This window comes from Priestia sp. FSL W8-0001 (assembly GCF_038050335.1).
GTDB lineage: Bacteria > Bacillota > Bacilli > Bacillales > Bacillaceae_H > Priestia > Priestia flexa.
The window spans coordinates 820,343-935,685 of the sequence record NZ_JBBPAL010000001.1 but is presented as its reverse complement, the minus strand read 5'-3'; the positions used below and the strand labels follow the sequence as shown (position 1 = coordinate 935,685).

The 115,343-nt window shown below is 38.6% G+C and carries 106 protein-coding genes, 1 tRNA gene, 7 pseudogenes and 2 riboswitches (2 of these 116 running past the window's edge); of the genes and pseudogenes, 35 read left to right on the top strand and 79 right to left on the bottom strand.

Annotated features, from left to right (window positions below; translation table 11 throughout):
- Positions 1-142: the final stretch of a solute symporter family protein gene (locus tag MKZ18_RS04910; RefSeq protein ID WP_025910374.1), read on the top strand. The gene continues 1,409 nt to the left of window position 1, outside the view; the window shows 142 of its 1,551 coding nt (coding positions 1,410-1,551); the start codon falls outside the window, past its left edge; its stop codon occupies positions 140-142.
- A 334-nt stretch (positions 143-476) separates the two neighbouring features.
- Here the strand turns inward: MKZ18_RS04910 and MKZ18_RS04905 are convergent, their stop codons facing one another.
- From MKZ18_RS04905 to MKZ18_RS04895, 3 genes are read right to left on the bottom strand one after another with little or no spacing between them, the layout of a single operon-like run.
- The gene (locus tag MKZ18_RS04905; RefSeq protein ID WP_235932344.1) at positions 477-959 is read right to left on the bottom strand and encodes a zinc-binding dehydrogenase; all 483 of its coding nucleotides are present in this window, start codon (positions 957-959) and stop codon (positions 477-479) included.
- 5 nt (positions 960-964) lie between these two features.
- Positions 965-1,423, bottom strand: a complete 459-nt coding sequence (locus tag MKZ18_RS04900; protein WP_340842891.1) for an alcohol dehydrogenase catalytic domain-containing protein — start codon at positions 1,421-1,423, stop codon at positions 965-967.
- A gap of 43 nt (positions 1,424-1,466) precedes the next feature.
- Entirely contained in the window at positions 1,467-1,964 is a 498-nt protein-coding gene (locus tag MKZ18_RS04895) for a lactoylglutathione lyase family protein (RefSeq protein ID WP_138117313.1), read from the bottom strand.
- A gap of 173 nt (positions 1,965-2,137) precedes the next feature.
- On the opposite strand from MKZ18_RS04895, the gene MKZ18_RS04890 reads away from it, so the two are divergent.
- Positions 2,138-2,503 carry a winged helix-turn-helix transcriptional regulator gene (locus MKZ18_RS04890; RefSeq protein ID WP_025910372.1) on the top strand — a complete coding sequence of 122 codons (366 nt, stop codon included), beginning with the start codon at positions 2,138-2,140 and terminating at the stop codon, positions 2,501-2,503.
- 15 nt (positions 2,504-2,518) lie between these two features.
- Here the strand turns inward: MKZ18_RS04890 and MKZ18_RS04885 are convergent, their stop codons facing one another.
- The 7 genes from MKZ18_RS04885 to MKZ18_RS04855 form a co-directional block, all read right to left on the bottom strand.
- The gene (locus MKZ18_RS04885; RefSeq protein ID WP_025910371.1) at positions 2,519-4,855 is read right to left on the bottom strand and encodes a YhgE/Pip domain-containing protein; all 2,337 of its coding nucleotides are present in this window, start codon (positions 4,853-4,855) and stop codon (positions 2,519-2,521) included.
- 542 nt (positions 4,856-5,397) lie between these two features.
- Positions 5,398-6,402, bottom strand: coding sequence for an ABC transporter substrate-binding protein (locus MKZ18_RS04880; RefSeq protein ID WP_100347222.1), 1,005 nt, complete (start codon positions 6,400-6,402; stop codon positions 5,398-5,400).
- Positions 6,399-7,151: an ABC transporter permease gene (locus MKZ18_RS04875; RefSeq protein WP_061786167.1), complete on the bottom strand. Its 753-nt coding sequence runs from the start codon at positions 7,149-7,151 to the stop codon at positions 6,399-6,401. The genes MKZ18_RS04880 and MKZ18_RS04875 overlap by 4 nt, the downstream gene beginning before the upstream one ends.
- Positions 7,148-7,912 carry an ABC transporter ATP-binding protein gene (locus tag MKZ18_RS04870; protein WP_283880633.1) on the bottom strand — a complete coding sequence of 255 codons (765 nt, stop codon included), beginning with the start codon at positions 7,910-7,912 and terminating at the stop codon, positions 7,148-7,150. Before MKZ18_RS04870 ends, MKZ18_RS04875 begins: the two co-directional genes overlap by 4 nt.
- Complete coding sequence (gene tenA, locus MKZ18_RS04865) at positions 7,905-8,576, bottom strand: thiaminase II (RefSeq protein ID WP_025910367.1); 672 nt, start codon at positions 8,574-8,576, stop codon at positions 7,905-7,907. Before tenA ends, MKZ18_RS04870 begins: the two co-directional genes overlap by 8 nt.
- Positions 8,576-9,853, bottom strand: a complete 1,278-nt coding sequence (locus tag MKZ18_RS04860) for an acetylornithine deacetylase (RefSeq protein ID WP_163070623.1) — start codon at positions 9,851-9,853, stop codon at positions 8,576-8,578. The genes tenA and MKZ18_RS04860 overlap by 1 nt, the downstream gene beginning before the upstream one ends.
- Before the next feature lie 108 nt (positions 9,854-9,961).
- A riboswitch (TPP riboswitch) is annotated at positions 9,962-10,064 on the bottom strand.
- Between the two features lie 306 nt (positions 10,065-10,370).
- Positions 10,371-11,024: an HAD family hydrolase gene (locus MKZ18_RS04855; RefSeq protein WP_035320926.1), complete on the bottom strand. Its 654-nt coding sequence runs from the start codon at positions 11,022-11,024 to the stop codon at positions 10,371-10,373.
- A 314-nt stretch (positions 11,025-11,338) separates the two neighbouring features.
- Between MKZ18_RS04855 and MKZ18_RS04850 the strand changes: the two are divergent.
- A pseudogene (locus tag MKZ18_RS04850) lies at positions 11,339-11,839 on the top strand (cytochrome P450); the annotation flags it as partial.
- 18 nt (positions 11,840-11,857) lie between these two features.
- Here the strand turns inward: MKZ18_RS04850 and MKZ18_RS04845 are convergent.
- A complete protein-coding gene (locus MKZ18_RS04845; RefSeq protein ID WP_025910363.1) occupies positions 11,858-12,628 on the bottom strand; it encodes a class I SAM-dependent methyltransferase in 771 nt (256 codons plus the stop codon).
- Positions 12,629-12,661: 33 nt separating this feature from the next.
- A complete protein-coding gene (locus MKZ18_RS04840; protein ID WP_025910362.1) occupies positions 12,662-13,792 on the bottom strand; it encodes an AbrB family transcriptional regulator in 1,131 nt (376 codons plus the stop codon).
- 201 nt (positions 13,793-13,993) lie between these two features.
- On the opposite strand from MKZ18_RS04840, the gene MKZ18_RS04835 reads away from it, so the two are divergent.
- Positions 13,994-14,866 carry a LysR family transcriptional regulator gene (locus MKZ18_RS04835; protein ID WP_025910360.1) on the top strand — a complete coding sequence of 291 codons (873 nt, stop codon included), beginning with the start codon at positions 13,994-13,996 and terminating at the stop codon, positions 14,864-14,866.
- Positions 14,867-14,901: 35 nt separating this feature from the next.
- On the opposite strand, the gene MKZ18_RS04830 is transcribed toward MKZ18_RS04835, so the two are convergent.
- The 5 genes from MKZ18_RS04830 to MKZ18_RS04810 all read right to left on the bottom strand — a co-directional run bounded on the left by MKZ18_RS04830 (position 14,902) and on the right by MKZ18_RS04810 (position 20,883).
- Positions 14,902-15,852, bottom strand: coding sequence for a tripartite tricarboxylate transporter substrate binding protein (locus tag MKZ18_RS04830; RefSeq protein WP_119544018.1), 951 nt, complete (start codon positions 15,850-15,852; stop codon positions 14,902-14,904).
- A 15-nt stretch (positions 15,853-15,867) separates the two neighbouring features.
- On the bottom strand, positions 15,868-16,542 hold the full coding sequence (locus MKZ18_RS04825) for a response regulator (RefSeq protein WP_340842893.1): 675 nt from the start codon (positions 16,540-16,542) through the stop codon (positions 15,868-15,870).
- Positions 16,543-16,586: 44 nt separating this feature from the next.
- Entirely contained in the window at positions 16,587-18,176 is a 1,590-nt protein-coding gene (locus MKZ18_RS04820; protein WP_061786163.1) for an ATP-binding protein, read from the bottom strand.
- 559 nt (positions 18,177-18,735) lie between these two features.
- Positions 18,736-20,043: a CitMHS family transporter gene (locus MKZ18_RS04815; RefSeq protein WP_025910357.1), complete on the bottom strand. Its 1,308-nt coding sequence runs from the start codon at positions 20,041-20,043 to the stop codon at positions 18,736-18,738.
- A 273-nt stretch (positions 20,044-20,316) separates the two neighbouring features.
- A complete protein-coding gene (locus MKZ18_RS04810; protein WP_061786162.1) occupies positions 20,317-20,883 on the bottom strand; it encodes an ImmA/IrrE family metallo-endopeptidase in 567 nt (188 codons plus the stop codon).
- Between the two features lie 569 nt (positions 20,884-21,452).
- On the opposite strand from MKZ18_RS04810, the gene MKZ18_RS04805 reads away from it, so the two are divergent.
- Positions 21,453-21,641: a YolD-like family protein gene (locus MKZ18_RS04805; protein WP_025910354.1), complete on the top strand. Its 189-nt coding sequence runs from the start codon at positions 21,453-21,455 to the stop codon at positions 21,639-21,641.
- 41 nt (positions 21,642-21,682) lie between these two features.
- Here MKZ18_RS04805 and MKZ18_RS04800 read toward each other — a convergent pair whose 3' ends face one another.
- Together MKZ18_RS04800 and MKZ18_RS04795 are read right to left on the bottom strand one after the other, a co-directional pair.
- The gene (locus MKZ18_RS04800) at positions 21,683-22,369 is read right to left on the bottom strand and encodes a response regulator (RefSeq protein ID WP_025910352.1); all 687 of its coding nucleotides are present in this window, start codon (positions 22,367-22,369) and stop codon (positions 21,683-21,685) included.
- Positions 22,370-22,395: 26 nt separating this feature from the next.
- Positions 22,396-23,973 (bottom strand): ATP-binding protein, encoded by a 1,578-nt coding sequence (locus MKZ18_RS04795; protein ID WP_025910349.1) that lies wholly within the window; start codon positions 23,971-23,973, stop codon positions 22,396-22,398.
- A gap of 135 nt (positions 23,974-24,108) precedes the next feature.
- Between MKZ18_RS04795 and MKZ18_RS04790 the strand changes: the two genes are divergently transcribed.
- The 3 genes and pseudogenes from MKZ18_RS04790 to MKZ18_RS04780 all read left to right on the top strand — a co-directional run bounded on the left by MKZ18_RS04790 (position 24,109) and on the right by MKZ18_RS04780 (position 27,235).
- Complete coding sequence (locus MKZ18_RS04790) at positions 24,109-25,146, top strand: DctP family TRAP transporter solute-binding subunit (RefSeq protein WP_076512583.1); 1,038 nt, start codon at positions 24,109-24,111, stop codon at positions 25,144-25,146.
- 458 nt (positions 25,147-25,604) lie between these two features.
- Positions 25,605-26,871: pseudogene (locus MKZ18_RS04785) on the top strand (dicarboxylate/amino acid:cation symporter).
- Positions 26,872-27,001: 130 nt separating this feature from the next.
- Positions 27,002-27,235 carry a hypothetical protein gene (locus MKZ18_RS04780; RefSeq protein ID WP_061786374.1) on the top strand — a complete coding sequence of 78 codons (234 nt, stop codon included), beginning with the start codon at positions 27,002-27,004 and terminating at the stop codon, positions 27,233-27,235.
- A 40-nt stretch (positions 27,236-27,275) separates the two neighbouring features.
- Here the strand turns inward: MKZ18_RS04780 and MKZ18_RS04775 are convergent, their stop codons facing one another.
- Positions 27,276-27,440, bottom strand: a complete 165-nt coding sequence (locus MKZ18_RS04775; protein WP_153301191.1) for a hypothetical protein — start codon at positions 27,438-27,440, stop codon at positions 27,276-27,278.
- A 392-nt stretch (positions 27,441-27,832) separates the two neighbouring features.
- Between MKZ18_RS04775 and MKZ18_RS04770 the strand changes: the two genes are divergently transcribed.
- Positions 27,833-28,030 carry an IDEAL domain-containing protein gene (locus tag MKZ18_RS04770; protein WP_025910344.1) on the top strand — a complete coding sequence of 66 codons (198 nt, stop codon included), beginning with the start codon at positions 27,833-27,835 and terminating at the stop codon, positions 28,028-28,030.
- Positions 28,031-28,067: 37 nt separating this feature from the next.
- On the opposite strand, the gene MKZ18_RS04765 is transcribed toward MKZ18_RS04770, so the two are convergent.
- Complete coding sequence (locus tag MKZ18_RS04765) at positions 28,068-28,856, bottom strand: cell wall hydrolase (protein WP_340842894.1); 789 nt, start codon at positions 28,854-28,856, stop codon at positions 28,068-28,070.
- A gap of 389 nt (positions 28,857-29,245) precedes the next feature.
- Here MKZ18_RS04765 and MKZ18_RS04760 point away from each other — a divergent pair, with 389 nt between their 5' ends.
- Positions 29,246-30,091, top strand: a complete 846-nt coding sequence (locus tag MKZ18_RS04760; RefSeq protein WP_340842895.1) for a DUF4097 family beta strand repeat-containing protein — start codon at positions 29,246-29,248, stop codon at positions 30,089-30,091.
- A 303-nt stretch (positions 30,092-30,394) separates the two neighbouring features.
- Here MKZ18_RS04760 and MKZ18_RS04755 read toward each other — a convergent pair whose 3' ends face one another.
- The 8 genes from MKZ18_RS04755 to MKZ18_RS04720 form a co-directional block, all read right to left on the bottom strand.
- Positions 30,395-30,586, bottom strand: a complete 192-nt coding sequence (locus tag MKZ18_RS04755; RefSeq protein ID WP_076512585.1) for a hypothetical protein — start codon at positions 30,584-30,586, stop codon at positions 30,395-30,397.
- A gap of 95 nt (positions 30,587-30,681) precedes the next feature.
- A complete protein-coding gene (locus MKZ18_RS04750; protein ID WP_025910340.1) occupies positions 30,682-31,878 on the bottom strand; it encodes an ABC transporter permease in 1,197 nt (398 codons plus the stop codon).
- A complete protein-coding gene (locus MKZ18_RS04745; protein ID WP_025910339.1) occupies positions 31,875-32,564 on the bottom strand; it encodes an ABC transporter ATP-binding protein in 690 nt (229 codons plus the stop codon). Before MKZ18_RS04745 ends, MKZ18_RS04750 begins: the two co-directional genes overlap by 4 nt.
- Positions 32,561-33,682, bottom strand: a complete 1,122-nt coding sequence (locus MKZ18_RS04740) for an efflux RND transporter periplasmic adaptor subunit (protein ID WP_061786379.1) — start codon at positions 33,680-33,682, stop codon at positions 32,561-32,563. Before MKZ18_RS04740 ends, MKZ18_RS04745 begins: the two co-directional genes overlap by 4 nt.
- A complete protein-coding gene (locus tag MKZ18_RS04735; protein ID WP_076512586.1) occupies positions 33,682-34,341 on the bottom strand; it encodes a Yip1 family protein in 660 nt (219 codons plus the stop codon). The genes MKZ18_RS04740 and MKZ18_RS04735 overlap by 1 nt, the downstream gene beginning before the upstream one ends.
- A 195-nt stretch (positions 34,342-34,536) precedes the next feature.
- On the bottom strand, positions 34,537-35,544 hold the full coding sequence (locus MKZ18_RS04730) for an aromatic ring-hydroxylating dioxygenase subunit alpha (protein ID WP_340842896.1): 1,008 nt from the start codon (positions 35,542-35,544) through the stop codon (positions 34,537-34,539).
- Positions 35,545-35,648: 104 nt separating this feature from the next.
- Positions 35,649-36,161 (bottom strand): acyl-CoA thioesterase, encoded by a 513-nt coding sequence (locus MKZ18_RS04725; protein WP_061786382.1) that lies wholly within the window; start codon positions 36,159-36,161, stop codon positions 35,649-35,651.
- 175 nt (positions 36,162-36,336) lie between these two features.
- A complete protein-coding gene (locus MKZ18_RS04720) occupies positions 36,337-37,380 on the bottom strand; it encodes a DUF5105 domain-containing protein (RefSeq protein ID WP_061785939.1) in 1,044 nt (347 codons plus the stop codon).
- Between the two features lie 484 nt (positions 37,381-37,864).
- Between MKZ18_RS04720 and MKZ18_RS04715 the strand changes: the two genes are divergently transcribed.
- Complete coding sequence (locus tag MKZ18_RS04715) at positions 37,865-38,383, top strand: cupin domain-containing protein (RefSeq protein WP_061785940.1); 519 nt, start codon at positions 37,865-37,867, stop codon at positions 38,381-38,383.
- A 49-nt stretch (positions 38,384-38,432) separates the two neighbouring features.
- On the opposite strand, the pseudogene MKZ18_RS04710 reads toward MKZ18_RS04715, so the two are convergent.
- Positions 38,433-39,152 (bottom strand): annotated as a pseudogene (locus tag MKZ18_RS04710) (MFS transporter); the annotation flags it as partial.
- A gap of 139 nt (positions 39,153-39,291) precedes the next feature.
- On the opposite strand from MKZ18_RS04710, the gene MKZ18_RS04705 reads away from it, so the two are divergent.
- From MKZ18_RS04705 to MKZ18_RS04695, 3 genes are all read left to right on the top strand, one after another.
- Positions 39,292-39,639, top strand: coding sequence for a winged helix-turn-helix transcriptional regulator (locus MKZ18_RS04705; protein WP_340842897.1), 348 nt, complete (start codon positions 39,292-39,294; stop codon positions 39,637-39,639).
- Between the two features lie 35 nt (positions 39,640-39,674).
- Positions 39,675-39,872 carry a YwbE family protein gene (locus tag MKZ18_RS04700; protein ID WP_025909675.1) on the top strand — a complete coding sequence of 66 codons (198 nt, stop codon included), beginning with the start codon at positions 39,675-39,677 and terminating at the stop codon, positions 39,870-39,872.
- A 159-nt stretch (positions 39,873-40,031) separates the two neighbouring features.
- Positions 40,032-40,838: a glycerophosphodiester phosphodiesterase gene (locus MKZ18_RS04695; RefSeq protein WP_253346793.1), complete on the top strand. Its 807-nt coding sequence runs from the start codon at positions 40,032-40,034 to the stop codon at positions 40,836-40,838.
- Between the two features lie 41 nt (positions 40,839-40,879).
- Here the strand turns inward: MKZ18_RS04695 and MKZ18_RS04690 are convergent, their stop codons facing one another.
- The 7 genes from MKZ18_RS04690 to MKZ18_RS04660 all read right to left on the bottom strand — a co-directional run bounded on the left by MKZ18_RS04690 (position 40,880) and on the right by MKZ18_RS04660 (position 50,785).
- Positions 40,880-42,664 (bottom strand): L-lactate permease, encoded by a 1,785-nt coding sequence (locus tag MKZ18_RS04690; protein ID WP_340842899.1) that lies wholly within the window; start codon positions 42,662-42,664, stop codon positions 40,880-40,882.
- A 244-nt stretch (positions 42,665-42,908) separates the two neighbouring features.
- A complete protein-coding gene (locus tag MKZ18_RS04685) occupies positions 42,909-43,682 on the bottom strand; it encodes a fumarylacetoacetate hydrolase family protein (protein ID WP_061785944.1) in 774 nt (257 codons plus the stop codon).
- 24 nt (positions 43,683-43,706) lie between these two features.
- Positions 43,707-45,887, bottom strand: coding sequence for a malate synthase G (locus MKZ18_RS04680; RefSeq protein ID WP_100347200.1), 2,181 nt, complete (start codon positions 45,885-45,887; stop codon positions 43,707-43,709).
- A 21-nt stretch (positions 45,888-45,908) separates the two neighbouring features.
- Entirely contained in the window at positions 45,909-47,375 is a 1,467-nt protein-coding gene (locus tag MKZ18_RS04675) for an FAD-binding oxidoreductase (RefSeq protein WP_062686598.1), read from the bottom strand.
- A complete protein-coding gene (locus MKZ18_RS04670) occupies positions 47,372-48,727 on the bottom strand; it encodes a (Fe-S)-binding protein (protein WP_340842900.1) in 1,356 nt (451 codons plus the stop codon). Before MKZ18_RS04670 ends, MKZ18_RS04675 begins: the two co-directional genes overlap by 4 nt.
- A gap of 3 nt (positions 48,728-48,730) precedes the next feature.
- Complete coding sequence (locus MKZ18_RS04665; protein ID WP_340842901.1) at positions 48,731-50,053, bottom strand: FAD-binding oxidoreductase; 1,323 nt, start codon at positions 50,051-50,053, stop codon at positions 48,731-48,733.
- A 36-nt stretch (positions 50,054-50,089) separates the two neighbouring features.
- Complete coding sequence (locus tag MKZ18_RS04660; RefSeq protein ID WP_251385553.1) at positions 50,090-50,785, bottom strand: FadR/GntR family transcriptional regulator; 696 nt, start codon at positions 50,783-50,785, stop codon at positions 50,090-50,092.
- Positions 50,786-51,023: 238 nt separating this feature from the next.
- Between MKZ18_RS04660 and MKZ18_RS21040 the strand changes: the two genes are divergently transcribed.
- The gene (locus MKZ18_RS21040) at positions 51,024-51,323 is read left to right on the top strand and encodes a transcriptional repressor (protein ID WP_404825859.1); all 300 of its coding nucleotides are present in this window, start codon (positions 51,024-51,026) and stop codon (positions 51,321-51,323) included.
- 125 nt (positions 51,324-51,448) lie between these two features.
- On the opposite strand, the pseudogene MKZ18_RS04655 reads toward MKZ18_RS21040, so the two are convergent.
- Positions 51,449-51,697, bottom strand: a pseudogene (locus tag MKZ18_RS04655) (PLP-dependent transferase); the annotation flags it as partial.
- A gap of 259 nt (positions 51,698-51,956) precedes the next feature.
- Here MKZ18_RS04655 and MKZ18_RS04650 point away from each other — a divergent pair.
- Together MKZ18_RS04650 and MKZ18_RS04645 are read left to right on the top strand one after the other, a co-directional pair.
- Positions 51,957-52,277: a sigma factor gene (locus tag MKZ18_RS04650; protein ID WP_341344605.1), complete on the top strand. Its 321-nt coding sequence runs from the start codon at positions 51,957-51,959 to the stop codon at positions 52,275-52,277.
- Positions 52,249-53,133 (top strand): DUF4030 domain-containing protein, encoded by an 885-nt coding sequence (locus MKZ18_RS04645; protein WP_025909857.1) that lies wholly within the window; start codon positions 52,249-52,251, stop codon positions 53,131-53,133. Before MKZ18_RS04650 ends, MKZ18_RS04645 begins: the two co-directional genes overlap by 29 nt.
- Before the next feature lie 260 nt (positions 53,134-53,393).
- Here the strand turns inward: MKZ18_RS04645 and MKZ18_RS04640 are convergent, their stop codons facing one another.
- From MKZ18_RS04640 to MKZ18_RS04550, 19 genes are all read right to left on the bottom strand, one after another.
- Entirely contained in the window at positions 53,394-53,624 is a 231-nt protein-coding gene (locus MKZ18_RS04640; protein WP_025909858.1) for a hypothetical protein, read from the bottom strand.
- Positions 53,625-53,662: 38 nt separating this feature from the next.
- The gene (locus MKZ18_RS04635) at positions 53,663-54,208 is read right to left on the bottom strand and encodes a hypothetical protein (RefSeq protein ID WP_025909859.1); all 546 of its coding nucleotides are present in this window, start codon (positions 54,206-54,208) and stop codon (positions 53,663-53,665) included.
- Positions 54,209-54,526: 318 nt separating this feature from the next.
- On the bottom strand, positions 54,527-54,691 hold the full coding sequence (locus MKZ18_RS04630; protein ID WP_153301192.1) for a hypothetical protein: 165 nt from the start codon (positions 54,689-54,691) through the stop codon (positions 54,527-54,529).
- Positions 54,692-54,781: 90 nt separating this feature from the next.
- On the bottom strand, positions 54,782-55,765 hold the full coding sequence (locus MKZ18_RS04625; RefSeq protein WP_340842902.1) for a DMT family transporter: 984 nt from the start codon (positions 55,763-55,765) through the stop codon (positions 54,782-54,784).
- A gap of 128 nt (positions 55,766-55,893) precedes the next feature.
- Positions 55,894-56,541 carry a GntR family transcriptional regulator gene (locus MKZ18_RS04620; protein WP_025909861.1) on the bottom strand — a complete coding sequence of 216 codons (648 nt, stop codon included), beginning with the start codon at positions 56,539-56,541 and terminating at the stop codon, positions 55,894-55,896.
- Between the two features lie 135 nt (positions 56,542-56,676).
- Positions 56,677-57,459 (bottom strand): PAS domain-containing protein, encoded by a 783-nt coding sequence (locus tag MKZ18_RS04615; protein WP_340842903.1) that lies wholly within the window; start codon positions 57,457-57,459, stop codon positions 56,677-56,679.
- Positions 57,460-57,723: 264 nt separating this feature from the next.
- Positions 57,724-59,082: an IS1182 family transposase gene (locus MKZ18_RS04610; RefSeq protein ID WP_144594447.1), complete on the bottom strand. Its 1,359-nt coding sequence runs from the start codon at positions 59,080-59,082 to the stop codon at positions 57,724-57,726.
- 119 nt (positions 59,083-59,201) lie between these two features.
- The gene (locus MKZ18_RS04605) at positions 59,202-59,690 is read right to left on the bottom strand and encodes a QueT transporter family protein (RefSeq protein WP_076512596.1); all 489 of its coding nucleotides are present in this window, start codon (positions 59,688-59,690) and stop codon (positions 59,202-59,204) included.
- Positions 59,691-59,698: 8 nt separating this feature from the next.
- A riboswitch (PreQ1 riboswitch) is annotated at positions 59,699-59,743 on the bottom strand.
- Between the two features lie 412 nt (positions 59,744-60,155).
- Positions 60,156-60,992, bottom strand: a complete 837-nt coding sequence (locus MKZ18_RS04600) for a formate/nitrite transporter family protein (protein ID WP_251385875.1) — start codon at positions 60,990-60,992, stop codon at positions 60,156-60,158.
- Between the two features lie 55 nt (positions 60,993-61,047).
- Entirely contained in the window at positions 61,048-61,818 is a 771-nt protein-coding gene (gene cobA, locus MKZ18_RS04595; protein WP_061786468.1) for a uroporphyrinogen-III C-methyltransferase, read from the bottom strand.
- Positions 61,819-61,882: 64 nt separating this feature from the next.
- On the bottom strand, positions 61,883-62,209 hold the full coding sequence (nirD, locus tag MKZ18_RS04590; RefSeq protein ID WP_061786467.1) for a nitrite reductase small subunit NirD: 327 nt from the start codon (positions 62,207-62,209) through the stop codon (positions 61,883-61,885).
- A gap of 23 nt (positions 62,210-62,232) precedes the next feature.
- Positions 62,233-64,647 (bottom strand): nitrite reductase large subunit NirB, encoded by a 2,415-nt coding sequence (gene nirB, locus MKZ18_RS04585; protein WP_340842904.1) that lies wholly within the window; start codon positions 64,645-64,647, stop codon positions 62,233-62,235.
- Positions 64,648-64,945: 298 nt separating this feature from the next.
- Positions 64,946-65,881, bottom strand: a complete 936-nt coding sequence (locus MKZ18_RS04580; protein WP_138117330.1) for a metal ABC transporter substrate-binding protein — start codon at positions 65,879-65,881, stop codon at positions 64,946-64,948.
- A gap of 2 nt (positions 65,882-65,883) precedes the next feature.
- Positions 65,884-66,765, bottom strand: coding sequence for a metal ABC transporter permease (locus MKZ18_RS04575; RefSeq protein WP_025909689.1), 882 nt, complete (start codon positions 66,763-66,765; stop codon positions 65,884-65,886).
- Positions 66,762-67,511, bottom strand: a complete 750-nt coding sequence (locus tag MKZ18_RS04570; RefSeq protein ID WP_340842905.1) for a metal ABC transporter ATP-binding protein — start codon at positions 67,509-67,511, stop codon at positions 66,762-66,764. Before MKZ18_RS04570 ends, MKZ18_RS04575 begins: the two co-directional genes overlap by 4 nt.
- A gap of 1,487 nt (positions 67,512-68,998) precedes the next feature.
- Positions 68,999-70,144, bottom strand: a complete 1,146-nt coding sequence (locus MKZ18_RS04565) for a Ger(x)C family spore germination protein (RefSeq protein WP_340842906.1) — start codon at positions 70,142-70,144, stop codon at positions 68,999-69,001.
- A gap of 14 nt (positions 70,145-70,158) precedes the next feature.
- Positions 70,159-71,685, bottom strand: a complete 1,527-nt coding sequence (locus MKZ18_RS04560; protein ID WP_341344604.1) for a spore germination protein — start codon at positions 71,683-71,685, stop codon at positions 70,159-70,161.
- A 30-nt stretch (positions 71,686-71,715) separates the two neighbouring features.
- Positions 71,716-72,789 carry a GerAB/ArcD/ProY family transporter gene (locus tag MKZ18_RS04555; RefSeq protein WP_340842908.1) on the bottom strand — a complete coding sequence of 358 codons (1,074 nt, stop codon included), beginning with the start codon at positions 72,787-72,789 and terminating at the stop codon, positions 71,716-71,718.
- A gap of 812 nt (positions 72,790-73,601) precedes the next feature.
- Positions 73,602-74,177 carry a recombinase family protein gene (locus tag MKZ18_RS04550; protein WP_063477457.1) on the bottom strand — a complete coding sequence of 192 codons (576 nt, stop codon included), beginning with the start codon at positions 74,175-74,177 and terminating at the stop codon, positions 73,602-73,604.
- 147 nt (positions 74,178-74,324) lie between these two features.
- Between MKZ18_RS04550 and MKZ18_RS04545 the strand changes: the two genes are divergently transcribed.
- Positions 74,325-77,291: a Tn3 family transposase gene (locus tag MKZ18_RS04545; RefSeq protein ID WP_340842909.1), complete on the top strand. Its 2,967-nt coding sequence runs from the start codon at positions 74,325-74,327 to the stop codon at positions 77,289-77,291.
- A 190-nt stretch (positions 77,292-77,481) separates the two neighbouring features.
- Here MKZ18_RS04545 and MKZ18_RS04540 read toward each other — a convergent pair whose 3' ends face one another.
- On the bottom strand, positions 77,482-78,912 hold the full coding sequence (locus MKZ18_RS04540) for an IS4 family transposase (protein WP_047933940.1): 1,431 nt from the start codon (positions 78,910-78,912) through the stop codon (positions 77,482-77,484).
- 464 nt (positions 78,913-79,376) lie between these two features.
- Here MKZ18_RS04540 and MKZ18_RS04535 point away from each other — a divergent pair, with 464 nt between their 5' ends.
- Positions 79,377-80,807, top strand: a complete 1,431-nt coding sequence (locus MKZ18_RS04535; protein WP_047933940.1) for an IS4 family transposase — start codon at positions 79,377-79,379, stop codon at positions 80,805-80,807.
- A 152-nt stretch (positions 80,808-80,959) separates the two neighbouring features.
- Here MKZ18_RS04535 and fosB read toward each other — a convergent pair whose 3' ends face one another.
- Positions 80,960-81,376, bottom strand: coding sequence for a FosB/FosD family fosfomycin resistance bacillithiol transferase (gene fosB, locus MKZ18_RS04530; RefSeq protein WP_061786473.1), 417 nt, complete (start codon positions 81,374-81,376; stop codon positions 80,960-80,962).
- 209 nt (positions 81,377-81,585) lie between these two features.
- On the opposite strand from fosB, the gene MKZ18_RS04525 reads away from it, so the two are divergent.
- A complete protein-coding gene (locus MKZ18_RS04525) occupies positions 81,586-82,155 on the top strand; it encodes a GNAT family N-acetyltransferase (RefSeq protein WP_138116968.1) in 570 nt (189 codons plus the stop codon).
- A 161-nt stretch (positions 82,156-82,316) separates the two neighbouring features.
- On the top strand, positions 82,317-83,894 hold the full coding sequence (locus MKZ18_RS04520) for an IS1182 family transposase (RefSeq protein ID WP_138116520.1): 1,578 nt from the start codon (positions 82,317-82,319) through the stop codon (positions 83,892-83,894).
- A 433-nt stretch (positions 83,895-84,327) separates the two neighbouring features.
- Here MKZ18_RS04520 and MKZ18_RS04515 read toward each other — a convergent pair.
- Together MKZ18_RS04515 and MKZ18_RS04510 are read right to left on the bottom strand one after the other, a co-directional pair.
- Positions 84,328-85,478 (bottom strand): IS3 family transposase gene (locus tag MKZ18_RS04515; protein ID WP_206833833.1). Its coding sequence is split into 2 segments (ribosomal slippage): positions 84,328-85,205 and positions 85,205-85,478, totalling 1,152 coding nucleotides; the frame shifts between segments, so codons are not numbered across the junction.
- A gap of 519 nt (positions 85,479-85,997) precedes the next feature.
- On the bottom strand, positions 85,998-86,543 hold the full coding sequence (locus MKZ18_RS04510; protein ID WP_277716897.1) for a GNAT family N-acetyltransferase: 546 nt from the start codon (positions 86,541-86,543) through the stop codon (positions 85,998-86,000).
- 211 nt (positions 86,544-86,754) lie between these two features.
- On the opposite strand from MKZ18_RS04510, the gene MKZ18_RS04505 reads away from it, so the two are divergent.
- Positions 86,755-88,116 (top strand): IS4 family transposase, encoded by a 1,362-nt coding sequence (locus MKZ18_RS04505; RefSeq protein ID WP_061785593.1) that lies wholly within the window; start codon positions 86,755-86,757, stop codon positions 88,114-88,116.
- A gap of 218 nt (positions 88,117-88,334) precedes the next feature.
- Here MKZ18_RS04505 and MKZ18_RS04500 read toward each other — a convergent pair whose 3' ends face one another.
- Entirely contained in the window at positions 88,335-88,553 is a 219-nt protein-coding gene (locus tag MKZ18_RS04500) for a hypothetical protein (RefSeq protein WP_235932362.1), read from the bottom strand.
- A 190-nt stretch (positions 88,554-88,743) separates the two neighbouring features.
- Here MKZ18_RS04500 and MKZ18_RS04495 point away from each other — a divergent pair, with 190 nt between their 5' ends.
- Positions 88,744-89,172, top strand: a complete 429-nt coding sequence (locus MKZ18_RS04495; RefSeq protein ID WP_061786018.1) for a cell wall hydrolase — start codon at positions 88,744-88,746, stop codon at positions 89,170-89,172.
- A gap of 124 nt (positions 89,173-89,296) precedes the next feature.
- On the opposite strand, the gene MKZ18_RS04490 is transcribed toward MKZ18_RS04495, so the two are convergent.
- From MKZ18_RS04490 to MKZ18_RS04480, 3 genes are all read right to left on the bottom strand, one after another.
- Positions 89,297-89,719, bottom strand: coding sequence for a hypothetical protein (locus tag MKZ18_RS04490; protein WP_061786024.1), 423 nt, complete (start codon positions 89,717-89,719; stop codon positions 89,297-89,299).
- Positions 89,720-89,791: 72 nt separating this feature from the next.
- Complete coding sequence (locus MKZ18_RS04485) at positions 89,792-90,166, bottom strand: transporter (RefSeq protein ID WP_163071057.1); 375 nt, start codon at positions 90,164-90,166, stop codon at positions 89,792-89,794.
- Between the two features lie 409 nt (positions 90,167-90,575).
- Positions 90,576-91,769 (bottom strand): hypothetical protein, encoded by a 1,194-nt coding sequence (locus MKZ18_RS04480; protein WP_204271206.1) that lies wholly within the window; start codon positions 91,767-91,769, stop codon positions 90,576-90,578.
- 1,172 nt (positions 91,770-92,941) lie between these two features.
- Here MKZ18_RS04480 and MKZ18_RS04475 point away from each other — a divergent pair.
- Positions 92,942-93,268 (top strand): hypothetical protein, encoded by a 327-nt coding sequence (locus MKZ18_RS04475; protein WP_340842911.1) that lies wholly within the window; start codon positions 92,942-92,944, stop codon positions 93,266-93,268.
- A gap of 19 nt (positions 93,269-93,287) precedes the next feature.
- On the opposite strand, the gene istB (MKZ18_RS04470) is transcribed toward MKZ18_RS04475, so the two are convergent.
- From istB (MKZ18_RS04470) to MKZ18_RS04460, 3 genes are all read right to left on the bottom strand, one after another.
- Positions 93,288-94,052 carry an IS21-like element helper ATPase IstB gene (gene istB / locus MKZ18_RS04470; protein WP_000980839.1) on the bottom strand — a complete coding sequence of 255 codons (765 nt, stop codon included), beginning with the start codon at positions 94,050-94,052 and terminating at the stop codon, positions 93,288-93,290.
- Positions 94,049-95,311 (bottom strand): IS21 family transposase, encoded by a 1,263-nt coding sequence (gene istA / locus MKZ18_RS04465; RefSeq protein ID WP_251385950.1) that lies wholly within the window; start codon positions 95,309-95,311, stop codon positions 94,049-94,051. The genes istB (MKZ18_RS04470) and istA (MKZ18_RS04465) overlap by 4 nt, the downstream gene beginning before the upstream one ends.
- A gap of 330 nt (positions 95,312-95,641) precedes the next feature.
- Positions 95,642-95,782 (bottom strand): hypothetical protein, encoded by a 141-nt coding sequence (locus MKZ18_RS04460; protein ID WP_025908863.1) that lies wholly within the window; start codon positions 95,780-95,782, stop codon positions 95,642-95,644.
- A 622-nt stretch (positions 95,783-96,404) separates the two neighbouring features.
- Between MKZ18_RS04460 and MKZ18_RS04455 the strand changes: the two genes are divergently transcribed.
- A complete protein-coding gene (locus MKZ18_RS04455) occupies positions 96,405-96,653 on the top strand; it encodes a hypothetical protein (RefSeq protein ID WP_340842912.1) in 249 nt (82 codons plus the stop codon).
- Between the two features lie 31 nt (positions 96,654-96,684).
- On the opposite strand, the gene istB (MKZ18_RS04450) is transcribed toward MKZ18_RS04455, so the two are convergent.
- Both istB (MKZ18_RS04450) and istA (MKZ18_RS04445) read right to left on the bottom strand, forming a co-directional pair.
- Positions 96,685-97,449 carry an IS21-like element helper ATPase IstB gene (gene istB / locus MKZ18_RS04450; RefSeq protein WP_025909801.1) on the bottom strand — a complete coding sequence of 255 codons (765 nt, stop codon included), beginning with the start codon at positions 97,447-97,449 and terminating at the stop codon, positions 96,685-96,687.
- Positions 97,450-97,451: 2 nt separating this feature from the next.
- On the bottom strand, positions 97,452-99,014 hold the full coding sequence (gene istA / locus MKZ18_RS04445) for an IS21 family transposase (protein ID WP_144594440.1): 1,563 nt from the start codon (positions 99,012-99,014) through the stop codon (positions 97,452-97,454).
- A 351-nt stretch (positions 99,015-99,365) separates the two neighbouring features.
- Here istA (MKZ18_RS04445) and MKZ18_RS04440 point away from each other — a divergent pair, with 351 nt between their 5' ends.
- A complete protein-coding gene (locus MKZ18_RS04440) occupies positions 99,366-100,295 on the top strand; it encodes an IS4 family transposase (protein ID WP_340842914.1) in 930 nt (309 codons plus the stop codon).
- Positions 100,296-100,677: 382 nt separating this feature from the next.
- Here MKZ18_RS04440 and MKZ18_RS04435 read toward each other — a convergent pair whose 3' ends face one another.
- Both MKZ18_RS04435 and tnpC read right to left on the bottom strand, forming a co-directional pair.
- Positions 100,678-101,421 carry a hypothetical protein gene (locus MKZ18_RS04435; protein ID WP_340842915.1) on the bottom strand — a complete coding sequence of 248 codons (744 nt, stop codon included), beginning with the start codon at positions 101,419-101,421 and terminating at the stop codon, positions 100,678-100,680.
- 223 nt (positions 101,422-101,644) lie between these two features.
- Positions 101,645-102,445 (bottom strand): annotated as a pseudogene (tnpC, locus tag MKZ18_RS04430) (IS66 family transposase); the annotation flags it as partial.
- Positions 102,446-102,707: 262 nt separating this feature from the next.
- Between tnpC and MKZ18_RS04425 the strand changes: the two are divergent.
- Together MKZ18_RS04425 and MKZ18_RS04420 are read left to right on the top strand one after the other, a co-directional pair.
- Positions 102,708-102,908: a helix-turn-helix domain-containing protein gene (locus MKZ18_RS04425; RefSeq protein WP_144594072.1), complete on the top strand. Its 201-nt coding sequence runs from the start codon at positions 102,708-102,710 to the stop codon at positions 102,906-102,908.
- 88 nt (positions 102,909-102,996) lie between these two features.
- Entirely contained in the window at positions 102,997-104,082 is a 1,086-nt protein-coding gene (locus MKZ18_RS04420; protein ID WP_341344501.1) for a site-specific integrase, read from the top strand.
- A 152-nt stretch (positions 104,083-104,234) separates the two neighbouring features.
- Here MKZ18_RS04420 and MKZ18_RS04415 read toward each other — a convergent pair.
- Positions 104,235-104,306: transfer RNA gene (locus MKZ18_RS04415), tRNA-Val, on the bottom strand.
- A gap of 105 nt (positions 104,307-104,411) precedes the next feature.
- On the opposite strand from MKZ18_RS04415, the gene MKZ18_RS04410 reads away from it, so the two are divergent.
- A complete protein-coding gene (locus tag MKZ18_RS04410) occupies positions 104,412-105,173 on the top strand; it encodes an arylamine N-acetyltransferase family protein (protein ID WP_061786019.1) in 762 nt (253 codons plus the stop codon).
- A gap of 57 nt (positions 105,174-105,230) precedes the next feature.
- Here MKZ18_RS04410 and MKZ18_RS04405 read toward each other — a convergent pair whose 3' ends face one another.
- From MKZ18_RS04405 to gnd, 4 genes are all read right to left on the bottom strand, one after another.
- The gene (locus MKZ18_RS04405) at positions 105,231-105,812 is read right to left on the bottom strand and encodes a DUF1349 domain-containing protein (protein WP_340842917.1); all 582 of its coding nucleotides are present in this window, start codon (positions 105,810-105,812) and stop codon (positions 105,231-105,233) included.
- Between the two features lie 76 nt (positions 105,813-105,888).
- Entirely contained in the window at positions 105,889-107,214 is a 1,326-nt protein-coding gene (locus tag MKZ18_RS04400) for a GntP family permease (protein WP_061786020.1), read from the bottom strand.
- Positions 107,215-107,455: 241 nt separating this feature from the next.
- Positions 107,456-108,997 carry a gluconokinase gene (gntK, locus tag MKZ18_RS04395; protein WP_341344500.1) on the bottom strand — a complete coding sequence of 514 codons (1,542 nt, stop codon included), beginning with the start codon at positions 108,995-108,997 and terminating at the stop codon, positions 107,456-107,458.
- A 21-nt stretch (positions 108,998-109,018) separates the two neighbouring features.
- A complete protein-coding gene (gene gnd / locus MKZ18_RS04390) occupies positions 109,019-109,915 on the bottom strand; it encodes a phosphogluconate dehydrogenase (NAD(+)-dependent, decarboxylating) (protein ID WP_025908649.1) in 897 nt (298 codons plus the stop codon).
- Between the two features lie 148 nt (positions 109,916-110,063).
- Between gnd and MKZ18_RS04385 the strand changes: the two are divergent.
- Positions 110,064-110,908 (top strand): annotated as a pseudogene (locus tag MKZ18_RS04385) (MurR/RpiR family transcriptional regulator).
- 128 nt (positions 110,909-111,036) lie between these two features.
- Positions 111,037-111,510, top strand: a complete 474-nt coding sequence (locus tag MKZ18_RS04380) for a GNAT family N-acetyltransferase (RefSeq protein WP_025908646.1) — start codon at positions 111,037-111,039, stop codon at positions 111,508-111,510.
- A gap of 43 nt (positions 111,511-111,553) precedes the next feature.
- Here the strand turns inward: MKZ18_RS04380 and MKZ18_RS04375 are convergent, their stop codons facing one another.
- Positions 111,554-112,096: a phosphatidylglycerophosphatase A family protein gene (locus tag MKZ18_RS04375; RefSeq protein WP_025908645.1), complete on the bottom strand. Its 543-nt coding sequence runs from the start codon at positions 112,094-112,096 to the stop codon at positions 111,554-111,556.
- Between the two features lie 204 nt (positions 112,097-112,300).
- Between MKZ18_RS04375 and MKZ18_RS04370 the strand changes: the two genes are divergently transcribed.
- The 4 genes from MKZ18_RS04370 (at position 112,301) to MKZ18_RS04355 (ending at position 114,543) form a co-directional block, all read left to right on the top strand.
- A complete protein-coding gene (locus tag MKZ18_RS04370) occupies positions 112,301-112,702 on the top strand; it encodes a hypothetical protein (RefSeq protein ID WP_061786023.1) in 402 nt (133 codons plus the stop codon).
- Between the two features lie 91 nt (positions 112,703-112,793).
- Positions 112,794-113,519 carry an alpha/beta hydrolase gene (locus MKZ18_RS04365; RefSeq protein WP_025908643.1) on the top strand — a complete coding sequence of 242 codons (726 nt, stop codon included), beginning with the start codon at positions 112,794-112,796 and terminating at the stop codon, positions 113,517-113,519.
- An 82-nt stretch (positions 113,520-113,601) separates the two neighbouring features.
- Positions 113,602-114,114, top strand: a complete 513-nt coding sequence (locus MKZ18_RS04360) for a YjcG family protein (RefSeq protein WP_025908642.1) — start codon at positions 113,602-113,604, stop codon at positions 114,112-114,114.
- Between the two features lie 6 nt (positions 114,115-114,120).
- A complete protein-coding gene (locus tag MKZ18_RS04355) occupies positions 114,121-114,543 on the top strand; it encodes a GNAT family N-acetyltransferase (protein ID WP_025908641.1) in 423 nt (140 codons plus the stop codon).
- A 98-nt stretch (positions 114,544-114,641) separates the two neighbouring features.
- Here the strand turns inward: MKZ18_RS04355 and MKZ18_RS04350 are convergent.
- A pseudogene (locus tag MKZ18_RS04350) lies at positions 114,642-115,343 on the bottom strand (spore germination protein); it runs 602 nt beyond the window's last position.

The window sequence follows — 115,343 nt, the reverse complement described above, 5'->3', positions numbered from 1 at the left end:
CATCATTTCAATTCCGCTTGGGTTCTTAGCTGCTATTATCGGCACGCTTGTTTCAAGTGAAAAAGCGGATGCGAAGAAGTTTGATGAAGTACTAGTAAAAGCAAACACAGGCATGGGCATTCAAGGTCCTGTAAAGCATTAATAATAAACAAAGAGACTGAGACATAAGTAATTCAGCCTCTACTATACCTGAACGATTGAAAGTTCATAGCTTTTAATCGTTCAGGTTTTTTTGTTGATTGTGAAAACAATGTTGGAAACAGGGGGGAATGGAGCGTAGGACACTCGACTCCTGCGGGAAAGAGAGGGAAAACGGAGATCCCGCAGCGCAGCGAGGAAGCTCAGGTTCCTCCCCGCGGAAAGCGAGTGACCGTAGCGCAATGGAACGAACGTGTTGAGACAAATCAAAGAGATGGGAACAGCGAGTGTTCGTCTTTTAGAAGCAATCATTTTGTTATGTTCCAAACTCTTTATGCTTATAGCACTGCAATGATTTTCCCTGTCATAGTGCGACTAGCTAACTGTGCTAGTGCTTGTGCTTGTGCTTGTGGAACCTCATCTAAAGAAATAGTTTTCTCAACAAGCGGATCTAGCTTTCCTTCTTTCACAAGCTCTAACATGTTATCGCCCATTTTCTTTAGAGCTGCTTGCTCGTGACGATTAGCTGATTGATGAGCACTGCCTAATGCAACTTGATCAAAAGAAAGTGGATGTGCAAATGAAATGGCGCTATTCACATCAGGTGGACCTGCAATAAAAGCGATTTGCCCGTTAAATGCAAGTGCTTCTAGTGACTTGTTTGCATTTTCTCTTCCAACCGTGTCAAGCACAGCATGAACACCTAATCCATTTGTAATAGCAAGAGTTTCTTTCACAAAATCTTCTTCTTTATAATCAATGGCGTAATCTGCACCTAATGATTTCACATACTCATGATTTTTTTTAGAAACTGTTGTGATGACAGTTAAACCTGCCTGCTTAGCAAGTTGAATGGCACCCCCCCTACTCCACCTGCTCCGGCATGAATTAAAATGAACTGACCTTCCTCAATATGAAGCTTAGAGAATAGCGCTTGGTATGCAGTGTAGACAGCACAAGGTAGCGCTGCTGCCGCTTCAAATGATACGCCTTCTGGGATAACAGATACCGTATGAGCTGTTGTGACAGCATACTCAGCAAAACCGCCTTTTTTCGTTAGATCTCCGTGATACACAACGCGGTCACTCACTTGAATATCGGTTACGTTCGCACCTACTTCTTCAACAACACCAGCTACGTCTAGTCCTAAAATATGAGGATATGACCAGCTTGGATTTCCACCCGTTGCAGTCTTATAATCAACAGGGTTTAGCGCCGTAGCATGCACTTGCACAAGCACTTCTCCTTCACCAGGCACAGATTTTTTACTGTTTCCAACCTGCATTTGTTCCCATTTTCCTTTTCCCTCTAACAATAAAGCTTTTATCTTAGTAAGCTCCGCCTGAATACGTTAGCTCATAACTATGCGTATAGATTTCGATTAAATTGCCGAATGGATCTTCACAGTACACCATTTTGTAAGGCTTCTCGTTTGGATAATACTCACGAATTGGCATACGCTGCTTTCCACCATGAGCAACAATTTTTTCTGCAAGTCCTTCAATATCAGGGTCTTGAACGCAGAAGTGGAAAATACCAGTTTTCCAAAATTCAAAGTTATTTTCAGGCGTTTCATTTTGAAGAAACTCAAAGATTTCTACACCGATTTTATCTCCTGTTGCTAAGTGCGCAATACGAAACTTCCCCCAGCCTGATCCAAAAACATCCGTACACATTTGTCCAATTGCACTGTCATCTTCTACAATTTCAGATGGCTCCATAATGACGTACCATCCTAGTACTTCCTTATAAAATTTAACGGCTTCGTCCAAATTAGGAACAGAAAGCCCGATATGTGAAAATGAACGTGGATATGGTTGATTCATTTTTGTTTCCTCCTTCATATTTAAGATTGGTTTCAGTATAATGGAACCACCTATTCATGACTAGACGGCACTTTCGTGTAACCAGGTTACCAACCCGTAACCCTATTGACGAATTCATTCAATAGATTGTCCAACTAGTATGCTTCTATTACGTTACATAAGGAGAGATAAAGTTGAAAACCACAAAATACAATATTCCTGTCGAAGCCACGCTTGAAGTAATCGGTGGCAAATGGAAGGTTGTAATTCTTTGTCACTTAAAAGAACAAACACTTCGATTCAGCGAGCTACAGCGCATCATTCCAAATATCACAAAAAAAATGCTCTCCCAGCAGCTTAGAGAGTTAGAACATGACGGCATTATTAAACGTACTTTATATGATGAGATTCCACCTAAAGTCGAGTATTCGCTAACGGATGAAGGAGAGACCCTTCGAGAAGTGTTAGATTTGATGTGCTCATGGGGAAATGCACGCATTGAGAAAGATCCAAACGCCGTGAATTTGTATAAAGAACATGAAAAGAAGCTTAGCCATTAGGCTAAGCTTCTTTCATTAAGCTGTTGCTTCTTCATCTTCATTTACTTTGCGAAATTTTCGTGCATTCAAGCTGAAGATAATAATTGTTAAGATAATAAACACCAGCGCAAATATTCCTAGCACGCCCGCTTGACTCCAAGCAAACCCATAGTCATTACCAACCGAAATAATTTCACGGAATCCGCGAATCGCATACGTCATCGGTAAGAACGGATTAATTACTTGGAAAAATTCTGGCACTAGCGCTTTTGGGAACGTTCCAGAGCTTCCTCCGATTTGAAGGAGAAGCACAATAAACGTTAAGAACTGCCCTACTTTACCTAAAGCTGTTGTTAAGAATAACACCAGCGTAAAGAACGTTAAGCCTGTAATAATGGTGAACACATAAAATCTCCACACGCTTGTCACATGTAAATCAAGTCCCCACAGCAGTGCTGTTGCTACAAGAATCGATTGGAAAATTGCCATAAACCCAATTACGCTAAACTTACTTAAGAACCAAGCAAAGCCAGACGTTGGTGTAATCGCTGGATCTTTTAATGAGTAAACAGAAGAGAACATAAGCGCTCCTGCGAATAATCCAATACATAGAATATATGGTGTTAAGCCCACTCCGTACTTATCTACATTGTTCTGTTTGTCAGCTTGCAAGTCAGTTGGACTAGCAAACATGCTGTACGTTTTATCGTTTGGATTCACTTCTTTGGCATCATTTGCTCCTTCTTGTAGAGAAGAATGAAGCTCACTTGTACCGTCTGCTAAATCGGATGACCCATCATAAAGTTTATTCGAACCATCTTGTAAATCTTTCGAACCATTTACAAGCTTCTGTCCACCTTTATTCAGTTCATCTAAACCATCTGCTAACTTGCCGCTTCCTGTTTCCGTTTTTTGGATTCCTTCTTTTAGGTCACCCGTTGCGTCAACAAGCTTGTTAGCTCCACTATTAATGGTTTCCATACCACTATTAAACGTTGTGAACTTTTCGTTAAAAGTTCCAAACTTTTCATTGAACGTTTTCTCGCTAGCTGCTAGTTTAGCTGCCCCATCGTAAATCTGTGACTGTCCGTCAGAAATTTTACCGATAGCACTTTGAATGTCCTGACCACCTTTTGAAAGCTCTTGTAAACCGTTTGCCAATACTTGAACCTGATCAACTTTTGCTTTCAATTCTTTAATCTGCTCTTGCTGCTGCTCCATAAACTGCTGGTTAGACAACTCGTTAATATCAGCAATTAATTTTTGTTTTTGGTCATCTGGAATCGATTCATTTTCATTAATTGAAGTAATAAGCTGCTGCTTTTTCGTATCAAATGATTGACGAACAGAATCAATTTTCTCTTTAAGAGCTGCGGCTTCTTTTTGCTTAACCGCAATTTCATTGGCTACTTCATTGACTTTGGTATTAGCTTCATTCAGTCCTGATACGAACTCAGGAAGCTTCCCTTCTAACTCTTTCGTCCCAGTTTGCAGTTCACCTAACTTTTCTTGCAAAGTTCCTGCACCTGTTTCTAATTGCTTAGACGCCGTATATAATTGATCAGAGCCTTCTTGTAGTTTCTTTGCTCCATCGGCGGCTGTTCCAATTCCTTTTGCTAACTCTCCTTGCTTCTCATTAATTTGTGTTGCGCCCTCTAAAAGCTTGACGGTTGCGCTATGCAGATCTGTTGCACCTTTATTCGCATCACTAATTCCATCTGCTAATTTTTCCACGCCATCTTCAAACGCAACTGTACTTTCTGCTAATTTTTTCAAATTATCGCGAAGCGTTTTGGAACCATCTTCAATTTTTCCAGCACCGTCGCTTGCTTCTTGAAGACCATCCGCCACTTCTTTGAAGCTATCAAATACAGTTTCCGCGTACTGCTTCGTTACTTCCTCTTTTATTTGTTCATTGATTTTTGTTACTGCGTTTGAACCAATCTGTGCACCGGAATAGTTTTTACCAGCGTTCGTATGGTAGACAAACTTCATTTTCTTTGGATCTTCGTCCATTAAAGTTGTTGCGTTTTCAGAGAAATTACTTGGCAGTTCTAGGACGAGATAATACTTTTCATTCTTTAAGCCTTCTAGCGCTTCTTCTTTATTCGTAAAACGCCAGTCAAACGTATCATTATCCTTTAAATTTTCAACAAAATCATCACCGACGTGAAGTTCTTTCCCATCTAGAGTAGCGCCTTTGTCTTCATTGACAACGGCTACAGGAATTTGATCTGTTTTTCCATATGGATCCCAATAAGCTGATAAAAAAATCACATTATATAAGAACGGAACGAATAATAAGCCCACAATAATTAAGATATTCATCGGCTTTGAAATAATGGATTTCCATTCTCCCTTCAGCATATTCATCGTTAAATCCCCCAATAGCTTTTCAGTTAAATTGACTATCTGACTAAAAAACAAATACAGTCATTAAGTTCTGATTAATGTTATCATATTCACAAACAGTAGGTCAATTACAATTTATTAATTTTTTTCTTCTTATTTAATATAGAAAACGAATTTCTATGTATTTTTTGTTAGGCACCATTATTTTATTCCCAGTTAGAACATAAAAAAACGAAAAAGAGTTTGGGACATAACAAAATGATTGCTTCTAAAAGACGAACACTAGCTGTTCCCATCTCTTTGGTTTGTATCAACACGTTCGTTCCATTGCGCTACGGCCACTCGCTTTCCGCGGGGAGGAACCTGAGCTTCCTCGCTGCGCTGCGGGATCTCCGTTTTCCCTCTCTTTCCCGCAGGAGTCGAGTGTCCTACGCTCCATTCCACCCTGTTTCCAACATTATTTTCACAATCAACCAAAAAAACCTGAACGATTAAAAGTTATGAACTCTCAATCGTTCAGGTATAGTAAGGACTGAACTACTTATGTCTCAGTCTCTTTTTTATTAGTTTGTCAAATCTATAAACATATCCTCTGGCTTGGGTTCTTTTTTAATTAAACTAGAATCCTTTAACCACTTCGCTGTTTCTTCCCAAGACTTATTTGTCTGACTTCCAAAGCCTTCAGCTGACTCCATCTTTGGAAGTAAGATATCCAAACTTTGTTTTTCTACTCCTTCCACTAGTGGAAAATTCGCTTTGTCTTGATTGCTTAATAGAATATCAAGAGCTTCATCCGGATGTTCATTCATGAATTCATAGCCCTTTGTTGCTGCTTTCCAAAAAGCACGAATTGATTCTTCATCTTTTTCCCATGTATGATCACTTGTTACGGCTACTAGCTCGTAATAATTGGGAACACCATAATCGGTTGGATTAAAATAGCGTGTATCATATCCTTTGTCTTTTAAAACAGGAACTTCATGGTTAATATAAGCCCCGATTACCGCGTCGACTTTTTTGGTTACAACTGAAGACCCTAATTCAAAGCCTACGTCAGCCATTTTTACCTTGTCCGGATTCCCTCCGTCCGTTTTGATCATCCTTTTCAGCAGAGCTTCATTTAAAGGAATTCCCGTATAGCCTACCGTCTTGCCTTCTAAATCTTTTGGGCGTTTAACAGGACTTTCGTCTAAAAACACAACGTGATTTAACGGAGAACGGACAATAGCTCCTACTGACTTCACCGGAACGTTTTCGTTGGCTCTTGCCATTACGACATCTGGCTGATAGTAAAAACCTAACGTGACTTTACCCGTAGCCGCTAGATTTAACGGGTCGGTTGGGTTGGCAGGATATTGAATATCTACCTTTACACCTTCTTCTTCAAAATAACCTTTTTCTTGTGCTACGTATAAAAAGCTATGTACAGCGTTTGGATACCAATCGAGCATCACCGTTACTTCCTTTAAATCTTTTTTATTAATTGATGAGCTTGTAGCGTCTTTCCCACAAGCTGCCGTTACTACTACTAAAAGCAGCAATGATAAACTAACTAGCCATTTTTTCATTTAAATTTCCTCCACTTCAGTGATTTACGTTCAATCCATGTAATGCCAATAAAAGAGATGATGCCGATAAGGGATAACACAACGATTGGAGCGAATACACCAGCCCCATCAAACTGTGTCATCATCCGTCGACTGAAATAACCTAAACCGGCTTGTGCACCGAGCCATTCACCGATCGCAGCGCCAATAACGCTTAAGGTTACCGCTACTTTTAAACCTGAATAAAAATGAGGTAAAGCGGCTGGAACACTTAGCTTCATAAAAAGATCTCGTTTAGTCGCTCCCATCGTTTTTAAAAGTTCAACGTGTTCACGTCTCGTTGAGCGAAGACCATCAAACGTGTTAACGGTAATAGGGAAAAACGTAATTAAGACCGTTACAACTACTTTGCTCCAGATTGAATAGCCAAACCAAAGTACAAAAATAGGCGCTAGCGCTATGATTGGAATGGTTTGCGAAGCTACTAAAATAGGATAGATAGCCCGCTCAATGGTTTTGTTGTTATTCATCCAAATCGCAACCACCACGCCTACAACAATTGAAATGGCTAAACCTATTAAAATAATCCGTAGCGTTGAAGGTAAATGTTCAATGAACAGCACATCTTTTAGCTCCCATATTCTCACGCACACCTCAACTGGAGATGGTAAAATAAAGGGCATCGCCACAACATAAGCGATAACCTGCCAAATAAGCAGCAACATGAGCGTTAAAATAATAGATGAACTCCACTCTTTTACCTTCTTCATGCATCCACCTTCATTCTGAGCTCTTCCATCAGTTGATGCTTTAGCTTTACAATCTCTGGTCGATCTATATCCTTCAGAGACCTTGGCCTTTCAAGAGGTACCTTGACCTGCTGAAATTCCTTTAAAGGCTGCTTATCAAAGATAAAGATTCGATCTGATAAAAACAGCGCTTCCTGTACATCATGGGTGATAAACAAAATGGTTTGCTTACGCTTTTGCCACTGTTCAAGCAGCCACTCCTGCATGGATAGACGAGTAATGGCATCCAAGGCACTAAACGGTTCATCTAGCAAAAGTACGTTTGACCCGCTTAGCACGCTACGAAGAAACGAAACCCGCTGCTTCATTCCTCCTGATAAATCGGCAGGAAATCGATGTTCATACCCTTCTAACCCAAATTCACTTAGCAGCTCTTTTACTTGTGTATATGCTTTTCCCTTCGCTACTCCTTTTAACTCTAAAGGTAAAGCAGCGTTATCTAGAATCGTCCTCCAAGGTAAAAGAAGATCTTCTTGGGGCATGTATCCCACATGACCCAATCTACTATGATGCTGCTGACCATTAATTAAAATCCTTCCCGTCTGCTCTATCTCTAACCCGGTAATGAGTCGAAAAAGCGTGCTCTTTCCTGAACCGCTTGCACCAACAATGCTGACAAACTCTCCTTCTTTAATATCAAAATTAAGAGATTCTAAGATTGCTCCTTTGCTTTCTTCATATGAGAAAGTCACCTTTTCAAACTCCAAAGCTTTTTTATACATGAACAGGCCACATCGCTTTTTCATAAGCCATATCCCAGAATAAGTATTCAAAGCGCGTCGTATTAATAAAGATTTCTTCTAGCTTGTTAAGCTCTGCTTCTGATTTTCCTTCTGCTAGCTGATCCATTAGATCGATGCACCAAGTCGCAAGCTCACCAAATTCAGCTGAGCTGTACATGTGAATCCACTCACTATAAAGCTCATGAGCTGCTCCAGGCTGAGTGGAAAGCTCTTTGCCAATTTCCCAATAGCTCCACATGCACGGGAGCAGTGCGGCAACAAGCTCAGCTAGCGTTCCGTTTTGAGAAACGTGAAGCATATAGTGCGTGTAAGCAAGCGTTGTTGGCGCGGGCTCTGCTGTTTCTAGTTCTTCAGGAGTAATTAAAAAACGTTTTGCATACTGTCTATGTAGCTCCATCTCTTCGTTGATTGTTGAATGTAATAACGCTGCAAATTTCCCCATCGTTTGAACATCTGTTGCTTTTACTGCTCCAAGTGCAAATAGCTTCGCATAATCAATTAAATACACGTAATCTTGTACCATATAAAAGCGAAACTTCTCTTGCTCTAACGTCCCTTCTCCCATCCCCTTTACAAAGGGATGCTCATGCGTTTGCTTCCAAATAGGCTTTACTTTTTCATATAAACGTTCACTGAATCTCATTAGGCACTCTCCTTTTTTGTATGTAGCCACTCATAAATAAACTGAACCATCACTTTCGTGTAATCGAGTAATTGATCAACGGACAGCTTTTCATTAACAGCGTGTGCTTCCGTTAATTCGCCTGGGCCATAAATAACTGTAGCTATACGTGCATCAGCTAGCCAGCCACCGTCCGTAACCGTTGGAGAAACGTTGACTTTCGCTTCTTTCATTGTCACTTCTCTATGAGCACTGACTAACGAGTGAACTGCTGGGTGATTTCTATCTACTTCAAATGCAGGGAAAATTTCACCTCTATCTTCAATCATTGATGTTCCTCCCCACTTAAACGTTGGGAGATTTTCTCTTAGCCACCGATCTGCTTTTGCAACCTGTAACAGATGGTCTTCTACTTCTTTCGCTACTTCTTCATACGATTCATTTGGATAATAATGAACGGTCACCCACAGCCTGCACTCATCTGCGATAAACGCTGCGTGGCGACCACCTTCAATAACCGCTGGATTTATTGTATTTGTTCCAGGCGGAAAGCCAGGATAGCTTTTGACAACAGCCCAGTGGCGCTCTAACTCTTGTAGTGCACCAATTAATTTCATCATTTTTTCAATTGCACTGGCTCCCAACAAACCGCCGCCGGCATGAATCATTTGTCTTCTTGTGGCATCATGATATGTTTGCTTACTTTTCACAGTTATCCACCCGGTAATGACTCCACCTTGACCTTGGATTTGCAAATCACTTGTATCAACCACAACCGCAAAGTCTGCGCTATATCCTCGCTTGCAGCATTCAAGGGTACCTGCCTCTCCAACCTCTTCACCGATAACTGACTGAAACACTAAATCACCAGGAAACTCCACTCCAGCTTCACGTAGAAGCTTAATAGCAAACAGCGCACCAGCGAGTCCGCCTTTCATATCGGCAGCGCCTCTCCCCGTAATAAATTCTTCACCGCACCTCGCTTGAAACGGATCAGCATTCCATCCTTCGTCTTCGTTAACAGCTGCAACATCAATATGTCCATTAATAATCAAGCTCTGGTACCCACTTCGATTTGTTCCCTTTAATGTTCCAACAACGTTAGGATCATTTGGATACACGTCCCACATATCTGTTTCAAAACCATAGCTTTCCAACAGCCGCGCAATATAGCTCTGCGCTTCTTTTGTATTACGTGCAGGTGGTGCTGGTGTTTTGTAAGATATGAGCTTGGTCAAAAGTTCAATAAGCTCATCTCGTTTGTCATCTACTTGCTTTACTACATCCGTAATATTCATACCAATTCCCTCCTTCTAAACCACATAAAAAAAGCGCTTCTTTTCATAGAAAAGAAGCGCTTGAATATACACATGTATCCCTCTTACATCACGTAAAAGTCATAGATGTAGCACACAATACCTCTTTCCTACGCTAGTATTACCTAGTTCAGGTTATAAGGGTTAAGACAAGCGTCTCTCTCAGCTTTGAAAAGCACCCCTAGTGGTTTGATAATGACTATTTTTTTGTAAAACTATCTGATTATTACCTCTATTAGTTGTACCACACTACCTTATATAGTTCAATACAATTTGCAGAATTCTAATTTGACCTTCAAAGCCACAATAGCGTTATGTTTAATTCTATCGGATGCCTACCAAGTATAGAAGACTAGGGACGAGCTATTCAGCTTAAAATCCCTCCTTTTCTATACTTACTTCTTTTGACAAGTTGGACAGTAATACAACCGCCTCGTATTCCGTTCCCAAAAATACACTTAGAACCATAGAAAGTGGAGCTAATGCTAGCTTCACTTTTTTAATGACTTACCTGTTCAATTACTTCTTGCAACGACTTCTCTTTCATAGAGGCAATGCGTAAGTGATACGTTTCAAACGTCAAATGTGCAGAGAGACGATTCGGCACAATTACACATTGTAAACCCGCAGCAATCGCAGCTTTTGCACCGTTGGCTGAGTCTTCAAAAGCAATGGCTTCAGAAGGTTTTACGCCTAGCTTTTCAACTGTTTGCTTATAAAGAGCTGGATCTGGCTTAACTTTTTCCACGTCGCCACGCGTTTGCATCACTTCGAAATGACCAAGGAGATCTAATTCCTTTAAAAACGACGTAACCCATGCACGGTCTGAACTGCTAGCTAAACCAATTTTCAGTCCTAATTCTTTCGCTTCTTTTAAATACTCAAGAACGCCTTCACGAGCTGCAAGCTGCTTCATTTTTTCTCGGTGACGCTTTAATGACTCTTTTGCAATTTCTTCCTTCGTTAATTCACGACCAAACTGCTCATATAAAAAGTCGTAAAGCGCTTTGGTATCCGTTCCTATATAAGACGCAAACTCTTCAATTTTCAAATGTACGCCACGAGGTTCTAGCATATCGCAGTATACTTCATACCAAACTGATTCTGTATCTACAATTAATCCATCAAAGTCAAACACAATTGCTTTAATCATCTTTCATACCGCCTTTATATCTCAATTCTAGTTAATATCCTATCACGTTCTTATGAGTAGGGCTACAAATGTATATTTCAGCTAGCACATCGACATATGGATATCATTTGCATTTTTTTCATTTCTTTACGCTCAACTTTTCTATTTCAGTTGATGAGCAAACAATACCCCCTATATAATTAAGGTACATTTTGAACTATAGGTTCATTTTATCGAACTGTATGCACAAAAAGTTTAGAGAGCATTTACTCTTTTCCATCTCTATAGAAGGAGGAACGAACAATGAAACAAGAAGTAATTCCGGTAACTGAGATACCAAACTAACGCTGTTAGATCCACCTGATCACCGTAAAGCACGCTCTTTACTTTCTGCTGCTTTTACACCACGTAGCTTAAAGAACTGGGAGCCACGCATTCGTCAAATTGCTGCTAATCTTGTCAAAGACATCGAAGCGAATACAACTGTAGATATTGTCGAAGTTTTTGCATCGCCTTTACCTAGCTACGTGATTGCAGATTTATTCGGCGTACCGATTGAAGACCGTCACCAGTTCAAACATTGGATAGACGTATTATTTCAACCTTACGATAAAGAGCTCCTTCATGAACTCGAACAAGAAAAACAACAGGCAGCTAAAGAATATTTTGAATATCTCTATCCACTTGTCGTTCAAAAACGTTCAAATCTTGCAGATGACATTATTTCGGATTTAATTCAAGTCAATATAGATGGAGAAGGTTTCACAGACGAAGAAATTGTTCAAACAACCATGCTCTTACTTGGAGCTGGTGTTGAAACAACAAGCCACGCTCTCACAGGAGCACGGCTTCTCTTATTTTTTCGCAACAATTAAAACGGATTCTGCTTGAAACGATTGAATGCTTTTACCGTCTGTTTGAATATGAAAGAACGTTTTCAGTTCACTTGAAGCACGCAGCATCTTTTCTATGAGCTCTTGCTTATCGTTTAGCGGTACTTTCATCATTTCACACCAATCATCAAACAGAAATGTTTTTGGAAAGCGCGTCATTAGCTCAATTGTGAAGCCCGCTCCCTCTAACATTTTAAACCACTCTGTCTTTTTATAAGCACGCTTATGGCTAGGATCTCGCTTCTTTTCCACTTCGTTATAAAAAGTATCATATGCGTCGCTTTCTGGCGCCACGTTATCCACGACTATAAACGCTCCGTCTTTCTTTAATACCCGAGCTGATTCGTTAACAAAGCTTTGCACATCGGTAAAGTGATGAGGAGCGATTCGGCACGTTACGAGATTAAACGCTTCATCTAAAAACGGTAGTTTCTCTGCTTCACCCTGGACAAACGATACGTTCTCATGACCGTTACTTTTGATAAATTCTTCTGCATAAAGGAGCATTTGTGGAGTAAGATCAAAAGCTACTACCTCACCAAATAAACCGGCAAGCTTATTAGCTACGTGGCCTCCACCCGTTGCGATATCCAAGGCTTTTTCTCCGGCATAATCAGCCGCTACTTCCGTTAAGAAAGCTAAATCAGCTCCTTTGGAATGGCCTTTGCTTTTCACATAGTTTTTAGCATTGCTGCCAAATTGACTCACCACTAGCTCTTTTTCATGATTCATTTCCCACCACTACCTCTCTTCATAAGTCAGCTATTACCTTTCTTGAACCTTAGCATGAGCATGAACTTTCTGCTCCCCAACCTGATAGAACCATCTAAAGATTGGTGGTAATAGCAGCGAAACAATTAAAATACGAAATACTTGAACAGCTACAACAAACGGTGCATCTGCTCCTAGTACAACAGAAGTGGTCGCCATCTCCGCAACTCCTCCTGGAGCAAAAGCAAGTGCTGTTGTAATAAATGGTATGCCTCCAACCTCAGATACGATATATGCACATAGAAACATCGTACCAATTAACACAATTGTGCTAATAAAAGCCACTCCAATCGTTCGCTTCATACCCTGAAACATATCAGCGTGAAAACGTGAACCAATGCTTGTCGCAATGATTACTTGCGCAATAATTAAGACAAGATGTGGCCACCACGCTGTTAAGTTATAGCCTGCAATCGCTGAGCCTGCTACTTGCATGATGCCTACCGTCAGCATCCCTCCAACAAGCCACGGAGCCGGAAATTTGAAACGCTTGCCAATTAGGTATCCAATAAATGCTGCAAAGACTAATACAAATGTCCATGATACTGACTCTAAACTAAAAGAAAAAGCTGCCTTAGAGGGTGCTGCTACTGTTGCTTGTTCTCCTAACGATGAAACCAGAAGTGGAACCGTAAGCACAACAAGGAATACGCGCATAATTTGAACAACGCTTACCGTTGCAGTGTTTGCTCCCACCTCTTCTGCAATCCCTGGCATGGCACTTAGTCCACCAGGAGCTGTACTGAACAAGCTTGTTAACAAATCATTTGAGGTGAATTTAAAAAGAATAAACCCAGAGCCTAATGAAAATAAAATAGAGATTAATAAAATGATAGATACAGGAAGCCAATTATCTACAAATGTGCTGACAACCGTTAGATTAATTTGTTGCCCCAGCTCAATTGCTAGAATAAGCTGACCGATATACAGCCAAACCTTTGGCATTCCTTTAGAATTCGAAGGAACCTTCAAAAATTGAGGACGAGTAATTGCTAAAGTTGTTGCCACAATAAGTGTTCCAATCATCCAGCCGATTGACATTCCTAATGAAGACAATAACAGCCCGCCTAAAGCGCTTAGTATAATCAATAAAAGCGTAGATGAAAAAGATAATGTTGCTTTCATTTCAAATCCTTCTTTCTATTTTTGCTACGATTACTTTGTCAGTTAAAAAACAAAACAAGCGGTTTAAGTCCCCTTGCTCTTACGCATAAACTTTACGTTTTCTATCTATCTAAACTATAGTATACTTTTAGAGATAATTGAAATATCGGATTTGTATGTAGAAAGATAAAAAAAATTAATGCCTGAATAAAGGAGGAAGACATGGACGATCGCGATTGGCTCATTTTACAGCTTTTATACCAAGAAAAAAACATCACAAAAGCTGCAAAACTACTTTATATCTCACAACCAGCCCTGACGAACCGCCTGCAACAGATGGAAAAAGAATTTGGTGTACAGATTGTTAACCGTGGGCGCAGAGGTATCCACTTTACACCTCAAGGAGAATATTTAGCAAAATCTGCTGATAAAATGATTGCGCATCTCCAGCACATAAAAGACCACGTCTTAAATATGGGCGATAAATTAACAGGCACACTAAGGCTTGGCGTCTCGAATTTCTTCACAGATTATAAATTACCCGGACTCTTGCGTTTGTTTAAAGATAAGTATCCAGATGTTGAATTTAAAGTAACAACCGGCTGGAGCAGCGACGTTGTAAACCTCCTGCATCACCAAGATGTTCATATTGCTTTTGTAAAAGGTGATTATAACTGGCGCAACGAAAAGCGGCTTATCTTTGAAGAAACGGTGTGTATTGCTTCAAAGACACCGATCGAGCTAAACGATCTTCCGCGTCTACCTCGCATTGATTATCATCAAGACCGCTTTTTGAAAACAGCTGTCGACCATTGGTGGAGCGAAAATTTCAATCAGCCTCCAAGCGTCAGCATTCACGTAGATAAAGCAGATACATGTAAAAAGATGGTAGAAAACGGCCTTGGTTACGCGATGCTTCCCCACATGCTAGTTGAAGATGTTGAAGGGCTTCACGTCATTCCGATGCAAAACGAAGATGGGACTGCTTTGCTTCGAAAAACGTGGATGTACTTTCATGAGGAGTCACTTGAAATTAAAATTGTAAAAGCATTCATTGAGTTTATTGAAGAGATTGATTTGCATGATATTCATTAAACAAGTAAGAAGCTATATGAAGTCATATAGCTTTTTTACTTGCCGCTCATTAATTCTTCATATAGCTTACTTTGTCTTTCCAAAAACACAGAGGCACCGCTGCTGTTTTTATAAAAAGGATAAAAATCATTTTCTTTTAAAAGCTGTTTCCACGCCTTCGTATTGACCATTTTGTATATGGCTTGATTCCAGTAATCAATTTCTTCTTGCGTCATATTTGGTGGACCCATTAATCCTCTCCAATGGCTAAAAACAACGTCAATTCCTTCTTCTTTCCACGTTGGAACGTCATTAAATTCTGCTAAGCGCCGCGGAGCTGAAACGCCCAAAATCCGAACATCCCCTCGCTCATACGCATCCTTCGCTTCTGATAACGACATAGGAGCTACTTGAACTTCATTCTCTTGGAGCGCGTCCAGCACGCCATGGCTACTTCCATATACGTAAAAAGCTAAGCGAGACGTTTCAACTTTTGCTTTTTGCGCTGCTTGCACAAACGACAAATGATCATCATTACCTAACCGAGGAGATAATCCAATCTTTAATGGATGATGATTTTCTTTTAAAGCATCCATCAAGCTCTTCATTGTCATAATGGAGGAAGAGGCTGGAACAACGATGACTTCCCATTCGGTTGCCAAAATCGCAAGAGGCGTAAAGTTTTTATACGTTAGCTGACTTTGCCCCAGTAAATGATTCGTAATCAATAAGCTAGAGTTACCTGAAATGACGTTTCCCCCTTCAAGTTGCTGTACATAACGCCATGCTTCTTCTCCTTGACTTTGTGTTTTATTGACAACAGAAACAGGTACATCCATTACTTCTTGTTGTAACACGTGCTGCATGGTCCTAGCGGTTAAATCCGCTCCACCTCCAACCGCTCCTGGGGCTACTAATTCTACGTGATCAAAGTGCACACTTTGATCATGATTACTACAGCTCATTAACACAAGTATTATGCTTACTAAACTAATCCACTTTTTCATATAATTCATCCTGACCTATGTCAAATGATACTTTCGCTCTGGTCGACCAACAATGCCATAATCATACTGAACATGACATTCTTGCACAGATACTAAATATTCTAAGTAACGACGAGCCGTCGTTCGAGATACGCCCATCTTTTTGCCCATTTCTTCGATTGTAATACCTTCTGTGAGGCCTTCTAAAATAGCTTTCACCTGCTTTAACGTGATACCGTCAATTCCAGATGGTAAGACTTTTTCCACTGGCGACTGCTGCTTATCATAGCCAAAATACGAATTAACAAACGATTGGTCCACTTCATCTCGAGCTTGCAGCAAGCTTCTTTTTTTCTGGTACCCTTCAATTGCTTCAATGAATGACTCCATTTTTACAGGCTTAATCAAGTAATTAACAACACCATTTCGCAAACATCGCTCTAAAATATCCCTTTCAGTGGCAGCCGTCACCACAATGACATCTACTTCCGGAAATCGTTCTCGAATACGTGGTAATAAATCCGTTCCCATTTCATCAGGCATATAAATATCCAAAATAAGCAAATCGATAGGTTCTTGCTCGAGCATCTCTATCGCTTCTTTAGCATTTAAAGCTTTTCCTACCACTTTCACATTCTCTATTTCTTGTAAAAATCGTTCTTGAACCTGAGCGATTCGAAAATCATCCTCTGCAATGGCTACTTTTAACATGATGTCTCTCTCCTTTGTTTGATTTTCTCTCATCCCAATTGCGTCTACTTTTGCTTCGGTAGATAAACAGAGAATGTGGTACCTTCTTCTTCAGGATGAATGTCAATCCAACCTTGAAGCTCATCGATCATTTCTTTCACGTTTGAAAGCCCATATCCTCGGTTTTGTCCTTTCGTCGAAAATCCTTTTGAAAACAATTTATCAATTATTTCTTCTGAAATTCCACTTCCATTATCACTTACTTCAATAATGATGTCTTGACCAATATCGGTAATAAAAAACGATACTTTCTTGTCATCTTGCGTACTAACTGCATCAAAAGCATTATCAATTAGGTTTCCAATAATGATGATTAAGTGTGAGACATCAATATGCGAAGGTAGCTCTTTCAATAAGCTATCCTCTGCAATGGTAAACTCTACTTTCTTTTCAGACGCTTTGCCCATCTTACCTAATAGCACAGCTTGTACTTTAGCATCCAAAATTTGATGAAATAAAATTCGATTTTGCGTTTGGTGCGCATTGGACTCTTTTTGAATAAATTCAAAGGCCTCATCATACTCTCCTAGCTGTAGCAGTCCAGATAGCACATAAAGCTTGTTTGTGAATTCATGTGTTTGTGCCCGTAAGTCCTCAGAGTATCTCCGTACTTCTCCTAGCGTATGGATTAAATGATTCAGCTCTGTTTTATCGCGGAAACTTGCTACGACACCAACGATTTTGTCATTTTCAATAATGGGCAATAAGTTTAAAATAAAAAGTTTATTATGAAAGCGAATCTCTTGATCATTTTGCGCTTGACCATCTACCAGCACCCGCATCATGTTTGTATAAGGGAATACTTCAATGATTGACTTTGGGGTATAGTTATCCTGCAAGCCGAGCATATGCCTCGCTGATGTATTCATCATCGTAATTCGACCTTTCGCATCAATGGCGATAATGCCTTCTTTTATCGATCGCAAAATTGCACTACGCTCCCGATACAAAGAAGCGATTTCGTTTGGCTCTAAGCCAAGAGTATCTTTTTTAATGCTTTTAGCGAGTAAGACTCCCCCAACGATTCCAAGAAGAAGGACGAGAAAAGCGTAAAAAATAATCTGTTGAATGCGCTTAATTAAATGAGCATGAACGTCTCGCTCTAGAAATTCTACGGTAACGACACCAATAATTTCACGGTATTTTCCTTGTTCGCTAATCACCGGAGCTTTCCCCATAATAGATAGACCCGAAGTTCCCATGCCTTCCAGCGTATAGTACCCTCCAAACATAAGCGCACGATAGTTGGAACTGGCATTGGTTTGACGGTCTGTTCTTTTCTCTTCGTCAGGCGAATAAATGGCTTTTTTTCGGTTTTCAACGATAATGGCTTCAGCACCAATTTGTTCACGTACTTGCTCTGCTAAAGGCTGAATGACCTTTGAAGGATTCTTGTCATTGAAAGCTTGTTTGACTTCTGGCATAAAGGAAATCGATTTGGCAGCCTGCAAAGCTAACTGTTCTGCTTGCTTTTTTGACTCCACTGCTTGCATATAAGAAAAGATACTAGCAAGTAATGTAACCACAAGTAGTACCAAACCAACAGTAAGGCCAACTGTTTTTGTTTCTAACGAAATGGAAATTGTTTTTTTCATTCTATTTTGACATCCTTCTTCTATTTGCACTCCTCTTTTATTCTACCAAAATTTTTATCTTACGTTTTGATTTGTCTGACTTTTATAAATATTATCTTTCAGCCTTGAATAAGATCATTACAAAATGCGCTCTCTGCCTGGCAGGAGGCTTTCGAATAGGCACAACCTTTGAGGAGTTTACTCTCTTGTTTGAATTTTAAAAGCACTGTTTTTACGTAGTGTGATTTCCATTCCAGATTGCCACCTTTCCGCAGGGCGAGCGCCGGGCCTCCTCGTAAACTGCGGGGTCTCGCCTGTCTCGCTAGTCCTGCAGGAGTGGCGCATCTTCCATTACAATCACAGGTTTTTTTATTAAGGTGCCTTTTGATGAGAACCGTTCATTTTTTTGTGTTTTAAAAACCTCCCTCTACTTGGTATGAGGTTTCAAGATAAGAACTTTATCGTCTTCTTGATTATTTAAAAGCATTACTATCGAATTAGACTACTTCTTATATCTTGAACTTACCTATCAATTATATAGAAAAGAACTTATCCGCTTGAAAGCGAATAAGTTCTCATGTTACAAGGTAATGACCCCTGTAATGATAGCAACAAGCAGCATGACCATTGATGTACCAATCGTCCATTTTAACGTGTAGCGCTGGAATTCTCCAAGGTCAACTTTCGCCATACCTACTAATAGATATGTGGAAGCAACAAGTGGACTTAGCAAGTGAACTGGCTGACCGATTAATGATGCACGCGCAATTTCAGCTGCGTCGATTCCGTATGTGGCTGCTGCCTGTGCGATAATTGGTAGAATGCCATAGTAGTAAGCATCATTTGACATAAAGAATGTAAATGGCATGCTTGTAATGGCTGTGATGACTGACATGTAAGGTCCCAGTGCATCTGGAATAAGAGAAACTAAGCTATTTCCCATCGCATCAACCATCTTTGTACCAGATAAAATCCCTGTAAAGATCCCTGCTGCAAATACTAGTGACACAACGGCTAGTACGTTACCCGCATGAGCTGTAATTCGTTCTTTTTGTGTTTCTAAATTTGGATAGTTAATCATAATCGCAATAGCAAACGCTATCATAAATAAAATTTGTAAAGGCATGATTCCGCTAATTAACCCAACCATTAATAAAATTGTTAAGCCAAGATTTACATAAAGTAATTTTGGACGCTTGTAGCTTGGCTGCTCCACTGCTGCTGCTTGCTCTGCAAACGCAACTTGTACAGATGAAATATCTTTTAAATCAATTACGCCTAAACGTTGACGTTCTTTTTTACCAAATAGGTAAGCGGTGAAGATAACCCAAATTGCTCCTCCAACCATCGCTGGAATTAACGGTGTAAATACTTGAGAAGCGTCTAGATTTAATGCACTCATCGCACGAGCAGTTGGACCACCCCAAGGCGTTAAGTTCATAACTCCGCTTCCCATAATCGCAATACAGGCTAACATCATCGTACTCATGTTTAACTTTTTATAAAGCGGTAACATTGCAGAGAGCGTAATCATGTATGTTGTTGTTCCGTCACCATCCAATGAAATAGTTAAAACAAGAATGGCTGTCCCAATCGTAATTTTCAGTGGATCCCCTTTAACAATCTTTAAGATTTTACCTACAACTGGATCAAATAACCCAGCATCAATCATAATACCAAAGTATAGAATAGCAAACATGAGCATTACGCCCGTTGGTGCTAATTCTTTTACACCTGCTAACGCCATTTCACCTATATCTGTTGTAAAGCCACCAATGATTGCAAATATAACAGGAATAACCATCAGTGCAATTAGTGGTGTTAAGCGATTTGTCATAATTAAAAACATGAAGGTACATACCATTGCAAAACCAAGTATTGCTAACATATAAATCCCCCCTACCCCTTGTTTTGTATACGCTTTCATTAAAGTTGACAAAGCTATGGTTTTATCTTCATTTACATGATGTTAAAAACTCAGCAGCCAGTTATACTAGCTTCTGTTCTTACAGAACCCTAATTTTCTGTTTTTTCTTAAAATAATCATAATTTAAGATTCGGTTCGCTGTAAATAATTCGTCATATAAATACTTTTAAAACTTTTTATATAATTAAATCCTTTTTGTTCATGGCTTTTAAAACATAGGTAGGGGTGGGTTCGTTATTCAACACGAAGAGTAAGCGGAGGACAGAATGGATAGTGCGATTGTTGGTATTCCTGAATCGCTTCTTGAAGGTAAGGAATATTGTGAAGCTGCTTGGATTCCATTCCTTCCATTTGTAAAAAACGTTCAATTGCATATGTGTTTGCAAATAGTTCTTGCTGTTTGTTTCCTTCTCTTAATACAGCTTGGTTTTGAGTTCGATCTACGTGATGACCTAGTTCATGAAGAACGATGAAAGCGAACTGATGAGCTTTTTTGTTTTTCATGGTGTCAACAAAGACAATAGGACACTCTGTCACTGTATATTTTTTATAGTTAATTTCAAATTGTAGAGCTTGCTTTTTTGAAGAGGTTTGCTTTGGAAATTGTCCGTAATAAACGCCTAATACGTCTCTTCCTTGTACCTTAACACTGCCGAGGCAATAAACGCCTTTTAAACCGTTCCATTCTTCAGGGGCAGTAACTTTTTCAATTTCTTTGAGGATTGCTCGTTGCTTTTTACTCAGCAAACCGTAAAAAAGTACACCATGAACAGCTACGGGTTCATCTTTTTTCCAAAACATCTTGTCGCCTCCTCTACAATCGATTAATTCTTTGTTACCTTAACTATATGATATTTATAGCCATAGTTAAAATATCGTTTTTTTATCGTTAGCTATTATATTTAGTTATGTCAGATTTAACTTGTTTTTAGAGGGGGAAGCACTTGTTCTCTGCCTAGCGTGATTTCCATTTCAGATTGCTTCCTTTCCGCAGGAGTCGAGTGTCCTACGCTCCATTCCACCCTGTTTCCAACATTGTTTTCACAATCAACCAAAAAATCTGAATGATTAAAAGTTATGAACTCTCAATCGTTCAGGTATAGTAGAGGCAAAGGTGTTTGTCAAGAAAACCTTTAGGTAACAAACTCTTAACATGAGATTAACAGTTTTTTCACTTGAATTTCATAAAGAAAGAGTAAGATTTACGTTGTAAAGATTTTTTTAAAAGTAGATGTGCAAAATTTCACAAAGTGTTCATTTTTTTAGTGAAAACGCTTACTATTTTTGTGTATACTAAAAGTAGATAAAAAACTGCTTACATTTTACTTCGGTTTTCATAAATAAAACATACCATGAGAGGAGATTATCTAATGATTTTAAAAGCTTTACGAAAAAACGGTTCTGTTACAGTTAATTATTATCGTGATGGTTTATTAGAAACTTTCAAAGGAAAAGTAAAACAGTTAAACCTAGTCGAACAAACATTATCTTTACAGGATGAAAATCACAATACGTTATCTTTACGCTTATCAGGAATTAAAGAAATCTATGAATCATAGCTACAGAGACCGGTCCAGCAAAGAACCGGTCTTTTTTATGACTACTTTTGTTGCAATAAATAACGGTTAACAGGCCTGCCGACTCGGCCATACTCTACGTAAAGCTCAACTTCTTTCTCTTGATCTAAATACTCTAAGTATCGACGTGCCGTGACCCTTGCAATACCCATTCCTTCTGCAACTTCTTCTGCTGAAATTGGATCAGTTTGGCTGTGTAAATACGACCGGATTCCAGCTAACGTGACCGTGTTTAACCCTTTCGGTAACGTTGGATTTTTCTCAGCGGCTGTTTTAAATAATAGCGTATCGACTTCATCTTGAGTGATAGATTCGCTTTTGCTTAGTTTGGTTTGGCGCTGTCGATAGTTTTCTAAAGCTTGCTTCATGCGTTCAAACTTAAATGGCTTCATAATATAATCAACGGCTCCGTATTGCAATACACGCTTGACCGTTTCACTGTCACTGGCCGCTGTGACGGCAATTACATCTGATTGATAGCCCTTTGAGCGAATTTTTTGAAGTGTGGTAAGTCCGTCTTGATTCGGCATATACATGTCGATGATGATTAGATCCGGATTATCTTTTTCAATCATTTGTAACCCTTCTACTCCGTTTGATGCGACGTTTGTCACTACAAACCCTTCCACCTGCTCGATGAATTGCTTATTCACTTCTTGAACCATTAAATCATCTTCAATCACAAGTACCTTCCATTGGCTTTTTGTCATGTTTCCATCCCCTTTTCACTTATAACCTATAGTACAAATGTAATGGTAAACGCCGTGCCACGCCCATATTCTGTTTCAATCGCAATATCTCCATCACCTTTTTGAACAATTTGGTGAATTAAATAAAGACCAATACCTCGATTTTCCTTTGCCTTTGTCGAAAATCCCTCTTCAAAGATATGCTTCGCTTCTTCTTTAGCCATGCCGCATCCGTTATCCTCTACCAAAATAGACAACACGTCCTCTGTTTGTTCAATGCTGACATAGACTTCTTTCTCATCCTGAAAAGAGTTAGCATACGAATCGAAAGCGTTTTCAATCAAATTCCCAATAATGATTACAAAATCATGATGATCTAAATGCTGAGGAAACGTTTCTAAATAGCTATGCTTATCAATTGTTAACGTAATTCCCAATTCTTTTCCTCTGCTTACTTTGCTAATTAACAAGCCTGATATGCTTTCATTTTTAATATTTTTGTGTAAGAAATTCGTCAATTCTTCCTGCTGCTCGGAAACATCGAAGACGTACTCCAGCGCTTTTTCATTGTTTCCAAGCTGTATCAGCCCTGCAATTGTATGAAGCTTATTCATATATTCATGACTTTGAACGCGAAGTGCACTGACAAATGCTTTTACCCCAGTTAGTTCTTCAGCTAGCTTCTTTACTTCAGTTCGGTCCTGGAAAATCGCAACTGCTCCTACAGTTTCTCCTTTTACCTTAATTGGAACCCGATTGCTTAAAATCGTTAAATTCCGTACTTGAAGCTCTTTGTTATAAACCGGTTGATTCAGCTGTAAAATCTCTGGTAAGCGGGTATCTGGAATGACGTCATAAATCAATTTTCCAATTACATCATCATGAATATTCATAATGGTTTTTGCTTTATCGTTAAAAATTGTAATATACTCATCTTTATCAATCGCGATTACAGCTTCATGCATAGCGTTAAAGGTTTCCGTTCGCTCGACAAATAGCCGTGCAATCTCATCTGGTTCTAACTCAAACATTTGCTTTTTTATGTGAGAAGCTAGTACCCAAGCTCCCCATCCACCAAATAGTAGAATTAGCAGACTGATGATAAAAATCTCTTTTTTCAAGCTCTGTATAACTTCTGAAAAAGTCGGCAACAAATAACCACTAATTACAACGCCAACCTGTTCATGGTGGTGATTAATAATTGGAACGAGTGAACGCACCACGGTGCCACTTTCTCCTTTGGCCTTATCCGTGTATGTGTGTTCAGCAAATGCTTGTCCTTCATCTTCACCATGCGATTTTGTGCCAATCATAGCGTTGACTGGATGAGACAGCCTTATCTTTTCCATATCAAGTACCACTACATAATCTGCCCCGTGAATAATTCGAATGGGGTCTACTATTGTGTTAATTTTCTGCCTTTTTTGTTCATCTCCCGTTATCTTTTCGCTAACCTCCGTCATTTCAGCTACAGTTCTTGATGTTACAAGAGCTCTCTGACGTAAATCTTCTTCCTTTGATTCCACAAACTCTTTAATCACGACAAGACCGGCTAAAAACAGCGCAAAGACGATAATAAAAAAGATTAAGGCAGTCATTTTCGTTTGCATTGAAAATCGATTCATAAAGCCTAAGCTACCTCTTCTTTCTCACATATACTATCTATATTTATTTTACCATGCTCCAAATCTGCATGGTAAAATAAATCATAAGATTACAATTCTTCTCATCGAGATGCGAGGAGCTGAGAGTAAGACCCTATGCGAATATTTATTGTAACAGCTTTATTTGTCAGCGCTTTCTTTACTTATATTTTGCTTTTCCCTCCTTCGTTTTTACATTCAGAACACGTCTATAGAGATGATGAACAACGAGGACTGGATGAGCAGATTGTGATTAACTTTAGTCATGTTGTAGCTGAAAACACCCCAAAAGGATTAGCAGCTCAAAAGTTTGCCAAGGTTGTTAATGAACGATCAGATGGCAAGGTTAAAGTTGAAGTTTTCTCAAATAGTGTGCTCTATTCTGATACAGAAGAAGTAGATGCTTTAAGACGAAATGACGTTCAAATGATTGCTCCTTCTTTCTCAAAACTTGCAGATTTAAACGAGGATTGGCTACTTTTTGACCTCCCATTTATGTTTAAAGATGAAGGTGAAGTTGAAGCCGCGTTAAACGGTCAGATTGGCAAGAGTCTGCAAGCATCTCTCAAAAAAGAAAATTTAAAAGGACTAGCATTCTGGAACAATGGATTTAAACAAATGACGAGTAGTCAAAAAAAGCTGGCTGTCCCGGATGACTTTAAAGGCCAACGCTTTCGTATTATGCCAAGCGAAGTCATAAAAAAGCAGTTTGATCTACTTGATGCTAAACCTACCATTGCTCCATTTAACCGAGTGTATGAATCGCTGGAAAAACAAGAGTTTGACGGTCAAGAGAACACAATTTCAAATATCTATTCAAAGCGTTTATATATGCTGCAGCGCTACATGACGATTAGTAATCACGGCTACTTAGGCTATGCGGTCATGATGGACGAGAGCTATTGGAACAGCTTGCCTCCCGATGTTCAACTTCTGCTTTCAAATGCGATGGAGGAAACAACAGCTTGGATGTGGGAGCACTCGAAAGGAATGAATGATCAGCAGCTCGAAAAAATTAAAAATGAGTCTTCGATTCAAGTTCATTATTTAACAGAACAGGAAAGAGATAAGTGGAAGCAGCGCTTTAAACCACTTTATACAGAGTTTCAAAAGCGTTTAACAAAAGATATTGTGGAAGAAACATATAAGAAGTAATTAAAGAGACTGAGACATAAGTAGTTCAGCCTCTACTATACCTGAACGATTGAGAGTTCATAACTTTTAATCGCTCAGGTTTTTTGTTGATTGTGAAAACAATGTTGGAAACAGGGTGGAATGGAGCGTAGGACACTCGACTCCTGCGGGAAAAAGAGGTAAACCTGAGATCCCAAAGCGCAGCGAGGAAGCTCAGGTTCCTCCCCGCAGAAAGCGAGTGGCCGTAACGCAATGGAACGAACGTGTTCAGATAACCTAAAGAGATGGGAACAGCTATTGCTCGTCTTTTAGAAGCAATTATTTTGTTATGTCCCAAACTCTTTTCTATGAAAATTCTAAGAACTTAATGAACAAAAAGACCATTATCACCAGAAATTTCACCCCCATTCATATGCGGTACTATAGGTTTACAAAACAAATGAAAACGCTATCAAATTATGAATCAAGGGGGATGGAAGATGAAGATTAATTTTAACAACTTAACAGTTCGCGTTATTATTGGGATTATCTTAGGGATTATGGTTGGGTTTATTTTTCCTGAATTCGGCGCGCAGCTGAAAGTATTAGCTGACATCTTTATTAAATTAATTAAAATGGTTATCGCACCGATTATCTTTTTAACTGTTGTCATTGGAATTGGTGGTATGGGCGATTTGAAAAAAGTCGGGCGTATTGGTGGTAAAGCACTTCTTTATTTTGAAATTGTCACAACGTTCGCTTTAGCTATTGGTATTCTTGTTGTTAACTTCGTAAAACCTGGTGAAGGCTTTAATATAAGCGGAGCACAGGGAGCTGACGTCTCTGAGTATACGAAGCAAGCAGCCGAAGCTGAACATGGATTCATGGACTTTGTGATGAGCATTATTCCAGATAGCGTCTTTGGAGCAATGGCTAACGGAGAACTGCTTCCAATCTTATTTTTTGCCGTGTTATTTGGACTTGCAACAGCAGCTCTAGGCGAAAAAAGCAGCACCTGTCATTACATTCTTTGAACGAGTGACGGATATTTTCTTCGGAATCGTTAATATGATTATGAAGATTTCTCCAATTGCTGCTTTCGGAGCGATGGCTTATACAATCGGAAATTTTGGAATTGGTTCACTTGTTTCGCTCGGAAAATTAATGGGATCTGTCTATATTACGATGTTCTTATTCATCATTTTTGTTTTAGGTACAATTGCTAAATTTTATGGCTTCAGTATTTTAAAATTCATTGCGTTTATTAAAGAAGAAATTTTACTCGTGCTTGGTACATCGTCATCTGAATCAGCTTTACCAAAAATGATGAATCGTATGGAGCAATACGGGTGCTCTAAGTCCGTTGTAGGTCTGGTTATCCCTACTGGTTATTCATTCAACCTTGATGGGACATCTATTTATCTATCAATGGCAGCAATTTTTATTGCACAAGCCTATGGAGTTGACTTAACGATTTGGCAAGAGTTAACGCTACTAGGTGTGTTAATGCTAACATCAAAAGGTGCCGCTGGCGTAACGGGTTCTGGGTTTATCACTCTAGCAGCAACATTAGCAGCCTTCCCAATGATTCCTGTTGAAGGTCTTGCATTATTAATTGGTGTGGATCGCTTTATGTCTGAAGCTCGTGCTATTACGAACTTAATTGGAAACGGAGTTGCAACGGTTGTTGTTTCAAAAATGGAAAACGAATTTCATCCACCAGCTCCACCTCAAAGTTCTGATTCTTCAATACCACTTGCAAAATAAAGAGAACCTTCCTCAGCTGATTGAGGAAGGTTTTTCGAATGGAAAACTTTAAATAATTAACAGTATCAAATAATTTGTTACAATAAAAATAGGTTTAAAAGATAACTAGTTTGGGTAAGGAGGAAAAAATATGATTCAGACCATTACAGCGCATTTAAAACAAGGCTTGCTTTCTTATAGACAAGCGATTTGGATTGCACGCTATCTCATCCTCGGTTTTATTGTATTTGGCACGGTTGAAAAGATTTTAATGTTTCAAAGTCATGAACTTAACGGCTTACAGCTCACATTTGAGCTAACTGCTGCTTTAATCTGTGCATTAATTCCCTTTGCATACGGCATTGACTCGTCCAAGCAAGAATAAAGGCAACGTTTTCTGATGAAACGTTGCCCTTTTTTTATAATCAAGCTTTTATCTGCATTTTTTTGTGATACAATTCCCCAAGCTCTACATCATCTAGCTGCCACACAACAGATTCACATTCTGGAAAGCTAGTAAGCAATGCATCTTCTAATTTTTCGCGTTCCCTTTCACTCAAAACATAGCGTTTCAATGTAAGCACTGACATTTTATGTTCCTCTCTCACAATTAATGTTAACGCTTTCGATATTGATGTTTATACATATCTTATACGAGTAATATCTCATATGTACAATGAATAAATAGAATAATGCGAATAAGCAAATGGAATATAGGAAACACTCATAAAGAATAAGAAGGTCACCTATGCTAGAACACTCTTGTTTAGACCATAGATTTTTGTCAGAAAAAGACGACAATCAATTATATAACAAAGTTGATATACATATCCTGTTATAGTACAATTATCATTACTTAATTCGATTTTAAATGGCTTTCTTATCTCCCCCATAGGCTGTAAGCTACGAACCATTTTTAGAAACATCGCATAGCTTAGAGCATGAATAGGTAACTAAAAATTTCTGAGGAGTTGATTTCCCCGTGGAAAAGCATTTGAATCATATCCAGAAACAAAATGAAGAAGATACAATGAATTCATTAACGGCTGAAATGGTATTAGATCATGCGCTTCGGATGTTTCAAAAACAACAGCTTCAAAAAGAAATTGATCATGCCTTATTACATCGTAACAAACAAGAATTTCTTAAACTATCGCAACAGCTACAAGCATATCTATAAGCAATAAAAAAGAAACGAGGGAAATCCTCGTTTCTTTTTATTTAGCAAATACGTGATTTCCGATAACTGCTGTTACTTGCTTTGTTTCTAACCACGAATTTGTTGCAATCTGTGGATTATAGAAAAACAGCGCAGGGTTTTGATGATCTGGATTTGCTAACACTTCTTCTACAGCACGTCTTGACTCCTCAGAAGCAGGCTGATTAATCGTTCCATTGCCTACTGGAGAAAACTCGTAACCACCGTTAGCTAAAGGTTGATTAATAACCTCTGTAATGCTGTTAGGGAATTGGGCTGACGCCACACGATTCATAACCACGGTTGCTACCGCTACTTTACCTTGGTACGGCTCACCTTTCGCTTCTGCTTCTACTAACCTTGCTAATAAATCTTTTTCCGCTTCCGCAACTCCTACGTTTGTAGGCTGTGGTGCTGGTGCCGCTTCAGAAGCTCCTTGTCCCGTTACAACTAGCTGTTGTCCTACGTTAATAAGATCACCTTGTAATCCGTTTAAATCTTTCAAACGATCTACGCTTGTATTATATGTCTGTGAAATACTAAACAATGTCTCACCTTGTACTACTGTATGTACTGTCTCTTTTTCTGGAATTGTTAGGACTTCTCCAACATAAATCATATCATTCGTGCGATTATTCGCTTGTTTTAATTCATCTACCGATACACCTTCTTGTTGACTAAGCTTCCACAGCGTATCTCCTGTCGATACTTTATGAGATGCAGCTGATGCAGCTGTTCCTTGTACTCCAAAAAATGAAAGTGATGCAGCTGATGTAATGACCCACTTTGTCAATTTTCCTTTTTTCATAAAAATACCTCCCGAAAAAATAACCTGACATTATCTTAGCATAGAGAAAGCCAGTTTCATTGAAAGAATGGGTAACATTTGTTCAGATTGGATTAAGTTTCTTACAAGAGAAACAATAATATTACAAACCATACAATTCCTTTAAAATTCGTAATGAAACTAACATTTTTATGACTGTTACTTGAATTTTATGGATTATTTTTACTTTTAGCTTTCGGCAACTGAAACCCATTCATTATTTTAGAAAAATAAGTAAGTATATTCCAATCTCCAACTACATCTCAGGTCTTACCTATAATTCATTCCTCGGGCTATTGATTAACTCCCACAAAATGGATAACATTGGTGATGTATCTTATTTCTTTATAAAATTGAAAGCAGGGTGAAGCATGAAAAAACTATTGTTTTTGGTTCTAGTATTTATCGGAGCTGCTTTTCTTTTGACTAATCCATTTACCACATCTACATGGACGTTAGGATCCTCCAAAACCGAAGCAGCTCTGACAAATTCAATTGAAAGTATTAAGCTTAAAACAGCGAACGTAAATACAGTCATTGAAGAATATAACGGAAAAGAAGTAAAAGCGGATTTACAAGGGAAGGGAAAAGTAAATGTTCAACGCAATGGAAAAACGATTACCGTTACGTATAAAAATAAGCCTTTTTCATTTTTCTCATTCGGTAATAGCAGTAAATTAACAATTTATATTCCAAAAGAATACAGCAATGCTTTAGAGCTAAACGTAGGTTCAGGCGATGTAGAGTTTAACGAAACCTCTTTATCTCTTACTAATTTTTCAGTTAAAGTCCAATCTGGCTATACTGTTATTCAAGGAATTGATGCGGATAAATTAGATATCAATGTTTCCTCAGGAGACCTCGTAATCAACAAAGTGCGCACAAAAGAAGGCTCAGTTGATTTACAGTCAGGAGATATTACGATTAAAAACTACGAAGGAAAGTTGGATTCTCACGTGTCTTCAGGTGATGCTTCTATTTCTATAAATAGAGTGGTTGATTCGATTAAAGCTCACGTTAGCTCTGGAGACATGACTGTTACGCTGCCACCTAAAGCTGATATTACCTTACAAGCCAAAGCGAGCACGGGAGATATTAATAATCGATTTAACTTTAAAACAATGAAAGAACAAGAAGATGAAATTCAAGCTACGAATGGGAAGGGTACGCATCGAATAGACGTAGATGTCTCAAGCGGAGATTTCAATTTGCGATAAAAACCGCAGCTGGGACATAACTAAATGATTTCTTCTCAAAGACAAACCATGACTGTTCGAACATAGTTAGGCAGTGAGAACACGTTCGTTCTATTGCGCTGCATTCCACTAGTTTTTTAACTTGTTTTCGGAATCAACAAAAAAACATCCGAACGATTGCAAGTCAGCAATCGTTCGGATATCTAATTGACTGAAATACCTCAGCTACCTACCACAACAGTTTAACCTCTTCTTCAAGTACGCTAGTTAAATAATCTTTACCCTCTAATAATATTCGAGGTTCAAGGTAACCTACTTTCCAAATTAAATATTTGCAATATAAACAGCAACGGCAATAGCAGAACCTACTAGTAGCGCTACATAAATAAATGATAAGTTTCGAATTCGTTTTTTTCCAGTCTTTTTATACTGTTTGTCATCGTTATTCGCAATCCATATCGTCCCGACTAGCGAAACAATCCCCACAAACAAAATAAGAAAAAGTGAAATGGTCATCCTCTCTCCCCCTATTCATGTCCCCTTATCTTCTATTATATTATACATTCATCTAAAAAAAAGAAAATCACTCTGGTTTTGAGTGATTTTCTTCCTTATTCATATCTTAACGCTTCAATCGGATCGAGCTTGGCTGCTTTATTTGCTGGAAGCATTCCAAAAATCACGCCAATTGTCATTGAGAACAATAGTCCAATGACAATAATTTGCCATGAAATTAACGGTGGCCATCCTGCAAACATCGAAACGATAGAAGCACCGCCTGCTCCAAGTAAAATGCCAACGATACCGCCGATTAACGTTAGCGTTATTGATTCAATCAAGAACTGTGTTAAAATCTGTCTTTTCGTTGCGCCGAGAGCTTTACGAATACCTATTTCTCTTGTTCTTTCTGTAACCGATACAAGCATGATATTCATAACGCCGATGCCGCCAACTAATAATGAGATTCCAGCAATTGAACCAATAATTGTTGTCATAATTGTTGTGACTTGCCCAATGCCATCCGCAATGGCTTCCATATTCATGACGGTGTAGGAATCTTCTGTTCCGTACGTTTCATTTAATAGATTTGCTGCGCTCTCTCCAACAGTTTGTAATTCATCTGGATTGGAAGCTTGAAGACTTACAGACGTATAGTCTACTTTTCCAAAGCTTGATTTATACGTGTTGCTCGGCATATACACTTCCATCATGCCAAATGACCCTAATATGCCGGTTGGCTTTTCTAAAATTCCTACAACTTCAATTGGCTGGTTTTTCACCCAAATGATTTCGCCAAGGCCACTGCTATCTTTAAACATTTCCTTGTTTAGCTCATCGCTGATAAGAGCAACTCGGTTACCCGATAAAAAATCACCATCGGTTAAGCTTTGTCCCTGTGCAATTTTTAAATCATTTACGTCCAAATACGACTGGTTAATAGCATATACCGTTGTATCTAACGTGTCTTCTTTATAACGGACCGACATCATTTCCTGTAGAGATGCCACAACGTTTTCAACACCTGGTAACTTTCCTAGATTATCAATATCTTGCGACGTAAAAAACGCCTGCTCCCAAATGTTTGGGTTTGTTTGTATTTCTTCCTCTGAAGGTTCGTACATTAAATCAACCGTATTGCTATCGCCTGTAATTTGCGATTTAAGCATCTGCTCTCCACCTTGACCAATCGCTACAACGATAATAACTGCTGCAACCCCGATAATAATACCGAGCATCGTCAAGAGCGAGCGCAGCTTATGCGCAACAACCGACGCCAAAGCCATACGAATATTTTCCATCATGCTCATAGTTCAAGACTCTCCTTACCGTTGTACGCAACGATATTTCCATCACGAACTAATATTGTTCTTGAAGCATATTCAGCTACTTCTGGCTCATGAGTGATGACCACTACGGTTGTTCCATCTTTGTTTAAAGCAGCAAATTCCTCCATAATTGATACGCTTGTTTTTGTATCAAGCGCTCCCGTTGGTTCGTCTGCTAAAATGAGACTAGGCTTATTAACGATGGCACGAGCAATAGCAACACGCTGCTTTTGTCCACCCGATAGCTCATTTGGTAAGTGATTGATTCTTTCACCTAATCCTACCTTTAACAGCGCAGCTTCAGCACGCTTGCGTCGCTCTTTTCGAGATATGCCCGTATAGACCATCGGCAGCTCTACATTTTCCACGGCTTTTAACCGGGGCAACAGCTGGAATTGCTGAAACACAAATCCAATCTGTTCATTTCGCACCTTAGCTAGCTGATCATCACTGTACGTTGAAATCTCGAGTTCATTTAAAAAGTAAGCACCTGAAGTTGGTCGATCTAAACAACCAATAATGTTCATCAAGGTTGATTTACCCGAACCTGAAGGACCCATAATGGCAACAAACTCACCGTCTTTAATCGTTAAATCAATCCCTTTTAAAATAGGAACTTCTTCTTTCCCAAGACGATAGCTTTTAGAGATATTTTCTAATTTAATCATTTCACTGTCACTTCCACACCATCTGCTAGCTCATTAGATGGATTTGAGATGATTTGATCCTTACTCGTAACGCCTTTAACAATTTCAATTGACTTGTTTGTTGTTTGACCAACCTTCACTTCTCGCTTAACAGCTTTTCCATCTTTTACGATATACACATACTTCTCATCGCCTTCATTGACAATTGCTTTTGATGGAACGGCTTTTGCTTTTTTGCTTTCAGTTTCAATTTCTAATAAAAGCTTAAAGCCTGGACGAATACTTTTAATCCCTTCATCCGTTACCTTTACTTGTACTGGATATTGATTCGCTGCGTCTCCACCACTTGCTGCATCGGACTGCTGTGGTAAGAAATCAACTTGCTGAACTGATCCTTCCCACTCTTTGTCCGGCACCACATCAGATGTAATTTTTACTGGCTGACCTACTTCAATATTAAGAGCATCATATTCTGATAGAACACCTGTTGCCAAATATTGATCCGTATTGCCAATATGTATAAGCGGCTTTTGAACCTCGCTTGTGTTGTGAGCAGCTTCTTTATCCACAGACAGCACTGTGCCAGCTAATTCACTTTTTTCAGTGAGATTATTCTCTTTCTTTGTTAATGACTTGCGCTCTAGCTTGTTGCGTTCAGCTTCAATTTTTGCTGTTTCAAGATCTAAATTAAGCTGAGTACGTTCTTCTTCTATTTGCGCTTTCGCTTCTTCTTTTGGAAGTTCTTTTTCCAGCTTCTTCTGCTTATCTTTCAGCTTAGCAATCTGCTTATTTAGTGAGCTAACCTGTAGTTCATTCGATTTTTCGCCAAGCTTATTTTGTTCTTTTTCAAGCTCTAAATCATCATTTGTATATGTGACAAGCGGTGTGCCAACTTGAACTCTTGTACCTTCTGTTACTTTAATATCTTCAATCTCACCATTTTCTGGCTGATAATACACATACTGCTCATCGGCAAGCTTAAGAGTACCTGGAATCATAACCGTACTGCGCAACGTCATATCTTTTAATGACGTCACGCTAACTTGTACGTCTTCACTTTTCTGTGCTTTAAACACGTTTACGCCAATTAGTACTACGATTAAGAGAGAAACAACTGTGATGATTATACCTTTTTTCATTACGCCATAACACTTCCTATAATTTGTGAAATAACAGACAGTACAAAAAAGACACTAGCAATAATAATTGCAGCTTTTTTAGATAAACCGCCTACTTTTTGTAAGCCCATTGCTGTTAAGATTAGCGACCAAATCGAGAAAATTTCAATGCTTGCTAATACGCCACCAACAGCTCCTTCAGCTCCAATTAAACCATTTAAAGACGTTATATTTATTCCTGTTCCAGCCACAACTGCAATGACTGTATTTAGTAATAAACCAAGCATTGTAATGAACGTAATAAATGCTGTTAAACTAAACATGTGCTTATACTTTGCTGTTCCTTTTCCGATTTTTACAATAAGTAAAAGGATTCCTGCACCAATTAACATCGCGATAGGCGTGACAATTAACGCTCCAATTCCAGCTCCAATCATGCTAAACAATTTCATAGAATCATCTGGCTCAATCCCAAGCTCCTGTAAAGAAGCCAAGCTTTCTGGCGTAATGGTACTAAGTGCGAATGCAACGGTACTTAGTAAGATAACGAGAATGAGTGAAGCCACAATCGCTGGACGCTGCTTCATTTTGTCAAACTCAGCGCCTGGACTAAAAATAAACTTAAATACGGACGGCTTTGGCCCCTGCTTCTGTTCGGTCGTCGTAATTTCTGGATTCATATAATAGCTCCTTTTTCAATAAATTTTTATTTGTTTACCTTTACACAGAACCCTGATAAGTTATAAACAAATCAGTAACATTTTAACATAAAAATGTAATAAAGTTTACTTATTTACTATATTTTTACTTTTATAGTTTTATACTCAACAAAAAAGATGCTGCTTATTAAGATAAACGGCATCTTTTCTTTCCTATTATATAGTTTTTGCTTTTCTTCCCACATCGCTTCCAAACTCAACGCCAAGCTCTCCTAACCATTTTCGGTATGCAATGCTAACGCGATCAGGATTAAGATGCGGCTCTGCTTGTAAGTCTAATGGAAGTTCTTCTGGCTTTTGACTTTCAACAATGCCTGTATCTTGTTCGATGATAAGCTGTTGAAATTCTTGAAAATATTCATCTGGCTTATCCAGCTCATAATTTCGTGATACGAGTGCAAAAACGGTTGATTTCAGCTGTTCTTGGGGCAATACGGCAAACAGCATGGAGAAGATTTCGTTGGTTTGATAATTCACTTTTTTCAACCGCGCAACCGTCGGGCGAAGAATTTCAAACGTATAGTAAATGGTTGACCAGTTCCCTGTGCCGTCCGCATCAGCATATACTTCAATCTCGTCTGAGACGTAGTGGTTATCACGCCAGTTCACTTTGTAATCCGGAATTTCTGTATAATCTGGATGCCCTAAGCTTCCTTCATGAACAAATGCAAGATGGCTCACATCCAAAAAATTCTCAACCACGCGAGGTGCCGCTGCATTTATCGTATGAGCATACGCATGGACAGTCTTAAAAGATGGGTGATTATATTCCTCATAGTAAGGAAGAGGTTCTGCTGCATCAGATCCTTGTTCACTGAGTCGAACCCAAATCATTCCGTATACTTCTCTGCACTGATATACAATAGCTTTTGCTTTGAGTGGAATCGCTCTATTCGGTGGCTGCTGCGGAATTTTTTTACACTGTCCATCCACATTATATTCCCATCCATGATAAGGACAAACGATGCAATCATCTTTTACCTTACCAAGCGACAAAGCAGCTCCTCGGTGAATGCAAAGGTCTTTAAAGGCTTTAATTGCTCCTCTTACCCGAAAAAGCACTACTCTCTCTTCCAATACCTTCACAGCAAGTGGATCCACTCCTAGATCTTGACTGTACGCAACTGGCAGCCATTCTTTTGCTAATACAGCATCTTTAAACATCTGCTTCCCCTCCAGTTTGTAGACGAAAATGATATTTTAAAGATTAGCATCTCCAGCACAATCCGTCTTTTAGTTGGTAAGGTTAGCTGACAGATAATTTACATTTAGTTCCACGGCTGCTCGAGGCTTAAGAACTGTGCTAAGCTATTGCTGTTAGCGCGCACACTCTTTCTAATTTTTGCTCGCTCAGGTGCCGTTTGATATAAATACTTTTCTTCATCCGTTTCTGGGATTACGCTCGGCACTTCGCAAGGCTTTCCATCTTCTCCAAGCGCAACAAAAGTGATAAAGGACGTAGCAGCAATTTTTCGCTCTCCTGATTTTAAATTTTCTTTTATGATTTTCACAAAGATCTCCATTGAAGATCGGCCTGTCCAAGATACATATGATTCAAAACATACCGAATCCTGCGGAGTAATCGGATGTAAGAAATGCACAGAATCAGTTGATGCTGTTACGCACTCTGCTCGGCTATGACGAGAAGCAGAAATTGAAGCAATCATATCAATATCGCTCATGAGCTTACCACCAAATAACGTTTGATGATTATTTGTATCATTTGGAAATACGCGACTCGTTCTAACCGCTTTTGATTGTCTACAATATTTTGCTTTCATCTTCCATTCCTCCAACTATACACATAAAAACTTTTATTGAGACCATCATACTAGCACATCTTCATAAAAATAACTGTAAAATTTGCTCAAAACACAAACAAAATTTACAGTAAGCGCTTTATAACAATCAAAAAAGAGAGAAGATCATCTCTTCTCTCTTTCTAGGCTTACATCTTTAGTTAATGTCACCCGCAGCGAATGCTTTTTCAACTGTATCGCTATATTTATCTTTTGGCTTAACTTCCCATTTTCCGTCTTTTTCAACCATTTCAATTTCTAATGGATAGTTGCTTTCTTTAAGCTCTGCCCCACCTAGAATGTCTTTGAATTTTGAAATTGCATAAGCTTCTTGTTTTTTCGAATCATATTCATTTGTTTCTTGATAATAAGCGCGCTTATAATCAGAAACTGTATTATATAAGTTATATACGCCGATACCGGAATAATTCACTTCTACAACTGCTTTTCCATTAACATTTTCAATCGTTTTAGCTTCAAACGTCGCTTTTGAATTCAACTCGTCTTTATACATTTTGTATAAATTAGACGCACCTTCTTCTGTTAAATCATTTGAAAACACTTTATTAATTGATTCACGGAATGCTTTATTAGCAGACTTTTCAACCTCTTCCTTATCTGCTACTACATATTTATCGAAGTCTTCATTTTCTTTCCCTAAGAACAACACGTCAATATAAGCTGTCAATGCTTTTTCAGGAGTTTCTAAGTTTTTTAAGCTTTTCTCATATTTTGCTGTATCTAATTTTAACTTTACTTCTTCAATCTTATTATCGTAGTCTTCACTAATTGGCTGAAGACCAATTTCATACTCTTTATCTTTTTCTACGTTAAAAAGATACGTAAGTTTTTTGGACTTATCAGACGCAATCTTTCCAGATCGCATGGACGTTTCAATTTCATCGCTGTATACGTCTGTATTAGGTTCTAATTGTTCGTCACCATCGTAAAGGCTGACATCATTGCTAGACAATGAAATGGCATCCTTAGACGTATTCTTTACTTCTAACTCCACCGCAAGTAAGGCCTCATCTCCGCTCACGCCACCGTCTTGCTCCGATACTAATATGTACTGTGCACCATCAATTTTTGCTTCAAACGACTTGTTTGCACCTGCTCCTTCTCCTTCTTCACTTGATCCACACGCTGCTAAGCCCAGTGAAAGAGCCCCAATTAAGACTAAACCTGCTGCTTTTTTCACGTAATCCTCTCCGTTTCTCTTTATGTTTTCATGAACTCTATCATCGACTAATTTCATAATCTCTATATTCACAATCACTTATTTCGAATTACTTTTTTACAGTTATTTGATAAAGTTCATTACTTAATTCTCCTTTACCATCATAAGGAAATCCTTAAACATCTTCAATCTTCCATAAGTCATTAAATTACCAGGATATTTTTGTAAGTATTTCGACTCATATTGTCCCATTAATCTACCTACTTCTCAGTTATTTAAAAATACACTCTTTCCATTACAAAACCTACCATGATAATATTTACCATATACATTCCTTTTTTTGGCGTTGTATTTTAAGCTTGTTTCTTATCAAGGAACAGACTTATAGTTCAAATGAACCACTTAGCCTCTTTTAGGAATTTAGTTTTAGTTATATTTCATTTTTTTACAGATAATCCAACGTTAGTTTATTTCTTTTACGAAGAGGGAATGTTAAGAAAATACGATGTTTGGAGGAGGAGAGATTGTGTCAGATGTAAAAGTTTTGTTTTTTGATGATGATGGGGTTATTCCCAACCACCCTTCCCTTCCTGTTTTACTCTATGAACATGCATTAATTGATCGTAAGGATAAAATGGAAACTATCTTTCATAATCACAACTGGAAAAATAGCTGGGTAAATGGCATTTATGATTTTCATCACTACCACAGCAACACACATGAGGTTCTCGGTATTATACGAGGCTGTGCTCGCTTACAGCTAGGTGGTCCCAAAGGTGAAAATATTGTTGTACACGCTGGAGATGTAATTGTACTGCCGGCAGGTACGGGACATAAGCACCTTCAATCAACGGCTGATTTCCAAGTAGTTGGCGCGTATCCTGATGGAAGCAACTATAATTTAAAGACCGGTAATTCTAACGAACATGCAGAAGCTGTCAAACAAATAAAGAATGTGCCTCTTCCGAAAACAGATCCAATCTACGGAGAGGATGGACCCTTACTTTCTTTTTGGCAGCAATAATACATGCAAAAAAATGGAAGGCCGTTTAAGCCTTCCATTTTCATTTACCTTACACCTTTTCTATTCGTGCACTCCATGCAGTGAGTAAAACAGCTCCAATCACCATTACTCCACCAATCCACGGCGTATGAATAATGCCGATTGAATCCACAATAAGCCCACCTACAAATGCACCGATGGCAATTCCGATGTTAAACGCAGCGATATTAAGCGCTGATGCCACGTTCACAGCAGATGGAACATACTTTTCTGCTAAGTTTACCACTAAAATTTGTAAGCCCGGAACGTTCATGAAAGCGAACAGCCCCATTAAGAAAATCGTAATTAAGCCAACTATCTTAAACGGTGCCGTAAAGCTTAAAGCAACTAAGACAACAGCTTGGAAAATAAACATCCAAAACAGTGCTTTAAGCGGTGATTTATTCGCTGCTTTTCCACCTACAGTGTTACCAATTGCCACTGCAACACCATAGACCAGCAAGATGATACTTACCCATTTAGCACTAAAGCCTGTTACATTTTCTAAAAGAGGTGTTAAATAAGTGAATGCAACGAACGTACCTCCGTACCCTAGGGCCGTAATAGCAAATGCTAATAAAAGTGGACCATTTGTTAAAATCTTGACCTGTTCTTTAAACGACGTAGGCGGTGCTTCTTTTAAGTTATTCGGAATTAAAATTGCGCTTGCAATAATTCCAACCACTCCAAGTAAAGCCACTGCTCCAAAGGTTGCTCTCCAGCCAAATGTTTGACCAATCAAGTACGATAGGCACTAAAAAGTACCTAATGGACTATTTTGGGCGTAAAGCGGTACAATAACAATAAATTGATTAACGTTCACGCATGAGGAATATTTGTGGCATGCAAACGAATAGACAGAACATTGTTACGTAAGGAGGCTTTTAGTAATGAAAGTTTACAATATTCCAGTCGAAGCTTCTCTCGAAGTAATTGGTGGTAAGTGGAAAGTAGTGATTTTATGTCACTTGATTAAAGGAAAGAAAACAACCGGAGAACTAAAGCGCTTGATGCCAGGCATCACTCAAAAAATGCTAACTCAGCAGCTTCGTGAGCTTGAAGAGGACGGCATTATTTTACGTGAGGTCTATAACCAAGTTCCTCCGAAAGTCGAGTATTCTCTAACGGAATATGGCTGGTCTCTTAAAGGAATTTTAGATGCTCTTTGTGCATGGGGCGAGCATCATATTGAAAAAACATACCCAAATAAAGAAGATGTGCTTGTACAGGTTGACTAAATCGTCAGCACATCGTGAAAGTGAAGTGGATAGAAATGAGCGGGCAAAATCGAAATGATATTTCTCCTGGAACGAAGGTATCAATCGTTCTGAAAGCTGATCAACGAACTGGAAAATTAACGGAGGGAATTGTGAAAGACTTGTTAACAAAGTCTTCGTTTCACCCTCACGGCATTAAAGTTCGGCTAACAGATGGACAGGTAGGGCGTGTAAAAGAGATTCATTCTGTCTAAAAGCTGTCGAAACATTGGCTGATTTGTAAATAAAAGTAAGACTTTGTATCTATTTTTATTCATCTTCCTGTAATCAAATCTCAATGTACGATTCATGCGGTATCAATATTCCAAATTTATACTGAATCATGAAAACAGTTTGAGTTGGGAGATGGAGAGATGAATAAAAAAGTATTAGCAGGGATTGGGATTTCATTTGCTTTGTTGCTAAGTCCTTTACAGCAAGCATCGGCTGCAAAAAATGACGTAGACAACGTAGCGCATCGTGGTGCATCTGGATATGCTCCAGAAAATACGGTCGCTGCGTTTGAGAAAGCATTCGAAATGAAATCAGATTATATTGAAATTGACGTACAGCAAAGTAAAGATGGCGAGCTTGTAGTCATTCACGATGTAACCGTCGACCGTACGACAAACGGTACAGGTGCAGTCAAAGATCTAACACTAGAAGAACTACAATCATTAGACGCGGGAAGCTGGAAAGGAACCGAATTTGCTGGAGAACCCATTCCAACATTTGAAGAAATTTTGGATCGCTACCGCGGCAAAATTGGCATTCTAATTGAATTAAAGTCGCCCGAACTCTATCCAGGCATCGAAGCAAAAATAGCTGGTGAGCTAAAAGAACGCAACATGGACAAGCCAAACAATGAAAAGATCATTGTTCAGTCATTTAATTTCGACTCGATGAAAAAGATGGACGAGCTGCTTCCAAACGTTCCAGTTGGCGTGTTAACAGGGTCTAAAGCAGATACAACAGAGGAAAAGCTTCAGCAGTTTGCGACATATGCTGATTACTTTAACCCTCATTACGGACTTGTTACAAATGAGTTAGTGACAAATGTACATAATAACGGAATGAAGATCTCTTCTTGGACGGTGCGTAATCAGCAAACGGCTGATTTCCTGTTATCAATGAATATAGACGCTATTATTACTGATTACCCTGATTTTGTTCAAAAATAACAAAAAGCGAAGTGGAATTCTATCCACTTCGCTTTGTTTTATTAGTCTAAGAACTTTGTTTTATTCCCAACAGAGATGAGCTGCGTACGACGTTGATTTGTACTGATTATATACACCGCTACTAAAAAGACACCTACGACAATTGCTGATCCAATATTTACTAGTCCTTTTTCAGCATACCATACGATTGCATACCCAACCGCTCCGGATAAAAGCGCATAGTACATAAACGGCAGCAGCGTTTTTCGAATAACCGCTCCTTCTTTTCCAACCAGCCCTACAACGGCTGAAGCTGCCACAACATTATGAACGCAAATCATGTTTCCAGCCGCTCCTCCAACCGCTTGTAAAGCAACAACCCAAGTTGGATTCACGCCAATTTGGGTACCAACATCGTATTGAAATAACGAAAACATCATATTGCTTACGGTGTTGCTTCCAGCAATAAATGCACCAAGTCCTCCAATAAAAGTTGAAAGCAACGGCCAATATTCGCCTGCTAAAGCTGCTGCACCGTTTGCTAATTCAATTGGCATTTTATCGAACCCCGCTTCTCCTCCTCCAGAATTAATAAAAACCTGTACCATCGGAACCGTAAAAATTAAAGCTGTAGACGCAGCAATCGTTGTTTTTGCAGACTGTGCCCACGCCTTTTTATAAGCTTTTTTATTCATATGATGAAGGAAATAAGTGATTAGAGATACTAAGATGAAGATTGTTCCCGGAAGATACAGTGGCTGAAAGCTTGCACTTACTTCAGAACCAAATATATTCGGAAACGAAACGGTCCATGATTGTAGCCATCCTAAAATAGGAAGCGCTTTCAACCTTGATACCACTAAGAACACGCCAACTAATACATAAGGGAGCCACGCACGAAACATGCTCATTTGTCCGTTATGATACGCAACATCTTTTATTTCTAAACTGCCTATCCACTCAGGGTCCCACTTGCTTTTCTCTTCAAAGTCCCATGCTTCTTCTTTAGCTGGCATTAAAAATCCTCTTTTAGCAGCAAAGACAACAACGACAAGTCCGACTAATCCACCAATCATTGATGGAAACTCAGGACCTAGTAGGTTTGCAACCAAGACATATGGAATGGTCATTGCAAACGCAGCAAAGAGTGCAAACTTCCAAACGCGGATTCCTTCCGTAAATGATTTATTCTTCCCAAAGAACTTTGTCATAAGCGTCACAACAAACAGTGGAATAAACGTACCCGCGATCATGTGTAAAATTGCTACCTGTCCACCAATTTCAGTTACCAGTGCTAGAAAGTTATCCGTAATGCTTGCATCTGCTGATAATCCTGTTTGAACGCCGACTAGCATTGGTGTTCCTACTGCCCCGAACGAAACGGGCGTACTTTGAATAACCATTCCAGCAATAACCGCTGCCATGGCAGGAAAGCCTAGGCCTACTAACAGCGGAACCGCAACCGCAGCTGGCGTACCGAAACCCGAAGCTCCTTCAATAAAGGAACCAAATAACCATGCAATAATAATAACTTGAATACGGCGGTCCGGTGAAATATCCGTAAAGCCTTGGCGGATGGTTTTAATTCCGCCGCTTTCTTGCAGGGTGTTCAGTAATAAAATTGCACCAAAAATAATATATAAAAGCGTTCCTGCAACGACCAAACCATTAATGGAAGCAGCAGCGATTGTTACGCCAGGCACCTTCCATACAAATAACGCTAACCCTACAGCCACCAAGTAAGAAATTGGCATCGCTTTGCTAGCAGGCCATCTCAGCCCTACTAAAAAAATACCAACCGCTAAAATCGGTAAAAGTGATAGAAGTGCTAACATTCCAGTACTCATGCTTTTCTTCCTCCTTTTCAACAAGTGTTTAAAACAGTTTATTTTATGTGAGAGAATATCCGTTTCAGTCAAGCTATTACCTTTTTTCATAAATAAAAACCTGTTCGAAATCCGATTACGTCGCAATTCGAACAGGTTGTTTTTTGTTGTGATCGAAATACCTAAGCAGCCTGAACCTGTTTTATTCATGTAGACAAGCATGTTTACCGCAGATACCAAGCTGTATTCAAATCATTCTTTCTTATTAATTCACGTTGACTTTTACTTTGCTAAAAGTATTTTTCAGCGAGCCAATTTCATCAATATGACAATTAATAATGCTTCCTGCGCCCACTAATTCCGCTCCTACTGGACTACCTGTTAAAATAACGTCTCCTGGTTTGAGCGTCATCACATTTGAAAGATAAGCAATCATTTTTTCAACCGAGATGATGATAAGATCCATACCGCTATTTTGTTTTTCTATGCCATCCAGCGTCGCTTTTACACGAATGTTTGCAAGATCCAGCTCGGTTTCAATATAGGGACCAAGCGGCGTGAATGTATCAAATGATTTCCCCACCGTCCAGTGGCCGTCCGGGTGAATAAACTGCGGTGCTGTGACGTCATTTCCAATCGTATAGCCAAAGATATACTCACGAACATTTGACGCTGAAAGTTTTTTTGCTTCTTTTCCAATGACAACCGCAAGCTCAGATTCAAACTTTACTTCTTCAATTCCTTCTGGAATGATGATATCTTCACCAGGCCCAATAACCGATGAAATGGGTTTAAAGAAAAATACCGGAATATCAGGAAGCTTTTCAGGCAGCTCGCTCACATCTTTCACGTAATTAGCTCCAATGCCAATAATCTGATTTGGCTGTATTGGTGCTAACAGCTTCACATCTTCTCGTATAAATGTGCGCCCCGTGTATTCCCATTTCGTAAACAAATCTCCTGTTATTTCACGAATGTTTTCTTTTTCTACTACTCCTTGGCAAATCACACCTTCTGATTCAAAACGTGTAAATTTCATACGTAGCCTCGCTCCTTGATTCGCTTATTTTTGTTCGATTGCTTGCTTTGCTTTTGCTTCAATGCGGCGCGCATGCAAGATTGGCTCAGTGTATCCGTTTGGTTGATCATATCCTTTAAACACAAGGTCGCACGCTGCTTGGAACGCAATAGACTCTTCATAATGAGGTGCCATTGGCTGATAGTTAGCGTCACCCGCATTTTGGCTATCCACGACTTTCGCCATTCGTTGTAGCGTCGCAAGAACTTGCTCTTTTGTACAAATTCCGTGATGTAACCAGTTTGCTACGTGCTGACTTGAGATACGAAGCGTTGCTCGGTCTTCCATTAAGCCTACGTCGTTGATGTCTGGAACCTTTGAACACCCAATTCCTTGATCTACCCAGCGTACTACGTAGCCCAATATACCTTGTGCGTTATTATCTAATTCTTGCTGTACCTCTTCTTTTGTCCAATTTGGTTCTTTAGCAAGCGGTACCTGTAAAATGTCATCTCGCAGATTAGTAGAATTGTTCGCCAGCTGGTTTTGAACATCCACAACCGAGACTTCATGATAATGAAGAGCATGTAACGTTGCAGCGGTTGGGGATGGAACCCATGCCGTATTTGCTCCTGCTTGTAAGTGGCCTACTTTTTGTTTCAGCATTTCAGCCATTAAATCTGGCATTGCCCACATACCTTTTCCAATTTGCGCTTTTCCTTGGAATCCGCTTGCTAAGCCTGTTAGTACATTTGATTTTTCATATCCTGCTAGCCAAACGGAAGATTTCATATCATTTTTTCGAATCATGACGCCTGCTTCCATAGATGTATGTATTTCATCTCCGGTGCGGTCTAAGAACCCTGTGTTAATGAACGCAACGCGATTTTTAACTTTTTCAATGCACGCTTTTAAGTTCAGTGACGTTCTGCGCTCTTCGTCCATCACTCCAATCTTAAGAGTATGGCGTGGCAATCCGACTAAATCTTCTACGCGATCAAACAGCTTATTAGCAAATGCTACTTCTTCAGAGCCGTGCATTTTCGGTTTTACAATATACACAGAGCCTTTTTGAGAGTTTTGATACTTACCAGTTCCAAGCAGCGTATGCTTTGCAATTAAACTCGTAATTATGCTATCTAAAATACCTTCTTGAATTTCATCACCGTTGGCGTCTAAGATGGCGCTGTTGCTCATCAAATGACCTACGTTTCGTACAAACATCAAAGAGCGTCCGGAAAGCGTCACAGTATCTCCGTTTGCAGTTTCATACTGACGATCGTCATTTAGCGTACGGGTCATTGTTTTTGCACCTTTTTTAAACGTTGCCTTTAAATCACCTTTCATTAAGCCTAACCAGTTGCGATACACTTCTACTTTGTCTTCTGCATCTACTGCAGCTACCGAGTCTTCACAGTCCATAATAGTTGTGACAGCCGATTCAAGCAGCACATCTTTTACGCCTGCATCATCGCTTTTTCCAATCGCATCCTGGCGGTCAATTTGAATTTCAAAATGCAGCCCGTTATTTTTAAATAACAGGGCACTCGGGTTTGAACCATCACCTTGATAGCCAACCCATTTGCTCGGTTCTTTCAGCTCCGTTGTTGTCCCGTCCTGCAACAATGCTTCCATCTTATTTGTCACGACGTACTGCACAACGTCTTCGTGTTTGCCTTCTTTTAATGGAATCGTATGATTTAAAAAGGATTTTGCAAACGTAATGACCTTTTCACCCCGAATCGGATTATACTGACTTTGAACTCCAGCTCCATTTTCGGAGCTAATCGCATCCGTTCCGTAAAGCGCATCGTATAAGCTACCCCAGCGAGCATTCGCCGCGTTAATTGCGTAGCGGGCATTATTAACTGGTACAACAAGCTGTGGTCCAGCTTGAAGCGCAATTTCATCGTCTACGTTAGCTGTTGAAATTTGAAAGTCAGCTACGTCTGCTTCTAAATAGCCAATGCTCGTAAGAAATGCTTTGTACGCTTCAAAGTCAAAGGAATCACGATTTTCACGATACCATCGATTTAATTTGGCTTGCAGTTCATCACGTTTAGCAAGCAGTGCTTTATTTTCCGGTGTTAGCTCATGAATAAGTTGTTCGAATCCTGCCCAAAACGCCTCCTCTTGTAGTCCAGTCTCCGGAAGAGCTTCTTCATTAATAAATTTGTACAAAACAGGTGCTACTTGAAGTTTTCCAATTTGCTTATAAGCTACCATTTTACTTCCTCCTTTTAATGATTACGGACGTGCAACTGTTTGCTTATCCTTTAAATCACGCTTAACTTCAGCGCAGCGACTTGGACTTGGAAACAGTTTACCCGCATTTAGTAAATTTTCTGGGTTAAACACTTCACGAATGTTTGTTTGAGCCAAAATTTCTTCATCCGTAAAGACAAATTTCATTTCCTCTTTCTTTTCGATACCCACACCGTGTTCTCCTGTAATGGTTCCGCCAACATCTGCACAAACCTGTAAGCACTCACTGCCTGCTTTTAACGCTCTGTCTGTTTCTCCCAGCTTTGCCATATCGAATAGAATGAGCGGATGTAGATTACCGTCACCAGCATGAAAAATATTCGCAATTCTTAACTCATATCGCTTGCTAATTTCGTTGATCCGCTCCAGCACTTCTGGCAGTTTGCTTCTTGGAATGACGCCGTCTTGCACTAGATAATCCGGCGAGATGGCTCCCATTGCTCCAAAGCCCGTTTTCCGGTTTGCCCACCAGCTCGCTCGTTCTTGCTCATCTTTTGCAACTTTTACTTCTCTGACATGATGCCGTCGGCAAACGGCAAGAATTTCTTCAATTTGTTCCTCAATACCTGCTGAGATTCCATCAACTTCAATAAGCAACACCGCTTCAATATCTTTTGGATGTCCTACTGGAAAAGCAGCTGCTTCTACGCCTTCAATCGCAATTTTATCCATCATTTCAAGAGCCGCCGGAACAATACCTGCTGAAATGATGTCAGACACGGCTTGGCTTCCATCTGAAACATGGTCAAAATACGCTAGCACCGTCTGCTTGGCTTCAGGATTTTTCAAAATACGAACCGTAATTTTTGTTACGATTCCAAGCGTCCCTTCAGATCCTGTCAAAAGCCCAAGAAGGTCATAGCCTGGCGTATCCAGGATGCCTTCTCCACCAATAGTGATAATTTCACCATTCGGCAATACCACTTCAAGCGCTAAAATATGGTTTGTTGTGACTCCATACTTTAAACAATGAGCGCCGCCTGCGTTTTCCGCAACGTTGCCTCCGATTGTACAACAGTATTGACTTGATGGATCGGGAGCATAATAATAGCCCTTATCTGCAATTGAGTTTGTGAGCTTTAAATTAATGAAGCCGGGCTCAACAACTGCTTGCCGGTTTTCAAGATCCACGCTCACCAAGCGCTTCATTCGAACAAGGCTAATGATCACTTCATTGTTGAGAGGAATAGCTCCACCGCTTAGCCCTGTACCAGCTCCTCTAGCTAAAAACGGAAGGTTATGCTTCGCACAGTAGCGCACAACTTTTGCTACTTCTTCAGCATCTTTTGGAAACACCACCGCTCGTGGCAGTTTGCGGTGAACGGTAAACCCGTCACAGTCATAAGCGAGCAAATCAGCTTCTTCATATAAGATCGACCCACTGCCTTCCATGAGAGCAGCTAGCGCTAGGATATGCGCATCATTTGAACGAATTTTTTTCTTCTTCATGAGCGATACCCCTTTTCTTCATCTTCTTTTTCATACGCCCACTGCAGCAGCTGAACCGTATGGACAACCTTTTGGCTGCGACCGTATTTTTTTACACCCATGGCCATTTGGAGCATGCAGCCAGGATTCCCCATTGAAATTAACTCTGCATCTTCCGGCACGCTTTCCATTTTGCTTTTTAAGATTTCACCTGCCATTTCTGGATTGGTCATATTATAAATCCCCGCGCTACCACAGCACCGATCAGCATTTGGCATATGCACCATTTCCACTCCCGGTATATTAAGAAGTAAATCGCGCGGCTCTTTTCTCACGCCTTGACCATGCGCAAGATGGCAAGCATCATGATAGGTAATCGTTGTGTGTAAAGACGCTTTCGGTTTTTCATAGCCCGTATCGTATAAGTATTTTGAAATATCTTGGACTTTTCTGGAAAATGCTTTGGCTCTGTCGTACCATTCCGTTTCCTCTTCTCGAAACAGCTCGGGATATTCTTGCAGCATACACCCGCATCCCGCTGCATTTACAACGATGGTTTCCTCATTTTCAAATGCTTCAATGTTTTGTTTTGCAAGCTTCCTTCCCGTGTCTCGGTCGCCGGCATGCACATGCAAAGCACCGCAGCACGTTTGTTTTTTTGGAATCGTCACGTTGTTTCCGTTGCGGGTTAATACTTGAATAGTAGCATCATTAATATCGCTGAACATCACGTCCATGACGCACCCAGTTAAAAAAGCCACGTTTGCTTTCGCTTCATTTTTTGCAGGAATCGTTGTTTGCTTCTTATATTTCTTTTGTACAGGCTTTTTAATATCTGGCATAACTGCTTCCATTTCAGCTAAATGCTTTGGCATCACGCTCATAAGTCCCGTTTTTCGCACAGCTTTTTGCAGCCCGCTTTTTTGATAAAACTTCAGCAGTGAACCGACGGATTCAAGACGTCGCTGGTATGGGAATAATCCTTTTAAAAAGAACTCGTTTACAGTTCCTTTCACACCGATAAGCGGCATCGCTTGACGGATTTGACCGCGCGCTTCTTCAATCAATCCACCGACATCCACATCGGCTGGACAAGCTGTCGTACAGGCTTTGCAGTCTAAGCAATCAAAAACTGGCTCAATTAGCTGTTCGTTTACTTCAAGCTTCCCTTCAGCTACGGACTTAATGAGATGAACGCGCCCTCTTGGTGAATGCTGCTCTTGACCCGTTATCTCATAGGTTGGGCACGATTCCAAGCACATGCCACAGTGCACACAATCAGCCCATTTCATTGGGTCAGGCTTATCTTTCCATAAGTAGTTTGTTAGGCTACTTGCTGTACAGGCCGGCTCGTTTACAACCTCTCCACTCATAAATCAAATCCCTCCCACAAATCGCTTATGATTTAACATTTTGTTCGGGTCTATCCTTGATTTAATTCCTTCGTATAAAAAGAAGTGAGATGGCTTTTCTCCCCAGACGTTGAGCTGCTGACGAAATACAAGCGGTGCGTGCGTAACGACTACATATCCTTTTAGTTCATGAGCTTGCTTACGCATATCAACAATTGCTCCTAGAATGTCTTTAGAGCCCCCACTAATTTCGATTTGACAAAGACCGTGACCGATTCCCCCATGTGCCCGAATGCGGACATCATATCGATTCGTAAGCAAATATGCGCTTTCTACTACCTTGAGGGCATCGAGATTTTTCACTCCTACCTTTAAAACGGCTGTTAGAGAGTCCCCATCTATAGAAGAAGCTCCATTGACACCCATTCTGTAAAGCTGGTGCCAAAAGCGAATTCGCTCCTCTTCCGATTTGATGGAAACAACTGCTTGTGAGCTTCCCAGCCCTTGAATTGCTTTTTCTTGATAGCGAACAGAGCTCTCAACATCCTCCAGCGCAATGGCTAAACAGTAAGCTTCTTCTCCAACTAGCTCTCTACTCAAAGAAGGACTCATGAGTTGTAGGGATACGGGCTCTAGCATGGAATCCAGGATCTGAGTCGCTAAGGACCTGATATCAATTAAAGATGCCTCTGGAAACGCGATAACGACGAGTGATTGGCACTTTGGAAGCGGACGAAGCTTTAGCGTAATTTCAGACATAACAGCAAGCGTCCCCATTGAACCAATGAAGAGCTTATTCATATCGTAGCCGGCTACGTTTTTGACGACTTTTCCGCCAGAACGAATGATTTGTCCGTCAGCATACACAAGCGTCATGCCAATGACAACATCTCGACAAGATCCATATCCAAGGCGTTTAGGACCGCTGTCATTGGCTGCTACAATACCACCAATTGTTGCTGTTTCGGGCCAAGATGGATCTAACGAAAGCTGCTGACCGTATGTGGCTAAATGATCTTGTAACTCCTTAAACGATGTACCTGCTTTCACCGTAACCGTCATGTCGCCCGGTACATGCTCCACAATTCCCTTATAGCGAGAAAGAGATAGCAAGATATCAGCAGATTGAACTAAACCGCCGAACCCTCGCTTCGTACCTGCACCCATGATGGATACCGTATATCCATTTTGATTCGCATACGTTAAAACAGCTGCAATTTCGGCTTCAGAAGTCGGGTAAACCGTAACCTCCCCTCCATTTCCAAGCGGATGTGCTACTGCTGTTTCCTGCACTTGCTCAGTAGAAAAAAGCGCTTGAAGGTCAGAAAAAAGTCGTTCTGCAATCATCAAACTCCCCCATCGAAATTCAATTTTTATGAAGCATTAGCGCTGGATGCGCGTTAAGCTTGTTTGTAGAATATTTTCAACAAGTTCTAAATGATTCAGCATGTGTATGTAGGCATCTTTTGAATTTGATTGTTTAATGGATTCATAGATGTGATAGTGGTGTGACGCAATTTCTTTTAAAACGGCTTCGTGTGGTTGAATGTACTGATAAAAATCAATCATTGCTTTTTGCATCTTCGTGGAAATAAACTGGATGAATTGAGTTAGCATTTTATTGCCTGCTGCATGGACAATCACTTGATGGAAGTGGTAATCGGCTTCCCAGTCATTTTCAAATGTTTTGGAAAGCGCTAGTTTTAATTTCTTTAAATCTTCTGGAGAGCGATTCTTGGCAGCCATTTCAGCAATGCCCGGCTCCAGCATTTTTCGGACTTGAAATAGTTCTCGAACATCCTCTTCGCTCGGTAAAAGCATGGTATATTGAAACATTCTTGATGAATCAAACTGACAAATAAACGTGCCTTCTCCCTGCTTTACATCCACAATTCCTTTACCTTTGAGTGCGGTAATGGCATCGCGTACAGATGAACGCCCCACGCCAAATAACGTGCACAGCTCTCTGACTGAAGGAAGCTTCTCTCCAGGCTTAAACTGACCCGAAGCAATCATGCCTTCAATTTGCTCTTCAATTGATTCTGAGATTTTCTTTCGAGCGATTCGTTCTACGTTCACAATAACACCACCTTTCAGTTATCACATATGTGATATGTTATCGCTTACATTTATTAAAGCACCTTCAGTTTTTGATTTCAATCTTTTTTTAAAAAATTTACAAAAAATAAAATTAGCATACCGATTTGCAACATCAAAAAAGGACACTGAAGGATATAAAATAATACAAACCTATAATCCCAACAATCATTAAACTACTTACCTTTATGTCCTCCACAACAGATTTGAATGACTAAAAATTTTCAAGGAGTATATAAACCATGTCAACAGACGAATATTTACTTTTTTTAAAACAGAACGGTTATCACATAACAAACCAAAGACGCGTCTTAATCTCTTTTTTTGTGACCGCCAAGATGCCGAGCTGTCTGCTCAGCAAGTTATTGATCACTTGAAGAATACAAATAAAAGAATCAGCTTCGATACGGTTTATAAGAACTTATCTTTATTTGTAGAGTTAGGATTCTTAAACTGTAGAGAAGATGAAACAACAAAGACATTTTCATTGAATATAGTTGACTCTCCTGTTTACTACTGAGAGAAGTTACTACATTTACTCAATACAAAGAGCAAAAGGGTTCGCAACCATGAACACTTTTGCTCTTTTTCTTATTATTCTTGGCTTAATTCTATCGCTTGCTTAAGGTCATCAATAATGTCGTCAATCGCTTCCGTTCCTTTTTCCAGTAGCGCTATTCGCTTTTCAAACACGTCCGTAGTTGGATTCATAATGCGGCTGTAAATATTTCCTTCACTCTGTAAGCTGAACAAACTTGCTGCGTGTTCACTATCATGAAACACATACGAAGACGTTTGGTAAATTGGGACTGTTCTTGATAACGTCGTCGGATCAACTTCCTGCCCTCCGTGAATAGCTACTGTTTCAGGCTTCAATTCTCTTTTTTGTGTCATAATGCTTTCTCCCTTGTCTTGGTTTTAACATAAGAACATTCTTTTATATAAATGCACAAAATCCTTTTTATTTTTACAACAAGGCAAATTATTTTTTCTATACCATTTTTTAGTTCACAAAAATGAATTGAATGATTTGCTACAATAAATCAGCTTAAACTGATATACCAAGTTTTATTTTTATTAGCAATCAACTAAACTTTTTATTGATAAAAATAGATATAAACCACAACTTTTCTCTAACTCTTTCTTCTAAACAATAGATTTTAACAAAAAGGAGCGTCAATCACTTGGTCGATTTACCAAAAAACAGATTTCTCTCTGGTACGATCAGTACGGTGAAGCAGTCTTTAAGTTTATCTTTATGATGATTAAAGACTACCAGCAAGCAGAAGATTTAACCGAAGAAACCTTTGTAAAAGCATACGTTCATATCGATGCTTTTCAAGAAACAGCGGACATTCTAAACCGGTCAGAAAGCAAAGTGAAGTCTACTTTATTTCGGGCACTGCACGGCTTAGAACGACAGCTTCTGAAGGGAGATTATGAATATGACAGCAAACCAAGACAAACGCAATAAACATATTTTCAAAGAGTTAGATGCAAGCTTTTCGCTGAGCGAATCAACGAGGAAAAGAATGAAGCAAAATATTATGGTGGAAATTGACCAAAGAGCTACAAGAATTCATTCACCTGTCCGAAAGAAACCGTTTCAAAAGAAGCTGCTTTATACAAGCTTAGCCACATGTCTACTAGCAGCTTTGTTTATTGGTTCAACCTTTGTCTCACCTGCCATGGCTCAGGTAGCTTCTAAAATCCCTTACCTTGGAAAGCTTTTTGAACCTGAACCAATTACAGATATAATCTTTGATACCTTAGAGAAACAAAACTATAAAGTAAGCAGTGTAGGAACTGTTTATCCAGACGGCAAAATCATGGATGACATTCAACGAACATTGAAAGCTAAAGGATACCATTTAGTAACGATTGGAATTACTACTCATGTTGATAAAGATAATCACGATAGCTATTCTATTGACCTGGAAATAGCGGATACAGAAACAAGAACAGACGCTATAAAAAAAGAAGCGCAACAAATTTTAAAGAAATATGATCAAGCAAACACGGACATTACATTTACAAAAGTAAACGGACCAAAACGCGAACAAGACGGACGCTGGGGAACAATCGTTACCACAATAGGGGATGGTTTACTAAGCAAAAAGAAATATGAAGTCGTTGGAATTGGTTATTCAGTTAACCCATCTCCGCACCTAAACATTACAATATCTCGTCAAGAAGAACCGCAGCTATTTGCAAAAGAACTAGAAAAAGTTGTAGAGGAATTTTTAGAATCAGATAAGATGAAGAAACAACTTCAAGGTGATTCATATGAAGTTATTATTCAAAATGAAGCTGGGGAAAGGTTAAACTAGTTTCATAAAAAGCACCTATTTTAGGTGCTTTTTTGTGTCTACTCTTTTACAGGTTAATACAGTTCGTTCCCCTTGATATAGATGGGCGCCTAAAATTTCTAGTGAGACAATAATTCTTTTTCCATCCACTAAAATAGTTTGTTCAAAAGCTCTTAAACTTATAAAATTAAAAGTAATAGTTATCTCAAATAGATACTAGGTTGTAAAAACAAAAAGAAGTCAATCTATATTCAGATTGACCATTTAAAAGAGTAATTACATCACCCTTTTTTATTTTCTATCTCTTCTGATACTTTATGAATGCTTTTTATATTTAGAATCCATAGGATACTTACTCCTACGTAATATATGCCTATTATTGATAGATTATCTGATAAATTAACCCAAATAGGTTTTGATAAGCCAAAATGCCCCCAAATAACAGCTATAAGGAAAAAGGTTAAAGGAGTGACCAGGTGGACCATCCCATATAAAACTTTGCTAAATTTCATAATTTATTCCCCCTTAACTTTTAACAATTTCTTTCTTACTATCCATGTTTATAGGTGCACACTCCTCCATAATAAATTAAAGTGCCTGCTAAACCAACAGCATTTGAGCCTACGGCAAACTTCACTAGTAATTTAGCCGCTTCCTTATAAGCTTTCTTTTCAAGATATGCCCATAACCCACCTTCAAGTGCAGCTGTGACCATCGCTACTCCGAAATGGTCTTTTATAGCTCCTATCATACATGATTTCCAAGCTTCGTTTGATGCCGTTACCATTAAATTCCCATTTCTAGATTTTGTGTTTTCAACTGGCTGAAGACCAACCGTTAACATCTCAATTTCATCACGGACTTCCTTTCCAAATTCATCTTCAATCTTTTCAAAGTCAAATGTTCTTAGTCCATTTTCTACGACCAAAGCTTCTTCCATCAAGAACTCAAGTTGAGCTGCTAATTCCTCCACTAGTTCTTCTTCCGCAGGAAATCCTTCAGATCCTTTTGCTTGCAAAGGAAAGCAGAAAGCAACAAAAAGTGCAAGTATCAATGTTGGGACACAAGTTAATCTTATTGCTTTGTTATTTATCATTCTCCCTAACTCTTTTTTGGTATTTTATTACACAAATTTAATATTAAAGCACATTTGAACCTGCTTCATTATGAAAATATAAAAAAGGAGAATCGATTCAAATTAATACAAGATAATGGATTGATTAGGTAATAAAAGTATTAGTCAAAAAATACTAAAAACTCTTCACATTAGCATTTAAAGGGCTTTCATATAATAAATAACTTTTTTCAAATATTCATGTAGTACAGATCTAAGCTTTCCCACCAAAATCAAAACCACAAGAAAAAACCGAGAAGCATTTACATCTTCTCGGCCTACTTTTACTGTAAGAGCTTCCTATATATAATACATGAGAGAATCGTCTTGCTCACTCTGCTTGTTCATATTTTGTGCATGTAACGACTGCGTAGATTGGACCTTATTAACGCGCTTCTGACGATTGGAAAACAGTAAACAAACGGAAAGAACGGAAGCTACTAAGCCTACAATTAAGGCACTCACCTGACATTCCTCCTTTATAGAATATATATATTCTATTTTACCACTAATGTACGTAAATGAAGCCTTTTTCTCCAAAATTTCCATCTACTTTTACAGAGTTGTTGCTTGCTTCATTTCTTCCTTCGTCTCTTTATTCCCTTTCCTACTCGATACGTAGCTATTTAGCGCCATACCAACAATAACAAGTACAATTCCAATGCACGAAACGTATGTAGGTAGCGGCATGCCAAGCAGAAGCATTTCGCCAAGTAGCGCAAACAATACTTCAAGCGACTGAGTAGCTTCGACTGCTCCGAGCTTTTTCATATCACCTTTGACCATATTGGTTGCTGCAAAGAATAAGACCGTCGCAATAACGCCTGAAAACAAAGCAACCCAGCCCGATTGAATGACCTGTGAGGTGCTAGGTGGCCCAGCGGTAATCAAACCATAAATCGCTAAGATAATCCAAAACGGTAAACTTGCAATTGTCATTCCGAGCACGCGCTGGTAAGCATCTAAGCGGTTGGATACAACCACCATCATCTTACGATTGCCAAGCGGATAAGCAAAAGAAGCAACTAAAATTGGCAATGTACAAAGCAGTACGCTCACAAGCGATAGTGTTGTTGCGTGTTCAATTTGCATAATGGCGACGCCAAGTAAAATAATGAGGGCCATCGCTAAGCTTTTAAAAGGTATTTTTCCTTTTACTTGAATAGGTCCCTTACTCGTTTGAATCGTTTCATAAAATAAAGGAGCTAGAAGCGAACCTGAGATAATCGTAATTTGCCACGTTCCCGCAATTAACCAGCTCGGACCGTAAGCACTCGCATAGCAAAGCGGCGCGTAGAATAACCCAAAGCCAATCGTGCTCCACATAACCCACTGCATTGGCGCTTTTTTCATTTCCGCAAACGTAGCGGAAAGTTTTTTCCTAGCGATGACGATGATCAACAATAGTGGAACCATAAAGAAAAAGCGTAAGGAAGCACTCCAAATCCAGCTTCCACCTTCAACTTCCATCATACGATTTAAAACAAATGTAAACGCAAAGAAAAACGCCGAGCACACGCCTAATATAATTGGCTTCAATTCCCTAACCCCCATATGTAACACATAATAATGTAAATAAATTGTAAAACCAATATATCGCATTTTGGTTATTTATTCAACGCTATTTTTAACTCATAAAAAAGAGCCCTCACGCTCGTGATGACTCTCTACGCTAATAGCTCTCCAAGGCTTAGCCAATTTTTCTCTACAAGATTCGCTGCTTGGAGCGGTTCCTGACTTTGACACACCTCAATAATTCCTTTGTGCTCGCTTACTGATTTGAATCCTTTCTCAGACGAAAACTTAGCTACTTCCAACCGGTAAATTTTTGACTCACTGCGCTCTAGTGCTAAGAGAATTTCAGGGTTATTCGCAGCTTCTAAAAACACGCGGTGAAAGGCTTGATCTGCTTCGATGGCGCCGATGATATCATGCTTTTCCACCGCACTCTGCAGCGCAGCATTATGATGAGCTAGCGCTTTAAAATCTTCTTCTGTCAGATGCGCAACGGCAAGCTTAGTTGCCAATGCATGAAGAACGGCAACTACGGTAAACGCGTGCTTGGCTTCTTCAGGGTTTAACGAAGATACTTTAGTAATGGAGCCTGGAATCGATTCAACAAGCCCTTCATCTTCCAAGCGTTTTAACGCTTCTCTTACCGGCGTTCTGCTGACGCTAAATTTTTCAGCTAGCTCCTTATCATTCAAGCGCTGGTCCGGTGGAAACTCTAACGTAATAATTCCTTGCTTTAAAGTTTGATAAATTTCTTCTCGCAATGATAAACGTTTAATGGGTTTAATCAATTCTCTTTTCATAAAACCAATATATCAAATGCTGGAAGTTTGTTCAATTCTGTACCTAGTCACCTTTTAAGTTAGGCTTATATGTATATATTACCATTTATAAACAAAAAAAATCCGCATTGTTTTACGGACTTTTTCGAGAACTTATTATGCATACCCAAGCGCTTTTAAAGCGGCTTTGACATGCGTATAGGTTTTTAAGACTGTAAAGTTTACTTGAAGGTCTCTCATTTTTTTCGCTATAGAAGGCATGATGCCTGTTATGATTACCTGCGTTCCGGTAATGGTAATTAAATCGTGCAGATTATACATGTAAGCTACTACATCTTCATCCATTTCCAATAAACCTGAAAAATCGATAATAAAATGATCATCTTTACTTTCATCAATGTATGTTGATACTTTGGATGCAATCATATGATATCGCTGTTCATTCAAAACACCAACAATCGGTAGAACAGAAACCCCGTCTTTCACTGGAACAATTGGCGTTGACATCTCCTGCATCCTTTCATAGTAATCATAAATCACTTCTTCTTGCTTCATTTTCCCCGTAATGTCCTTTTGAATCCCAATAAAATAAACCTCATCATCAATCCACATTGGATCAATAAATAAGTCGTTCCAAAAAGGTTGGCTTTCTTTTGTATAGTTTAAAATTTGTACATTGACCGACTTTTTTTCGCGGATAGCATCTCGAATTTTTCGTACCGTATCTCGGTCGGTATTTTCCCCTTGTAAAAAGCGGCAGTTCTGTCCTACGATTTCTTCTTTCCTGTATCCGGTCATATCCAGAAAACCTTGGTTCGCATAAACAATCGGATTATCGGGCAAAGCAGGGTTGGTTAAAATTAATCCAGCTCTTGTAAAGTCTAGGACTTTTTTAATAAATGCTAGTTCTTCTACCTTATGATCATCATTTGCAAGCAAGCTCTTCTCTCCTTCTCAAGTATAGTATAAAACATGACTTTTACTATGTATTAACGTACTTAACAACTTCTCTCTAATTCTGTCATATCTTGTGTCTTTTTTCTATAAATTAAAACCATTTAAATATGAAAAAAGCTTACATCTCTGTAAGCTTCAGTTTGTCGACAAAAGGGATTCGGAATGGTCTCATTCCGAACCCCTTTTTAGCTTTTTATGGGATTTGAAGCTATTTAATAAAAAGACAGACCTCTTCGAGTTCATCATTTAGGCCATTTTTGGACCTTGCCACGTCCAGTTGGCCATCTTCTTCAGGTTCATGGCAGCGAAAGTAAGCATCGCCTGCATCGACAATTTTTTAAGTCCCCTTAACGTTGTCCAACGCATGCCATGCTTTTCTTTTCCATCTGCGAATACACGCTCAATGGTTTCTTTACGTTTGGCATAAATCTCTTTCACCTCTGCGTGATAGCGAAGATGGTCTGCCTCTTCTACGTATTCCTGCCAAATATGACGCGTCACCACTTTCTGGTGGTCTTTACTCTCCGTACATCTGGCTAAAAATGGGCATGTCGCACAAATCTGTTTTGGCGATTTGTACTCCCGATATCCTTCTTTATTCGTTGTCGAGTAGGCCAAGATCTCACCTGCCGGGCAAAGATAACAGTCAAAGTATTCGTCATACACATAGTCATGTTTTCGGAAAAAACCTTTTTTCGTACGTGGTCGTGTGTATGGCAAGGCAGGGGTCATCCCCTGTTCCAATAAGTAACGGGTAATCGCAGGAGTTTTGTACGCGGCATCTGCGGCGACCGCTTCAGGCTTTCCGACTCTCTCGATGACCTTTCCGACCAATGGCTCTAAAATCTGACTATCATGTGTGTTGCCAGGTGTGACCATGGTGCCAAGCACAAAACCGTTACGATCCGCGGCTGCGTGAAAAGAATAGGCGAACTGCTTCGTCCGTTCATCCTTCACATAGTAACCACTCTCTGGATCGGTGGTGCTTTCTTTGATTTCTTTCTTCTCTTCCTTCTCAAACTTGTCCGGAGGAAATGGTTTTTTTCCGTGATCTTCCCGGTCCTGGTTAATCTCTTCTTGAAGGCGTTCCTGATACGCGCGTGTCTCTTTGCGAACGACTTTCTTTTCAAATTTGCGTTTGTTCGCACTCGCTTTAACATGGGTCGAATCCACGAAAACGTGCTCGGCACTGATTAGCTTTTTCTCGGCAGCTTCCTTTAAGATGCGATAGAAAATCTGTTCAAACAGATCGGTATCTTTAAAACGGCGTTCATAGTTTTTTCCGAACGTAGAGAAATGAGGCACTTTATCGTGGAAACCATACCCAAGGAACCAGCGATAGGCCATATTGGTTTCCACTTGTTCAATCGTTTGGCGCATGGACCGGATTCCAAACGTGTATTGAAGGAAGGTCAATTTAATTAAGATGACAGGATCAATACTGGGACGACCGATTTCTGAATACATGTCCTTCACCAAGTCATAGATGAACGAAAAATCAAGTGCTGCCTCTATTTTACGAACCAAGTGGCTGGCCGGTACCAATTGATTTAACGTAATCATTTCTAATTGATCTCGTTGAATGGGATTATGTTTCGAAAGCATGTCAATCACCTCAAGTTATGTAGTACTTCCATTGTAAAATAAAAAAGACTGTAGGCAAACTGGATTTCTTCCAGTTTGTCTACAGTCTGAAGCTTACATCTCTGTAAGCTTTTGTAGTATTAATCGATTAACTTTGTAAAGTTTACGCGCTTATGAATTGCCAGCATCACTGGAATTCCAACAAGCATCACTACAAATTCACCAATCGCAGTTGTTAACCATGTTAGTAAAAATGGAAAACCTAGTGCTAAATGAAGCTCAAACGCGATGATAAACATCGTAAACGTAAAGATCAGTGTATTGGTAACCATACGAGCAACCGTGCCCTTGGCAAACTTCATCGCAAAGATCATCAGTAATAAGGAAATTAAAGATTGTCCTACGCCAAATACCAAATCATACGCCACCATTGGTGAGAAGAATAAATTGGCTAAAAATACGCCTAGCACAATTCCATACAAATACTTCTTATTAAAAACAATCAAATGATTAAACATTTCCGCAATACGGAACTGAATATTTGTAAAGCCAAACGGCTGAATAAACATCGTTACCGCAATATACATTGCCGCAATAATACCGTTGACTGCAAGTGTTCTTACATTCATGCTGCATACTCTCCTTAGTTTTTTTACGTGGGATGGTTCCGAACCACGTCTTACGCAAATACTAAAGAATCATACAGCAGTAAATTATATTAGTCAAGTATCTCAACCCTCTTTCGGTTACTGATCAAAATTCAATCTAAAAAGAGTTTGGGACATAACAAAATGATGGCTTCTAAAAGACGAACACTAGCTGTTCCCATCTCTTTAATTTGTCTCAATACGTTCGTTCCATTGCGCTACGGCCACTCGCTTTCCGCGGGGAGGAACCTGAGCTTCCTCGCTGCGCTGCGGGATCTCAGTTTTCCCTCTCTTTCCCGCAGGAGTCGAGTGTCCTACGCTCCATTCCACCCTGTTTCCAACATTGTTTTCACAATCAACCAAAAAACCTGAACGATTAAAAGTTATGAACTCTCAATCGTTCAGGTATAGTAGAGGCTGAACTACTTATGTCTCAGTCTCTTTCTGTTACTTTGATAATGTTTCTTCTTTAACGATTTGTGGAATTTTCACTTCTTGAATACGCCCTTTTTCCATTTGCTTTTTATTGATAAACCAATATACGCTTCCTACAAATAAAGCGCCGCCTACAATATTCCCAAGCGTAACCGGGATCAGATTATGTAGCAGTCCAGCTAATGATATCGTTTCAGGGTGCGGATGAAGTAAAGCCAAACCAAGGAACGTCATGTTTGCAACGCTGTGTTCATAGCCAGATGCAACAAAGGCAAACAGCATCCAAAAAACTAACATAATTTTGGCCGCATCGCTTTTGGTTCTCAAAGCCGTCCAAATGGCTAAGCAGACGAGCCAATTACATAAAATCCCTCGAAAAAAAAGTTCGCTCATTGGCAGGTTCATTTTCTTTGCTGCGGTTGTCAGTAATAAATGTGTATCGCCTACTCCTTTAAACAAACCAGTTCCAACGATTAAGAGACACAATACGAACGCTCCCAATCCGTTTCCAACAAAGCACCACAGCCAATTTTTCAACGTATCTTTCCACGTAGTAGCACCTGATAATGTACTGATTGTATAAAACATATGATTGCCTGTAAACAACTCGGCTCCGGCAAACATAACAAGTAGTAACGCAATGGCAAACGATAAGCCCATAACTAGTGAGACTATTGGTAATGATGCTTCGGCTAACGGAGCACCAACTGAAAGAGCTAATACTACACCAATTCCGACATAAGCACCTGCAAGCATAGACAACAGTAAATAGCTCGGCAATTGTTTATTCACTTGATTTGTTTTTTGACGAGCTATGTCCGTCATAGACTCGATTGACGCTTTAAACACGCTTATCCCTCCCCTATTTCGTTAAAATTCTCTGATAAATTATATAATAAAAATATTACGCGTACACTTCTTGAAGTTTGGACTTTGAGAACCAGGAGAGAGTCGCTGATTGTTTTACCACTTCTCCGACCACAATCAGCGCTGGATTACTGACTTGTTCACTAGTGGCTATTTCTACAATCGTTCGCAGCGTACCAATTAAAACCCTTTGGTTAATAGAAGTACCTTCCTCAATCACCGCCACTGGTGTCTCTATGGACTTACCACCAGCTAAAAGCTGTTCACAAATATACGGTAAGTTTTTAACTCCCATATAAATAGCAAGCGTATCAACGCCTTGAGCTAGATGATGCCACCTAATATTTTCCGGAGTTCCAGTTAAACCGTGTCCGGTCACGATTGCAAATGAACGGCTTAACTCTCGATGGGTGACAGGGATTCCAGCATAAGCAGGAGCAGCAATCCCCGCTGTAATACCGGGGATGATTTCAAACTCAATGTGATGCTTAGCTAATACTTCAGCTTCTTCGCCTCCTCGCCCAAAAATGAAAGGATCTCCACCTTTTAGCCGTACAACTATCTTTCCTTGCTGGGCGTAATGTAATAATAAATCTTGAATGACTTTTTGAGGAACACAGTGATAACCAGGCGTCTTTCCGCAATACACAAGTTCTGCTCCCTCTTTTGCATAGTGTAAAAGATCAGGATTTACCAGCCGATCGTATAAAATAACATCTGCTATTTCTAAACACTTTCCTGCTTTAATGGTTAACAAATCTGGGTCGCCCGGTCCCGCTCCAACAAGATAGACTTTTCCTTGTCTCATTCTCCGCTTCACTCCTTCGGTATAACTATGATGGCATGTTTAATAGATGATTTACAACAGCTTATTAATCTTCTAACCACAGATATACAAGCTCTTCTTCAACAGATGTTCGGTATGCCTTTACTAAGCCAGTATCAGGTTCATGAACACGTCCGTTGTCCAAACAAATTTTCCAATCATGCATAGGGCAAAATACCGAATCACCGCTCACTATTCCTTCACTTAATACGCCACCTTTATGAGGACATCGGTTATCAACGGCCTGAATTTTACCGCTTGATAGCTTAAAGACAGCAATTTCTTTTTGATTCACTTTCACGGTTTTACCTAGGCTTTCTGGAAAATCATGAATTGACCCAAGCAACACTTTTGTTATGTTTTTGTTTACCATCTTTTTCCCCTCCATTTGTTTTGTTATGATGTTACAACTGTCTCAAACAATTCTTTTTTTGCTTGCTTGTTCTCAACGATTTCCTTCCATGGATCTCGATACGTAGATAAGGCTTCATCTATACGAAGGTTTAGTTTCTTTCTTTCCTCTACATTATCAAGAATAGCCTGAACGTTTTTAATACCGATTCGTTCAATCCAAGCTGAAGTACGCTCTAGATAATTTGCCGTTTCACGGTAATATTGTAGATAAGCTCCTGTAATTTCCATTAACTCTTCGTCTGTTTTCACCTTATATAGCAAATCGCCTCCTCGTAAATGAGTGCCTCCATTACCACCAACATAAATTTCCCAACCACCTTCTATTCCAATAAAGCCAATATCTTTAAAGCCTGATTCAGCACAGCTTCTTGGACAGGCCGATACAGCCATCTTTACTTTATGAGGAGTCCATAATCCTTCAAATTTCTTTTCCAGCGCAATCCCTACTCCCATCGAATCCTGCGTACCAAAGCGGCAAAATTGTTCTCCAACACACGTCTTCACCGTTCGAAGTGATTTTCCATAAGCATAACCAGAAGGCATATCTAGCTCTTCCCACACTAAAGGTAAATCTTCTTTCTTTACACCGAATAAGTCTAAACGCTGTCCTCCCGTTACTTTTACAAGCGGGATGTTGTATTTATCAACCACGTCAGCAATGCGTCGTAAATCATCTGCGTTCGTGACACCTCCGTACATTCGAGGAACAACAGAATACGTACCATCCTTTTGGATATTAGCATGCATACGTTCATTTACAAATCTAGATTCTCGTTCATCTACATAGCCAGTTGGATTCACCATACCCAAGTAGTAATTCAATGCTGGACGACACTTAGAACAACCTTCTTCGTTACTCCATCCAAGCACATTCATCACTTCACGCGTATGAGATAAGCCTTTTGCTCGAATTTCCTCTACCACCTCATCTCGAGAAAGAGATGTACATCCACATATCGCTTCCTTTTGAGCTGCTCCATCAAACTCACTTCCAAGCGTGTGCTGAAGCAATTCAGCAACAAGCGGCTTACACCCTCCGCACGAACGTGAAGCACTCGTACAGGCTTTAAGCTCATCCACTGATGTACAGCCTTGATTTTGAATAGCTTCTACAATCGTTCCTTTCGATACGCCATTACATCCACAAACAATATCATCCGCACTCATACTTGCTACCAGACTTCCGCTTCCTTGCCCGCTTATTGGTTGTAGAATTGAAATCTTCTCCACTTCCGATACGTCCTGTTGCTTTTGAATCATGGAAAACAAGCGGTTTCCATCACGGCTGTCACCAAATAAAACGGCCCCTACAATTTGATTTCCTTTTAAAACAATTTTTTTGTAAATACCATCTTGCTCATCGAATACCTTGATCGATTTCTTTTGTTCATCTTCTATAAAATCACCGGCTGAAAAAACATCTACGCCCGATACCTTTAACTGAGTGGATAGAACAGACCCTTGATAAGGACGTACATCTCCTCCACAGATCGTTTTAGCTAGTACTTTTCCTTGCTCGTAAAGAGGAGCTACCAACCCATAAACCATACCTTTATGCTCTGCGCATTCGCCTACGGCATAAATATTGGCACTACTCGTTTCCATATAATCATTTACCACAATTCCACGGTTGATATGAAGACCCGCTTTTTGAGCAAGTTCAGTATTCGGTCGAATGCCTGCTGCCATTACTACAAAATCTGTTTCCAATAGGTTTCCGTCTGAGAACTTTAACCCTTCTACGCGCTCATGACCCGTGATTTCTTGGGTTTGTTTCTCAAGCAAGAAACTCATCCCTTGCTGTTCTAACTCTTGTTGAAGCAACTTTCCAGCAGTCAAATCCAACTGACGCTCCATTAAATAAGAGGATAAATGAACAACCGTTACATCCATTCCTAAGTTTAAAAGTCCTCTCGCTGCTTCTAAACCTAATAATCCGCCTCCAATTACAGCTGCTTTTTTATACTGCTGAGATGCTTTTACCATTTGATTCGTATCGCTTATATCTCGAAACGTTGTAACGCCTTCTTTCTCTACTCCTGGAATTGGAAGAATAAATGGCAGAGAGCCCGTTGCTATGATCAACTTATCGTAAAATTCAATCCTTCCTTGATCCGTACGTATTTCTTGATTAATTGAGTCAATGCTTATAACCTTTTCTTCTATATAAAGAGTAATATCGTTCTCCTCATACCAGTTCCAGTCGTTTAGCGTAATGTCTTCTACGCTTGTATCCCCTTGTAATACTTTAGATAACAAGATGCGATTATAGTTTGGATGTGGCTCACTCCCAAATACAGTGATATCAAATATTTCAGGGGACAAACTAATAATCTCTTCAACTGCTCGAATTCCAGCCATCCCATTCCCAATTACGATTAACTTCTCTTTTCTCATACTTCATTTCTCTCCTTTGCCTTCATTATTTTCGACTAAAAGATGCATTTAAAATGAATGTTTGAGTCTAATTTAAATCAATTTTCCGAAAAGTTAAACAATTATGTTATATAATCTAACATATTTTATTAGTTTATTGAGTAAAAACCACCATCAACTTTTCAATTTTTTTACTAATAAACAAAAAATATCCAAACGATCGAAAGTGTTTAACTCGCGATAGTTTGGATATATCATTAGCTGAAATATTTATGACTCAGATTCTAGTATAGCGTTGAATTGTAAAAAAACAGCTCACTTATTCTTGTAATCCATTAATAATCGTTTCCGTATTCCACTTCATCATTTTTAAATACGTGTCTCCGTCTTCCCCTGGTTTCCCAAGCGAATCGGTAAAAATTGTGCCAGCAATCGGAACCTGCGTTTCTTTGGATACCGTTTCCATACTTCGTTTATCTACGCTTGTTTCGACAAATAAAGCTGGAATGTTATTTGTTTCAATTAAACTTACCACGTCTCGAATTTGATCGGGCGTACCTTGGCTTTCTGAATTAATTTCCCAAATATAACCTGTATTTATTCCGTATGCATTTCCAAAGTATTTAAAAGCTCCTTCGCTTGAGATTAAGAAACGCTTTTCTTCAGGAAGCTGTTGGATCTTATTTAATGTATCATCGTGTAGCTTTTGAAGTTCTGCTATATACTCTTTAGCATTTTTTTCATAAAATTCTTTGTTATCAGGATCCTCTTTAATAAGTGCTTTCTTTACATTTTCAGCGTATAGGATTCCATTTTCAATGTTCATCCACGCATGTGGATCAGGCTCTTTTTCTAATCCTTTTGTTTCTAGATAAATAGGTTTTACCCCTTCACTCACTCGATAAACAGGCGCGTTCTCACCTGATTTATCCGCTGTTTTCAATAATTTGTTAAACCAAGCTCCACCTTCTTCTAGATTTAACCCATTGTAAAATACAGCGTCTGCATCCGTCATCTTCATTACATCTTCTGGAAGCGGATCATATTCATGCGGGTTCTTTCCAATTGGAACCAAACTATGAATCTCAACTTTTTCTCCACCGATTTGATTAACAATATCATAGATAATGGAATAAGTCGTAACGACTTTCAATTTGTCACTGTTCGCTTCGCTTCCATTGGTGCCACTGGAACACGCAACTAGCGCAAAGACTAGTAGACTAATGACTGATAACAACCAAATTTTTAATTTCATCTTCATCCTCCAATCGACTTTGAGAGCTCAGCTCGATTTCTTTTTATTTTTATCATTCTCCAAAACAGCCCTTGTGAAGGTGAAAAGAAGAATGCTAACGCAAATAAGAATGTTGCCACAATAACAATACTTGCTCCTGAAGCAAGGTTATATGAGAAGCTAAAATATAGCCCTACTATAGAAGAAAGCGCTCCGATACCAGCTGCTAAATAAATCATGACCCATAACCGGTTCGTTAATAGGTAGGCCGTAGCCGCAGGCGTAATGAGCATGGCAACTACGAGAATAATTCCTACAGTTTGAAGAGAGGCAACTGTCACCATCGTCAAAAGAACCATGAGCCCGTAATGAATCCATTTGTTTGGCAAGCCGTAGCTTTGTGCCATAGTTGGATCAAACGTCGACACCAAAAGCTCTTTATAAAACACATACACCAAGCCCATAATAACGACACCGATAATGAGTGTAGTCCACATATCAGAAGAGCGTACAGAAAGCACATTTCCAAACAGGATGTGATAAAGATCAGAACTGCTTTTCATAAAGGTAATTAAAATAATCCCTATAGCAAATACGGACGTAAACATAATACCAATTGCCATATCATGTTTGATACGACTATTTTGACTAACAAAGCCAATTCCAATCGCAGTAATAACTCCCGTTAAAACTGCACCGATAAAATAATTCATTCCCATCATGTAGGAGATAGCAACGCCTGGAAGAACAGCGTGTGAAATTGCGTCTCCCATCAGTGCCATTCCTCTTAAGACAATAAAACAGCCAATCACTCCACAAATAACTCCTACCATAACGGACGTTAGCAACGCTTTTTGTAGAAAGCTATATTGCATCAACGCATTCATAAATTCTACAACCTTCATGATGAATGTACCTCCGTTGGATGATTAAAAAAGAGTTCTTGATTTACATAGGCTTTTACCATCACGGCTGGTTCGAGTACGCTATTTACTTCTCCATAATGAATCAATTCTTTATTCAATAATAATAATTTATCAAAATAGGATTCTGCTTTACTTAAATCGTGATGTACAACGACCGTTGTTTTTCCTTGTTGACGTAACTCTCGAAGAATAGTGATAATGGTTTCTTCACTCGTTACGTCTATTCCAACAAATGGTTCATCTAAAAAAAGGACCTCTGCTTTTTGAGCAAGCGCTCTTGCTAAGAATACGCGTTGCTGTTGACCACCTGACAGTTCGCCGATCTGACGGTGTTTAAATTCTTCCATTCCTACTTTGTGCAAACACTGTAACGCCCAACTCTTATGCTCTTTCTTGGGTCTTTTCATTATTCCCAAGGATGGATACGTTCCAATTAATACAACATCTAAAACGGTAATCGGAAAATCCCAATCAATCGTACTTCGCTGTGGAACGTAAGCAATTTGTTTCCTAGCACTTCGAATATTCTCTCCCAGGACTTCAATATATCCTTTATCATTTGGGATTAAATCCAAAATAGCTTTCATTAACGTTGATTTACCAGCTCCATTCGGACCAATAATTCCAATAAGCAGCCCTTTCTCAATCGTAAACGAAACGTCTTTAACCGCTTGATTACCTTGATACGATACAAACAAGTCTTTTACAACGATTGCGTCAGTCATTTTATATACTCTCCTTTTTCTTGGGTTCATTTAACTTTTTTGCACATAGGCAAAATTCAGGTAAAAAAATATAATACTCACGTATTACGAGTATATCAATAAATATTTTTCCTAAGGGAAACTTTTTTATATTAATCAAATTATATAGCCCATATGCAACTTTGTAAACATCCTCTTATTAAATTTAGTGGGAAAAGCACTAAACATAGAGGATTACGCTAAAATCCACATCGTACATGTTTTTTATTCGGCTTAAAAAAGTGAAATAAAACGATTTTATTGATATTTTATGAATGAGGGAATAAAATGATACCAAATATTTTACCAAAGGAAACTTTTTAGACAAAGGTAAATTATTTAATAAAGATCCCCATCAAAAGTAGAAAAAAGAATGAGAGGTAGCCTAGAACTACTTCTCATTCTTTTTATTGTTATTTCATTGGAAGCTCTTGCACAGAAGGTTGACCAACTTTATTTATCTAGACATAAAAAAGAGCCATTATGTTTCCAACAATGACTCTCATACTTTTTTATTTTCTAAAGACTATTATATAGCATCATTATGACTATCTAGCGAAATAGGAGGTCTCTTTAAAGGAACTTTCCAGTGCCACCAGTTGAAGATTCTAGCGATGATGATACACCCAAGGAAGATTCCGGTACAAGTTCAATGCTATCCGCTCATTAGCATTGCGGGTCCTGCCGACCGTGCAAATAATTCTAAAAGAGTACTTACAAATGTTAATCCGTTTACAACTTATTTTGTCGGTTATAGCTCTTCCTCTTATGTTATATAGTTTCATAACAAAGGATTATACTTTGCAGCCCTACGCGACGTTACTTTCCAGTTTAATCATGTTAATAATAGGACTGGTACAATTTCAAAATAAAAGTAAAGGTTTTTCTACATGTATGGTAATTACATGCTTAGATAAAAGGTGGATGACTTGCTCTTACACAATATAATATGATTTTATAATTTGTCCAGTGAAAAGATGGCAAAATAAAAAACTGTCTCCAGTAAAGAGGACAGTTTTTTATTTAAAGAGTTAAACGACATGATAAAAATGCAATTTGTAAAAAATAGTCTGACATTTAATATATCATATCTAACTAAAAAATCAATTATTTAGAGGGTAAAGCATATGTATAAAAGGTGCACTTTTTATACATTTGTTTGGGTTACGCCCTTGTATAAAACCCTTACGCGTCAAGGATGTATAAAAAGCTGCATAAATCAGAAACAAGGCCTCATCGAGAACCCTACTCCCATAAGGGTTCTTTTTTTTGTGTGTTCCGGAAAGAGTGATTATGTAAACTATCTTTGCATATGTTATACATAAATTTAGCGTTGTCTGTTTTATAAAGGGGTTCCGTCAGGAAAATGCGGATTTACAACGTTAAACTATTTTTTTGGAAACAAAAACCTTGCTTCCCCAACGCTAAGCAGAAGAAGCAAGGTGAGTTAATAATTTCACTTGCCAGAATCACGAGGTGGATTCACCATGTTCATGTAATTTATATCTTCCAGGGTAAACAATATTCACCTCAACCTTTACATGGCGCAGGGAATCTTGGTTTAAAACGAGTTGCTGTTTTCCTGTGGCAATGCTCTTCCATTGATGTGGATGTTTGCGATACAAAGATTCGCCCAAATTGTAAATATCTATACCCTCTTTAAAAGCAGTTTGATACGTTTTGCGGATTTGCTCCTCTATTTTTTCCTGAGCCATTTGTGTGAGTTCCTTTTCGGTAAGGTCCGTATGCAATTCATTGATCCCTGCCTTCACTTTTACTGAAATATCGAAATACGCCTTGTTCAATTTCACAATAGGAGTCACTTCATATTTGGGTTTTTCTGCGACAAGAACAGCCGCAAGCTTCTCTTCGGCAAACAAATCAAGAGGTACTCGGATCGTGTGAGTACTTAGCCAGGGCATTCCCGGCAAATCCTTAAGATCCATTCGTCCATAATAATTGTGTAGATCATATACATGTATGCCAGAATATCTAAGCAGCTCTTTTGGTTTATTACTTTCCTGCCATTGACCTTTGCGAAGCGATAATTCCGGTATATAACTGGTTCTGGCCTTTTCGTTTGAGTCCAGTACAAATTGTTGCAGGCGGACCGGAGCAAGGATTGAACGCTGTCTGAAATTTTGCTCGGGCTTGTGAAGAATGGATGCATTTGGCGATAATCTAAAAATTGGGGTTGCCTGCAAGATTTCTTCAAGAGGCTCTCTTGTGCTAAACAGCCAGGCCAAGTACCTTATTTCACGATAACGATTGATCAATTCCAGCACTTCTCCGACTTTGTTTTCCTTCATCAATCTCTCGCTGAACAAAATGGCAGAGATTTGTCCCAAGTTTAAGCGTTGTTGTGATGTACTGTACAAATCATTTACCGCCTCCGTAAACGAGGAACCTTCGCCTTTGCCCACCCAAACCGGGGGCTGCTCCGCTTTTTGCTGTCCCTCCAGCTTGGCCACTGTCGAGAAATCAAGCAATTGCACATATAAGGTGTATTGACCATCGACATAGTCTATTCCAACAGCCGTAGCATAGTTCATGTTTTGCACTTCATATCTGCTCCAGCAACCGGTAAGGGTGAGAAGAAGGAAAAGTGCAACCATACTTTTATATCTCCTCATTTATGCCTGTCCCCTTGCCTTGTAGAATCTCGTGTCTTCAACATGTCCGGTCGAGTGTTTCGCCATGGCCAAGGTAATCGAAACAAAGCGTTGGCCAAGTCTTTAAATGGAGGTGATATTGGGGCCAAGTAAGGCAAGCCGCATGAACGCAATGAGGCTAAATGGCTGAGCACAATAAATAATCCAAGAAAGAAGCCATAAATGCCAAGCATGGCAGACAGAATGAAAAGAAAAAAGCGTAAGATACTAATTGTTCCAGCCAATGATAGGCTCGATAAAGTTGAACCAAAGATTTGTGTAATTGCTCCGATGACAACAATACCAGGGGATAAGAATCCTGCACGAATGCCTGCATCCCCCAGGATAAGTCCTCCTACAACCGTTACCGTGCTGCCGACCGCAGAAGGGAGTCGGGTACCAGCTTCCCGCAGGATTTCTAAGAAGATAAGTGCAATAAACATTTCAGTTGCCACATCAAAAGGGATTCCCAACCGGTTAATCCCCAAAGTGGCAAGCAGATAATAGGGCAGCTGATCTTGATGATAGGAAAGAATGGCAACAAAAAATGCAGGAAGCAGTAGCGATACGGACAAACCAAGTAAACGAAGCGTTTGACCAAATGTAGCTGACAAAGCAGTAAAGTGGATATCTTCGGGTGCTTTCACAAGCAAAAATAAATTGGCAGGCGCAATCAACGCAGCTGGTGTACCATCCACAATCAACGCTACACGGCCATTTAGCATACAGTTCACGGTAAAGTCTGGTCTGCCTGTATACCCCATCAAAGGAAATAATGCTTTTGTCGGTTCCATTAATTCTTCTAGCTGAGTGGCGCTAAACGCTCCGTCAATGTGAAGATCATCTAATTTATTCTTTACATCTTGAACAATCTTAGGATCAACAATGTCACGCATGTATAGAATCGCAACGGTTGTTTTCGTGCGAACGCCTACTTTTTTCGTTTCATAAACCATACTGGTTGATTTGATTCGTTTCCGAATTAACGCCACATTGACTCCAAGTTCTTCCACAAATCCATCCTTTGGTCCACGTACCGAGACCTCAATACTGGATTCTTCCGGATTTCGCGCTGGTTTTTTTGAGATATCGAGGGAGAATAAGGAGCGTAGGGTCGGAATAAACAAAAGCAGTTTGCCTTCAAAAATATCCGTTTCGGCCGTTTGCTCCCACTCCTCAAGAGTAACGAACTCTAATTGTAGTTGGCTCGACTCGACTATTTCCTCCTGATGATGAAAACCATTGTTTTCATAAAATCGGGTCAAATGAGGAAGCACAGTTTCATGAATGAATGTTTTGTTGTCACTTAACCCCTCACAATAAAGCAATAGGATTCTCGATTGTTCATCATCAGGGTTTAATTTGTAAACATGGTGCTTAACATCTTGACACATTTTAAAGTGTTGGATGAGTGATTGTTCATTAAGTGGTTGCAAGACTGTTGCCTCTGTATTAGGCGATGGCCTCTTGCTTTCTGCCCCCTGATTTCCAAATAATCTTTTCATTCGTCGGAATAGTTTATTCATCCTAGCTAGTCACTCCTTTTGGCGAATTCTTGAGATGATCATTCGACCAACATACAGGATCAAGGTCCCTACTGTAAAGATACAAAATGAAGGAAAATAAAACCTTCCTAACAAGTCTAGAAAAGCCATGTCGCTCATCGGCAGCAAAATGGCAACAAGCATGGCCAATGCGCCAAATAACACAGGTAACCATCTGCGTTTTTGTAAATTCCACAATTCTCCCAAAAGATAGATAGAAAGGGACACACGAATGAATGTACCGGATAGCCACTGGTAAATCGAAAAAAAATCGACATGCTCCACATATTCTCCCAGTCTAACGCTTCTCCATTGAGCGTAAGCGGGGTATCTTTGGTTAGCCGCTTCATCAGGGCCAAATATCGCAATCGATCCCATCAATGGTCCTAACGTAATTCCTGTAAGGATGAAGCACATCAACATCAAGCTTTTAAATCCTGGTTTTTTTGTTAATTTGTGCTGAATCAGCAACATCAAGAAAGACAACTCCAGCAATCCCCCGGCAACGTAAGGAACACCTTTCCATAATGGAGCTGTCCCGTTTTCTAACAAAGGAAAAAGCAGGGTATAATCTTTAAACTGAAAATTGGCAATCGCCACAAGATGACCTAGAATAACAACAAATGGCAACAATATTCCGCTCACAATTGCAATTGTACGGAGTCCTTGAAAAGCAGCAAAGAAGCATGCAACAAGTGTGGTTCCCGCAAGAACTAGTATCGGTGTTTGCGGCAAGTAAGATGCGATTGTCCATGTTAGAGTATCTTTTAAGGAAATAAAGCCCATGAGCCATAATAACAAACTATAAATAATTACTAAGATTGCAGATAAAAACTTTCCAAAGTGCTGATCTAGCCACTTTTTAATGTGTTGATTGTTCATGTTTTGAATGATGTAGTTCAAGCAACCAATCCAAACAGGTGAAGCGACAAAAACAAGAAGCACTACGAGCCAGGCATCTCGCTTTGATGCTTCTAGTAGTAAAGGGATAATAATAACGTGGTTCATTAATCCAACCGAAAGCATAATAATCATGTATGACTGAATAGGAGTAATCTTAGGCAAAAGCTCACCTCAAATCCAACAATTGGAAATAGAAACATCTTGAACTATAATTCCCTCAACAACTTCGTTCTATTCATCTGATATTACAGCCGTAAACTAGCACATGATGAGTCCTGGCTTATATCGGCCGGACCAACTTAGAGCAAGAAAAAAATGCTAAGCCCGTCACGACAAAGGCTTAGCATATATTTTGTTCATCCAGCCTAGCTATCCATTTTGATAAAACTTTAACGTGCTCGCAGTCAAGCAACCGTTTTCCCAACGAAACTACACATTTTCAATAATAATCCTTTGTGCTGTTCTCAGGTTGCGTTGTACAGTTCTCAACACATTCTCTTCTTCTGCGTAAGCCCTACTTGCACACCGTCAACAATTACACGTTTAATAGCCATATTGCTTTTCAGATTAGTCGATTTTCTCTTCAAATTAAACGCGCGTGCTAAACCATTAACATGACCTTGAGCGACCGCTTGCCGCCAATTCGGGTCCCTTAGTTTTTGGGCATCTGCTGGTGCCTTTTCAGTCTCAAGTATGCTCTTGGGACAGCAATTGTTTTAATTAGACCATGACTTTATAAAAACAACCTTCGTTTGTGATTGACTAAGGTTGTTTTTTATAAAGTGTTCTCGGAAAATACAGCCTTGCTTTAAATCTGAGTTTAGCGTATATCTCCGTTAAAATGTACTCGGAACCCTTTGATGATCGTGCCTAGTTAGATAAACAAATATTGATACTTCCTTATAGAAATAGCCTGCTTGGTTAGGTACGTTGTTTCACAATCCCCGGAAATTTTTAATATAAGTAATGAATGCTTATTTTTTTCCTTCCGATAGCTTTCTATATAAAGAAGCTCTAGATACATTTGTAATTTCACAAATTTGATTTACAGTCATATTTCCTTCTTTATATAGCTTTACTGCATAATTCATTCCTGCGTGATTTTTATGATATTTCTTTAACCGTCCTTTAAACTTCCCTTCTTTCTTTGCGAGCTCAATTCCTTCACGCTGACGCATACGAATAAGGTCTCGCTCTAATTGGTTAACACCAGCCATTACCGTAATTAAGAATTGGCTATATGGATTATCTTCTGATAAATCTAGCCATGTATCCTTAAGTGATTTTAAGCTTGCCTTTTTATTTCGTATTAAATCAATCAATTCAAATAAATCTTGCGTACTTCGAGTGATCCGAGTTAAATCTGTAACATAAATAATGTCACCTTCCTGTAAATCCTCTAACATTTTTTGAAGTTGTTCACGATCTTTTGTGGCTCCTGAAATTTTTTCTTCATAAATAATATCCATTCCAATTTCGTTCAATTGCCGAAATTGTCTTGAAGGATTTTGGCTAGTCGAACTGACGCGTACATAACCGATTTTCCGCAAAATTTCACCTCATTTTTGAGACAAGTCTTATGAGACACTCTTAACTATGATTTTATCAGTCTACTATACTTGTATCAATAGAGTACACTCTATTGATATATAATTGAACTAATTAACTGAATAATTACAGAAATGAGATGATACTGTATGAAAGTTGCGAGAGGTAGAGAATTGCTTACATCGGAACAGCGACAGGTCCTTATGCAAATTCCTGAAGATGAGTGGGTGCTAGGAACCTACTACACTTTTTCCAAACGGGATTTAGAAATTATCAATAAACGAAGGAGAGAAGAAAACCGTTTAGGGTTCGCCGTTCAATTAGCTGTTCTTCGGTATCCCAGTTGGCCATACACTCATATCAAAAACATCCCGGATTCAGTCATACATTATATATCGAAACAAATCGGTGCCACTTCATCTTCGATTAGTCTTTATCCTCAAAGAGAAAATACACTTTGGGATCATTTGAAAGAAATTCGAAGTGAATACGACTTTGTAACTTTTACACTAAAAGAATATCGAATAGCATTTAAGCATCTTCATCAATTAGCTTTGGAAAATGGCGATGCCATGCATCTACTACATGAATGTATAGATTTTCTAAGAAAAAAGAAAATCATTCTGCCTTCTATCACTACACTTGAGAGATTGGTGTGGGAGGCAAGGGCAATGGCTGAAAAGAAGCTATTTAATACGGTTAGTCAAACTCTAACAAATAACCAAAAAGAAAAGCTTGAAGAGATCATTACTTCGCAGCATCCATCCGAATCCAATAAAACGATATTGGGTTGGTTAAAGGAACCACCGGGTCATCCTTCATCCGAAACATTTCTAAAAGTAATAGAACGACTCGAATACATACGAGGTATAGAATTAGAAACGGTACAAATTAATCATTTGCATCGCAATCGCTTGTTACAGCTATCTCGCTTAGGTTCAAGATATGAGCCTTATGCGTTCCGTGACTTTCAAGAAAATAAACGATACTCGATTTTAACCGTCTATTTATTACACCTTACTCAGGATTTAACGGATAAAGCCTTTGAAATTCACGACAGACAAATACTCAGTCTGTTATCAAAAGGCCGTAAGGCTCAAGAAGAAATTCAGAAACAAAACGGGAAAAAGCTGAATGAGAAGGTTATACACTATACGAACATCGGACAAGCTTTAATCAAAGCAAAACGGGAAAAACTAGACGTTTTTGAGGTTTTAGAATCGGTTATTGAATGGAATTCTTTTGTTTCTTCAGTGGAAGAAGCTCAGGAGCTTGCACGTCCTGCCGACTATGACTATTTAGACTTACTGCAAAAACGATTTTATTCTCTTAGAAAATATACGCCAACCCTATTAAGGGTATTGGAATTTCATTCCACAAAGGCGAATGAGCCACTTTTACAAGCTGTAGAGATTATACGAGGAATGAACGAATCTGGGAAGCGAAAAGTACCTGATAACTCACCTTTGGATTTTATTTCAAAACGGTGGAAAAAGCATTTATACGAGGATGATGGTACAACAATCAATCGGCATTACTATGAAATGGCTGTTTTAACAGAACTTCGGGAGCATATTCGGGCTGGTGATGTTTCTATTGTGGGCAGTAGACAATATAGAGATTTTGAGGAATATTTGTTTTCCGAAGATACATGGAATCAAACGAAGGAGAATACAAGATTATCGGTTAGTTTATCATTCAAGGATTATATTACAGAGAGAACTAGCAGCCTTAATGGGAGGTTACAGTGGTTAGCTGCTAATTCCAACAAGTTAGATGGAGTTTCTCTTGAAAAAGGAAAGCTGTCACTTGCACGATTAGAAAAAGATGTTCCAGAAGAAGCAAAGAAATTTAGTGCAAGCCTGTATCAGATGCTACCAAGAATAAAATTAACCGATTTACTGATGGATGTTGCCCATATAACAGGATTTCATGAGCAATTTACACATGCTTCTAACAAACGAAAACCAGATAAAGAAGAAACAATCATTATTATGGCTGCTCTTTTAGGAATGGGAATGAATATTGGCTTGAGCAAAATGGCTGAAGCAACACCCGGGCTTACATATAAGCAACTAGCCAATGTGTCTCAATGGCGCATGTATGAAGACGCAATGAATAAAGCCCAAGCTGTATTAGTAAATTTTCATCACAAGCTACAATTGTCTTCTTATTGGGGAGACGGTACAACATCCTCGTCAGACGGTATGAGAATGCAGCTAGGTGTTTCATCACTACATGCAGATGCAAATCCACATTATGGAACCGGAAAAGGAGCCACCATCTACCGTTTTACTAGTGATCAATTCTCTTCTTACTACACAAAGATTATTCATACTAATTCAAGGGATGCGATTCATGTTTTGGATGGTTTGTTGCACCATGAGACGGATCTAAACATAGAAGAGCATTATACAGACACTGCTGGTTACACAGACCAAATATTCGGATTGACTCATTTATTAGGATTTAAATTTGCTCCAAGAATAAGGGATTTATCAGACTCGAAATTATTTACAATAGATAAAGCAAGTGAATCTCCAAAATTAGAAGCCATTTTACGTGGACAAATAAATACAAAGGTCATTAAAGAAAATTATGAGGATGTTTTGCGATTAGCTCATTCTATAAATGAAGGAACAGTTTCAGCATCCCTTATTATGGGGAAACTAGGTTCTTATTCAAGACAAAACAGCTTGGCTACCGCTTTACGTGAGATGGGCCGAATAGAAAAAACGATCTTTATTTTGAATTATATTTCGGATGAATCATTAAGAAGAAAAATACAAAAAGGATTGAATAAAGGAGAAGCGATGAATGGACTGGCAAGAGCTATTTTCTTCGGAAAACAAGGAGAGCTTAGGGAACGAACCATACAGCATCAATTGCAAAGGGCCAGTGCCTTAAATATAATCATTAATGCCATCAGTATCTGGAATACTTTACATCTAACAAAGGCAGTTGAATATCAAAAACGGTCAGGTAGTTTTAATGAAGAATTATTGCACCATATGTCACCTCTAGGTTGGGAACATATTAATTTACTTGGAGAATACCATTTTAATTCGGAGAAAATGGTCTCGTTAGATTCTTTAAGACCCTTGAAACTTTCTTAACGTTGTTAAAACTGGGGGAATAGTCGGGGAAATGGGCTTAGCGTTGTAAATCCGCATTTTCCTGACTGTACCCCATACCCATCAAGCTAACGACAGAAACGATTAAAAATGTAATGATCCTTGTCCTAACATCGGTGAGTATCAGAAAAATCGGCATGACAAAGAAGCCTATGAAACTATCATTTTTTCGTTAGGCAACTTGTTGTTGTTTTACTGCTGTCTCATACACAATACCAAGAATGTCAAAAACGGTTTTTTTCTGATACCGATGACACTTACGCCCATTCTTTTTCAACAGGTGATACAGTCGTTGGAGAATCGTTACGAGTTCAGTCAGATCACCTGCCATTGCTGGAAATAGTAACGGAAAATAGTCCTTAATCATATAAATTGATTTGTATTCACTCAGCTCTTGTTTTCTCTTTTTCAACAGGATCTGCCGCATTTGAAACATGGTGGAAGAACAGAGAAGAATCCCGATGAGTTGCCCATATAAATGGCACTCTAGCCGTTCCTTTTTGATGGTTTTACATTCATCTATTTCGAAGAAGGACTTCCATGTTTTAAATAAAATTTCAATCTGCCAACGTAACGAATACAATGAATGCACATCGTTTGTCGGTACTTCTTTTGGTGGTGTGTTCGTAATATAAACGTTCATTCCCATCAGCTGTTTACTTTTATCCTTCATGACAATGCCTTTCTTTTTCTCACGTACAGCTTGGTTGTTTAAACGGGTTTTAGTTTGTTCGTTCGTTAGTCGGTGAATGATGACACGTGTCGGTAATTTTTGAATTTGACCAACATAAGCTTCTGAAAGTTCAATGGTCTCACCCGGTTCCAGTTCGTTCAAGATGTGTGCCATATTAAGCTGAATATATTCGCTCTGCTTTTTCAGTGTGCCGTTTTTGAAGTATTCTGGTTCAGGGTTTTTTACATAAATACGGGTATTTAGCTTTAATCGAGAGAGATAAAAGGCGCCTAATTCATGAATCGTTTGTAAATCTCGTAAATCAAAATAACCTAAATCACGTAAACAGAAATCGCCTGCTTTCACACTTTCAAGACAAGTTGTGCCATACGTTTTATCATTATCTTTTCCCGGTCCTAGCTGTACGTGTAAAAATTGCCCACTCAATAAGTCATATTCAAGCTGAATCTTTACACCTGCCGTATTACTGCTTCCTCCAGACCCTTGATAATCACTTACGAAGGCATCGGGTAGCTGAAACACTGTGGCATCTAAAATCCGAATACGGTTAAAAATCAAGAAGAGCGTTGACGATAGCGATTGTGTTGCACAAAGTTTCTGTGTGAGAAGTAAAGCAAACACCTCACGAAGAAACTGGACGGCTGCTGGATTAAACCGTTGATTCAATCCTTCCTGACTCATCAGGACACCTGTTGAAGCTTCTAGTCGACTACACAGTTGTGCAAGCGATGTGCGAGCGACTTCCTGGCTAAGCCACACGCAAAGAGCCATCAGTTCATTTGCTTGATACTTACTCGATCGTTTCACAAATCCCACTTTCTTAGCGATTTCTTGTAAGGCAATGGGAGACAAAGAGCGTTGTAATTCTTGTGCAAATAGGTGTAATTCTTCGGAAAACTGAACATCCATAAAAAAACGCCATCCTTTTCGAGTAGTTTACTAAAAAGAATAACGTTTTTTTCGTTTTGGGGAAAATCCATTGCGTTAGCTTGATGGGTATGTGACTGTACCCCATAAAGAGGTCCCACCAACGAAACGCTGAAAACATACGCTAAGGAATTGTTCAGAAAATCTTGAGTTGCTGAACACCTTGTCATTAAAGGATTTATAAGTGTTTCTTCCCTTCGGAAGTGTCCATTAACTCGTTCAATAATCAATGTTCAATAATTATTAAAATATTAAGTTTGTGAACAAATTTAATGTCTAAACGTATAAAAGGCCGTAATTTACTTATCGAAATCTGCTTAGCGTATGTTTTCCGCTAAATGTTGGTGAGACCCCCATACCCATCAAGCTAACGCAATGGATTTTCCCCAAAACGAAAAAAACGTTATTCTTTTTAGTAAACTACTCGAAAAGGATGGCGTTTTTTTATGGATGTTCAGTTTTCCGAAGAATTACACCTATTTGCACAAGAATTACAACGCTCTTTGTCTCCCATTGCCTTACAAGAAATCGCTAAGAAAGTGGGATTTGTGAAACGATCGAGTAAGTATCAAGCAAATGAACTGATGGCTCTTTGCGTGTGGCTTAGCCAGGAAGTCGCTCGCACATCGCTTGCACAACTGTGTAGTCGACTAGAAGCTTCAACAGGTGTCCTGATGAGTCAGGAAGGATTGAATCAACGGTTTAATCCAGCAGCCGTCCAGTTTCTTCGTGAGGTGTTTGCTTTACTTCTCACACAGAAACTTTGTGCAACACAATCGCTATCGTCAACGCTCTTCTTGATTTTTAACCGTATTCGGATTTTAGATGCCACAGTGTTTCAGCTACCCGATGCCTTCGTAAGTGATTATCAAGGGTCTGGAGGAAGCAGTAATACGGCAGGTGTAAAGATTCAGCTTGAATATGACTTATTGAGTGGGCAATTTTTACACGTACAGCTAGGACCGGGAAAAGATAATGATAAAACGTATGGCACAACTTGTCTTGAAAGTGTGAAAGCAGGCGATTTCTGTTTACGTGATTTAGGTTATTTTGATTTACGAGATTTACAAACGATTCATGAATTAGGCGCCTTTTATCTCTCTCGATTAAAGCTAAATACCCGTATTTATGTAAAAAACCCTGAACCAGAATACTTCAAAAACGGCACACTGAAAAAGCAGAGCGAATATATTCAGCTTAATATGGCACACATCTTGAACGAACTGGAACCGGGTGAGACCATTGAACTTTCAGAAGCTTATGTTGGTCAAATTCAAAAATTACCGACACGTGTCATCATTCACCGACTAACGAACGAACAAACTAAAACCCGTTTAAACAACCAAGCTGTACGTGAGAAAAAGAAAGGCATTGTCATGAAGGATAAAAGTAAACAGCTGATGGGAATGAACGTTTATATTACGAACACACCACCAAAAGAAGTACCGACAAACGATGTGCATTCATTGTATTCGTTACGTTGGCAGATTGAAATTTTATTTAAAACATGGAAGTCCTTCTTCGAAATAGATGAATGTAAAACCATCAAAAAGGAACGGCTAGAGTGCCATTTATATGGGCAACTCATCGGGATTCTTCTCTGTTCTTCCACCATGTTTCAAATGCGGCAGATCCTGTTGAAAAAGAGAAAACAAGAGCTGAGTGAATACAAATCAATTTATATGATTAAGGACTATTTTCCGTTACTATTTCCAGCAATGGCAGGTGATCTGACTGAACTCGTAACGATTCTCCAACGACTGTATCACCTGTTGAAAAAGAATGGGCGTAAGTGTCATCGGTATCAGAAAAAAACCGTTTTTGACATTCTTGGTATTGTGTATGAGACAGCAGTAAAACAACAACAAGTTGCCTAACGAAAAAATGATAGTTTCATAGGCTTCTTTGTCATGCCGATTTTTCTGATACTCACCGATGTTAGGACAAGGATCATTACATTTTTAATCGTTTCTGTCGTTAGCTTGATGGGTATGTGGTGAGACCCCATAAAGGAATCTTTTATTTAACTTTAGATATAAAATTCCATATGTGTTTTATCCTCTTTATAATATTCTAAACGATCTTGCAGGCTTCCAGTATGAAACTCGAATTTATGTCCATCTGGATCTGTGAAATAGATTGACATTTTATCTCTTTGGTCTCTTTCACGTCCAGGTAAAATATTAACCTTATTTTTTATTAAGTCACTTTTTAGATTTAGGAACTCCTCATCTGTTACAGTAAATGCAATATGAGTATATGAATGTTGAATTTCATTTCTTGGAATATCCTCTTCTGTGTTCAAAGCAATCCATAAGCCATTTAAATCAAAATAGGCTAACTTTCTCCCTTTAACAAGTAGCTTTGCTTGAAGGACATTTTGATAAAAATCTATTGATTTATCTAGATTTGAAACTGAAAAACAAATGTGGTTGATACTTAACAATGCTTATTTCCTCCTCGAATTTTGGATATATTATACAATTTATAATATAAGCTATTTATAAGAGAAAATATAGATAAATCAGTTTGGTGATACTGATAAGGCACATTATGTAAACTAGCAATGAATATCATATACAATCCAAACAAGGAATTTGAGAAGGAAAAAAGAAATAGTTTATAAGAAATTTTAATCATTGAAGGGGATTACTTATGGTAATAGAAAAGGCTTTGAGTGAAATTCCATTATTAGAAACTGAACGTCTTTTATTACGCAAGATAAAATTAGATGATCTTGACGATATATTTGAATTCTCTTCTGATCCAGAAGTAGCTCATCATATGACTTGGGAAGCTAATGAATCTAAAGAAGAAACTTTGAATAACTTTGTAAATGTGGTCATTGAAGGATATAAAAAAGGACAATCAGCAGATTGGGCAATAGTTCATAAAGAAAGTGGAAAAGTTATTGGCACATGTGCATTTGTGGACTGGTCTAATCAACATAGTAAAGCAGAAATTGGTTATGTCTTAAATAAAAAATACTGGGGAAATGGATTTGCTACCGAAGCTCTTAAAGAATTAATTAAATTTGGTTTTGAATCTACAAGTCTGAACAGAATCGAAGGTGGATGTGATACTGATAATGTTGGTTCAGAGAATGTTATGTTAAAGGTAGGAATGAAGTTTGAAGGTACTTTAAGAAAGAACGAATTTATTAAAGGCGAATTCCGTGATACAAAAGTTTTTGCTGTTTTAAAAGAAGATTTTTTGCTTAATTAGAGTAAGAGGCTGGGACAAAACCCTCCTCTGAACCGAAAAAGCCGGTGAAATTTTACGACGAGTAAAATTTCACCGGCTTTGTTTATTTTTACATTAAAATAAGGACCACTTCTGATAAAATAAAGTTACCATACAAAATCTTATCGGAAAGAAGGGTCCTTATGTTTAAAGATTATAACATGAATCAAGTGGTTTTGCCTTTAGATTTAGAAATAAAATTACAAGAAAATGATATTGCCTTCGCCGTTCACCATCTCGTTGAACATATTCCAGATGAAGCCTTTGCCGGCTTCTTACAGAAAACGGGGTGTCCTGCTTACCATCCACGCATGATGATGAAAATCATTTTATGTGCCTACACACAGTCAGTTTTTTCAGGAAGAAAAATTGAAGCGCTTCTCAAAGATAGTATACGTATGATGTGGCTAGCTCAAGGTTACGAACCGAGCTATCGGACAATCAATCGATTTCGTGTTCACCCAGAAGTTCAAGTGCTTCTTCGTGAGTGCTTTGTCCAGTTTCGATGTCAGCTTATTCAAGAGAACGAGATTGATAATGAAGCAATCTTCATTGATGGAACGAAGATTGAAGCAAATGCCAATAAGTTCACATTTGTCTGGCGCAAATCAATCGAAAAGTATAGTGCGAGCCTCTTGGAGAAATCAACCCAGCTGTATGACGAACTAGTAGAAAGAGAAATTATTCCACAGATCGAACGAGAAAGTTCGGACGAACTTTCTGTTGAAGAATTATCTCTAATCACTAAAAAATTAGAAGAAAAGGTTGAAGAGTTGACAAAAGAAATTGAAGCAAGTGAAGATGCCGATGAACGAAAACAACTGCGATCAAGCAGAAAAGAACCGAAGAAAGCGTATAAGCAATTTCAAGACTTTGTGAAACGTAAGTTAAAGTATGAAAAAGACATGGAGATTTTTAACGAACGGAATAGTTATTCAAAAACAGATCATGATGCCACGTTTATGCGTATGAAGGATGACTACATGAAGAATGGCCAACTGAAGGCGGGGTATAATGTGCAAATTGCGACAGAAGGTCAATATACACTTGCTTACGATGTCTTTTCAAATCCAACGGACACACGAACACTTTGTCCGTTTCTTGACGCAATTGAACATCACTACTTCGAACTCCCAGACTATATTGTCGCAGATGCGGGATATGGAAGTGAAGAGAATTACCTCGATGTGCAGAACAGAAAGCGTACGCCTCTTATCACATATAGTATGTATCGAAAAGAGAAGAAAAAACGCGTTAAGAATGACCCATTTCAGACAGCGAATTGGGATTATCATGAAGAAGATGATTCCTTTACTTGTCCCAACGGGAATAAGTTGACGTTTCGTTACAAATCGCATCGCACAGACCGTTACGGATTTACAAGGTTATTCAATGTGTACGAATGTGAAGACTGTTCAGGTTGTCCTTTTCGTTCACAATGTACGAAGGCGAAGGAAGGAAAGAACCGAAGAATCCATTATAACGAAAAGTGGGAACAACAAAAGAAAAGCATTCAACAGCTGCTTTCAGAAGAAAAAACGGGTAAAATCTACGGAAAACGTAAGATTGACGTAGAACCAGTTTTTGGATATCTGAAGGCTAATTTGCGTTTCACTCGAATGTCCGTAAGAGGCAAAGAGAACGTGAAAAACGAATTAGGGTTTGCGTTCATGGCGGTGAATGTACGAAAGTACATCGCCTCCAGCGTAAAATGTGCATAGACCAATCAAACAGATCAACAAAAAAGGGTTCTCATCATCAAAATGCGATGATGAGAACCCTTTTTCATTATTTTTGGCTAGTTATGTCCCAGCCTCTTTTCGTTCCTAGAATCTGGATTATGTTAACTAACGTTGTATACGATATACAGCAAAAAACAGAAAAATTCCCCCAATGCGTTAAGAGAGTTTTTCTGTTTTTTTAGGAGTTAGCTAAATGATGATCCAATCCATCTAGAGTAGTTTGCTCAAACTGTTAAATATTATTCGTATAGACAAGTCATCTGAAAACAGGTCGATGAACAGAATGTAATCTGGATTCTTAGAATCATCCGTTTTTTTGAGAAAATGCTCTCCTCAGGGCACCTATTTAAATATAAAAAACATTGGCTAAGGGGACTGACCCCTGTTTTTGAGACAGGAATCAAAACACCTTTTAAACAACTCGTTTTCTGTATTGTACAGGAGACTGGTTGTTTAATTTTGTTTGAATACGGGCATGGTTATAATACGTAATATAGCTTTTGACGGTTTGCTCTATGATGGTAGTCGTAGTGTATGTCAACTCGTCAAGGTAGAACGTTTCAGACTTTAGTGAGGAATGAAACGATTCAATTGAGGCATTATCTGCAGGCGTCCCTTTTCGGGACATACTCATGATAATGCCTTTCTCTTTAATTGTTTGTTGATAAGCATACGATGTGTACACAGAGCCTTGATCACTATGCAACGTGCACCCTTCCGGTAGAGAAGGGAGTTGGTTAAGCGTGTCTAAAACAAACGCGACATTTTGACAATCACCAATGGAATACGCAATAATTTCTCCGTTAAATAAATCTTGAATACTTGAAAGATACAATGGTTTCGGCCCAAAAGGCAAGTACGTAATATCGGTCACAAGCTTTTGAAGAGGGCGTTCAGCTCGAAAGTCACGATTTAATACATTCTCTGCAACCTGATAAGGTTGCCCTGTTCGCTGCCGTTTCTTCCGTTTAACGCGACATTGCCAACCGTATTTCTGCATGGTACGCTGCACAAACTTGTGGTTAATCTTCATGGTTCGCTTGAGTACAGCTGTGATCTTCCGATAGCCATATCGAAACTTGTGTGCACGACATTGTTCACCCACTTGCTGTTCCATCCATTTCTTTCGTGTATCCTGTTGACTATGCTGCTTCCAACGGTAGTAAGTGGACCGAGGAATACCAAGATGGAAACAGATTTGATAAATAGGGATTTGTTCTTTTAACTCTTCCACTAGGTTCACTGCGATTTCTGGTACCACTTCCTTTCCAATTCCTTGTACTTTTTTAAAATCTCGATTTGTTGCTTTAATTGTCGGTTCTCAGTCTTTAACTTAGCTGTCTCGTTTTCAAAATCAGGACCTTTTCCATAGGCATATTGCTTGCCTACTGGCTGTTCCAACCGGTGTACATCCCCATTTTGATACCACTTCATCCATGTTTTTAATTGGGTAGGATTCCGAATGTTTAGTTGTGATAAGACTTCTTTTACAGGTACACCGGCTAACCTCATTTCAATCGCTTTTAACTTTATTTCGACTGGATAACTGACTCTTGTTCCCATAGAAAAAACACCTCCAAGTGATTGTTAGGTACTACATACCCAGTTTTCAACTTAAAGGTGTTTTTTATTTGTCTCACTTTACGGGGTCAGTCCCCTCAATAACGCCAAGAAATTAGGCTTTTTTCATAGTTCGTTAAAGCTCCCTTCATCGAATATATTCTCTTTCCTAAAATCTTAATATCTACTTTCTATATGTAGTCTAATAAGCTCGAATGCGTAAGTGCTAGATTATATAGGATATTTTATATTAGTTCTCAAATAGACCTCAGTTGCTATACATAAACTTTCATTGTCTTTTCTAAGGATTTCCAAACATCATTCTCATCATAACATTTCAACTTTAGGCTGGGAACATATCAATTTACTAGGAGAATACAAAGAAGTGGTCTCGTTAGATTCTCTAGGACCACTGAAATTTACTTAGCGTTCTTAAAATTGGGAGAATCCTCTTGAAGACGGGTTTAACGTTGTAAATCCATGTTTTTCTAACGGTATCCCATTATAAGATTGTATTTTAAACTACTTCCATTCATCAGCCAAGAGACCATAAATAACATGGTCTACATAATGGTCATATAACCACTCTGCCTGTCTTATATTTCCTTCTTTCTTAAAACCAAACCTTTCTGGAAGCGCTCTACTCTTCTTATTTTCAACTGCCACCCTAACTTCAATTCTATTAAGTTGAAGGTCATTAAATCCGTAATTAATTAATACTTTGAATGCTCTTGACATTATACCGTTACCTTGAAATTCTTCACCCAACCAATAACCCACAACACCAATTTTATTGGCCTTATAGATTTCATTGAAACCGATTGTACCTGCGATTTTACCCCTATATATAATTGCGAACGATTGCGGATATCCCTCGTTCTCCATAAGTTCTTTATATCTTGATTGAATATTTTGTGCAGTATCTTCTACACTCTTTGTATAATCGAGCCAACCAAGCCACTTTTTTAAGTAAGATTTAGAATTTATTGTCAAACCATAGAACTCATTTGCATCATCTTTATTAAACATTCTCAAATAAACTTCATCATCCACCTTATGTATTAACATAATCCCCTAACCTCTTTCTTCTTTTTATGTTTATAAAGTAATAACTCAACTTTCGCATCGATAAATGTGCTATAAATTCATCTAGCTGTAGTTGCCGATGTCATTCAAGTACTATCATTGACACATAAAAATGCATGAAAAAACACCTATCCGTTTGGTATAGTTGATTTGTCGAGAATCAAACATTCCATACAGAAGAGGTGTCCTCTATATGATAGCGAATCATGACCAATCTAAGCAACTACCAAATGAAATAAAATCTACTTTTAAAGAACTAAAAGTATTGAAACATCTTAGAAAAGCTGGGATTACCAAGTCTTTTGGCTTTACCTGTGCTTATTTATTTCAGCTCATTTTCTGTTTGATCTTTGAAAACAAAAACTGGTTTCGAACACTTGAAAGTAAGAAATCTACCGATATTCCAGCTAAAGATGCGGTCTATCGTTTTTTGAACCGTTCCACTTATTCATGGAGAAGGTTTCTGCTTTTATTAAGCGCACACTCGATTGAAAAAGTAAGTAAGCTTACAAATCATGAGCGTATCAAAGTGTTGATTGTTGATGATTCATCTTATGATAAAAATCGAAGTAAATCGGTTGAACTTCTTGCGCGTTGTTTTGACCACGCTTCTCAAAAAATGCGCTTCTACAAAGGCTTTCGTATGCTTACATTGGGATGGTCTGACGGTACAACGTTTATGCCTGTAGACTTTTCTTTATTGAGCTCTAAAAACAGTGTCATCAATGGAGTGTCACAGAACATTGACAAGCGCAGTTCTGGATATAAGCGCCGTTTAGAAGCTTTACAAACGGCACCTGAACAAATTCCAACGATGATTCAACGGGCAATGAACTCAGGTATCGAAGCCACTTATGTGCTGATGGATACGTGGTTTACACATCAACCCCTTATTAAGGAGATCACAGATCAAGGTCTTGATGTCATTGGCATGGTGAAAAATTTAAAGCAACGTTACCTGATGAAAGGTAAAAAGGTTAGTTTGAAGGAACTCTATTCATTAGCTTCACCCGTTCAAGGAAAGAAAGGAATTCTACGGTCTATTCAAACGACACAAGCCAATGGAGTACCAGTTAAAATTGTATTTGTCCGTAACCGTAATAAAAAAAGTGAATGGTTAGCGATTTTAAGTACCGATTGCAGCTTAAGTGAACAAGAAATCATTCGTATCTACGGAATTCGTTGGGACATTGAAGTCTTTTTCAAAACAACAAAATCCTTATTAAAGCTACAAAAGGAGTTTCAAGGTCGTTCGTATGACTCTTTAATTTGTCATACAACAATCGTCTTTACTAGATACATTGTCCTCTCTTGGCAGAACCGTTGTAGCACAGACCAACGGACATTAGGTGGTCTATTTTATGATCTTTGCGATGAAATTAGTGATCTCGATTGGGCTGTCGCACTAGGACAGCTACTAGAGCTTCTTCAAGATGTCCTAAAAGAAAGTAACAAAAGGATTCAAAAGTTAATTCAATGTCAACTACAACACTGGATTGCAGGCTTACCTAATTACATCAAGGTCTACCTTCCTATTTCAGTGTGCGAAAGTTGAGTAATAATATAACAAGATTATTAAAAATTAAATAAATTGCCATTAAAACTATTTCGTTAATTTACTCCAGTTAGTGCAATTAGAAATTCTATTAATATCGTAGAACAGAATCAGCAGTTTATTAAAAATGAATTCACTCTATGTTAAGATTAAGATCTTTTAGCACAGCTACATTCTATTATTTATAAAATATACGTGATTTATATGATAAAAAGGGACTACCAAAACCAGGGTCCTCCCCAACCAAATCCTGGTCTACCGAAACCAAACCAAGGTCCTCCAAAGCCAAATCCGGGGCGACCAAAACCGAAACCAGGTCTACCGAAGCCAAATCCAGGACCACCAAAACCGGGTCTTCCAATAAACCGCATATCTCCATGGGGTAACTGATTTTCTTGAAAATATAAATTAGGTAACAAGTGCATTTCTGAATTCATGACAAAAACCTCCATTTTTTCTTATCAAAGCAAGAATATGCATTTACCTAGTTTCCGTCTTGGGTGAATGTCCATATTTCGGAAAAAACAGGTAGGAAGTAATGGTAGAGAAAAGACTATTTAAAAAAAAAAATGACGAAAAGACATTATACGAGATATAGAGAAATATCTTATTTCTGGAGGTGAAATTATGGCGGTTGTTAAAGCTACAACTTCAGACATAGCTCTTTTAGCGAGACTCCTTAGAGCAGAGGGTGAAAGTGAGGGCGAAAAGGGAATGCTTCTTATAGGAAATGTAGGGATTAATCGAATCAGGGCGAATTGCTCTGATTTTAAAGGACTGAGAACTATTCCACAAATGATTTATCAACCCCATGCATTTGAAGCTATTCAAAAAGGCTATTTCTATCAAAGAGCACGAGAAAGTGAAAAACGTTTGGCACGTCGATCTGTCAGAGGAGAACGTAGTTGGCCTGCAAAATTTAGTTTATGGTATTTCAGACCTCCTCAACAGTGCCCCCCAACATGGTACAATCAACCTCTTGTCGCTCGATATAAGCTTCATTGCTTTTATGAACCAAAAGCTGAAACATGCGAAAATATTTATAATACTTATTAGGAATTCTCTATAATTTTATAAGATGATGTATTAATCCATATCATTAAAAGCAAAAAAACTAACTTCTTTCTGACACAAAGTTAGTTTTTTTGCTTTTTAGTTTGTATATTTTCAAAGGATTTCCTCAACGTTCAAGTCCACTGTGAAGTATATTTGATGTTAAAAAGGCACCAACAGGAGGCAAATCACTGTTGTTAACGGAAGAACCTGTGAGAGTTGTATCTGTCGTAGCAATCCAAGTTCCATTCCTACCTGCTAGTAAAGAAGGTGGCTTCATAATAACCCGCCCATTTAAAACAAGATGTCGAATTTTAATAGTGGAATCATCAAACATAGTTAAGTTACCAGAATATGTGGCATAGGGTGAATCAAAGCCGATTTGTTTGGCACTCTCATTCCAATATCCATTAATGGGAATGAGAGTGCCACGAAAATTAACTGTACCTATTACTCTATTACCTGTAATAGAGTTAATGATGAGTACCCCCCAAACCATAGGTCTACCTGCAATCTCGGCATGGATACCCCATCTTGATGGGAATGGCATACTAACCCTGATCTTCTCTGTAGGTTGCAAAGCTGATTCCTCCCCTTTTCTTGTGCCATAAATTATGAATACTTAGAAACATGTAAATGAAACAATTTGTCTTGTATCTATACCAAAAATAGTCCAGAATCGCCCGTTCCATCTGAAACCAGCAACTGATCTCGGTCCCACAAAAATAGGGAAATACCAAAAACTTGACCCATTTCTAAGCCATATATATGTGTTACGGAATAAACACAACGAAATGGCTCCTGGATCGACTGCAAATGGTGTTGCTGTTTGCTGCTGTGGGATAAATGCTGGTGGTGGGGAAGTTGGAGCTTGCTGTCCACCGAAGGAAGGAAGGCCACCAGGTGACCCAGGGAAACTACTCGGGGGACTAGGTAATGGGAACTGTGGGCCTAAAAATCTTGGTTCAGGATAATAATCTATATAATTAAAATTCATATTTTTTCACCTCAATATATTGTTAATACTTAATACAATATGAGAAATAGGCCCAAAATGTTCGAATACTTATAAATACGGTAAAAAACCTTCTTAATCAGACGAAAATCTCTATGTTAAGTAAAGGTGGATACCATATAAAGCTTAAAAACAGAAAAAACTATCCAGTGTGTGATAGGATAGTTTTTTCTTGAGTTCAATAGAAGATTAAAAGGATGCTATGGTCAATTTATAATATGCAAAACAGCAATAAAGGTGCGGACAAGCGCCGGTTTCATACAAAAACTTTAATATTTTTATGTCTACTACCTAGAAAATCCATTAAGTAAATGAAAAGAACTTATTTATCCTTATAAGAGATAAAACAACTTTAAGTTGTTTCTAATTGCCTTAAGGCAATTTTTTATATTTAACGGCTAAGATCTGGACCTTTATTCTTTGCTCTATTTATATTTATACTTCTCATGCTTCCTAATTGATGTCTTTGTTGAGCTTGCTCTTGGCTACGGGTAGTTTGTTGTATAGCATTAAAAACGGTATTTAGAGCATTTATGTTGCTCTCATGTGTTTTTATTTCTTTTTCTAACCATGGGACAACTGTTTTCTCCATTGTGTTCATACGACTTTGTTGTTGTTGTAAATCTTGTTGTCCTTTGTAACCCAGTTCTTTTAGGTTTTTACGTCCATATTTAGCTTCACTTTGCAATTCTTCATAATCTTGACGAGCTTTTTTTGAGACAAGTCGTTTGGCTTTTTCTCCTTGGTTTCTGTCTAACTCATCAAGCTTGTTCTCCACGCTGCTGAGCTTTTCTACTTCCTTACTCATCGTTGAGACATGTTCTTTCTCTATATGAACCATTTTTTGATGTTTTTTGAACTCGTCTAGCTTCTTTTGGTTAGCATTTAGATTTTGTTTGATGTTAGATAGTCTAAACTGATTTTGTTGAGCAGTATCATGATACTGCTCCAGTCTTAATGCATTGCTGTAGGTGAGATACTTTCCAGCTGTTTTGAGATCCGGGTAATGAGAGCTTATCTCACGGATTTTGGCTTGCTTAATGGCTTCTTCAGCTTGTAATAGTACCCTAGTTTCGACTTGAATTTGTTTTTTCTCATACGTAATCTGATTGAGTCGGTTTTCTTTCTTTTGAGAGAATTCTTGATAACGCTCATAGAACTCTTCTTTGGTTGAAAAACGAAGCGTTTCTTTATGTTTTTGAATGCTGCTTTCATAGCTTTCTTTGTTACTTTCTAAATCAGAAATTTTATCAAGATGACGTCGTTTCATCATGTTATTTTCTTTGAGTTTAAACGGATTAAGGGACTTCTTAAGTTCCTCTACCTTTTCTTCGTTCTGTTGGATTTCACGCTCTAAATCCCTCACAAGATCATAATAATTGCTGACATTTAGGAATTGCTGTTGTTGTGCATGAAGGTGTCGTTCAATAGGATCATGACGGTCACTCATTTTGCGTAACTCTTCGTGGCGTGCTGTAATATCTTCAAAGGTAATAACCTTTTGACCTACTAGAGATGCAGCTTTTTGAATATAGGTTTTCTCTATATCCGTAGAGAAGCTGAATTGCTTCTCTTTTTCCTTCATTTTCTTTAAGTGGTCTTCTTTTTGACGACGATAAGCTTGTAAAAAAGGTTTTGGCTGGCTGTTTTTATTTATATCTATTTATACTTTATATACAAGCGTCGAGAGCTTTTTATTGAAGTAGAATTGACAATGGATGTAGATGAAGAAGTGCAACCCATGTTTGCCCTACATCCTTAGCAAACCTTCTTGTGTGTCTCTCTTATTTATCATTCTCTCTTTCTTTTTAGAGAATAAAGACACTGCCATTAAAAGTGAAACTATACGTATGTAATTTTCGTTTAATAGCTAATTCGAGAGTTATTACTTATAAAAACCAGTTTGTTTTGGATTTTACGATTCCCATAGTGTTGGCAGCTTTTGAGAGAAGTCTTTTTATCCGTAATCAGTTTGACCTTAAGTTTTGTATTTAATTTAGCTTGTTGATTCACCTTGCTCGCACTCATTAATAAATAAGTACGTAATATATGAACGTAGGTCAAATTGATCTTCACTAACAAACGTAGAAAAAATGTTTTTGTTTTCGCTCATTGAATTTCCCTCCGATATAAAAGTTTCTATTTCTACTATTCCCCAACTAGTAATCTCTTATACATATAATTTCATATAAATAGTTTTTCATTATGGATTGAAGTAGAAAGTTCCTCTTGTGGAATCTGTTTAAAATTTCCAACAACCCTTTACTAGCCCTATAGTGTGCAGGTATGTTTTACTATGGAAGAATGCAATATATATACTTATTTTATGCAAAAATAAGTATATCAAAATAAATTATAAAATAAGTTTTTTTTGTTGCACTGCCTTTTTAAAAAACACATCATCTAATACCGCCATATGAAAATCATACTATTTATTTACCTTTTACAAGGGATATCCCATATCAATAGTGGTATAAAAGAATGGATTATCTAAAAGAATTTCTTTTTATTTTGTAAATCAATTATTTTTAAGTTAATTAATGGTAATACTAATTTATTGATCAAAAAACTAAATATTCCTCAAATTATATGAAATTTCATGATACAATACGTATTAAAATACAAAGATATGTGTACAAACTGGCTAATCGCTAGCAAAAATAATGAGAAATCAGAAGAAGAAATGATAAAGTTAATATCTATCATAAGTGTCTCCTATACCTATGTAACTATTAAAAGTGAAAAGGAGTGATTTTTGTGGATTTCGAAAACCAAAAAAAATTGCTGTTAGATTTACTGATCACAACATGGGAACTCAATGGATCTCAAGTAGCTTTATTTGCCAAAGAGCTGTCGGAACAATTCAATATCACAATAGACCCTTTTAAAGGAACTATAAAAGCAAATGAAGATGGACAAGATGTAACGCTAAGATTTCTATTAAACAATCAAAACATCAACGTTACTTCTATAAATTATGATGATAAGCAATTTTTTATAAGAAACAACATTGAGTATAGATTAAGAAGAATCAGTTTAAGAATGTCAACAACGATTCAAATTTCCCCAATTTCAACGAAATGAAATTCCCCATTATGAACGGCTAAATCGTTGTTTGGGCAGGATAAATTCCTGCTTTTTTCTTTTCTCGCAAACGGTAGGAGTCACCCTTGATGTTAAATGTAATCGCATGATGTAAGAGGCGATCCAAGATAGCCGTTGCCAATACATCGTCACCAAAAACTTTTCCCCATTCAAGGTACGATTTATTAGATGTTAAAATCATTGCTCCTTGTTCGTATCGCTTTGAAACAACCTGGAAGAAAACATTGGCGGTTAGTTCATCAAAAGGAAAATAACCTACTTCATCTACAATTAACACGTCTGGACGACTCCAACGATTTACGAGTCGCTGGAGTGTCCCTTTATCATTGGCCTTGCGGCACTGAGCCACTAAGTCGTCGGCCGACAAAAATAGGGCTGTATATCCTTGGGTAATCGCTTCAATCGCAAAGGAGACGGCTAAATGAGTTTTTCCTACACCCGGAGGACCCAGTAATATGCGATTTTCCCCATTGGCAATAAAGCGACATGTTAAGGTTTCCTTGACCCTTTTCTCGCTCAGACTTGGTTGAAATGTAAAGTCAAAATCATGAATCGTTTTGGTGTAAGGCAGCTTTGCCCGTTTCATTCGCTTTTCTAGTTGATCAGAATCTTGTTGCTCCGTTTCATGCAAAACGATAGTGTGAAGAAACTCAGAATATGATACATTATCCTTAGAAGCGTCTTCTAGTAAACTATCAAGTTGGTTGGCTGTATGATGCCAGCCGAGCTTCTTTAAACGCTCCAATAAGAGTTCGTTCATCATACAGACTCACCTTCTTCCAGTGCTGCGTAAGCAGCGAGAGGGCGTTTTTCCACATTTGGAGATGGGGTATGAGAGTGAAGACCGTCGGTCGCCAAATCTTCAACGTTCTTCGCTTTCTGCCCTTTTTCTTTTGTATGTAGCCCATCATAGTGTTCCATTCGGATATGAGTAGTTGCTTTTCCTGTAAGAACCGGATGCTTTGCGATACATTCACGTTCATCGTAAATCTCTAAATGATGATCGAGTGTTTCTTTAATCTTAACCATTTGTCCAGCGTAACGGTAAGGAACTGAATACCTTTTTCCGCGGTACGACACCACACAGTCCCGACTGACTTCTCTGGTTTCCCAATGTGAAGTGGGAAACAGAGGCTTCACTCCCCATATCTGCAGGAACTTCTGTTCCTGCTCAAATCGTTGAAATGGTGACTCATTAGTAGTCTGATTGGTTTTCTTGTTAGCTATCTGATCCAACCATGTACGTACGGCTTCATTTAATGCATGTAAAGTTGGTTCGTGTTTTCGCTGAAAGAAGTTATCTTTCAAATACTTAATGGTTCTTTCTACTTTCCCCTTTGTTTGCGGACGTTTAGGACGACAGGCTTTTGGCACAATCCCATAGTAGGCTAAGAAATCCTCAAACTTGCGATTGAAACGAATCTCTACAGGACTATGCTTGATTACAACGGTTTTCATATTATCATAGAGAATTTGTTCTGGTACCCCATTAAAGTAAGAAAAAGCATTCATATGACACTTCATGAGGGTTTCGAGATTCATGTTGGTTGTAAACTCTACGTACTTCATTCGGGAATAACCTAATATCATCACAAATGCATAAATGTCTTGCAGATTGCCATTCACTAAGTATTTTCCCACGTACGCCCAATCCACTTGGGCTTGTTTCCCTGGTGGTGTTTCAAACCGTAAGGTTGCCTGTTTCTTTGGCTGTTGACGAAGAGGACGAACAAAGTCTCTTAAAATTGTCATCTTCCCCTCGTAACCCATCGTTTGAATTTCCTCTAACAGTACGACACAGTTGGTTGTTCCTTCTTTGACTCGTTGAAGGATGTAGGACTTATAGGGTTCGAGCTTACTCTCTTTCTGCTGCTCGCTTGCCTTACGTTCCGGCAACTGATTGCTTTTTAGATATTTGCTGATCGTTTTACGATCGAAGCCTGTTGCTTCTGCAATGGCTGTTTTCGTCCACCCTTTCTGAAATAACTCTCTAATCATAAAAAACTCCCCAATCTTCAGCACCGTTTCTTCACTCCATCTTTGATGTTTGTTTCGAAACGATTATCTGTTATTTTTGGGGAATTTAAAACCGTTGTTATTGGGTATTTTACAATCGTTGATTACAAGAACGATATGTGAAGTTCAGTATAAAGGAGAAGTTTACATTCCGAGCTGGAAAGAATCAGTTCTGCTTAGGTGACTAATGATTCGTCCCGTGTTAAAAAGAACGGCCTGCTTGTTACTGAATTTGAGATTTATGAGAATAACAACCCCTACCATCAATTTTAAAAAGAACTTCAAATAAAAAAACATAGGAAGATCTTGATCTTCCTATGTTTTCATTCATTTTATTCATCTATTTTGCTTCTTTTTCAAATACTCCGCACGAAGTTTTTCAAGTTGCTGCTTTTTATCAACTTTAGTATTTTTTTGTTTTTCATGATACTTTGTCATAGCCATCTGGCCTTTGGTATCCAATAGATATTTGCTCACTTTGTTCACCTACATTTCTTGTCCTTTAAAAATTACTTCACCAAATATACTATACCTTATTTTACTGAAGTAAACCTTATTATTTATTAATTAGTTTATTGCTAACTTTGCATATATCAGTAAAAACATTAAAAATGTAGTAAAATATTTCATTGCTAATTGGTATTTATTTCGTTGGGATAATCAAAACAAAATGCCCAAATCCTTTATACAAAAGGATTTGAGCATTATTTAAATATGACCTGTGAGGGATTTGAACCCCCGACCCCTTCCCTGTCAATCTTAATCATTAAAAACAAACAAGTTTAATTCAGTTAAATAAGATCAAGAAAGCTTGATTTATCAAGGTTTTAGGCAAGTTCACAAACCAACTCAGTTAAATGAAATCAGCTCAAAAATATAATTATGTGAGCAAATGTGTGAGCATTTTGAGAAGCAAGTGGTCTGTTCTTCAAGAATATAATGCATACGCACCGCTCTGTCTAGAAGCCACAAATTTCACTTGTATTTAAGACAGTTATAAATGAACCAGGTATATTGATTACTCTTCGATAAATTAGAGTAGCTGCGTTTATGTATGTAATGAATATTTAATAAAAATTCGATATAGGAGAGTATAACGATGGAAAAACAGTACCAACTAATGTTCGTTTTTCGAACAAAGCAGCTTTCGCTTCTACACTGTGTAGGAATGGATTATGTAAATGGATCAATGTTTTGTGTACTTCTTAACAGTCCAAATGATAATGTACAAGTTGATTATATGACCAGTGACTACCCTAAAGCGTTAATTAGGCACTTAAATGAAGAAAAAGAACTTATTAATCGTGGATTTTATGATATTAGAACTTGGAATATGGGTTTGTTGTGACCGTCAAGTAGAATGAAACAATTTTTGCTCGTTATTTTGAAACACTTTGTTCCCCAAATATGGTAGAACGATGCTTCATACGATAACTATCTTCATTTAAATGAATGATTTCTACTCGGTGAAGAATCCTATCTAGAATTGCTGTTGTTATAGCTTGATCACCCAATAATTCTCCCCATTCTTTTGGTGCCTTATTAGAGGTCAAGATAATGGAAGACTGATTATACAAGTCATTAATTAAATGAAAGAACATATTAGCTTCTTGTTGATCCATTGCCATAAACATTAAGTCATCTATTATGACTAAATCAGCCTCTCTAATTCTTTTCATTCTTGCTTTTGACTTTCGTGTGATTTCTTCTGTTTTCAGGTTATGAATTAAATCTCCCATTGATGTGAATATCGCTTTATACCCTTGGTTAATAGCCTCTATTCCTAGGCCTACGGCCAGGTGAGTTTTACCTACACCTGGTGGCCCTAATAAAATCAAATTGTACAGCTGTTCTATCCAAGTTAAATCTTTTAATCTATTTAGTTGTTTGTTGCTTAAAGACTTTTGTTCTTTTAAATTAAACTCCTCAAGTGTTTTGCTGAAAGGAAAAGTTGCCCACTTTAATCGGTTGTTTAGTTGCTTTTCTTCTCTTCGAGTTTGCTCATAAGAAGTGACATCTAACAGGAATTGAGTAAATGAAAGGTCTTTTTGCTCAGCTTCTCTGATCAAATGGGGGAGATGCTTGGCAGTTTCAACGAGTCTTAACCCTTTCATTATGTCTTGTAATTGTTGGATTTGGCTCATCGCTATTCAACCTCCATTAAAACCGTGTAAGTATCTACTTTTCTTTTGTATGCTTCTGTTTCTAAAACCCATTCTGATAGCCTGTTCAAAGTCTTAACTTCTTTCTTTTTATCAATAACTGTTTCATGTACCTGGCGCTGACGTTTCACATATGCAATGATATCGCCAAAATCAGTTGCACTGTATAATTTCCTTTTTAAACACTCTGCTAACGCTTTAGTCAGTACTTCGTTATCGATACCTTTTGTTTCGCGCAAGATGATTTGCAACTGGTCTTTAATGTAACGAGGATTTTTTTCCCTAACCTTCTCTAAATATTTAAAGGCTAGTTCTTTATCTTCAAATCTCTCAGCCACTGTATGAATGAATGCTCCAACACCTTTTGTACGATCCCTACTATGTTTTTTATCTTTTATTAACATCCCTTTCCCTTCGGGAATTGAATGTTTTGCAATAATTTCGCCAGTATCAGGTATATAAATAACTAATTCTTTAGTCTCCGTTTCCTTGATACATACTTTTTCATATTTGTTATAAGTTCCAAGTGGAAGAGAGTACCGATTAGATTGGTAACGAATAGTATTGTCCTTATGAACACATCTTGCTATACTTATCTCATAGTTATTTTGAATATCTATATTTTGGGAGACTGGTTTTAAGTGTTGCTTTTCCAGGAGGAACACTTCGAATGGTCTCTTTTTTGTTGTATTGTGTATTTTATAGTTACCCGTTCTGTTCAGCCATTCCCATCCTTGCTCATTCCAAGAGTCGATGTTATGAAACACTCTATGTTTGGCATAGTTTTGTTTGATAAATCCAACTACATTTTCTATTCTTCCCTTACTCTCAGGGTCAGCTTTTCTACAAACCCGAAGGTTTATTCCTCTGGATTCTCTATACTGCTGAAATTCTTTAGTTAAAATTAGATCTCCACCATTTTCGCTAACAACAATTAAACTATCTTGGTCATAAACGATCTCATTGGTCATTCCTCCATACCATTTAAACGCGTTCTCATGGGCTTGTATAACATCCCGTGTTGTAAATGGTCTATCCAACCACTCTTTATACTTTTGTCTAGAATGTGATAAGACAAAAGCTATAAAGTTGAGTTTGGCTTCCTTATTATCAACAGTTTTTTGTCTCGTATGACCAAAATCTACTTGCATTTGTTCTCCCATTGGGGGATCAGGAATTGCCTCATACATTCGAGGAGATGTTTCCTTATTTATTTTGTATTCTTCTCTTAATGCTTTTACATATGTTCTTACTGTACTTTCTCCAACAGTTAGATCTTTATATTTCTCTAAAAGCCAATCATAAACTTGTGCTGCTGACATATCCGGATGCATTCTCAACCAAGATAAAATCAGTTCTTTATATGGATCTAATTTTTTCTTTTTATACTGAAGAGAATCAACCCATTCCGCCATCTCCGAAGGAGATCTCTTTAAGTGCCTGTAAACAGTTGTTCGAGAAACCCCTAACTTTTCAGCTATCTTTGTCTGACTAAATCCTTGCTTTAATAATTGCTTTATCTCCATGTACATTTCCCACTTATCCACCTTCGCTAACCTCCACTGCAAGTATGAACTATGATCATTTTACAGTGATAGGTTGATATTTTTTGCTGGTATATTTGGGTAAATAAGCGTTTCATCTTATCAAGCAAAAACTGTACACTTTATTCTAGCAGTCACATTTGTATGGCTAAACTTATTAAAAACAAGGATACAATATTGTATCCTTGTTTTTTTAACGTTATAAATATATAATTTATCACTAGTGTCGCATTAAAATAATTCAGCGCTTTATAAAAATCTAAATTTTCAGTAATTTTATCTTTGCATAAAAAAAGCCTTTATAATGGTTGGGCGGTAATAAACCATCCAAATCCAAAATAAAGGACAATAAGCATGGATAAGTTTACACGAAAAACATCATTTGAACAATGGTTTTCACCGATTTTCTCCACAAAACTCGAGGAATTGGTTGAAAGCTATCAATTAAATTACTATACAAAGAAGCTACACATTGCGTCATTCTTGAAATTGTTCGTATTCGCTCAGCTCAATGAAACCGAGAGTCTGCGTGCAGTCAGTGAGACATTATTTTCTGACGACCTTCAAAAAGCGACGCATTTAGAAGCGATTAGCTTTTCGCAGCTCGGACGCCGATTAAATCAAGTGCCGACTGAAGTGTTCCAACAGGTATTTTTGGATTTAGTTGCCCAAATTCACGAGAAATCACATTATGAGCAGCGCCGAGAAACGACAACACCACTGAAAATTATCGACTCGAGTACGTTGCCATTGAACTTGAAAAACCATAAGTGGGCTGAATTCCGTAAAACAAAGTCGGGCATCAAGCTTCATTTACGTCTTGTTTACGCAGAAAAAGGCTGTTCCTATCCAGATAAAGCGGTGCTGACAAACGCGAAAGAACATGATCGTGGTCAGCTGGAAGTACTCGTTGACGACAAAGAATGCATGTACGTCTTTGACCGGGGTTACTTGGATTATGAACGATTTGACCGCATGACAGACGATGGGTATTTCTTTGTGTCACGCTTACGAAAAAACGCTGTCATTCGTGTAATCGAGCCATTTAAACTGCCTGAAGACTCGCTTGTGTTTTCAGATGAAATGGTTTTGATTGGTACACCACAAAACCGTGCAGAAAACGCTTTTCGCCTCATCAAAGTGCTCGATTCAAAAGGAAACGAACTGCATCTGAACACGAATAGTTCGAGAACGTACTTACAAATTAGTCGTTTACTGAAGGCAGCTCCATGGAAATCCGCTCACTTATGGCTACGAAAAATCGCAGGAAAAGCGGTCCCATAAAGGGTTTCCCGCCTCTGTCACACTCGTCAACAGTTATAGTAAAAAAATGGATGTTTACTACCTCTGTTCAAGAGTATTCGTTTTTCTTTATAAAAGGAAAAATAAGAAAACAGAAAATTCAGTTAAAATTTATGCGACGCTAGTGATTTTTTTTATCTAATCTGATATACATAAAAGCAAATAATAAAAGTAATGCAATACTAATAGGGAAAACAATATAGGAATCTGTTGTTTCACTTACACTAGATTTTAATGTGTAGTTATAAATGATATATGCAATTCCAATAATAGCTATTAATATTTGATATGTTCTTTTTTTACTAAACATATAAAACAAACCCCTTTTCTGATAAGCTACTCCAAGGGTATGTTAAAGATTTATTTAGAAGCAATTCTTAATAAATGTATCTATTCCTAGGAGTGCGTATAATGCGTCAAAAGCATCTGGTGTAGCTCTAGCTGTCTTTTTTAACGCTAGTTTCATAGCTGTTGTTTTAGAATACTTAGCAACTCTGCTACCAGGTTTTTTAATTCTTGAATAGTAATCGTAAGACTTAACAAGCTTGTTAGCGAATTTAGCTGTACCACCTGCAACTTTGATCGCTTTTTTAATTTTTAATATTTTAGCAATTGGAACAGCATTCTGTGCTATAGCATAACCTATTCCTTTAGCACAACCCCAAGCTGAGAAACTAGTAAAAACCGGTTCTTCGTTAGTAAGCTTTTGTTTTTCTGATTCTAATGCAGCCACCAACTCTGAATCTTGTGTGTTTTCAATCATCCAATCTAATCTTTCGACAGTTTTATCTTCTGTTACTAGTTCATCGGGAACACTTTCAATTAAAGAAAAACCTTCTTCCATCGTAGCAAGCTCATCTTCTGTATAAACCTCGCTTTTGTCCATCTCGTCTTCATCTAGAAATTCAAGCTCGCCATTTGAAGCTTCTTCATCTATTAGTGCAAGTTCTTGATCCAACTCTTCATCTGTTAGGTTCTGACTTTCACTATCTACGTTCTCCGCTGCTTGTGTACCAATAGTTTTAAAGTTAAAAACAGATGTAAAAACTAATGATAAACTAGCAACCACTAAAACTCTCTTAAAAATAGAAAATACTTTGTTATCCAACCTTGTTACCTCCTAAATTTTACAACTTTTACCCTCCGTTTACAACACTAACATTCCTTTTATGTAAAATAAACCCATTAAAATAGATTTTTTTCCCAAATGGCACTCCGTTTGACATTAGTAGTGTTCTAGATTAAACGTAAGCCCGAAATATAAAAAATAGCGCACCTTCACGGTACGTACGACGAACGGCCAGCTAACTGAATTTTTTTCAGTTAGCTGGCTATTTTGCACATGTGGCTTGAATATTCTCTGACCATGGCATGTAATTATGTAAAATCTCAGGGTGTTGATGAAACGATATATTAGGTAATTCCGTCATCAGCTTTACCAAGTACTGATAAAAATCAATTCCGTTTGCTTTGGCCGTTTCAGCCAAACTCAAACAAATGGCATTCGCATTAGCGCCTGCTTCACTCACGGAGAAGAGCCAGTTTTTGCGACCAATAACATTTGGACGAATGGCATTTTCAGCGGGATTGTTATCAATGGCGACATACCCATTTTCAAGAAAAACCTTTAACTCTGATGAACGGCTTAATGTATATTCAGCTGCTTTCGCAATGGCATTTTTACCGAAGAAAGGCGAACGATCAATCCAATCCATAAATTCATCGACGATCGGTTTTGCTTCTTGTTGGCGAACTTGCAAGCGCTCTTCCGGTGAAAGATGTTTGATTTTCCGTTCAATATGAAACAACCGATCGCAGTACTGCACGCCTATTCGTCCATTTTTACTATCGGCTTTTAGCCAATAACGGCGTACGTGAGCCCAACAGTTGGCGAATTGAACATGAGGTAATTGACCGTAAGCTGAATACCCATCACAGATCACAGTGCCTTTGAATCCCTTAATTAAATCTTCTAATACAGCGCGCCCACGAGAAAGAGCGCTCTTAAATAGAACGATAATGGGACCTTCACTTTGTACACTGCGACATACCCAGTTATAAGCGTTTGATTGAGCTGGCTTTCCATCTGAACGCTTAATTATTTGTGCGTAGGTTTCATCTATACCAAAAATCCAAGAATGCCGAAAACTTAGTATTAGTATTCACAAAATGCCGAAATTTATACCTGCTTACAATCGGAAAGAACTATTAATAAATATAGACTCAAGCACTTATTGCGTCATCACAATGCTTTTTTATATCTCTTATAAAAGAAACCTTTTTAAATTTGTAAGCTCTCTTTATTTAATCCTAATGAAAATTGATTATTCTATATAAATTTTAAAAACCAATAAATTAGCTTTAAAAAACTTGCTTCAAGGACGTGTCAAAACTATGCATAAAACTATTGAAGATTATCCTTTTATTTTAACAGCTGTACATATTGCAGAGATCTTAACAATTTCTAAGCCAACTGCGTATGAATTAATGGAGCAAACTTCCTTTCCATTAATTCGAATTGGTAGAAACAAAAGAGTACGAAAAGATGAATTCTTTAATTGGCTTAAACAGCAACAACAAGTAAGCAGCTTATAAAAAGAAAAGCAAGTGGCCAAAATGATATTAGACCACTTGCTTTCCTTTGTCTGCACATAATTATAGACATACGGAGGTTAGCAACTAGATGAAAGGTAGTGTCAAAAAGAGAGGAAACACTTGGACATATACAGTAGATATAGGTAGAGATCCACTTACCGGTAGGCGGAAACAAAAAGTCAAAGGCGGCTTTACACGCCAAAAAGATGCACAAGCCGCTCTCCGTAAGATTCTCACTGAGCTGGATGAAAATCGATATGTTGAACCAAGTAAAGAAACCTTCTCTTCTTACTTAGAAAATTGGTTTACACATTACCAAAAACGCATAAAAGATACTACTGTTTCTAGTAGAAAATATTTAATGGATAAACACTTAATCAAAGAAAATCCATTTTCAAACAAAGAACTAGCCAAGATTACAACACAAGATATTGACGCTTTTTATAATTTGAAACTTGAACAAGGATACAGCACCAGTACGATTCGTAAGATTCATCAAATGCTTAATCAATCTTTTAACCAAGCAATTAAATGGGGGAAAATCCCCAATAATCCCGTAATTAATGCTGATCCGCCTTCAGTTAAAAAAGAAGAAATGAAGATTTGGTCATTTGATGAAATCCATCTCTTTCTTCAACGTTGTAAAAACGAGCGTCATTATCTTACCTTTCTGCTCGCTATTCACACCGGAATGAGACGAGGAGAAATCTTGGGACTAAAATGGAGCGATATTGATTTTGAGAATAAAGTGATTCAAGTTCAACGCTCACTCTCTCACATTCCTAGTAAAGGATATGTACTAACTACACCTAAAACGAAAAAGTCTATTCGTTCTGTTCCCATTACTACTATGATTGTGAATGAGTTACGTTTACATCAGAAAAAACAAGAAGAATGGAAAGAGCGACTAGGTGAATATTTTTCAGATCAAGGTCTAGTCATTTGTACAGAAACGGGAAGTTTTCAAGATCCGCGAAATGTATTACGAGTAATGAAACGAATTATTGAAGAAGCAAACGTGACACCCATTCGCTTTCACGACTTACGTCATACGCACGCTTCCATCTTACTTTCTGAAGGTGTAGATGCTGTGAGAGTATCTGCTCGCTTAGGACACGCTAATCCTAAAATTACATTAGAAACAATATGCTCACCTCATTCCAAATGCAGATAATGAAGTAGCGGATATCTTCCATAAAGCGTTTGAACAGTCTCGTGAGCAAAATGTGAGCAAACACTAAATCTAGCCTAAATGATCAAGAAACAACAAAACACAAAAAAGGCCAAAACCCTTATATACCAAGGGTTTCAGCCTTTTTAATAGAATGACCTGTGAGGGATTTGAACCCCCGACCCCTTCCCTGTCAAGGAAGTGCTCTCCCGCTGAGCTAACAAGTCGTAATATGATGTATGTATTGATATTATTATAGGGATGAATCTGATGAGTTGTCAATACTTTCTTTATCGGATATAGAACGCTTTCAGCTAAAGGAGGATGTTCCTTTGAATAGTAACTATTATTTTACTCGCTTTTTGGCCAAGCGTCCCGCTGAGCCAACGCTTGAGAACCTGGCTTTTTTACAGGAAAAGCATATGCTTCATATTCCGTTTGAGAACCTGGACGTGATTAGCAAGACGCCAATTATTACGGACCTTGAGCGCATTTTTGAAAAAGTGGTGATCAATCTTCGCGGGGGTTTTTGCTATGAGTTAAACGGGCTGTTTGGCTGGCTGCTTCGCGAAATCGGCTATGATGCTCATTACGTAGGCGCAACGGTGAAAAAGCCCGACGGCTCGTGGACGATTGAAGGCAGTCACGCGACGAACCTTGTTCATCTAGACGATGAACCGTATCTTGTGGACGTTGGATTTGGCGATTCGGTTCGTAAACCCGTCCCCCTTTCAGGAGAAGTCGTTAGCGACGTTAGCGGTGAGTACCGCGCGCTTCAAATAGACGAAGAGCACTATGACCTTCAGCGCTTTGAAGACGAGCAGTGGAAAACGCTGCACCGCGTGTCAACGGTACCAAAAGAATTTCACGAGTTTGCGCCGATGTGTGAGTTTAACCAAACGTCACCGGAGTCACCGTTTACACATAAGCGCTTAGTCACAATTGCCACAAAGGAAGGACGCAAAACGCTTTCTGATTTGACGCTAATTATCACAGAAAACAGTCAAAAAACGAAAGAAACGATTGCAGAAGAAGATCTCCCTATGCTTCTTCAACAGCACTTCTATTTATTTTTAATGGACAGCTTTTCATAAGAAAAAAGCAGCCGGCTGCAAAAGGGTTATACCCCTTTTGACATCCCGCTGCTTTTTTTATTGCTGAATTTCAACAAATTCAAACGAAGCTTCGTATCCTTCTCCCTGCGGACTGCAGGCATAGATGCCGATTTGCATGGTCTCTTCTTCTGCGAATAAATGCGCGATTCGCAGCTGTTTCCACTTCTCACCGTCAACAGAATAATAAAGTGAGTAGTCTTGCCCTACTTTCTTCATTCGAAAGTAAAGAGCCGACTGATCCTCTTCAAAATCTTGCGTAGACCAGTCTGAGTAACCGTTATTGGTGACAACTGCTCCTAGCTTGTTTGATTCATTCGGAATGTATTCAACGGACGATTTAATCCACGTATCCTTTGAGACGCGCACCATTAACCCTGCCTGGTCGTAGCGATTTAGAGGCTTGGTGTGTACTTTCGTTGTAAGCTGAGAGTCTCCAGATACTTCTTTATAAAGAAAGTGACCGTTATCTACTTGAAAACCGTAGTGCGTTCGCTGCCAGAAATCCATATTGACATTAGGTTTCATGACGAGGTGCTGCTCGTTTAATTCGAAATGAGTCGGTTTTGAAAACCACTTAAACTCCTTTAAAAGCTCTTTTCCATGAAACGTCTGTGGCATGTTTTTCCCGCTTTACCTTTTACCTTTCTAATGTAGCACAAAAGCCCTCTTCCTACGTAGAAAGAGGGCTCCAAGATCAGACAATTAGGTTCACGATAAGCACCGTACCGAACGCAATAAATGAAAGCAATGTTTCAAGTACCGTCCACGTTTGGAACGTTTCTTTTACCGTTAAGCCTAGGTATTCTTTTACCATCCAGAAACCTGCATCGTTAACGTGAGAGAACATCAGTGAACCTGCGCCTGTTGCGATAACAAGAAGCTCTAGGTTTACGCCTGACATATGCTCGATAACCGGTGATACGATTCCTGCGGCTGTTGTGAGGGCTACTGTTGCTGAGCCGGTTGCGATACGAATGAGACCTGCGATCATAAATGCTAGAACAAGTGGTGATAGTGAAAGATTCTCAGACATTTGAGCGATTGTTGTTCCTACACCGCTTTCAATTAAGACTTCTTTAAATCCTCCACCTGCACCGATGATTAAAATAATCGAACCAACTGGCAGCAAGCACTCTTCTGATAGCTTTTTGATTGTTTCTTTTGTCATGCCTTGCTTCATACCTAAGAAGTAGAAAGCGACAAAACACGCAATTAATAGTGCGATTAGCGGGCTACCGATAAAGACTAGAAGCTTTTCAAGACCACTTCCTAACGGTAAGTACGGCGCAACCGCTGATAAAATCATTAGTAAGACTGGTAACAAAATAACAAAGAATGAGATTCCTGTTCCAGGTAATTCTTTTGAAAGAGTTGTTACGCGAATAAGTTCTGGCTCACCTTGTGGAACAACGCGCTTATGAATCCACTTTGCGTATACGGGTCCTGCAATAATAGCTGCTGGAATGGCAACGATTAATGAGTATAAAAGAACGCGTCCAAGGTTTGCATCGTAAATGCTAATGGCAGCTAGTGCGCCTGGATGCGGTGGTACCAATCCGTGTACAATTGATAAACCTGCGATAACTGGTAAAGCAATTAATAAAATATTTTGTTTCGTTGTTTTATGAATTGAGATAACGAGCGGTAGTAAAATTAAAATACCAACTTCAAAGAAAACGGGAATTCCGATAATGAATCCTGCGATAAGCATCGCCCACGGTAAACGCTTTGTACCAAATGAACGAACAAAGAAGTCTGCCACTTGCATACCTGCTCCAGAGTCAGCCATTAGCTTACCAAGGATCGTTCCAAGCGCTAAAATTCCAACTAAGTGTCCAAGTACGCTGCCCACTCCTGTTTCGTAAGCTTTTACAATTTGATCTAATTCTAACCCTGACGTAACCGCTAAGAAGATGCTGGCTACTGTTAAGCTAATAAACGCATGCCATTTAAATACTGACACCCCTATGATAACGATTACAATTGATACTAAAGTCATCAGTAGTAAATAAGTATCCATGTTCATTCCGCCTCTCTTGTTTGATATGTAATCGGTTTCTTTTTTCATTTAAATAAATCGAAGCCTTGTAAGCTTCCAAACTATTAAACTTGTTATCGCTTTCAATTATCTTTCAATAGAAAACGATTTCATCAACTACTTAAATTATATGAAAAAATTTTTCTTAATTCAACCTTATTTTAGAAAAAAATAATATTTTAATGCAAAAAAAGTACCAAAAGGTACTTTTTTTGCGCTTTTATTATTCTACGTGCTTCTTTTGAAAGTTTGCGATATTGGCATATTCTTCACCTAATAAACGCGATAAGCGAATATAGATAGGTGTTAGCTCTTCATAAATGGAAACATGAGCTTCAATTGGCTTATGGTGATGCGTTGCACCGACCATATCGGAAACAACTTCAAGAGAATCGACTTCTCCTAAACCGTACATACCTAAAATGATTGCTCCTAGACAAGAGCTTTCAAAGCTTTCAGGAACCGATACGTCTTGGTTAAAAATATCAGCCATCATTTGACGCCATAGTGGTGAACGAGCAAAGCCACCTGTTGCTTGAATTTGCTTCGGCTCACCGATTAGCTCTTCAAGTGCTAATAAAACCGTATAAAGGTTAAAGATAACACCTTCTAAGACCGCACGAATCATATGTTCTTTTTTATGGTGTAATCCAAGGCCAATGAATGAACCTCTGGCATTCGCGTCCCAAAGCGGCGCTCTTTCTCCAGATAAATAAGGATGGAACAGCAGGCCATCCGCTCCTGGCTTCACCGTATTTGCAATATCTGTTAGCATTTCATACGGATCTTTCCCCAAGCGCTTAGCTGTCTCTACTTCGGCTGCACCCAGCTGCTCTTTTGCCCATCTGAAGATCATTCCACCATTATTCACAGGACCGCCAATTACCCAGTGGTTTTCCGTTAACACATAGCAGAAAATACGACCTTTTGGATCCACAACCGGACGATCGGTTACGGCACGAATGGCGCCGCTTGTTCCGATTGTTACCGCTACAACTCCAGGTTTAATCGCATTTACACCAAGGTTTGAAAGCACTCCGTCACTTGCTCCAACAATAAATGAAGTGGTAGGTAAAAGGTTCATTTCGGTTGCAAGATCTGGATTTAACCCTTTCATACAATGTGTCGTTGATACCGGCGTTGATAATTTGTCAGCTGATACGCCGCTTACCTTTAACGCTTCCTTATCCCAGCTTAAGTTTTTTAAGTTAAACATACCTGTAGCTGATGCAATTGAATAATCCACTACGTATTCGCCAAACAGCTTATAAAACACATATTCTTTAATTGAAATGAATTTATGAGCTTGTTCCACAATATCCGTATGCTCATGAGATAGCCACGTCAGCTTTGCTAATGGTGACATCGGGTGAATTGGTGTTCCGGTACGCAGGTAAATTTCATGTCCGTTCCACTCATTCTTAATCTTCTCTGCCCATTTCGCACTTCTGTTGTCTGCCCACGTAATACACTTTGTGATCGGCTTACCGTTTTCATCTACTGCGATGACGCTGTGCATCGCAGAGCTAAACGATACGCAAAGAATATCTTCCGGATTCACATTGCTTTCGTTCATGACGCCTTTAATTGTTGTAATGACGGCTTGAAAAATTTCCTCCGGGTCTTGCTCTGCTACATCGGGTACGGGTGCATATAAAGGATACTCAACTCCTTTTCGTGAAAGAGCCGTTCCATCTATTGAGAATAGAACGGACTTTGTACTTGTCGTACCGATATCAACTCCGATTGCATATTTGGTGCTCATGCTGCTTTCCCCCTTGTTTGATTATTTCTTAACTGTGCTATGTCCTCCGAACTCGTTGCGAAGAGCCGCTACTACTTTCCCCGTAAACGTATCTTCCTCTAATGAACGATAGCGCATCATTAAGGATAGTGCAATAACAGGTGTTGGTGCTTGTAAATCAAGCGCTTCTTCAACCGTCCATTTCCCTTCACCAGAAGACTGCATAACCCCTCTAATTTCATCTAGTTTTGGATCTTTCGAGAACGCATTCTCCGTTAGTTCCATTAACCATGAACGAATAACTGATCCGTTGTTCCAAACGCGCGCTACTTTTTCGTAATCGTAGTCGAATTGGCTTTTCTCAAGTACTTCAAAGCCTTCAGCAATTGCTTGCATCATGCCGTATTCGATACCGTTATGAACCATTTTTAAGTAGTGGCCGCTTCCGCATTCACCAGCGTACAGGTAGCCGTTTTCTACACAGATATCTTGGAATAATGGCTCGATTGTGCTGAATACTTCTTTGTCTCCACCAATCATTGTACATGCTCCGTTTCGAGCACCTTCCATACCACCGCTTGTACCTACGTCAAAGAAGAAGATTCCTTTTTCTTTTAAGTCGTTTCCGCGACGTACAGATTCTTTATAGTTAGAGTTACCGCCGTCAATTACGATATCTCCTTCATTTAATAAACCTTTAAGTTGCACTAGCGTTTGTTCTGTTGCATCTCCTGCTGGAACCATTACCCAAACAATTTTTGGAGATGGTAGCTTTTCAATCACTTGCTCTAATGAATCAAACGCTTCTACGCCTTCACCATTCATTTTTGTTACTGCTTCTTTATTTAAGTCGAATGCTACGACATTGTGATTGTGGTCACGCAAATTTAATGCTAAATTGTAACCCATTTTTCCTAAACCTACTAAACCTAATTTCATGATGTATGTCCTCCAGAAAAAAATTTTCTTGTCTATTCACTATTATACGAAATTTTTTTCATAACCGCAAACGATTACAAGAAAATTTTTTTCGTTAATTATTCTATGCTATACTATCTTTACAAATATTCTGAAAGGAAATTAGTTTATGACGCAAAACTGCTTAGGAAACATTCGGTCTCATTATGCTCGCTTTAGCGATAAGGAAAAGAAAATCGCGAATTATATTTTAGAACACCCAGAAGATATTATTCATAGCACCATTAATGAAGTTGCTGATAACCTAAACGTTGCGGATGCGACGGTTTTCCGCTTTTGTAAACGAATCGGCTTTAAAGGCTATCAAGCTATGAAAATTTCTTTAGCAGCTGAAATTATGACGCCTATTCAGCAAATCCATGAAGAGATTACTGAGGATGATAATGAACGCGTCATTGCTGAAAAATTTTCCGTTCAAATATTCGAACGCTCGAAAACACGCTTCAAATTTTAGATAAAGACGCGATTGAAAAAGCAACTCGCCTCCTGCAGCAAGCAAAGAAAGTCTACTTTTACGGTACGGGTGGATCGGCTATTATCGCGATGGATGCTTACCATAAATTTGTTCGAACGGGTACAGAAGTGTTTGCGTTTATCGACTCTCACTTTCAGCTCATGTCGGCATCTCAATTAACGAAACATGATGTGGCGGTCATTATCTCTCATTCAGGTACAAATAAAGATACGTTAAACATTTTAAATACGGCTAAGCAGCACGGTGCGAAAACCATTGGCATCACGGGCTTTCCAAAGTCACCACTTAGTCAAAATGTAGACGTTTCCCTGTATACAAGCTCTGAAGAAACGGAATATCGTTCCGAAGCCCTCGCTTCTCGCATCGGCCAATTAAGCTTAATTGACGCTCTTTACGTCAACATTATGATTGCCAACAAAGAAAAAGCAAAGCACTCTTTAGAAAAAGTACGAGACGCTATCTCAGAAACGCGTATTTAAAAGCCTGTGATATAATAACGCAGGCTTTTTAACATTCCTTCTTTTTTTTCATATGCTATAAGTATTCACGCTCAGTGGGCTTTTGACTAGTGGTATGCAAACTGATAAAAAAGCAGGTGAAACGAAAAATGGAAATCGTCTACCGAACAGCAAGAATAGATGATTATCAAGGCGTTAATGCGGTTTTAAAAGAATCTTTGGAGCTTCACGCCCACGCTTTACCCTCTTTATTTAGCACAGACCATATCGTTATTTCGTATGAACAGTATCAGGCCATCCTCTACTACAACTCCACCGACATTCTAATTGCTGAATACAACGGGCGTATCATCGGCGCTTCCGTTGTTGAGCTAAAATACTCCCCTCCTGTTAACGATCAATCTTTCATGTATACTGCCTACATTCAATATTTTGGTGTTAAAAAAGAGTGGAATAACTATGGAATTGGAAAAAAGCTATTTCATCGAACAAAAGAATGGGGGCGTAAAAAAGGGGCAAGTGAGCTTCAACTGACCGTGTGGGCTTTTAATCAAAAAGCCCAATCCTTTTACGAGAAGCTTGGTCTTAGCTCTCTTAGTCACCTTCTTTCTACAAAACTCTAACAAAAAAAGCGAGATGCATGTTCTCGCTTTTTTTATGAAATGATTATCGTTTCTCTAGAGATTCTTGGTAGCTTTCTAGCTCGTCTCGCTGCCGATGAGCCAAGCGGCTTGCTGCGCTTGAAGCAACGCTCGCAATTAAATCATCTAAGAACGTATGAACTTTATGCTCATTCTCTTTTTTACAATCTAGCTTTTTAATGACGCCTACTTTTACCTTGTCCAGATAACCAAATGTCGTCACAGCAATGCTTCCATATGTAAGGACTGCCCCTAAAGCAATGGTTTCATCAACGCCAAATAGCCCTTCATCTTGCTCTACAATGCTTTGAAGAGGTTCTGAGAGCTTGCCTCGTTCCGCTAATTTATCTAGTTCAATGCCGACTAAAAGCGCATGCTGAATTTCACGTTTTTGCAAAACACGCTCAACGCTTTCTGCACACTGTTGAATGGTTAGGTCTGGGTGATAAGGCAGCTGAAGGTCATACACAATCTCTGCAATATCAAATACTGAAACGCCTCTTTCTTCCAATAAACCCAGCGTCGCTGCCGTTACTTCTTTACTTGTTGGGATTTTTTTTGATGTCATCTTCTCCCTCTCCTTTGTCTAATGATGTACATGCCACTTATCTTCAATAGTTCTACACATTCAGTCAAAATCCTTTTTCACTAGGGCCTCCACCACACACAAATATGCGAACCTGCCTATTAATTGGTATAATTATTTTATTGATTGAAAGAAAAAGGAGGGACAGCGCAAAATCAGTCCTTTAGGTATTGGTTACGCACCAGCATGTCACAACACGAAGAAGAATATAAGCCGAAAAAGCTCGGGAAAATTATTTTACTAGCAGCGATTGTCATCACAGCATTGTTTTTCATTAGTCAGATTATCTTTTTACTTATCTCAGGATTTAGCAGCAATAAAGACGAAGTTGCGTTTTTCGCTGGGAATCATTACTCCATTATCCGTGAAGATGATACGTATCGCTTGTATGATAAAAAGACGAAGAATGTCATTTTGGATAACGTGAATGGCTATTACTCGAACAACGCTGTGTATAGCTATATTAAAAATGAAGAAGAATATGTCGTTATTAACGAACAAGAAGAAGAGTACATTATTCGTGAGATTGATCCAAGCAATTCCCAAGAAAAAGAGCTGTTTGAAAAGTTTACGCCATTGTCTAAATGAGAGACGATGGCTTTCTCTTTATCCTACCTAGCTTAAATATGCTACAATAAAGGTAGCGTTTTCATTCACTATCAGTATAGGAGTCGATATCATGTCAGAAAGCAAACGTCATTTAGAAGAACTATCTTTTTACAGCGAATCACTTCAAGAAGACGTGACGCTGCTTGTGTATTTACCTTCAAACTATTCAACGCTGTATAAATACTCACTGCTTATCGCGCAAGATGGGAAGGATTATGTCATGTACGGTCGAGCTCCTCGCTTAATTGATGAGCTTATGAAAGAATCTACTATCGATCGCACCATTTTTGTTGGTATCCCTTATAAAGATCCGTCCGACCGTCGTGAAAAATATCATCCGAACGGCTCACAGAACGAAGCATATATTCGCTTTTTAGCTCATGAACTCATTCCGTTTCTCGATGATAAATATCCTACTTATCAAATGGGGAAAACCCGAACGCTAATTGGGGATTCGTTAGCTGCGACCGTTTCCTTAGTAACAGCCATTCAATACCCAAATACATTCGGCAACGTTATTATGCATTCACCGTTTGTAAATGAAGATGTCTTAAAAGCTGTAAACGAATTTTCAACTCCTTCTCTGCTTGATTTATATCATGTCATCGGCACACAAGAAACGGCTGTAAAAACAACAAAAGACGGCGTATTAAATTTTATTGAGCCGAACCGACAGCTTCATGAAGCAATGAAGTCTAAGGGCTATGCGGTCTTTTACGATGAATTTGATGGCAATCATACGTGGAAATATTGGCAGAAAGATATTAAACGTTCACTTGAGATGATGCTTCGCTAGAAAGATGTCGCATTGTCGGAAAATTTGTTATACTAAACAAATGATATACATATTTTAAATCATTTATGTTGGAGGGATTTTTATGAAATTTGGCGTTGTTCTTTTTCCATCAAAAAAACTGCAAGATGTAGCGAACTCTTACCGAAAGCGCTACGACCCTCATTATTCATTAATTGCACCACATTTAACGGTAAAAGAAGTATTTGAAGCTTCAGAAACTGAAATTGAGCATATCGCTGCTCAGCTTCGTCAAGTTGCAAAAGATGCTAAGCCATTCACGCTAAACGTAACCAAAGTTAGTTCATTCTCTCCTGTGAACAATGTGATTTATTTAAAAGTCGAACAAAAAGCAGAACTAACGGCTCTTTACAATATGCTACACGAAGGGCAACTTAAACAGCCGACTGAATACACGTTTATTCCACATATCACAATTGGTCAAAGACTTTCAGATGATGAGCATTTAGATGTATACAGTCAGCTTAAATTAGTAGACGTTGCGCACGAAGAAGTTATCGATCGCTTTCACTTAATGTACCAATTAGAAAATGACACGTGGACGGTCTTTGAAACATTTAGATTTGGAAAGGAATAAAGATGTATGGAAATTAAAGTAGTAGCAACAAAAGACGAGCGGGAAGATGCGTACTATGTAAGAATGAAGGTCTTCGTCGAGGAACAAAAGGTCGATGTGGAAGAAGAAATCGATCAATACGAAGAAGAAGCAACGCATATCGTTGTGTATGATGAAGGTAAGCCAGTAGGAGCCGGTCGCCTACGCGTAGTTGATGGCTACGGTAAAATGGAGCGTATTTGCGTCATGCCTTCACATAGAAAAGCAGGTGTTGGTAAACTTATTATGAGCAAAATGGAAAGCCTAGCTGTAGATAAAGGCTTATCCAAACTCAAGCTCCATGGCCAAACTCATGCCGAAGGCTTCTATGAAAAGCTCGGATACGTAACGGTTTCAGGTGAATTTATGGATGCTGGCATTCCACATGTGGAAATGGTTAAAAAGCTGTAAAAACGTGTTTTATTATAGTCAAAACAAAAAGCGTGTTGCCTATAAGCAGCGCGCTTTTTGTTTGCGTCATTTTTAATTTAATGATGGCTAGCATTATTTTAAGCCTGTTTGCTAGAGAATTTCTTTCGGTTTCTTAGAAATGCGACAAAAAGAAGCACCAGCGGAATGACTACAAAAAGAGGGATATGTAAAACCTTTATTACTATTGTTAACCCTTCTTGAAGATGCTCTTGAACATTGCTTGCACTCATAATGGATATAAATAAAATAGTGATGCCAAAAGGATAAGAAAAGCGTGAAGGGGATTCAACTTTAAATAAACTTGCTGCACCTAGCATAAATAAAAAGCGAATTGATCGAGCTGAAATAGCCATCTCAAAAGCTGGATTCGCAAAGCTAGCTATAGCTGTAATTGAAACAACAATAACCATAGCTGGAGCAATTAGCGAAATAAGAAACATAAAGATTCGTAATAAACGAATAGATGTTGCAATGTCAAAGCGAGCATAGTAGTCTTCTGGAGATTGGAAGAACTGCATAAAAATAGCCGGAACGATTAATATAAAAGGTGTTCCATCTACAAAAATAGCTATTCATCCTTCTGATAAATTTCCCGCTACTACATCTGGTCTTTCCGTATTGTAAACGGTAGGAAACGGCATCAGTGTTTGATCTTCAATAAACTGTTCAATATATCCCGATTCAAGGATACTATCGATATCGATTTCTTTCAGCCTGTTGCGCATTTCTTGAATAATTTCTTCTTTCACGACGCTGTTTATGTACATTAGATTGACCTT

Excerpts from the sequence above, each read along its gene's own strand:
- MKZ18_RS04610 (WP_144594447.1), bottom strand. The coding sequence starts at position 59,082 with ATGCTTTCGAAACATAATCCCATTCAACGAGATCAATTAGAAATGATT.
- gnd (WP_025908649.1), bottom strand. The coding sequence starts at position 109,915 with ATGAAATTAGGTTTAGTAGGTTTAGGAAAAATGGGTTACAATTTAGCA.
- MKZ18_RS04715 (WP_061785940.1), top strand. The coding sequence starts at position 37,865 with ATGTTTGGAGGAGGAGAGATTGTGTCAGATGTAAAAGTTTTGTTTTTT.
- MKZ18_RS04380 (WP_025908646.1), top strand. The coding sequence starts at position 111,037 with ATGGAAATCGTCTACCGAACAGCAAGAATAGATGATTATCAAGGCGTT.
- MKZ18_RS04900 (WP_340842891.1), bottom strand. The coding sequence starts at position 1,423 with ATGCAGGTTGGAAACAGTAAAAAATCTGTGCCTGGTGAAGGAGAAGTG.
- MKZ18_RS04735 (WP_076512586.1), bottom strand. The coding sequence starts at position 34,341 with ATGAATCCAGAAATTACGACGACCGAACAGAAGCAGGGGCCAAAGCCG.
- MKZ18_RS04365 (WP_025908643.1), top strand. The coding sequence starts at position 112,794 with ATGTCAGAAAGCAAACGTCATTTAGAAGAACTATCTTTTTACAGCGAA.
- nirD (WP_061786467.1), bottom strand. The coding sequence starts at position 62,209 with ATGGTAAACAAAAACATAACAAAAGTGTTGCTTGGGTCAATTCATGAT.
- MKZ18_RS04480 (WP_204271206.1), bottom strand. The coding sequence starts at position 91,769 with ATGAAGGAAAAAGAGAAGCAATTCAGCTTCTCTACGGATATAGAGAAA.
- MKZ18_RS04360 (WP_025908642.1), top strand. The coding sequence starts at position 113,602 with ATGAAATTTGGCGTTGTTCTTTTTCCATCAAAAAAACTGCAAGATGTA.
- MKZ18_RS04565 (WP_340842906.1), bottom strand. The coding sequence starts at position 70,144 with ATGGTTGCACTTTTCCTTCTTCTCACCCTTACCGGTTGCTGGAGCAGA.
- MKZ18_RS04490 (WP_061786024.1), bottom strand. The coding sequence starts at position 89,719 with ATGCCATTCCCATCAAGATGGGGTATCCATGCCGAGATTGCAGGTAGA.
- MKZ18_RS04400 (WP_061786020.1), bottom strand. The coding sequence starts at position 107,214 with ATGGATACTTATTTACTACTGATGACTTTAGTATCAATTGTAATCGTT.
- MKZ18_RS04580 (WP_138117330.1), bottom strand. The coding sequence starts at position 65,881 with ATGAAATTAAAAATTTGGTTGTTATCAGTCATTAGTCTACTAGTCTTT.
- MKZ18_RS04765 (WP_340842894.1), bottom strand. The coding sequence starts at position 28,856 with ATGAAAAAAGGAAAATTGACAAAGTGGGTCATTACATCAGCTGCATCA.
- MKZ18_RS04895 (WP_138117313.1), bottom strand. The coding sequence starts at position 1,964 with ATGAATCAACCATATCCACGTTCATTTTCACATATCGGGCTTTCTGTT.
- MKZ18_RS04640 (WP_025909858.1), bottom strand. The coding sequence starts at position 53,624 with ATGAAATTTAGCAAAGTTTTATATGGGATGGTCCACCTGGTCACTCCT.
- gntK (WP_341344500.1), bottom strand. The coding sequence starts at position 108,997 with ATGAGCACCAAATATGCAATCGGAGTTGATATCGGTACGACAAGTACA.
- MKZ18_RS04855 (WP_035320926.1), bottom strand. The coding sequence starts at position 11,024 with ATGATTAAAGCAATTGTGTTTGACTTTGATGGATTAATTGTAGATACA.
- MKZ18_RS04570 (WP_340842905.1), bottom strand. The coding sequence starts at position 67,511 with ATGACTGACGCAATCGTTGTAAAAGACTTGTTTGTATCGTATCAAGGT.
- MKZ18_RS04705 (WP_340842897.1), top strand. The coding sequence starts at position 39,292 with ATGAAAGTTTACAATATTCCAGTCGAAGCTTCTCTCGAAGTAATTGGT.
- MKZ18_RS04820 (WP_061786163.1), bottom strand. The coding sequence starts at position 18,176 with ATGAAAAAAACAATTTCCATTTCGTTAGAAACAAAAACAGTTGGCCTT.
- MKZ18_RS04510 (WP_277716897.1), bottom strand. The coding sequence starts at position 86,543 with ATGTTAATACATAAGGTGGATGATGAAGTTTATTTGAGAATGTTTAAT.
- MKZ18_RS04800 (WP_025910352.1), bottom strand. The coding sequence starts at position 22,369 with ATGACAAAAAGCCAATGGAAGGTACTTGTGATTGAAGATGATTTAATG.
- MKZ18_RS04455 (WP_340842912.1), top strand. The coding sequence starts at position 96,405 with ATGGAAAAACAGTACCAACTAATGTTCGTTTTTCGAACAAAGCAGCTT.
- istB (WP_000980839.1), bottom strand. The coding sequence starts at position 94,052 with ATGATGAACGAACTCTTATTGGAGCGTTTAAAGAAGCTCGGCTGGCAT.
- MKZ18_RS04885 (WP_025910371.1), bottom strand. The coding sequence starts at position 4,855 with ATGAATATGCTGAAGGGAGAATGGAAATCCATTATTTCAAAGCCGATG.
- MKZ18_RS04700 (WP_025909675.1), top strand. The coding sequence starts at position 39,675 with ATGAGCGGGCAAAATCGAAATGATATTTCTCCTGGAACGAAGGTATCA.
- MKZ18_RS04875 (WP_061786167.1), bottom strand. The coding sequence starts at position 7,151 with ATGAAGAAGGTAAAAGAGTGGAGTTCATCTATTATTTTAACGCTCATG.
- MKZ18_RS04440 (WP_340842914.1), top strand. The coding sequence starts at position 99,366 with ATGGATAAGTTTACACGAAAAACATCATTTGAACAATGGTTTTCACCG.
- MKZ18_RS04540 (WP_047933940.1), bottom strand. The coding sequence starts at position 78,912 with ATGGATGTTCAGTTTTCCGAAGAATTACACCTATTTGCACAAGAATTA.
- MKZ18_RS04775 (WP_153301191.1), bottom strand. The coding sequence starts at position 27,440 with ATGTCAGTGCTTACATTGAAACGCTATGTTTTGAGTGAAAGGGAACGC.
- MKZ18_RS04755 (WP_076512585.1), bottom strand. The coding sequence starts at position 30,586 with ATGACCATTTCACTTTTTCTTATTTTGTTTGTGGGGATTGTTTCGCTA.
- MKZ18_RS04695 (WP_253346793.1), top strand. The coding sequence starts at position 40,032 with ATGAATAAAAAAGTATTAGCAGGGATTGGGATTTCATTTGCTTTGTTG.
- MKZ18_RS04500 (WP_235932362.1), bottom strand. The coding sequence starts at position 88,553 with ATGAATTCAGAAATGCACTTGTTACCTAATTTATATTTTCAAGAAAAT.
- MKZ18_RS04690 (WP_340842899.1), bottom strand. The coding sequence starts at position 42,664 with ATGAGTACTGGAATGTTAGCACTTCTATCACTTTTACCGATTTTAGCG.
- MKZ18_RS04375 (WP_025908645.1), bottom strand. The coding sequence starts at position 112,096 with ATGACATCAAAAAAAATCCCAACAAGTAAAGAAGTAACGGCAGCGACG.
- MKZ18_RS04675 (WP_062686598.1), bottom strand. The coding sequence starts at position 47,375 with ATGAAGAAGAAAAAAATTCGTTCAAATGATGCGCATATCCTAGCGCTA.
- cobA (WP_061786468.1), bottom strand. The coding sequence starts at position 61,818 with ATGAGACAAGGAAAAGTCTATCTTGTTGGAGCGGGACCGGGCGACCCA.
- MKZ18_RS04805 (WP_025910354.1), top strand. The coding sequence starts at position 21,453 with ATGATTTTAAAAGCTTTACGAAAAAACGGTTCTGTTACAGTTAATTAT.
- MKZ18_RS04860 (WP_163070623.1), bottom strand. The coding sequence starts at position 9,853 with ATGAATATTACGGATGTAGTAAAGCAAGTAGATGACAAACGAGATGAG.
- MKZ18_RS04815 (WP_025910357.1), bottom strand. The coding sequence starts at position 20,043 with ATGTTAGCAATACTTGGTTTTGCAATGGTATGTACCTTCATGTTTTTA.
- MKZ18_RS04485 (WP_163071057.1), bottom strand. The coding sequence starts at position 90,166 with ATGAATTTTAATTATATAGATTATTATCCTGAACCAAGATTTTTAGGC.
- MKZ18_RS04730 (WP_340842896.1), bottom strand. The coding sequence starts at position 35,544 with ATGTTTAAAGATGCTGTATTAGCAAAAGAATGGCTGCCAGTTGCGTAC.
- MKZ18_RS04405 (WP_340842917.1), bottom strand. The coding sequence starts at position 105,812 with ATGCCACAGACGTTTCATGGAAAAGAGCTTTTAAAGGAGTTTAAGTGG.
- MKZ18_RS04740 (WP_061786379.1), bottom strand. The coding sequence starts at position 33,682 with ATGAAAAAAGGTATAATCATCACAGTTGTTTCTCTCTTAATCGTAGTA.
- MKZ18_RS04725 (WP_061786382.1), bottom strand. The coding sequence starts at position 36,161 with ATGAAAGCAAAATATTGTAGACAATCAAAAGCGGTTAGAACGAGTCGC.
- MKZ18_RS04535 (WP_047933940.1), top strand. The coding sequence starts at position 79,377 with ATGGATGTTCAGTTTTCCGAAGAATTACACCTATTTGCACAAGAATTA.
- MKZ18_RS04355 (WP_025908641.1), top strand. The coding sequence starts at position 114,121 with ATGGAAATTAAAGTAGTAGCAACAAAAGACGAGCGGGAAGATGCGTAC.
- MKZ18_RS04680 (WP_100347200.1), bottom strand. The coding sequence starts at position 45,887 with ATGGTAGCTTATAAGCAAATTGGAAAACTTCAAGTAGCACCTGTTTTG.
- MKZ18_RS04520 (WP_138116520.1), top strand. The coding sequence starts at position 82,317 with ATGTTTAAAGATTATAACATGAATCAAGTGGTTTTGCCTTTAGATTTA.
- MKZ18_RS04830 (WP_119544018.1), bottom strand. The coding sequence starts at position 15,852 with ATGAAAAAGTGGATTAGTTTAGTAAGCATAATACTTGTGTTAATGAGC.
- MKZ18_RS04835 (WP_025910360.1), top strand. The coding sequence starts at position 13,994 with ATGGACGATCGCGATTGGCTCATTTTACAGCTTTTATACCAAGAAAAA.
- MKZ18_RS04790 (WP_076512583.1), top strand. The coding sequence starts at position 24,109 with ATGCGAATATTTATTGTAACAGCTTTATTTGTCAGCGCTTTCTTTACT.
- MKZ18_RS04750 (WP_025910340.1), bottom strand. The coding sequence starts at position 31,878 with ATGAGCATGATGGAAAATATTCGTATGGCTTTGGCGTCGGTTGTTGCG.
- MKZ18_RS04560 (WP_341344604.1), bottom strand. The coding sequence starts at position 71,685 with ATGAAAAGATTATTTGGAAATCAGGGGGCAGAAAGCAAGAGGCCATCG.
- MKZ18_RS04505 (WP_061785593.1), top strand. The coding sequence starts at position 86,755 with ATGATAGCGAATCATGACCAATCTAAGCAACTACCAAATGAAATAAAA.
- MKZ18_RS04840 (WP_025910362.1), bottom strand. The coding sequence starts at position 13,792 with ATGAAAGCAACATTATCTTTTTCATCTACGCTTTTATTGATTATACTA.
- MKZ18_RS04635 (WP_025909859.1), bottom strand. The coding sequence starts at position 54,208 with ATGATAAATAACAAAGCAATAAGATTAACTTGTGTCCCAACATTGATA.
- MKZ18_RS04825 (WP_340842893.1), bottom strand. The coding sequence starts at position 16,542 with ATGTTAAAAGTAGCCATTGCAGAGGATGATTTTCGAATCGCTCAGGTT.
- MKZ18_RS04605 (WP_076512596.1), bottom strand. The coding sequence starts at position 59,690 with ATGAATGTAAGAACACTTGCAGTCAACGGTATTATTGCGGCAATGTAT.
- MKZ18_RS04545 (WP_340842909.1), top strand. The coding sequence starts at position 74,325 with ATGAAAGTTGCGAGAGGTAGAGAATTGCTTACATCGGAACAGCGACAG.
- nirB (WP_340842904.1), bottom strand. The coding sequence starts at position 64,647 with ATGAGAAAAGAGAAGTTAATCGTAATTGGGAATGGGATGGCTGGAATT.
- MKZ18_RS04575 (WP_025909689.1), bottom strand. The coding sequence starts at position 66,765 with ATGAAGGTTGTAGAATTTATGAATGCGTTGATGCAATATAGCTTTCTA.
- MKZ18_RS04645 (WP_025909857.1), top strand. The coding sequence starts at position 52,249 with ATGACAGCAAACCAAGACAAACGCAATAAACATATTTTCAAAGAGTTA.
- MKZ18_RS04745 (WP_025910339.1), bottom strand. The coding sequence starts at position 32,564 with ATGATTAAATTAGAAAATATCTCTAAAAGCTATCGTCTTGGGAAAGAA.
- MKZ18_RS04665 (WP_340842901.1), bottom strand. The coding sequence starts at position 50,053 with ATGATTGCAGAACGACTTTTTTCTGACCTTCAAGCGCTTTTTTCTACT.
- MKZ18_RS04880 (WP_100347222.1), bottom strand. The coding sequence starts at position 6,402 with ATGAAAAAATGGCTAGTTAGTTTATCATTGCTGCTTTTAGTAGTAGTA.
- MKZ18_RS04845 (WP_025910363.1), bottom strand. The coding sequence starts at position 12,628 with ATGAATCATGAAAAAGAGCTAGTGGTGAGTCAATTTGGCAGCAATGCT.
- tenA (WP_025910367.1), bottom strand. The coding sequence starts at position 8,576 with ATGAGATTCAGTGAACGTTTATATGAAAAAGTAAAGCCTATTTGGAAG.
- MKZ18_RS04685 (WP_061785944.1), bottom strand. The coding sequence starts at position 43,682 with ATGAAATTTACACGTTTTGAATCAGAAGGTGTGATTTGCCAAGGAGTA.
- istB (WP_025909801.1), bottom strand. The coding sequence starts at position 97,449 with ATGAGCCAAATCCAACAATTACAAGACATAATGAAAGGGTTAAGACTC.
- MKZ18_RS04780 (WP_061786374.1), top strand. The coding sequence starts at position 27,002 with ATGATTCAGACCATTACAGCGCATTTAAAACAAGGCTTGCTTTCTTAT.
- MKZ18_RS04760 (WP_340842895.1), top strand. The coding sequence starts at position 29,246 with ATGAAAAAACTATTGTTTTTGGTTCTAGTATTTATCGGAGCTGCTTTT.
- MKZ18_RS04795 (WP_025910349.1), bottom strand. The coding sequence starts at position 23,973 with ATGAATCGATTTTCAATGCAAACGAAAATGACTGCCTTAATCTTTTTT.
- MKZ18_RS04425 (WP_144594072.1), top strand. The coding sequence starts at position 102,708 with ATGCATAAAACTATTGAAGATTATCCTTTTATTTTAACAGCTGTACAT.
- MKZ18_RS04370 (WP_061786023.1), top strand. The coding sequence starts at position 112,301 with ATGTCACAACACGAAGAAGAATATAAGCCGAAAAAGCTCGGGAAAATT.
- MKZ18_RS04620 (WP_025909861.1), bottom strand. The coding sequence starts at position 56,541 with ATGAAAAGAGAATTGATTAAACCCATTAAACGTTTATCATTGCGAGAA.
- MKZ18_RS04870 (WP_283880633.1), bottom strand. The coding sequence starts at position 7,912 with ATGTATAAAAAAGCTTTGGAGTTTGAAAAGGTGACTTTCTCATATGAA.
- MKZ18_RS04670 (WP_340842900.1), bottom strand. The coding sequence starts at position 48,727 with ATGAGTGGAGAGGTTGTAAACGAGCCGGCCTGTACAGCAAGTAGCCTA.
- MKZ18_RS04525 (WP_138116968.1), top strand. The coding sequence starts at position 81,586 with ATGGTAATAGAAAAGGCTTTGAGTGAAATTCCATTATTAGAAACTGAA.
- MKZ18_RS04810 (WP_061786162.1), bottom strand. The coding sequence starts at position 20,883 with ATGTTTTGGAAAAAAGATGAACCCGTAGCTGTTCATGGTGTACTTTTT.
- MKZ18_RS04420 (WP_341344501.1), top strand. The coding sequence starts at position 102,997 with ATGAAAGGTAGTGTCAAAAAGAGAGGAAACACTTGGACATATACAGTA.
- MKZ18_RS04495 (WP_061786018.1), top strand. The coding sequence starts at position 88,744 with ATGGCGGTTGTTAAAGCTACAACTTCAGACATAGCTCTTTTAGCGAGA.